The organism is Bacillus sp. ISL-39 (assembly GCF_018613295.1).
Taxonomy (GTDB): Bacteria; Bacillota; Bacilli; order Bacillales; family Cytobacillaceae; genus Mesobacillus.
This window is the reverse complement of record NZ_JAGGQM010000020.1, coordinates 1-86932: the sequence shown is the minus strand read 5'-3', so window position 1 is coordinate 86932 and position 86932 is coordinate 1. Positions and strand designations below refer to the sequence as shown.

General features: G+C 41.7%; 72 protein-coding genes, 21 tRNA genes, 1 rRNA gene and 1 riboswitch. Of the genes, 78 read left to right on the top strand and 16 right to left on the bottom strand.

Annotation, left to right across the window (positions count from 1 at the left end; translation table 11 throughout):
* The first annotated feature begins 164 nt into the window (after nt 1-164).
* The 12 genes from rrf (at nt 165) to rocF (ending at nt 2982) form a co-directional block, all read left to right on the top strand.
* Nucleotides 165-280, top strand: a 5S ribosomal RNA gene (gene rrf, locus J7E37_RS15640).
* Nucleotides 281-360: 80 nt separating this feature from the next.
* A tRNA-Asn gene (locus J7E37_RS15635) sits at nt 361-435 on the top strand.
* A gap of 42 nt (nt 436-477) precedes the next feature.
* A tRNA-Thr gene (locus J7E37_RS15630) sits at nt 478-550 on the top strand.
* An 18-nt stretch (nt 551-568) separates the two neighbouring features.
* Nucleotides 569-643: transfer RNA gene (locus tag J7E37_RS15625), tRNA-Glu, on the top strand.
* A 60-nt stretch (nt 644-703) separates the two neighbouring features.
* Nucleotides 704-779, top strand: a tRNA-Val gene (locus tag J7E37_RS15620).
* A gap of 67 nt (nt 780-846) precedes the next feature.
* Nucleotides 847-922, top strand: a tRNA-Thr gene (locus J7E37_RS15615).
* 93 nt (nt 923-1015) lie between these two features.
* Nucleotides 1016-1100 (top strand) — tRNA-Tyr (locus J7E37_RS15610).
* Between the two features lie 56 nt (nt 1101-1156).
* Nucleotides 1157-1231 (top strand) — tRNA-Gln (locus J7E37_RS15605).
* Nucleotides 1232-1359: 128 nt separating this feature from the next.
* Nucleotides 1360-1432 (top strand) — tRNA-Lys (locus J7E37_RS15600).
* A gap of 71 nt (nt 1433-1503) precedes the next feature.
* A tRNA-Gly gene (locus J7E37_RS15595) sits at nt 1504-1578 on the top strand.
* A 3-nt stretch (nt 1579-1581) separates the two neighbouring features.
* Nucleotides 1582-1657, top strand: a tRNA-Ala gene (locus J7E37_RS15590).
* Nucleotides 1658-2085: 428 nt separating this feature from the next.
* Nucleotides 2086-2982 (top strand): arginase, encoded by an 897-nt coding sequence (rocF, locus tag J7E37_RS15585; RefSeq protein WP_214740384.1) that lies wholly within the window; start codon nt 2086-2088, stop codon nt 2980-2982.
* A 79-nt stretch (nt 2983-3061) separates the two neighbouring features.
* Here rocF and J7E37_RS15580 read toward each other — a convergent pair whose 3' ends face one another.
* On the bottom strand, nt 3062-3232 hold the full coding sequence (locus tag J7E37_RS15580) for an aspartyl-phosphate phosphatase Spo0E family protein (RefSeq protein ID WP_215024933.1): 171 nt from the start codon (nt 3230-3232) through the stop codon (nt 3062-3064).
* A gap of 246 nt (nt 3233-3478) precedes the next feature.
* Between J7E37_RS15580 and sigW the strand changes: the two genes are divergently transcribed.
* The 12 genes from sigW to J7E37_RS15520 all read left to right on the top strand — a co-directional run bounded on the left by sigW (nt 3479) and on the right by J7E37_RS15520 (nt 19879).
* Nucleotides 3479-4042: an RNA polymerase sigma factor SigW gene (sigW, locus tag J7E37_RS15575; protein ID WP_214740388.1), complete on the top strand. Its 564-nt coding sequence runs from the start codon at nt 3479-3481 to the stop codon at nt 4040-4042.
* A 16-nt stretch (nt 4043-4058) separates the two neighbouring features.
* Nucleotides 4059-4697 carry an anti-sigma factor family protein gene (locus tag J7E37_RS15570; RefSeq protein ID WP_215024930.1) on the top strand — a complete coding sequence of 213 codons (639 nt, stop codon included), beginning with the start codon at nt 4059-4061 and terminating at the stop codon, nt 4695-4697.
* Between the two features lie 394 nt (nt 4698-5091).
* Nucleotides 5092-5919 carry a diadenylate cyclase CdaA gene (cdaA, locus tag J7E37_RS15565; RefSeq protein ID WP_214740392.1) on the top strand — a complete coding sequence of 276 codons (828 nt, stop codon included), beginning with the start codon at nt 5092-5094 and terminating at the stop codon, nt 5917-5919.
* The gene (locus J7E37_RS15560) at nt 5912-7144 is read left to right on the top strand and encodes a CdaR family protein (protein ID WP_215024927.1); all 1233 of its coding nucleotides are present in this window, start codon (nt 5912-5914) and stop codon (nt 7142-7144) included. Before cdaA ends, J7E37_RS15560 begins: the two co-directional genes overlap by 8 nt.
* Nucleotides 7145-7180: 36 nt before the next feature.
* Nucleotides 7181-8530, top strand: a complete 1350-nt coding sequence (gene glmM / locus J7E37_RS15555) for a phosphoglucosamine mutase (RefSeq protein ID WP_215024924.1) — start codon at nt 7181-7183, stop codon at nt 8528-8530.
* A gap of 525 nt (nt 8531-9055) precedes the next feature.
* Nucleotides 9056-10858: a glutamine--fructose-6-phosphate transaminase (isomerizing) gene (gene glmS, locus J7E37_RS15550; RefSeq protein WP_214783769.1), complete on the top strand. Its 1803-nt coding sequence runs from the start codon at nt 9056-9058 to the stop codon at nt 10856-10858.
* A gap of 300 nt (nt 10859-11158) precedes the next feature.
* Entirely contained in the window at nt 11159-13042 is a 1884-nt protein-coding gene (locus tag J7E37_RS15545) for a TnsD family Tn7-like transposition protein (RefSeq protein WP_215024921.1), read from the top strand.
* Nucleotides 13029-13856 carry a TnsA endonuclease N-terminal domain-containing protein gene (locus tag J7E37_RS15540; RefSeq protein ID WP_215024918.1) on the top strand — a complete coding sequence of 276 codons (828 nt, stop codon included), beginning with the start codon at nt 13029-13031 and terminating at the stop codon, nt 13854-13856. Before J7E37_RS15545 ends, J7E37_RS15540 begins: the two co-directional genes overlap by 14 nt.
* The gene (locus J7E37_RS15535) at nt 13840-15996 is read left to right on the top strand and encodes a Mu transposase C-terminal domain-containing protein (protein WP_215024915.1); all 2157 of its coding nucleotides are present in this window, start codon (nt 13840-13842) and stop codon (nt 15994-15996) included. The genes J7E37_RS15540 and J7E37_RS15535 overlap by 17 nt, the downstream gene beginning before the upstream one ends.
* An 11-nt stretch (nt 15997-16007) precedes the next feature.
* A complete protein-coding gene (locus J7E37_RS15530) occupies nt 16008-17594 on the top strand; it encodes an AAA family ATPase (protein WP_215024912.1) in 1587 nt (528 codons plus the stop codon).
* An 11-nt stretch (nt 17595-17605) separates the two neighbouring features.
* Nucleotides 17606-19444, top strand: coding sequence for a TnsD family Tn7-like transposition protein (locus J7E37_RS15525; RefSeq protein WP_215024909.1), 1839 nt, complete (start codon nt 17606-17608; stop codon nt 19442-19444).
* A 117-nt stretch (nt 19445-19561) separates the two neighbouring features.
* Nucleotides 19562-19879: a hypothetical protein gene (locus J7E37_RS15520; protein WP_215024906.1), complete on the top strand. Its 318-nt coding sequence runs from the start codon at nt 19562-19564 to the stop codon at nt 19877-19879.
* A 14-nt stretch (nt 19880-19893) separates the two neighbouring features.
* Here J7E37_RS15520 and J7E37_RS15515 read toward each other — a convergent pair whose 3' ends face one another.
* From J7E37_RS15515 to J7E37_RS15505, 3 genes are all read right to left on the bottom strand, one after another.
* Nucleotides 19894-20823 carry a hypothetical protein gene (locus tag J7E37_RS15515; RefSeq protein ID WP_215024904.1) on the bottom strand — a complete coding sequence of 310 codons (930 nt, stop codon included), beginning with the start codon at nt 20821-20823 and terminating at the stop codon, nt 19894-19896.
* 165 nt (nt 20824-20988) lie between these two features.
* The gene (locus J7E37_RS15510) at nt 20989-21786 is read right to left on the bottom strand and encodes a hypothetical protein (protein ID WP_215024901.1); all 798 of its coding nucleotides are present in this window, start codon (nt 21784-21786) and stop codon (nt 20989-20991) included.
* A 133-nt stretch (nt 21787-21919) separates the two neighbouring features.
* The gene (locus tag J7E37_RS15505) at nt 21920-22252 is read right to left on the bottom strand and encodes a hypothetical protein (RefSeq protein WP_215024897.1); all 333 of its coding nucleotides are present in this window, start codon (nt 22250-22252) and stop codon (nt 21920-21922) included.
* 344 nt (nt 22253-22596) lie between these two features.
* Here J7E37_RS15505 and J7E37_RS15500 point away from each other — a divergent pair, with 344 nt between their 5' ends.
* The 7 genes from J7E37_RS15500 (at nt 22597) to J7E37_RS15470 (ending at nt 33713) form a co-directional block, all read left to right on the top strand.
* Nucleotides 22597-24123 (top strand): SAVED domain-containing protein, encoded by a 1527-nt coding sequence (locus tag J7E37_RS15500; RefSeq protein WP_215024894.1) that lies wholly within the window; start codon nt 22597-22599, stop codon nt 24121-24123.
* Between the two features lie 18 nt (nt 24124-24141).
* A complete protein-coding gene (locus J7E37_RS15495) occupies nt 24142-25221 on the top strand; it encodes an SMODS domain-containing nucleotidyltransferase (RefSeq protein ID WP_215024891.1) in 1080 nt (359 codons plus the stop codon).
* The gene (locus tag J7E37_RS15490; protein ID WP_215024888.1) at nt 25218-27050 is read left to right on the top strand and encodes a ThiF family adenylyltransferase; all 1833 of its coding nucleotides are present in this window, start codon (nt 25218-25220) and stop codon (nt 27048-27050) included. The genes J7E37_RS15495 and J7E37_RS15490 overlap by 4 nt, the downstream gene beginning before the upstream one ends.
* The gene (locus J7E37_RS15485) at nt 27043-27531 is read left to right on the top strand and encodes a M67 family metallopeptidase (protein ID WP_215024885.1); all 489 of its coding nucleotides are present in this window, start codon (nt 27043-27045) and stop codon (nt 27529-27531) included. The genes J7E37_RS15490 and J7E37_RS15485 overlap by 8 nt, the downstream gene beginning before the upstream one ends.
* Before the next feature lie 228 nt (nt 27532-27759).
* Nucleotides 27760-31002 (top strand): type I restriction-modification system endonuclease, encoded by a 3243-nt coding sequence (gene hsdR / locus J7E37_RS15480; protein WP_215024882.1) that lies wholly within the window; start codon nt 27760-27762, stop codon nt 31000-31002.
* Nucleotides 31003-32448 (top strand): class I SAM-dependent DNA methyltransferase, encoded by a 1446-nt coding sequence (locus tag J7E37_RS15475; RefSeq protein WP_215024879.1) that lies wholly within the window; start codon nt 31003-31005, stop codon nt 32446-32448.
* Nucleotides 32445-33713 (top strand): restriction endonuclease subunit S, encoded by a 1269-nt coding sequence (locus J7E37_RS15470; protein ID WP_215024876.1) that lies wholly within the window; start codon nt 32445-32447, stop codon nt 33711-33713. Before J7E37_RS15475 ends, J7E37_RS15470 begins: the two co-directional genes overlap by 4 nt.
* Nucleotides 33714-34388: 675 nt before the next feature.
* Here J7E37_RS15470 and J7E37_RS15465 read toward each other — a convergent pair.
* From J7E37_RS15465 to J7E37_RS15450, 4 genes are all read right to left on the bottom strand, one after another.
* A complete protein-coding gene (locus tag J7E37_RS15465) occupies nt 34389-35297 on the bottom strand; it encodes a nuclease-related domain-containing protein (RefSeq protein ID WP_215024873.1) in 909 nt (302 codons plus the stop codon).
* 256 nt (nt 35298-35553) lie between these two features.
* A complete protein-coding gene (locus J7E37_RS15460; protein WP_215024869.1) occupies nt 35554-37344 on the bottom strand; it encodes a CocE/NonD family hydrolase in 1791 nt (596 codons plus the stop codon).
* Nucleotides 37345-37479: 135 nt separating this feature from the next.
* Nucleotides 37480-38544 (bottom strand): M14 family zinc carboxypeptidase, encoded by a 1065-nt coding sequence (locus tag J7E37_RS15455; protein ID WP_215024866.1) that lies wholly within the window; start codon nt 38542-38544, stop codon nt 37480-37482.
* Nucleotides 38545-38844: 300 nt separating this feature from the next.
* The gene (locus tag J7E37_RS15450; protein WP_192472923.1) at nt 38845-39018 is read right to left on the bottom strand and encodes a hypothetical protein; all 174 of its coding nucleotides are present in this window, start codon (nt 39016-39018) and stop codon (nt 38845-38847) included.
* A gap of 271 nt (nt 39019-39289) precedes the next feature.
* Here J7E37_RS15450 and J7E37_RS15445 point away from each other — a divergent pair, with 271 nt between their 5' ends.
* The 4 genes from J7E37_RS15445 (at nt 39290) to J7E37_RS15430 (ending at nt 43443) form a co-directional block, all read left to right on the top strand.
* Entirely contained in the window at nt 39290-39490 is a 201-nt protein-coding gene (locus J7E37_RS15445) for a cold-shock protein (protein ID WP_023626356.1), read from the top strand.
* A 399-nt stretch (nt 39491-39889) separates the two neighbouring features.
* Nucleotides 39890-41125 carry an ATP-binding protein gene (locus tag J7E37_RS15440; RefSeq protein WP_215024863.1) on the top strand — a complete coding sequence of 412 codons (1236 nt, stop codon included), beginning with the start codon at nt 39890-39892 and terminating at the stop codon, nt 41123-41125.
* Between the two features lie 409 nt (nt 41126-41534).
* Nucleotides 41535-42755, top strand: a complete 1221-nt coding sequence (gene mtnK / locus J7E37_RS15435) for an S-methyl-5-thioribose kinase (protein ID WP_215024860.1) — start codon at nt 41535-41537, stop codon at nt 42753-42755.
* Nucleotides 42756-42801: 46 nt separating this feature from the next.
* Entirely contained in the window at nt 42802-43443 is a 642-nt protein-coding gene (locus J7E37_RS15430; RefSeq protein WP_214779463.1) for an L-fuculose-phosphate aldolase, read from the top strand.
* A 505-nt stretch (nt 43444-43948) separates the two neighbouring features.
* Here the strand turns inward: J7E37_RS15430 and J7E37_RS15425 are convergent.
* Nucleotides 43949-45640 carry a mechanosensitive ion channel gene (locus tag J7E37_RS15425; protein WP_215024857.1) on the bottom strand — a complete coding sequence of 564 codons (1692 nt, stop codon included), beginning with the start codon at nt 45638-45640 and terminating at the stop codon, nt 43949-43951.
* A gap of 375 nt (nt 45641-46015) precedes the next feature.
* On the opposite strand from J7E37_RS15425, the gene J7E37_RS15420 reads away from it, so the two are divergent.
* Nucleotides 46016-46567, top strand: a complete 552-nt coding sequence (locus tag J7E37_RS15420; RefSeq protein WP_215024854.1) for a sigma-70 family RNA polymerase sigma factor — start codon at nt 46016-46018, stop codon at nt 46565-46567.
* Entirely contained in the window at nt 46551-47576 is a 1026-nt protein-coding gene (locus tag J7E37_RS15415; RefSeq protein WP_215024851.1) for a hypothetical protein, read from the top strand. The genes J7E37_RS15420 and J7E37_RS15415 overlap by 17 nt, the downstream gene beginning before the upstream one ends.
* A 161-nt stretch (nt 47577-47737) precedes the next feature.
* Here J7E37_RS15415 and J7E37_RS15410 read toward each other — a convergent pair whose 3' ends face one another.
* On the bottom strand, nt 47738-48316 hold the full coding sequence (locus J7E37_RS15410) for a YqaA family protein (protein WP_214779455.1): 579 nt from the start codon (nt 48314-48316) through the stop codon (nt 47738-47740).
* Between the two features lie 229 nt (nt 48317-48545).
* Here J7E37_RS15410 and J7E37_RS15405 point away from each other — a divergent pair, with 229 nt between their 5' ends.
* Entirely contained in the window at nt 48546-49409 is an 864-nt protein-coding gene (locus J7E37_RS15405; protein ID WP_214779453.1) for a sulfite exporter TauE/SafE family protein, read from the top strand.
* A gap of 21 nt (nt 49410-49430) precedes the next feature.
* Here J7E37_RS15405 and J7E37_RS15400 read toward each other — a convergent pair whose 3' ends face one another.
* Both J7E37_RS15400 and J7E37_RS15395 read right to left on the bottom strand, forming a co-directional pair.
* Nucleotides 49431-50288 (bottom strand): GNAT family N-acetyltransferase, encoded by an 858-nt coding sequence (locus J7E37_RS15400; protein WP_214779451.1) that lies wholly within the window; start codon nt 50286-50288, stop codon nt 49431-49433.
* Nucleotides 50285-51472: an FtsW/RodA/SpoVE family cell cycle protein gene (locus J7E37_RS15395; protein ID WP_214779449.1), complete on the bottom strand. Its 1188-nt coding sequence runs from the start codon at nt 51470-51472 to the stop codon at nt 50285-50287. The genes J7E37_RS15400 and J7E37_RS15395 overlap by 4 nt, the downstream gene beginning before the upstream one ends.
* Nucleotides 51473-51951: 479 nt before the next feature.
* Here J7E37_RS15395 and J7E37_RS15390 point away from each other — a divergent pair, with 479 nt between their 5' ends.
* The 5 genes from J7E37_RS15390 to J7E37_RS15370 all read left to right on the top strand — a co-directional run bounded on the left by J7E37_RS15390 (nt 51952) and on the right by J7E37_RS15370 (nt 57189).
* Entirely contained in the window at nt 51952-52728 is a 777-nt protein-coding gene (locus J7E37_RS15390) for a hypothetical protein (protein ID WP_214779447.1), read from the top strand.
* A 258-nt stretch (nt 52729-52986) separates the two neighbouring features.
* Nucleotides 52987-53166, top strand: a riboswitch (cobalamin riboswitch).
* 165 nt (nt 53167-53331) lie between these two features.
* Nucleotides 53332-54288: an ABC transporter substrate-binding protein gene (locus J7E37_RS15385; RefSeq protein WP_215024848.1), complete on the top strand. Its 957-nt coding sequence runs from the start codon at nt 53332-53334 to the stop codon at nt 54286-54288.
* Nucleotides 54254-55315: a FecCD family ABC transporter permease gene (locus tag J7E37_RS15380; RefSeq protein WP_215024845.1), complete on the top strand. Its 1062-nt coding sequence runs from the start codon at nt 54254-54256 to the stop codon at nt 55313-55315. Before J7E37_RS15385 ends, J7E37_RS15380 begins: the two co-directional genes overlap by 35 nt.
* On the top strand, nt 55312-56757 hold the full coding sequence (locus J7E37_RS15375; RefSeq protein WP_215024842.1) for a heme ABC transporter ATP-binding protein: 1446 nt from the start codon (nt 55312-55314) through the stop codon (nt 56755-56757). Before J7E37_RS15380 ends, J7E37_RS15375 begins: the two co-directional genes overlap by 4 nt.
* A 48-nt stretch (nt 56758-56805) precedes the next feature.
* The gene (locus J7E37_RS15370; protein WP_214779439.1) at nt 56806-57189 is read left to right on the top strand and encodes a VOC family protein; all 384 of its coding nucleotides are present in this window, start codon (nt 56806-56808) and stop codon (nt 57187-57189) included.
* Nucleotides 57190-57649: 460 nt separating this feature from the next.
* Here J7E37_RS15370 and J7E37_RS15365 read toward each other — a convergent pair whose 3' ends face one another.
* On the bottom strand, nt 57650-58927 hold the full coding sequence (locus tag J7E37_RS15365; protein WP_215024839.1) for an MFS transporter: 1278 nt from the start codon (nt 58925-58927) through the stop codon (nt 57650-57652).
* A 267-nt stretch (nt 58928-59194) separates the two neighbouring features.
* On the opposite strand from J7E37_RS15365, the gene J7E37_RS15360 reads away from it, so the two are divergent.
* Nucleotides 59195-60667, top strand: a complete 1473-nt coding sequence (locus J7E37_RS15360; RefSeq protein ID WP_214779435.1) for a SulP family inorganic anion transporter — start codon at nt 59195-59197, stop codon at nt 60665-60667.
* A 90-nt stretch (nt 60668-60757) separates the two neighbouring features.
* Nucleotides 60758-61177 carry a universal stress protein gene (locus J7E37_RS15355; RefSeq protein WP_214779433.1) on the top strand — a complete coding sequence of 140 codons (420 nt, stop codon included), beginning with the start codon at nt 60758-60760 and terminating at the stop codon, nt 61175-61177.
* Nucleotides 61178-61500: 323 nt separating this feature from the next.
* On the opposite strand, the gene J7E37_RS15350 is transcribed toward J7E37_RS15355, so the two are convergent.
* Nucleotides 61501-62676: a dicarboxylate/amino acid:cation symporter gene (locus J7E37_RS15350; protein WP_214779431.1), complete on the bottom strand. Its 1176-nt coding sequence runs from the start codon at nt 62674-62676 to the stop codon at nt 61501-61503.
* Between the two features lie 533 nt (nt 62677-63209).
* On the opposite strand from J7E37_RS15350, the gene J7E37_RS15345 reads away from it, so the two are divergent.
* From J7E37_RS15345 to J7E37_RS15315, 7 genes are all read left to right on the top strand, one after another.
* A complete protein-coding gene (locus tag J7E37_RS15345; protein WP_214779429.1) occupies nt 63210-64292 on the top strand; it encodes a D-alanine--D-alanine ligase in 1083 nt (360 codons plus the stop codon).
* 71 nt (nt 64293-64363) lie between these two features.
* A complete protein-coding gene (locus tag J7E37_RS15340) occupies nt 64364-65740 on the top strand; it encodes a UDP-N-acetylmuramoyl-tripeptide--D-alanyl-D-alanine ligase (protein ID WP_214779427.1) in 1377 nt (458 codons plus the stop codon).
* A 268-nt stretch (nt 65741-66008) separates the two neighbouring features.
* Nucleotides 66009-66719 (top strand): alpha/beta hydrolase, encoded by a 711-nt coding sequence (locus J7E37_RS15335; protein WP_215024835.1) that lies wholly within the window; start codon nt 66009-66011, stop codon nt 66717-66719.
* Nucleotides 66720-67049: 330 nt separating this feature from the next.
* On the top strand, nt 67050-68528 hold the full coding sequence (gene cshA, locus J7E37_RS15330; protein ID WP_285290348.1) for a degradosome RNA helicase CshA: 1479 nt from the start codon (nt 67050-67052) through the stop codon (nt 68526-68528).
* Between the two features lie 138 nt (nt 68529-68666).
* A complete protein-coding gene (uvsE, locus tag J7E37_RS15325) occupies nt 68667-69632 on the top strand; it encodes a UV DNA damage repair endonuclease UvsE (RefSeq protein ID WP_215024832.1) in 966 nt (321 codons plus the stop codon).
* Nucleotides 69633-69744: 112 nt separating this feature from the next.
* Nucleotides 69745-70227: a PH domain-containing protein gene (locus tag J7E37_RS15320; protein ID WP_215024829.1), complete on the top strand. Its 483-nt coding sequence runs from the start codon at nt 69745-69747 to the stop codon at nt 70225-70227.
* Nucleotides 70220-71668, top strand: coding sequence for a PH domain-containing protein (locus J7E37_RS15315; protein ID WP_215024826.1), 1449 nt, complete (start codon nt 70220-70222; stop codon nt 71666-71668). Before J7E37_RS15320 ends, J7E37_RS15315 begins: the two co-directional genes overlap by 8 nt.
* A 243-nt stretch (nt 71669-71911) precedes the next feature.
* Here J7E37_RS15315 and J7E37_RS15310 read toward each other — a convergent pair whose 3' ends face one another.
* Nucleotides 71912-72496, bottom strand: a complete 585-nt coding sequence (locus tag J7E37_RS15310) for a rhomboid family intramembrane serine protease (protein ID WP_215024823.1) — start codon at nt 72494-72496, stop codon at nt 71912-71914.
* 145 nt (nt 72497-72641) lie between these two features.
* Here J7E37_RS15310 and acpS point away from each other — a divergent pair, with 145 nt between their 5' ends.
* From acpS to J7E37_RS15240, 14 genes are all read left to right on the top strand, one after another.
* Entirely contained in the window at nt 72642-72995 is a 354-nt protein-coding gene (acpS, locus tag J7E37_RS15305; protein ID WP_214779413.1) for a holo-ACP synthase, read from the top strand.
* A 191-nt stretch (nt 72996-73186) separates the two neighbouring features.
* The gene (locus J7E37_RS15300; protein WP_214779411.1) at nt 73187-74200 is read left to right on the top strand and encodes a LolA family protein; all 1014 of its coding nucleotides are present in this window, start codon (nt 73187-73189) and stop codon (nt 74198-74200) included.
* A gap of 305 nt (nt 74201-74505) precedes the next feature.
* Nucleotides 74506-75663: an alanine racemase gene (gene alr / locus J7E37_RS15295; protein WP_215024820.1), complete on the top strand. Its 1158-nt coding sequence runs from the start codon at nt 74506-74508 to the stop codon at nt 75661-75663.
* A gap of 193 nt (nt 75664-75856) precedes the next feature.
* Nucleotides 75857-76138 carry a CopG family ribbon-helix-helix protein gene (locus tag J7E37_RS15290; RefSeq protein ID WP_031308192.1) on the top strand — a complete coding sequence of 94 codons (282 nt, stop codon included), beginning with the start codon at nt 75857-75859 and terminating at the stop codon, nt 76136-76138.
* A 4-nt stretch (nt 76139-76142) separates the two neighbouring features.
* Nucleotides 76143-76493 (top strand): type II toxin-antitoxin system endoribonuclease NdoA, encoded by a 351-nt coding sequence (gene ndoA / locus J7E37_RS15285; RefSeq protein ID WP_041967053.1) that lies wholly within the window; start codon nt 76143-76145, stop codon nt 76491-76493.
* Between the two features lie 900 nt (nt 76494-77393).
* Nucleotides 77394-78227 (top strand): RsbT co-antagonist protein RsbRA, encoded by an 834-nt coding sequence (locus J7E37_RS15280; protein WP_215024817.1) that lies wholly within the window; start codon nt 77394-77396, stop codon nt 78225-78227.
* Nucleotides 78224-78580, top strand: a complete 357-nt coding sequence (locus J7E37_RS15275) for an STAS domain-containing protein (protein ID WP_041967776.1) — start codon at nt 78224-78226, stop codon at nt 78578-78580. The genes J7E37_RS15280 and J7E37_RS15275 overlap by 4 nt, the downstream gene beginning before the upstream one ends.
* Before the next feature lie 4 nt (nt 78581-78584).
* On the top strand, nt 78585-78986 hold the full coding sequence (locus J7E37_RS15270) for an anti-sigma regulatory factor (RefSeq protein WP_214740486.1): 402 nt from the start codon (nt 78585-78587) through the stop codon (nt 78984-78986).
* A gap of 11 nt (nt 78987-78997) precedes the next feature.
* Entirely contained in the window at nt 78998-80008 is a 1011-nt protein-coding gene (locus tag J7E37_RS15265) for a PP2C family protein-serine/threonine phosphatase (protein ID WP_214779405.1), read from the top strand.
* A gap of 58 nt (nt 80009-80066) precedes the next feature.
* Nucleotides 80067-80399 (top strand): anti-sigma factor antagonist, encoded by a 333-nt coding sequence (locus J7E37_RS15260; protein WP_214779403.1) that lies wholly within the window; start codon nt 80067-80069, stop codon nt 80397-80399.
* The gene (rsbW, locus tag J7E37_RS15255; RefSeq protein ID WP_079504369.1) at nt 80396-80869 is read left to right on the top strand and encodes an anti-sigma B factor RsbW; all 474 of its coding nucleotides are present in this window, start codon (nt 80396-80398) and stop codon (nt 80867-80869) included. The genes J7E37_RS15260 and rsbW overlap by 4 nt, the downstream gene beginning before the upstream one ends.
* Nucleotides 80847-81641 (top strand): RNA polymerase sigma factor SigB, encoded by a 795-nt coding sequence (gene sigB / locus J7E37_RS15250; protein ID WP_214779401.1) that lies wholly within the window; start codon nt 80847-80849, stop codon nt 81639-81641. The genes rsbW and sigB overlap by 23 nt, the downstream gene beginning before the upstream one ends.
* Nucleotides 81638-82237: a PP2C family serine/threonine-protein phosphatase gene (locus J7E37_RS15245; RefSeq protein WP_214779399.1), complete on the top strand. Its 600-nt coding sequence runs from the start codon at nt 81638-81640 to the stop codon at nt 82235-82237. Before sigB ends, J7E37_RS15245 begins: the two co-directional genes overlap by 4 nt.
* A gap of 140 nt (nt 82238-82377) precedes the next feature.
* Nucleotides 82378-84546 (top strand): Tex family protein, encoded by a 2169-nt coding sequence (locus J7E37_RS15240; protein WP_215024937.1) that lies wholly within the window; start codon nt 82378-82380, stop codon nt 84544-84546.
* Nucleotides 84547-84575: 29 nt separating this feature from the next.
* Here J7E37_RS15240 and cmpA read toward each other — a convergent pair whose 3' ends face one another.
* Nucleotides 84576-84695, bottom strand: a complete 120-nt coding sequence (cmpA, locus tag J7E37_RS15235; protein WP_192472919.1) for a cortex morphogenetic protein CmpA — start codon at nt 84693-84695, stop codon at nt 84576-84578.
* A 95-nt stretch (nt 84696-84790) separates the two neighbouring features.
* Here cmpA and J7E37_RS15230 point away from each other — a divergent pair, with 95 nt between their 5' ends.
* The 12 genes from J7E37_RS15230 (at nt 84791) to J7E37_RS15175 (ending at nt 86764) form a co-directional block, all read left to right on the top strand.
* The gene (locus J7E37_RS15230; RefSeq protein WP_215024815.1) at nt 84791-85264 is read left to right on the top strand and encodes a SprT family protein; all 474 of its coding nucleotides are present in this window, start codon (nt 84791-84793) and stop codon (nt 85262-85264) included.
* A 119-nt stretch (nt 85265-85383) separates the two neighbouring features.
* Nucleotides 85384-85458: transfer RNA gene (locus J7E37_RS15225), tRNA-Asn, on the top strand.
* A 16-nt stretch (nt 85459-85474) separates the two neighbouring features.
* A tRNA-Ser gene (locus tag J7E37_RS15220) sits at nt 85475-85565 on the top strand.
* A gap of 14 nt (nt 85566-85579) precedes the next feature.
* Nucleotides 85580-85654: transfer RNA gene (locus J7E37_RS15215), tRNA-Glu, on the top strand.
* 77 nt (nt 85655-85731) lie between these two features.
* A tRNA-Asp gene (locus tag J7E37_RS15210) sits at nt 85732-85807 on the top strand.
* Nucleotides 85808-85813: 6 nt separating this feature from the next.
* A tRNA-Gln gene (locus J7E37_RS15205) sits at nt 85814-85888 on the top strand.
* Nucleotides 85889-86043: 155 nt separating this feature from the next.
* A tRNA-Lys gene (locus J7E37_RS15200) sits at nt 86044-86119 on the top strand.
* A gap of 88 nt (nt 86120-86207) precedes the next feature.
* Nucleotides 86208-86292: transfer RNA gene (locus tag J7E37_RS15195), tRNA-Leu, on the top strand.
* A gap of 58 nt (nt 86293-86350) precedes the next feature.
* Nucleotides 86351-86436 (top strand) — tRNA-Leu (locus J7E37_RS15190).
* Nucleotides 86437-86499: 63 nt separating this feature from the next.
* Nucleotides 86500-86576: transfer RNA gene (locus J7E37_RS15185), tRNA-Arg, on the top strand.
* A gap of 17 nt (nt 86577-86593) precedes the next feature.
* A tRNA-Pro gene (locus J7E37_RS15180) sits at nt 86594-86670 on the top strand.
* Nucleotides 86671-86690: 20 nt separating this feature from the next.
* Nucleotides 86691-86764, top strand: a tRNA-Gly gene (locus tag J7E37_RS15175).
* Nucleotides 86765-86932: the final 168 nt, after the last annotated feature.

The window sequence follows — 86932 nt, the reverse complement described above, 5'->3', positions numbered from 1 at the left end:
CGTTCGAGGACTTAACCAAATAGATTACTCGTTCTTCTTGTTTTCTTCTTACAAACATTATCTAGTTTTGAGGGAATAAAGTTTTTTGCGATAGCAAAATAACTATAATTACCTCTTGAAAAATGCATAAAAGGCAGTATAATAAATATTGTCCTTAAAAATTGTCTGGTGGCGATGGCGAGAAGGTCACACCCGTTCCCATACCGAACACGGAAGTTAAGCTTCTCAGCGCCGATGGTAGTTGGGGGTTTCCCCCTGTGAGAGTAGGACGCCGCCGGGCAATAATGCATGATCATTTTAGATAACTTCTAAGATGTGGCATTCGAATCATCTGCAAGAGTTATGAAAAATTACCATTATTCCGCAGTAGCTCAGTGGTAGAGCACTCGGCTGTTAACCGAGCGGTCGTAGGTTCGAATCCTACCTGCGGAGCCATTATCTCTAAATGACGAAAGTCATTTGAGCTGGCAGCAAAATGCTTCCATAGCTCAGCAGGTAGAGCACTTCCATGGTAAGGAAGAGGTCAGCGGTTCGAGCCCGCTTGGAAGCTCTGAAAATATTATTATATGGCCCCTTGGTCAAGCGGTTAAGACACCGCCCTTTCACGGCGGTAACACGGGTTCGAATCCCGTAGGGGTCACCAGATTTTTTTCGCCTAGGCGAAAAAAATTATCCTTTAAAAAAGCATCAGCGAACATATTATGGAGGATTAGCTCAGCTGGGAGAGCATCTGCCTTACAAGCAGAGGGTCGGCGGTTCGATCCCGTCATCCTCCACCAAGTTATTTCGCGGCTAGCGAAATAACATCATTAGTTTCGCGTTAACGAAAATAATCTACATTAAAATGCCGGTGTAGCTCAATTGGTAGAGCAACTGACTTGTAATCAGTAGGTTGGGGGTTCAAGTCCTCTTGCCGGCACCATCTTTCTAACTTACCTGAATAAACTTCAGCGGAAAGATGCGAGAAATCCCAAGGGATTTTGAGCATGTACCTGGTTAGGAAGTTTTAGTATGTGGAGGGGTAGCGAAGTGGCTAAACGCGGCGGACTGTAAATCCGCTCCCTCAGGGTTCGGCGGTTCGAATCCGTCCCCCTCCACCATTTTTAATACATATTAAAATTGGACAAGCTACTAATGTCCTTTTTATTTTTTTCATTGGGCTATAGCCAAGCGGTAAGGCAACGGACTTTGACTCCGTCATGCGTTGGTTCGAATCCAGCTAGCCCAGCCATTTTTGAGCCATTAGCTCAGTCAGTTGCTTGCTTCATTGATGAACTTCAGCGGCAACTTGCGAGAAAGACTGAAAGTCTTTTGAGCACAGGACCCAAGCAAAACTTGTTTAGGGTTCCATATAGATTTGAGCCATTAGCTCAGTCGGTAGAGCATCTGACTTTTAATCAGAGGGTCGAAGGTTCGAGTCCTTCATGGCTCACTCATGTTAAGACCCCTAAGAATAAACTTAATCCTTTATTTTTAGGGGTTTTATTTATATAATAAAATTATGCGGAAGTAGTTCAGTGGTAGAATACAACCTTGCCAAGGTTGGGGTCGCGGGTTCGAATCCCGTCTTCCGCTCCAAATGGGGCCTTAGCTCAGCTGGGAGAGCGCCTGCCTTGCACGCAGGAGGTCAGCGGTTCGATCCCGCTAGGCTCCACCATCACACTACATAAATACCATTTCTAGTCATAAATCCAACCGGGTTTATGGCTTTTTTTATTTTTCATTCAAAAGAGTTTAGACAAGTTTGAATGAAAAGAACCCAAAGCTGTCAAGAAAGTACTGTTATTATGACAGCTTTCAGTTGGAAAAGCTCAAAGCTGTCAAGAAAAAGCGGTTATTGTGACAGGTTTCAGGTAGTAGAGCTCAAAGCTGTCCAGAATCCTTTATTACTCCGACAGCATTTGCTTTCTCCATACATCAAGTCTATTTCCAATTCGAGGCAAAGCTGAGATAATTTTTTCCCAAGATCGATAAATTCACTCAATTCCAAACCGTATATATATTCATGAAATTGTCCAGTTGAGTCATTCGATTGAAAGCGTTTAAAATAAGGAGTAGACGAGAGATAGCAAGGGGGAGAAAACAATGAAGAAACTTTCGATTATTGGCATGCCTATGGATTTGGGTCAGATGAGAAGGGGAGTCGACATGGGCCCAAGTGCAATCCGTTATGCTGGAATAAATGAAAGACTGAGAGTGTTATTTGATGAGATTGAGGATTTGGGAGATATCGCAGTTGGCAGACCAGAGGTAAAGATTGATCCTAACAGCAATCTTCGCAACCTGGAATTAGTTGCTGAGAAAAATAGTTTGCTTGCTGATGAGGTAGACAAGATCATAGAATCAGGATCATTCCCACTTGTGTTAGGCGGCGACCATAGCATTGCGATAGGGACATTGGCAGGTGTATCCAAGCATTATAAGAACCTGGGTGTCATCTGGTATGATGCGCATGGGGACTTGAATACAGCGGAAACTTCTCCGTCTGGTAATATCCACGGAATGCCGCTGGCTGCGAGCCTGGGTTTGGGTCACGAGATGCTGACTCAATTAGGCGGGTTTGCGCCAAAAGTAAAGCCAGAAAACATTGTCATTATCGGAGCGCGTGCGCTGGACGAGGGTGAGAAAGACCTGATTAAGGAAATGGGCATTAAAGTATTCACAATGCACGAAATCGATCGTCTCGGAATGGCTGCGGTGATTGAGGAAACAGTCAACTATCTTAAAGATAAGACGGATGGTGTCCACCTTTCTCTTGATCTGGATGGGCTGGATCCAACAGATGCACCGGGTGTCGGTACGCCGGTAACCGGAGGCATCAGCTATCGTGAAAGCCACCTGGCTATGGAGATGCTGGCTGAATCAAAAATCATCACATCAGCTGAATTTGTCGAAGTCAACCCAATCCTTGATGAAAAGAACAAGACAGCTGTCGCGGCAGTGGCATTGATGGGGTCTTTATTTGGTGAAAAACTTTTGTAATGCCGATATAGTTTGGGAATAGGGTCATATTAGTGAAAAAAATAGGAGCAGCGGCCAGGTGGCTGCTGCTCTCTTATTATTAATATAGGAATGTCTTTTTTGAAGATAAGTGATAATATTTATTTAGTAAATGGTCGAGTTTAGTGCTGATGTCTACAACCCGTTGATTTGACAGCGAGGTTTTTGCAGCTAGTTCAACCATTTCTTTACGGCAATTTTCAATATCCTTCAGCAATGTTTCTGCACACATTGATTAACTTCCTCGCTTTCACAGAAATATAGTTCATTTATACCCCTGAAAAAAACTTTTTAAACCAAACTGGTAAAAATTTGTTAATATTGACTTAGCGTGTTTTTTAGCTTTTTTCGCAAATAAGTCAGTTAGTAGATGATTTTGTCAATTACATACATAAATAAAGTTTTTATAAAAAAAACGAAACCTTTTACGGAATCGATTCGTATATCGATTAGCCGCATGAAGCGCGGAGGTAAACTAATGGAGACAATCGTAAAACACAGAATAAAGCAAGTACTCAAGGGAGACCAGAATGCCTATGGAGAGATTGTTGAGGTATACAAGGACAAGGTATTTCAACTTTGCTACCGTATGCTCGGGAATCGGCACGAGGCAGAAGATATTGCACAGGAGGCTTTTATCCGTGCATATATCAATATTAACAGCTTCAATCAAAACTTGAAGTTTTCTACATGGCTGTATAGAATAGCTACTAACCTATGTATTGACCGGATCCGCAAAAAGAAACCAGATTATTTCCTTGATGCGGAGGTACCTGGAACAGAAGGCTTGACGATGTATTCCCAGGTTCCATCTGAAACACCCTTACCAGAGGATGAAGTAGAAAGTATCGAATTGCAGGATACCATCCAAAAGGAAATTTCAAAACTACCCGATAAATATCGGTCTGTAATCGTATTAAAGTATATTGAAGAACTCAGCCTGAATGAGATCAGTGAAATTCTGGATTTGCCGCTTGGCACCGTGAAGACGAGGATCCATCGAGGAAGAGAAGCCTTAAGGCAGCAGTTGCGACACGTATAAGGTGAGGTGAAAGAATATGAAATGTTCCGAACAAATTATCGACTATATGCATGAATATTTAGATGAAGAAATCTCCGAAGAACATGAAAAGATATTAAGAGAGCATCTGCAAAGCTGTTCAGATTGCCAGGAATACTTCAGGGAGCTGAATAAATCAATCGCTCTTGTACAGAGCACCTCCCATATCCAGGCACCAGATGATTTTACTTCAAAAGTGATGGCCGGCCTGCCGAAGGAAAAGAAAAAGACGGAAATCCAACGTTGGTTCAGGAGCCATCCATTGTTAACAGCTGCCTCGCTTTTCCTGGCGTTAATGACTGGCAGCGTTTTTTCGACTTGGAATGAAGAACACCAGTTTTCCGTATCGAAGCAGCCTAATCTGATTGTTGAAAATGATACAGTAATCGTGCCTGAAGGGGAAGTCGTCAAGGGTGATGTCGTTGTCAGGAATGGCAAGGTGAAAATTGAAGGCGAGGTCCAGGGTAATGTCACAGTGATTAACGGTGAGAAATACATGGCTTCAGCAGGCAATGTCACTGGTGAAATAACAGAGGTCAATGAAGTGTTCGAGTGGATCTGGTACCATATTAAGAAGACAGCTAAAAATACGGCAGATCTTTTTGAGAACGACGAAAAGGAACAGTCATTCCAATAGGAATGGCTGTTTTTTAAGGCCCCTTTTTGCAAGGATTGGTTGGGGGTCAGCAGACAAGTGCACTGCAGTGGACATCATTATAATTTGAACAAAGCTTATGGTATAATAAAAAAGTTACCTTTGTTTATAGCTGAAACAGATTGGTCCTCTTTTGTATTTTTTACAAAGGGCGATTTTGCATTGTATGATTTTTACACCGCATTTCGAAAGGCTTCGGAGACCTTTCTTTCTGCTCCTTAACTGGCTGTGCACTCGAAAACCCTGAAGCCGATTTTTTACTTTTCTATAGTTAACAACAAAGTTACGAAAGAAGCCTTTTAAAAAGGCTGATGAACCTTCAGGGCAGTTTCATAGACATCTGAAGGAGCCTTACTAAACTACTGGAGGAAGTGCAATGTCGTTTGCGGATTTCGATTTTTTAGAATATCTAGCTAATATTGTTGACATTCTCCTGGTTTGGTTCGTCATTTATAAGCTGATTGCAATTATTCGAGGTACGAAGGCTGTCCAGCTTTTAAAAGGGATTTTTGTCATCCTGATTGTAAAGTTTATCAGTGATTACTTCGGCTTGAATACGCTCAGCTGGATGATGGAACAAGTACTAACCTGGGGATTCCTGGCCATTATCATCATCTTCCAGCCCGAATTGCGGCGGGCACTCGAACAGCTCGGCAGAGGGCGGCTTTTTTCCAGATCAGGTCTGCAGGAAGAGGAAGACGAAGAGAAGATGGTGGAGGCCATTATCAAGGCAACCGATTATATGGCTAAGCGCCGGATCGGGGCATTGATCTCAATTGAAAGAGAAACAGGAATGAGTGATTACATAGAGACAGGCATCCAGCTTCAATCAAAAATCTCTTCTGAACTGTTGATTAATCTTTTTATACCGAATACGCCGCTTCATGATGGAGCTGTAGTGATACAGAAAAACATTGTTGCCGCGGCTGCTTGTTATTTGCCGCTGTCGGAAAGTCCGTTCATTTCGAAGGAACTGGGTACAAGGCACAGGGCCGCGCTCGGAATCAGTGAAGTAACCGACAGTATCACGATTGTCGTATCTGAGGAAACAGGGAATGTATCGGTTACCCGAAATGGCGAACTTTACAGGGACTTGAGCGGGGAAACGCTAAGGGAACTGCTCACAGCCGAGCTGGTTTCGCCATCAAGAATCAAGCAGGCAGCTTCTACCCGCTGGAATTGGAGGGGGAAGAAAAATGGATAAATGGATGGATAATCCCTGGTTCATAAAAGTCGTTGCTCTGGTTCTTGCTGTCTTGCTGTTTGGATCTGTACCTAAAAACGATCCAGATAAGCCTGGCGATGTGAATGTACCATCAGATGAAAAGGTAGAGACGGTTGAAGACGTGCCGGTAAAAAGGATTTATGATACCGATACTTTGGTAGTATCCGGGGTTCCTGAAACAGTTTCCGTAACGCTTCAAGGACCGAAAAATCTTGTGCAGCAGGCGAAGACACTGAGGAATTTCGAGGTGTTCGTTGATTTAACAGATGCCGAAATCGGCAATCAGCGGGTCCCGATCACGATTAAAGATGTCTCAGACCGCCTGACCGTTACCATCGAACCTGGGTATGCAAATGTGTCAATCCAGGAGAAGGTTACGAAGGAATTCAGTGTGGAGGCGGAATTCAACGCGAATATAGTGGAGGAAGGTTATATAGCTGAAAAGCCGTCGGTAAAACCTAATAAAGTCCAAATAACAGGTGCAAAGGATGTTATCGACAGAATCACTTATGTGAAAGCAACTGTCAATTCTTCGGGGAAGGTATCAGACACCATCACACGAGAAGCAAGTATTCTTGCTCTGGATAAAGATATGAATAAACTTGATGTTGTTGTCGAACCTGGCGTTGTCGAGGTAACGATCCCGATTAAAAGCTCAAGCAAAAAGGTACCAATTGATATTGTCCGGAAAGGAACTCCTCCAAGCGGGGTAACAATCGATTCAATCACTTTGGAAACGAAGGAAGCTGAGATCATCGCTGACCCAAGCGTTCTTGAGAAATTTGATCGTGTCAGGGTCGAAGTGGATGTGAGCAAGATTGAGGAGGATACGGATATCACCCTTCCAGTCATTATTGGCGAAGGAATTGTCCGGGTTTCGCCTGAAACGGTAAAAGTGGCCGTAAAAGTCACAAAGGCTTCCGAGATAAACATTTCTAATGTTCCAATTGAAATTGATGGGATGGATACCGGCTATGAAGTCAATTTCCTTGATCCCGCAGACGGCCAGACAAATTTGATCGTTTCTGGACCGAGTGATATTGTTTCGGCTCTGTCACCCGATGATTTTAAAGTCTTGATCGATGTGTCGGAGCTTGAGGAAGGGAATCATGAAGTCGAGATGAAGGTGACAGCACCTCAAAATATAACGTGGAAACTGGCTAAAGAAACGGCCAGTATATCGGTTGCGAAAAAAGATGCGTAATGACTGCAATTTTTCATACAAGGAGAGATTCTAAGAATGGGTAAATATTTCGGTACAGACGGAGTACGTGGTGTTGCGAACAGCGAATTAACGCCAGAATTAGCTTTCAAGCTTGGCCGCTTCGGAGGCTATGTCCTTACAAAGGAGCATGATCGCCCTAAGGTGTTGATCGGAAGGGACACACGTATTTCCGGACATATGCTTGAAGGAGCGCTGGTAGCCGGTCTATTATCAATCGGAGCGGAAGTCATGAGGCTCGGCGTTATCTCAACTCCAGGAGTGGCCTATTTAACGAAGGCCCTTGGCGCGCAGGCTGGCGTCATGATTTCGGCCTCTCACAATCCGGTAGCGGATAATGGAATTAAATTCTTTGGGCCAGATGGATATAAGCTATCTGATGATCAAGAGAATGAAATCGAACAATTGATGGATATGGACAAAGATGAGCTGCCTCGTCCTGTAGGTGCTAACCTTGGACAGGTAAATGATTACTTTGAAGGCGGCCAAAAGTACCTTCAGTATCTAAAGCAATCTGTAGATGAAGAGTTCACAGGTCTGCATATCGCGCTTGACTGCGCACATGGGGCAACCTCATCATTGGCTACGCATTTGTTTGCTGACCTTGATGCTGATACTTCTACAATGGGCGCATCGCCTAATGGCTTGAATATTAATGATGGTGTCGGATCGACACATCCGGAAGCCCTTGCTGAATTCGTAAAGGAAAAGGGAGCAGATTTAGGCCTTGCTTTTGATGGAGATGGCGACCGCCTGATTGCGATTGATGAAAAAGGAAACATCGTTGATGGCGACCAGATCATGTATATTTGCGGAAAATTCATGAAGGAACGCGGCCAGCTGAAACAGGGTACTGTGGTATCGACTGTGATGAGCAATCTTGGTTTTTACAAAGGCCTTGAGGAACATGGAGTTCAAAGTGTTCAAACAGCGGTCGGCGACCGTTATGTAGTGGAAGAAATGAAGAAGAACGGATATAATCTCGGCGGCGAGCAATCCGGCCATATCATCTTCCTGGATTATAACACCACCGGTGACGGGCTGCTTACAGGCTTGCAGCTTGCCAACATCATGAAAGCAACAAATAGGCCGCTTTCTGAGCTGGCAGGGGAAATGAAGAAATTCCCTCAGGTTCTTGTGAATATCAGAGTGACGGATAAACACCACGTAACTGATAACGAGAAGGTAAAAGAAGTAATCGAACAAGTTGAAGCAGAAATGAACGGCAACGGCCGTATCCTTGTTCGTCCTTCAGGTACCGAGCCATTGGTGCGTGTCATGGCAGAAGCAGCCACAGCAGAGCTTTGCGAAGAATATGTAAGACGAATTGCTGTCGTTGTTGAAGAAGAAATGGGATTAAAAGAATAGGAATCAGTCATATGCATAAGGGCTCCGACACATAAATGAGCTCTTATGCATATTTATTTAGGAAGGGAGTTTTTAGTCGGCCGGTATAGGGTAATTGTACGGGAGGGCTGTTTTCCTTTGTTTTCTATTGACGGATAGATACGTATCATGTATGATAATCCTGTTTTTGCAAATAAGGCGGATTGTGCAGCATAAGCCTTAAAAACAAATTTTATCGAAAGGTGTGCAGAGGTAGATCAATGGAAAACTAAAGCGCCAGGACTAATCCTTGACCGAAAATGTGGATTAGTTGACGAGGTGGAGGTTTATCGAAGTTTCGGCGGATGCCTCCCGGCTGAAAGCACAGCCGCGAATTCCATCTTCAAAACATTAGGGCAACTTAATGCACAAAAAGATGGGGATGCTAAAACTAAAGAGGATTGGATTTACGAAGTCTGACCTCAAACCAATTATATGAGATAAGGGGGCAAGCTGCCCCTATTTAAGAGGCTTCTTGTCCCCTGTCGTACAGGAGGAATAGAAGTTATGTGTGGAATCGTTGGATATATCGGAAATAATGACTCGAAAGAGATTTTATTAAGAGGTCTGGAAAAGCTTGAGTATAGAGGGTATGACTCTGCGGGGATCGCAGTCATGAACGAAAAGGGAGTTCATGTTTTTAAAGAAAAAGGACGCATTGCCGACCTGCGCAATGCAGTGGACAATGATGTGATGGCTAACGCAGGTATCGGCCATACTCGTTGGGCGACTCACGGTCCTCCAAGCAAGGTGAACGCTCACCCTCACCAGAGCTCAACTAGCAGACTGACTCTTGTCCACAATGGCGTTATCGAGAACTACGATCTATTAAAGCGCGAGTACTTGCAGAATGTCGAATTGAAAAGTGAAACAGACACTGAAATTATCGTCCAGTTAATCGAACTGTTCGTAAACGAAGGTCTGAGCCTGGAAGAAGCCTTCCGAAAGACGCTGACAATTTTACATGGTTCCTATGCACTTGCCCTGATAGACGAGCAAAACGAAGACACGATTTTTGTGGCGAAAAACAAGAGCCCGCTTCTTGTCGGCCTTGGCGATGGCTTCAATGTTGTTGCCAGTGACGCAATGGCAATGATCCAGGTAACTAACCAGTATGTTGAACTGATGGATAAAGAGATGGTGATTGTTACTAAGGAAGAAGTGACAATCAAGAACCTTGAAGGAGAAGTGGTTTCACGTGCTCCTTACACAGCAGAACTTGATGCAAGCGATATTGAAAAGGGAACATATCCACACTACATGCTCAAAGAAATCGACGAGCAGCCGCTAGTGATGCGCAAAATCATCCAAAACTATCAGGATGGCGAAGGCGCCCTTGAAATCGACTCTGACATCGTTTCTGCGATGAAGGAAGCAGACCGCATCTACATTATCGCTGCTGGTACTTCATATCATGCAGGTCTTGTCGGCAAGCAGTTCATCGAAAAATTGGCGAAGATTCCTGTTGAAGTTCATATCTCAAGTGAATTCGGCTACAATATGCCACTTCTATCTGAGAAGCCATTATTCATCTTCATTTCACAGAGCGGAGAAACTGCGGACAGCCGCCAGGTTCTTGTTCAAGTGAAGGAAATGGGCTACAAGGCTTTGACGATTACGAATGTTGCTGGTTCAACTCTTTCCCGTGAAGCAGACTACACTCTTCTTCTTCACGCTGGTCCTGAAATTGCGGTCGCTTCAACAAAGGCATATACAGCTCAGCTTGCTGTCCTGGCAATTTTAGCAGAAGTAACAGCTCGCGGAATTGGCCACGAAGTTAACTTCGACCTTGTACAGGAACTGGGAATCGTGGCGTCAGCGATGGAAGCTCTTTGCGATGACAAAGAAGAATTCGAAAGCATCGCGCGCGAATACCTGACTGTTACAAGAAACGCATTCTTCATCGGACGCGGAATCGACTTCTACGTGGGCCTTGAAGGCGCGTTGAAGCTGAAGGAAATTTCGTACATCCAGGCTGAAGGCTTTGCTGGGGGAGAACTGAAGCACGGAACAATTGCTTTGATTGAAGAAGGCACACCAGTCATCGCCCTTGCAACACAAGAATTCGTCAACCTGAGCATCCGTGGAAACGTCAAAGAAGTCGTTGCCCGTGGAGCAAACCCGTGCATCATTTCCATGAACGGACTGGAAACAGACGAAGACCGCTTCGTCATCCCAGAAGTGCACAGCCTATTAACACCTCTTATCTCAGTAATCCCGCTGCAGTTGATCTCATACTACGCAGCGCTGCACCGCGACTGTGACGTCGATAAACCACGTAACTTGGCTAAATCAGTTACGGTTGAATAAATAAATGTGTTGGAACCCAGTCAGCTGTATCGTGATAACAAAGTACTATACTGAATAAAAAAGTTATATACTCTAAAAAAAAGTTGAATACTGCTTTTCGTTTAGAGAATTTCCAAAATCAAGTGTAAGGATGTTTAGTTTGAAAATAAAAATACAAATGAATTTTAAACTAAATAAATTTCGCCCTCTGCTCTAATTAGAGCAGAGGGTTTTTTTTATGTCGTATCTCCCCTTGGTAACGATTAATGGATACGTTTAAAGAATGATGACATACGTAATAAATGAAAGTGAGTCTAAATAATGATTGGATATTTTCCTCGTCCCTATAAAGATGAAGTTATCTATAGCGTTGTTGCTAGGTATCACCATCATATGGGGAATACATCAAGATTACAGACACTGAAGGAACTATTTTCTTCTGGGAAGATTTCTGTGACCACAGAATACCTAAGTAATCTGACCTCAGTTAGTTCAAAAATCGCTCATTTCTCTAAGGGTTATACTGAATGGAACTTATTTAAATACAATACAACAATTCCACTATATTACCCGTTTATTGAAAAAAAAGAGCCAGAGTTTCGGTTATCAAACATTTATAGGAGTAGAAAAAGAAAGAATGATGTTCCTCATAAAGAACAATTACATTATTGCTTGGATTGTTTAATTGAACAAGTCGAGGAATTAGGAGAGGGGTATTGGAATAGATGGCATCAAATACCCGGTATTTTTGTTTGTATAAATCATAAGACCCCTTTGTTAACAAACCAAACTAATATTGAGAAACAAAAAATAAATGGATTTGTACTGCCCAATCATAATAATGAAGGGGTGAATTCATCATTGAAGAAATTAGAGAATATTGAAAAGCATATAGCGGTTGCTGAGGATGTAAAACACCTTTTTAATTTAAGTTCCTGTTTTCTAAAGAAGGAGATGTATAGAAAATATTTAGCAATTTTAAAGATAAAAGGTTTGGCTTTTCCTATATCTCAAATGAGAAATAAATTATCAGCATTATTAATCAGTACATATGGTGAAGAATTTTTAACATTACTCAATTCAAATGTGAAGAAACATAATTGGATAAATAGATTGTTTCATGAAAAAAAATTATTTGATATTCATCCCATTAGGCATTGTTTAATAATGAGAGCATTATCTGGATCAGTAGAGGGGTTTCTTGAATACAGCGAACAGTTTGAACCATTTGGTAAAGGCCCTTGGATTTGTTTGAATCCATTATCAGACCATTATACAGAGAAGGTTGTCAAAAATGTTCATGTTTCAACTCACAATGGAAACAGGAGAATTCAAGGGGACTTTATTTGTAAATGTGGTTATGTTTATAGGCTTCGGCAAGGAGAAATTGACCCACAAAGTATTAAGTATTTTAGTAATCGTGTAATGAAAAAGGGGGAGCTTTGGGAAAAAAATTTTTATGAAATGGTTAGTTCCGGAATGAATAATGCTGAGATAGCAGAAAAAACAAAATTAAGTATACCTACAATCAGAAAAATTAAAAAAGAGGGAGTGGATCCAATTCAGAATGCATTGGTAAAGAAAGAAAGCCAAACAAAAGGATGGAGAAAAAAGAAGACAAAAGCATATCGTATCCTATGGAATCAAGCATTGAAAGATTACCCTAATTATTCTAGAAAGGAATTGGCAGATTTGAATAGAGCTGCATATGCATGGCTCCATCAATTTGATTCTGCTTGGCTTGAAAATAAGTCGCCAAAGTCCCAAAAAGGTTACAAAAAGAAAGAGAAGCAGGCCTATGAGAAAGAGGATTTGGCTATGTTGGAACAAGTAAAAAATATTCATAATGATTGGGCGAAAAATGAAGTGATTGTTGGAAAACTCAAAAGAAAATCGTATTCTGCTTTTTGTGATTTGTTAGGTAAAACAACAATTAACAAAGAAAAGTATCCCTTAACTAATCATTTCGTTCAAGCTATACAAGAGTCAGTAGAGGAATTTCAAATCAGAAGAATAGACATAACTCTAAGCAAAAACTATTCCAACATACCTGTCACAAAATATCGGTTAACCGAGAAATTAGGAATCAGGAGGAGTATAAAGCCACTGGTTGAATCCTATCTTATCGAAAGACTTGAAAAGCATAACGACGAAGTAAACAAACTAGGTAGTCAAAAGGGAGTAATAATAAATGGCGAAACGTAAGGGTACTTGGACAGAGGATAAGGTAGCGCGTTATATAAAAGAAGGAAGGGGAAGTGGAGAGTTAAGCGGTTATAAACCGTGGTTAACGAATCAGGATTTCCCCTCCGAGGGTCGAACACATCGGATCAAAGGATGGAAGAGTAACCGGGAGCATCAGCTGTTTTCTGATATTGAAAGGAATTATTTTTATATTCTTGAATGGGCTGAGAATGTAATTGATATTAGAGAACAGTATCCACTTGATAGAGAGAAAACGATTAAAATAGCGGACAACAAACATTTAGTCCATTCAATTGATAAAAAAACGGGATCGCCAATTGTAATGACTACAGACTTTTTAATAACGCTTAGAGACGAAAAGGGTATTAGATTTATTGCAAGGACTATAAAGCCTGCAGCAAAATTAAACGATAAACGTGTTATTGAAAAGTTAGAAATCGAACGGCAATATTGGGAGGATGAAAAAGTTGATTGGAGCATAGTTAGTGAACTTGACATTCCTAGTACCCTTTGGAGAAATATTGAACTTATTCATCCTCATTATGAATTAGAGGAACAAGGTGTGTTGTTGGCCGAAACCCTATACTGCATATTAGTAAAGGAACAGGGCCGGTTATTAAATGTGTTAAATGCTTTTGACTTTAATTATAGTTTGGAAGCTGGTAGCGCACTAGCTATGTTTAAGCATTTATTGGCTAAGAAGATTATAAGACTAGATATGCAGCAAAAAATAAACTTAAAAATGGAAATTGGAGACCTTAGCTTTGAGGGATTAGTGGAAGAAGGAGATTTACCGTATGGAAATATACTCTAATGAAATTTTAGTATATGTAACAGATGGCAAGAAATATAGAGTATTGTGGGTTGATCCTAATAATCAATACACTTTTTTAATTGATATAGAGGATAATAAGGCTCTTCCTTTGATTAGAAAGGTTAATGATATTGTTGAAGATATAATACAAGAAACAATAATTAAAGAAAGAAAAAGTTCTTTAATGATTGATAGTGAGGATGGAATTGGTAAAAGGGCTTTAGAGATAAGAGATAAAGCATGGGATATTATAAAAGATGCAGTAATTCAAGAACCGAATATTTACATTGCAGAAAAAAGAGGAAAAATAATTAAGACTTTATTGGGAAAACACGTAATAACTAAGGCTACATTATATAAATATCTCCGTAAATATTGGCAAAGGGGAAAAACTCCCAATGCATTAATAGCTGATTATAATAATTCAGGAGGTAAAGGTAAACCAAAGGTAGCGAAGACAAAAATGGGGAGACCAAGTAAATTCCCTGAATTAGAATCCAATGTAATTGTAGATGAGGAAATAAAAAGGATATTCAGGGTATCACTAAATAAATATTACTTTAATAAAGATAAAAATAGCTTACCATTCGCATATAAAATGATGGTGCGGGAGTTTTTTACTAAAGATTTTTATTATGAAAATGGTAAGCAAAATTTAGTGTTAAAAGATTCTCAAGATATCCCATCAATATATCAACTGAGGTATTTCTTAAAAAAAGAATATACGCAAAAGGAAAAAGTTATATCGAGAGTTGGTAAAAATCATTTCGAAAAAAACTATCGTGAATTGCTTGGTAATTCCACTTTTGAGTCTATTGGACCGGGGTCTAGATTTCAAATTGATGCAACTATAGGAGATGTCTATTTAATTTCTGAATATAATCCAAATTGGATAATAGGCAGACCTGTGATTTATTTCGTGATTGATGTTTTTAGTCGAATGATTGTTGGTTTATATGTGGGTTTAGAAGGGCCATCGTGGTATGGGGCTATGATGGCGATCGCAAATACCGTTAGTGATAAAGAACAGTTCTGTGAGCGATATGATATAAAAATTTCAAAAAAGCATTGGCCAAGTGAACATTTGCCTGATATGTTGCTAGCCGATAGAGGTGAGTTTGAGGGGTACAATGCAGATAGGTTAATCAATGCATTTAATTTACATGTAGAAAATGCAGCACCATATCGTGCTGATTGGAAAGGAATAGTTGAAAAATACTTTGATATTATCCAACAGAGAGTAAAACCTTTTTTGCCGGGATATGTAGAGAAAGATTTTAAAGAAAGAGGAGCTAGGGATTATCGTTTAGACGCTAAGTTAACAATTAAAGACCTTACTAAAATAATTATTGCAGAGGTTCTACATCATAATAACTATCATTATTTGTCTAGTTACCCTAGAGATGAAGATATGATAAATGACGATGTAAAACCAATACCGATCGAATTATGGAATTGGGGAATCAAAAACCGGTCAGGAAAGTTAAGGTATCATTCTCCAGACACAGTTAAACTGCATTTACTTCCACAAGAAAATGCTACAGTTACTGAAAAAGGAATTCGTTTCCGGAGTAAGATGCACTACAGTTGTGAAACAGCAATTAAAGAATCATGGTTTTCCACTTCAAGAATCAACGGTGTATGGCGGGTGAAAATAGCTTACGATCCACGTGATATGTCAAAAATTTATTTGCTCAAAAAAAATGGAATGGATTTTGAAGTTTGCCATTTATTAGAGCATGAAGAGAGATATAAAAATAAAACAATAGACGACATAAACTACTTACTTGAATCAGAAAAATTAATGGCAAAAAGCAATGAACATAAACAATTACAAAGTGAAATCAATTTAATAAATCAATTAGATGATATCGTAAAATCCTCCATAAAAAAAGCAGATGAGAAACTTATACATGAAGTAAGTAAATCGAAAAGAGTAAAATCTATATCTGATAATCGTAACTTCGAAAAAGAAAAACGGAGGGAACAGGAGAAATTTAATCTTTTACAGTCAGCAAAAAACAAAGAAGATAATAAAGTAATAAGCGAAAAAAATGATTCGGAAAATGAAATTGTCCCAAGAGATTATAGTAGAAAATCTATTAAAGAACTCATGAAACACAAAATAAATAAAAAATAGGAGATTCATAAATGAATAATCAGGAGGGTTTTGAACCTATATTCCAAAAGGCAATTTATATTGATCAAGAAATTGAAGAGTATGCTGGTAATCCATTAATTGAAGCCTTACCACCAATCTTGTCAGTCGGTCAAGCATATGAACAATTATGTAGTAAACCACATTTTGATGAAAGAGAGCGTGATCTATCAGAAGAATTGAGATACCATATGCTATTTCGTCTTCAAAGATTCTTTCAACCAGTTACAAAACATCTAGATTTAGAGATGAGATTATCTAGATTAATTCGATCAGGTTATTCTTATAGAAACCCCCTCGATAGCAATGAAACGAGATTTTTAAGAGGGGCAAAAATTCCTACATCCTCTGCAAGTTTTACACTAATGGGTTTCTCAGGAATAGGTAAGTCATCCGCTGTTGAAAGTGTACTTTCGCTCTACCCTCAAGTTTTGTTACATAGCGATCCTGTTAATAGGCTACAAGTAGTTTGGTTAAAGTTGAATTGCCCGCATGATGGATCGTTGAAAACACTGTGTATGGACTTTTTCTCTAAAATGGATGGGATACTGGGAACAAGTTACCTTAAAAAATTTGGCAACCCAAGGAATAATATTGGCTCTTTAGTACTTCAAATGGGAAGGGTAGCTAGAATTCATTGTCTGGGTGTTCTAATTATTGATGAAATCCAACATTTACTTACTGCAAAGGATAAGGGTTCTGAAAAGATGATGAACTTTTTTGTAACACTTATTAATGAGATAGGGATACCTGTTTTGTTGATCGGCACGATGAAAGCAAGAGCGATATTACAACAGGATTTTAGGCAAGCACGTAGAGGAAGTGGGATAGGTGATATGGTGTGGGAGCAAATGAAGTTTGACGATGATTGGGATATGTTAATTGAGGAAATGTGGAAATATCAATGGACAAAAAAAGATGCAGTGTTAACTAATGAATTACGCAGGACTTTATATGATGAAAGTCAGGGGATAGTTGATATTGCAGTCAAATTGTTTTCACTTGCCCAGAGCCGTGCAATAGAGACAGGAATAGAATTCATTACACCTGAAGCTATTCGCAAGGTAGGCAAGGAAGATTTGAAACTGGTACAGCCTATGTTGAAGGCATTAAGATCAGGTTTAGAATCAGAAATAACCAAGTATGAAGATATAACTCCAATGGATTTAAAAGGGTTTTTAGAACAAAGAAAATCAAAAATAGATATACGGGCAACTAGACAGAAACAAAAAGAGAAACAACAAAAACAAAAAGAACAATTTGAAATTTCTCAAATGGAAAATGCAATTTCAGCTTTAGTATCACTTGGTACTCAACCGAAATTGGCAGAGGATGTGGTTAGGAGAGTACTAAGAGAAAATAAATTAGATAGTTCAACGGAAATATTACTATTTGCATTGAAAATAATTGATGATAAAAAGGCAAATCAAAAAGAAAAACATAAATCCAAAGAAATAGTGAAATCAGTTAATAAACTAGCAGGAGTGATTGAAAAGGGAACTAAAGAGAAGAAATCTCCGCATGAGGCGCTTAAAGAGGAAGGTTACATAAAGCTCCCTTTGAAAGAGTTTATCATTTAGGCGGTGATGATGTGATAGGATTTATACCAAAATTGTATCCCGATGAACTATTGTATAGTTTAATTGCACGTTATCATTTCTATTCGTTAAATAACAGTACAAAACAAACAGCAAATGAATTATTTGGATTAAAAAGTATTATAGCTACACCAGATTTACCTATAAATATCAAGAGGTTATATGATTGTATTAAGATTTTTTCTGAAATGACCATTGAAGAATTAATATCAAAACATACATTTTTTAATTTCTACACAACATTTATAGATTCTCAAGATAGAGATTTTGTAAAAAGTGCAATGGTAAATGGTCAATATAAAGGTGCAATTCATATGAAAACTGGAGTTATGGCAAGCACTTTAAAAGAAAAGAAGTATTTTTACTACTGTACTAAATGTGTAAAAGAAGAGATTAATCATCTAGGAGAGAGCATTTGGCATTTGTCACATCAATTACCGGGTGTATTAGTTTGTATAAAGCATAAAGAAACATTAAAGGAAAGCAATATAGCTTTCCGTTCTAAACACCGCTTTGAATTCTATACACCACCCGTAGAAAATGACCTTCAGTATAATACTTCTGTAGGAGAAACCATTTATGATGAAAAATTATTATTAATTGCTAATGAGTGTATAGAGCTGGCAACCCAAAACTTTAGTATTGATATGAAAGAACTCCAAAAGATATACAAAGGGATATTATTTAAAAAGGGTTATATAAGCAGATATAGGATAGATCAGCAAAAGCTCGCTAGCGACTTTGAGAAATTCTATGGGAGAGAATTACTGGATACCCTTCAATCAAGTATAAATTATGATAATCCTTCATGTTGGCTAAAAGCTATAACAAGAAAACATAAAAAAACATTTCACCCTATTCGGCACATTCTTTTAATTCAGTTTTTTCAAGAATCTTTAAGTTCAATTCAGAAAATGCAAGACAATAATGAGCCAATGCCCTTCGGTAAAGGCCCTTTCCCATGTCTAAATAAGGCTGCGGATCATTTTAAGGAATTAGTTATTACTAATATTACAAAAAAAGTATGCGGTAAAACTAAATTACCAGTAGGAGTTTTTAAATGTAACTGCGGATATCACTATTCACGAAAAGGGCCAGACACAAATCAAAAGGAGCTCTATAAAATAGGGCGTGTTATTCAATACGGAGAGGTTTGGACTGGTGTAGTACACAAGTTAATTAATATCAATAAGTTAAGCTATAGTTCTGTTGCAAGACATTTAGGAGTTGATACAAATACCATTATTAAATATTCAAGAAAAAAAATTACCCCACTAGAGAAAAAAGAGGATGAAAAAAACGTATCAAAAATGATTAGTGATAAGCAGAAAGAATGGCTTGGTTTAATTTCCGAATACGGACATTTGGGTGTTACTAAGATGAGAGAAATGAATCCTGCTTTATATGGTTGGCTTTACCGTAACTGTAAGGTATGGCTCCAAATAAATTCTCCAAAGAAAGCAAATAAGATAAATAAAAAACGAAGAATAAACTGGGAAAAGAGAGATAGAGAGTTAGCAAACCAAATAGAGGCTATTGTAAAGGATATAATGGAAAGGAAGCCACCAAAACGTGTAACAATTGGATTGATTGGAAGAGAGATTAATAAACAAGCAATCATAGAAAAACATATGGATTTACTTCCTATAACTAAGAAGCTAATGATGAAGCTAGTGGAGGATATACCAACATTTCAAATCAGAAGAATTAATTATATTGCAAACCAATTAAATGAACAAAACGTTCATGTACCAATTTGGATGGTTCGCCGAAAAGCAGGGTTGAAAGGGAAATTGGATTTCATGGTGGAGGAAGCATTGAAACAAATATAAGAACGAAGACCCACCCTTTTTTTATCTCTTGGTAAGATAACTTTCTTTATTACCCATCATTCTATTAATGTAGGAGATTTATTGTTATTGATAATAAATCCTTTAAGGAGAAATAAAATGAGTCATAAAGTCACTGTCGATTTAGATAGATCCTTATATGAAAAGTTAGTATGGATTAGTGATGTTTCCGATATCCCGATAGATAAATTATTAATTTTGGCAGCACGTGAAACGTATGTTAATGAGGAGTTAGAGAGCAGCAAAACGAAACAAGATAGCTTATTGGCGAATATAGACAACTGGTTAGATAATATTAGAGAGGGGACAGCAACAAACGAAGACTTTAATCTAGCTAAAGAGTCTGCTTCCAAGTTACAGAAAGAAATTCGAAAGACAAGACTGAAAATAAAGAACAGAGCCACATTACTTGAGTAGTGTGGTTCTGTTCTTTACTGGTCTACCTTCTCAAATGAAATATATTTTATTATTTCTAATGCTTTAACCATTTGGAACAGTCTGAGAACATCCTTTTTTGATATAGATTCATAATTAAAACTTCCGTGCATAACCCAGTTACGATTAATGTGTTCCGGATGGGCATCCCATGAAGGTTTAAATACTTCTTGGTACACATAGAACACTCTTCTAAAAAAAAGTAAATTTATAGCTAGTTCATCCTCTTTGCTTTCAACATAATCTGAAAGTTTTGCGTATAGCTTATTTTTTTGATAGCGTAACTGGGGTTTTAAAGTTAAATCAATCTTATAATCATGAAATGTTGTACTGATTAGTCCCTCTATTACAGCAAATAAGGGGAAGGAAGCAAGAGCGTATTGCTCAGATCTATATGCACAATAAGCTTGATCTATAATGGAGGCATACTTGCAGTAAACATTGTCTTTTTTAAATAAATCCATATATCTAGGTAAATTCTCTTCTACAATAGATTCTATCATTTTAAAAGTTATATTTGGGTTTTCATCCATATTCAAATTATCAAATATAAACTGATCAACAGCCCATAATTCTTTATCATAACGCCCCATTATTTCTTCGTATTCTTCAAGTCTTGCTCTTAATCCCTCTCTGATACCTTCCCCAATTGAGTTAACCATTTTTTGAAACAAATAAGGAATAGTAGTGGTGAACTCCATATTAACTTTAATTGCTCTTTGAAATGCAGCAGCAAATGTTTCGGCAGAACTTTTAGCAGTTTCATTTAGTTTCTGGAGAGCCTTTGTAACTTCTGGGTCTAACTGAAAAGATGGAAGCTGAAGATACTGTAACTTTTCATCAATCTCTTTTAACTGTGCAGAAATGTTTCCATGAACTTTTTTATTAGCTTGAATAATTTCAGCTAATTTAAGGTCTTTGCTCAATGGTTTACCTCCCAGCTGGCTCACTATGAATATATCAAACAAAGGTCTCTTCCCTTATTGAGAAGATTTATATATCAATAATAATTAAAAATTCAACCATCCTTATGATGCTTGCATTTATAACTAAGCCACCCATTTGTTCAACAATATATACGTCAGAAGGTTTTATTCTATAATTTCAACTAACTTTTGTATTGCAGTTTTTCTTAGTTGTTTAACCATGTCTGGGTTGGCGGTTAATTGAGGATGAATTGAACATAGAAATTCAAAAGTATTCTTAATAATTGATGCACATTGTTCTTTTGAATTTTTAATTTCTGCACCAGTGAAGCGAAGAACAAGCACGTTTGGAAAGTGAATACTAAGGTTATGTTCTTTCTTAGCATCCTTCTTAATATCTTCCATTTCCATGTGATTTGCTTCTCCATCACACTCTACAATCAAGATTGGAGCTGGGCGATCCCCATCCATAGTCAGGTAAATCTGATCATATCGTTCACCTGCTCCTTTAGCAAATCTTCCAGCAATATCTCTTTTACATTGAAAAAGCAAATCACCTAGAGTTAAATTAATTCTCGGAATTAGGCCTATTTTTTTTACTTCATCGTATAGGATACACTCAATTGGGCTTTCACACATATTTGACCAATGAGAACACCTTTTGTACAATGCTTCATAATCTTTTCTTTCCATGTTTAATGGTTGTCCCCATTCTAACCAACCTAGTTCTAAATCTCTGTCCACCTTAACAGTTGGCCATCCATCCATATCCACCTTCTCTAATACTGAACTTATAAAATGAAAATTATTGGACAAGGCATCTAGTCGTGCATATTCGTAATGCGTAGGGGCAAGAATGAGTTGTTCACAATGGTTCTCAAATTCTTCTTGGGTCATTCCCTCAAAATCTTCCGGTTTTGGGTATCCTAGGTTTTCCTTACTTGAATCAGGTTGCCACGACATTAACTTACCCCTTCCATGGTTAAAATTAGTAATCACACAATTTGGTGATTTTTTACTTTTGATTCACGAGGCTGACAATAAATTCATTCATGACAATAAATAGAGTTACAATAATTACTTTCCGTTTTATAAGTTATTCCTTAACAAATTGGCACATGCATTTTTTATCATTGGGGCAAATAATGCCTCCACATATATAACAAATATCGTTTTTTATCTCATCAATTGGATGCTTACAGTTCCAACAGTGTGTATCTCTTGTTAACATCCGGCTGTAATTGTAAAAATATTCCATTTCAGAACTGCCCCTATTATAACGTTCATGTGAAGGACTATGAATAACGTATTCCACAGTAAGAAAGGTGTTGTTAGTATTGAAATTTGTTCCTTCACTAATTCGGTAATATTCTACTTTTTTATATCTCCCATCTAAATCTTTAAATGAAAACATTTCCCCGCGTGCCATTTGAATACCCCCTTTATGGATAATTATGGATTAGAAAATTGTATTTGAAAAGAATTTTAAAAATTTTATTTAGAGAAATTGTATAAATATTAATTTTATAGGCAATACTTTATTTAGTTAGTGCAATTTGTATGTCCGAGAAAGAAGAAGTGCATAATGCATTTCTTCTTTTTCGTTATTTAGAAATCAAGATATCTCTTGAGAGGGGTATCTTATTTGTATTTAAAAGAAATTTTTAAGAACGAAAGTGTTCCTAATGCCTTGAAATAAATTCTATGGAAATTAAATGGTATTTGTGAGAAAATTAAGGATAGTTGAAAAATAAAAACTGGGTGGAAAGAAATATGGCAGATCCTATAAAAGCTCGAAATCTTGGGGATGATTATCAAGCGCTTTTCTTTTGGTTAAAAGCATGTGACATGTTATCTGATTACTCAAATATTGATACTATTTCATATGAAGATCCAGAGATTAAATCGCTTGATGATGTTGTTATTAAATATAAAAACCCTATTAAAGACATAAACGGAAATTTAATATACAAGGAGTTTTATCAAGTTAAATTCCATGTTGATTACAGAAATAGTCTAACAGTAGATAATTTGATGGATCCCAACTTTATAAATGCATCTAAATTTTCGTTTTTACAAAAAGTTAAAGCAGCATCGCATGTATTGAATAAAAAAGATGAATTAGGTACCGCGATATTTGTTACACCTTGGTCACTACATCCTGATGATGAGTTAGCAAAACTAAAAATAATAGATGCTAAAGGTGGCTACTTTTTATTAGAAAATTTGTTTGATGGAAAAAAAAGATCATTTGTATCAAAATTACGCGATCGATTAAAAGCTCATTTAGAGCTAAGTGATGATAAAGAATTAAAAGAAATTTTAAGACCTATACAGATTATGAGTAATTTTCATTCTTTGGATGGTTTGACTCAATTATTGAATTCACGTTTACCCTCAGTGGGGTTAAAGCCTATTAATTTAACTGAAAGAGTAAATCCATATGTAAGTCTTATAAGGCGTTTATTTCAAGAAGGCAATTATAAATTTACTCGTGAAGATTTAATCGCCATTTGTAAAGATGAAAAGTTATGGTTAGGCAGCAATATCATGTTTTTTGATGAGAAGCCAGTTGGAATAAGAAGCTTTAGTCGAAGAGCAGAAAATATGGAAAATGATACAACAGCTATGATTTGTTTTCAGGATTATTTTAACGGCCGGTACCTGAAAGATGAATATTGTTGGAATGAAAATATTAAAAGAATAATAGAAGATTTCACCTTGCAATCACTTCAAGAAGGCCATTCTTACTGTATTTATTTGGACACCCACTCTGCTATAGCTTTTACTGCAGGACACTATCTTGACCCAAAGTCAGGCTTGAGTATTGTCCCAGTACAGAAGGGTTTGAAAGGTAGAGAAATATGGCGACCGAATCAACATACCCGAAAAGAAGAGTATTCTCTATGGGAAGTTGAAAATCATCTAATTAATGAGAATGGTGAAGATATAGTAATAATTATAGAAATGACCCATTCTGCGTATGAAGATGTAAAAAGTTATATAGATGAGAATAAAGTAAATGTTAAGTCAATCATTAGATTTTACTTTGAATCAGGTCCAAGCTTTAATACCATCCAAGATGGGATACATGCTTTAATCTTAGCAAATGAGTTATCAAATAAATTAAATAATCTTGAAAAAGGGGATAGGAGGAAACCTTATCATTTTTTTGGTTCTGGTCCGAACGGATTTTGGTTCTTTTTAGGTCAACTCTCTAAAAATTTTGGAAGCTTAACGTTATATGAGTACGATTTCGAAGTCACAAAAGACTATATTCCAACCATTCAATTACCATGAAAATGAGGTGGGGTTATTATGGAAGTAAAATCATTCTTTACAGATTTTTTATCCAATATAAGATTAACTGATTATCAAGTTAATGATTTGAAAACTGGCCATACTACTTTACGTAAGAGATTACTAGAAGATGAAGAAATCTCTTCGATAATTGTTAATACCTTTTTACAAGGTAGCTACAGAAGGGCTACAGCGGTTCGTCCGAAAAATGGTAATAAATCAGATGTAGATGTAATAGTTGTTACTAATTTAAATACTGATGACTATACGCCTCAAGAAGCTTTAGATTTATTTATTCCCTTTTTGGATAAATTCTACAGTGGTAAATATAAAATGCAGGGAAGGTCAATTGGAATTGAACTAAGTTATGTTGAGTTAGACTTAGTTATCACATCAGCCCCTTCTGAAAGCCAAAAAGACCTTTTAAATTCAGAAAGCGTTCTAATTTCTGAATCTCTAGAGGAATTACAAAACTGGTCCCTCTCCAAATCTTGGGGGATTTTTAATCAGGAACAGAAAAACGAGCCTACATGGAAAACAGAACCCCTATTAATCCCTGATCGTGAAGCAGGAAAGTGGGAAAAGACAGACCCTCTGGCTCAAATTAAATGGACATGGGATAAAAACGCTGCATGTAACTCTCATTATGTAAATGTGGTAAAAGCTTTAAAATGGTGGAAAAAGTTAAACCCTACTCCAAAGTATCCAAAGGGTTATCCATTAGAGCATTTAATAGGCACATGTTGTCCCGATGGTATAGCATCAGTGGCAGAAGGAGTTACTTTAACCTTAGAGAATATAATAGCTAATTATCCAGATAAACCAGTGTTGAATGATCACGGAGTACCTGAGCATGATGTTTTTAAACGTATAACTGAAGAAGAGTACGAGGAATTTTATAACCTTGTGGAAGATGCGGCCTCACTTGCCAGACAAGCTTATGATTGTCCTGATAAAGTAGAGAGCATTGAATTATGGAGAAAACTGTTTGGCTCTAAATTCCCAGAACCACCCACCAATTTAACAAAGAAACAGATAAGTGGCTTTACTCCTAGAACGGAACCTACTAAATCAGTGTCTGGTGGCAGGTTCGGATGATAAATAGAAAAGCTCCTAGTGAGGCTCTATTAAAGGGGCGCAGGTCTACCGAATTTATAGAGGGAATTACCTTAATTGATGATTTAGAGTGGAAGGATAACCTAAAAAAATGGATTATCCATTGTTCACTCTATTCGGATAAAATCGACGCAACTATTATACCTAAGAGAACAGATTGGTATATTTTAATTGATGATCAATATCCAAGAGGTAACATTGGGTTTTATCCATCAAAAAAGAACAGTTTGAATCAAACCTTTCGACATCAGATGTTCAACGGAGAAGGGAATAACGATTTCCCATGGAGAACAGGATTGTTATGTCTTGATACTAATGTAAGAGCGTTAGGGCGCCTTGTACCAAATGATGAACCATTTGAAGAGGAAACGCGTTTGGCGTGGTATATACTAAGGGCAATCGAATGGTTAATAGCTGCATCGCGTAATATGTTAACACTTGAGGATGAACCTTTTGAATTAATGGACTTCCCAGAATCATCTCCTTTAAGTTTAGGTTTTTCTGAGAACTATCAGTCTTATAGATTTTGGAATTTTATTGACTCGAAGCATGGTATTTGCGAATTTTCAATAGTATCACAAGGAACCTTTTTGGTAAGAAGTTTTAAAAAACTAAATGGCTCATGTATAAGGAATGTAAAATGGGGAGAATATGCATCTCAATTTAGAACAGAGGAGCGGCTTTTGGGTTCATGGATACTATTAGAGGATGTACCGCATTTGAAGCCGTGGCAAGCTCCATTAACTTGGTCGGAATTGTACACTGTTTGTAAAGAGCAAGGGTTAGATTTAATTGAAACTTTAAGATTGTTGGCAAAAAAAAGAGATTATAAAAATAAATTAGCTCATATCTTATTAATTGGTTTTCCTGTGAAAAGTAAATTAAATGATGATAACTCTGAAATTTTTTGGAAGGGAATTGAAATACCACTTTTAGTAAGTGAAAACTCTTTTTCCAAGAAAGTTAAATGGAAAATTAATGGAAGTGCTAAATCACCCAATGGCTTTACAGTGAATGGCCAAAGAAAAATAAAATGGATGCATTCTTACAATTGGTCAAAAGAATCAGTAATGAGTAGAGGAATTCTCCCTAAAAAAATAACAGAATCACAAATATTGCAAATTGGAGCAGGTTCCCTTGGCTCCTCTATTGGTGAACTATTGACTAGAGCAGGTGTTTCAAAACTGGGTATTATTGATTTCGATTTTTTGCAAATGGGTAATCTCACACGTCATAACCTCTTAATAAGTGATTTAGATAATAATAAGGCTCAAGCATTAACTAATAAGTTGAATCGAACATCGATTTATAGCAAAGTTGCACCCTTTAAAGGTACGCTAAAAGAAAACCTTGAGCATAGGATTGAAGATTTGGAAAAGTACAATGTGATTTTGGACTGTACCGGAGATGATGATGTTCTTGTAGAACTAGAACAATTTAAGTGGTCAAGGTTAAAGAAAATTATTTCACTTTCACTAGGTTTCGGTGGCCGGAGACTATTCATCTTCTCTAGTTCAGGCACTACCTTCCCTAACCAAGTCTTTAAAACAATGATTAACCCGTGGTTAAGGGATGAACAAGATAAATATAAGGACGAAGAATTACCAAGAGAAGGTTTGGGGTGCTGGCATCCATTGTTTCCTGCTCGAATTGATGATGTGTGGTTAATGGCATCAACTGCTATAAAGACTTTCGAAGTGATTTTTAAAGAAAATTCAACAACTCCTAAACTTTTCGTTTATGAACAACAATGGAATAATGGTGCCTTTGAAGGAATAAGACTAGTTTTTGAAGAGGAATACAATGGATAATCTTATTTATTCTAATGATCAAAATCTCATTAAAATTTGCATTAGCAAAGATATAGTTAATGAACTATGTGAAATATGTGTATCATCGTTACCTAATGAAATAGGTGGCATCTTAATCGGTCATTATGTTGAAAATAATACCTGTGCTAAAATAACAGAAGTTTTAAAGGCCCCAAAGGATTCAAAAGGTGGATCAACGTGGTTCTATAGAGGGACCTTTGGAATTAAAAAAAAGTTAGATAAGCTTTGGGAAGAAAAAGGTTTATATTATATTGGTGAATGGCATTATCATCCTAATAGCAGTTCCAATCTTAGTAATCAAGATATATCCCAAATGACTTCAATTTCCTATAACAGTTCTTATAAATGTCCCGAACCAATTTTACTGATTATTGGTGGTAATTCTAAGTCGTGGGAATATAGTACCTACATTTTTCCGAAAGGAGAAAATTTTGTACGGTTCAATAACACCACTTCTTGATTTCTTATATGCTAATAGATTTTTATTAAATGACACCTTGAGCGGTTTAAGTTTAAGGTGTTTTTTTGTCTGCTTAGTATTGTAAAACATAGGTCCTTTACCATTAATTTATTAGGGGATAGAAATATACCTATAATGGTTTGGGAATTACATGGTAAAATATTAACAAATGTACATATTAATACGTCGTTTCTTATAGATCCAAAATTTTTTTGGAGGGATATAATTATGTCATCTCATAACTTTCAGTTTCTAGAAAAGGATTGGGAATTGCTAGCTCGTGTAGGAGAAGTTGCCGAGCGAAATGTGTATCAAAATCCAAACCTTACTATTAGTGAAATAAGAAGGTTTGCTGAAACCATTACAAAGTACATATTAGCCAAGGAAGAAATTAAAGAGGAGCGGGGTACCACTCAAGAAGACCGACTCAGGATTCTTTTTTATGATCAGACTTTACCGAAAGAAATATATGATCTATTTAATTCTATCCGTATTAAAGGTAATAAGGCTATCCATAACCTTAATTATGGAGAAGTTGAAGAAGCTAAAACATTATTGCATATGGCTTATCGTATTGCTGCTTGGTTTATGGAAGTTTATGGTGATTGGTCAATTCAAATTCCGGATTATCAGGAACCTAGTCAGCTAAACAACATTTCTCAAGATGAATTTAGTAAAATTACCAAGACATATGAACAGAAGATCATAGAAATGGAAATTGAGTTAGAGAGAATACGAAAAGAACAGTTTTATGTAACAGATAATGAAAAGCAAAAGCGTAAAGAACATTCCCAGAGAATAGCCTCTAGTTTTGAATTAACTGAAGCCGAAACTAGAATGTTAATAGATCAACAATTGCAAGAAGCAGGCTGGGAAGCGGATACTAAGAATTTACGTTTTGCTAAAGGAGTTCGCCCTGAAAAGGGAAAAAACTTAGCAATAGCCGAATGGCCACTTAAACGTGGTTTTGCAGACTATGCTTTGTTTTTAGGATTAGAGCTAGTAGCTATTATTGAGGCGAAAAAGGCAAGTAAGGATATCCCTGCAGATATTGACCAAGCAAAAGGATATGCTAAACTAGTTGTCCAGAAAGGAAATGAAGTAATCCATGAACCTTGGAGTGACTATTTTGTTCCGTTCCTTTTTGCGACCAATGGTAGACCTTATGTGAAACAGTTCAAACAAAAATCTGGTATTTGGTTTTTGGATGCAAGAAAATCCACTAATCATGCGAGAGCCTTGAATGGATGGTATTCACCTCAAGGTTTGAAACAGTTACTACAACAGGATATCGATCGTGCTGAGGAGATGTTAAAAGACGAAAAGTTTGATTATCTAAAGCTACGTCCTTACCAAGTTGAGGCTATACAATCGGTAGAGGAAGCGCTTGAGGAAAAAAAGCGAGAGATTCTAATTGCCATGGCAACAGGTACGGGAAAAACAAGAATGGCGATAGGATTAATATATCGTCTAATCAAGAGCAAGCGTTTTAATCGAATCCTTTTTCTTGTTGACCGTTCCGCATTGGGAGAACAAGCGGAGGACGCTTTTAAGGATAGTAAATTAGAAAGCTTCCACACCTTTACAGAAATATATGAATTGAAAGGCTTAACAGATAAAAAACCTAATCTTGAAACTAAAGTTCAAATAGCTACTGTACAAGGAATGCTAAAACGTATTTTATATAATGAACAGACAGAGGAAAAGCCGAGTGTGGACCAATATGATTGTATTATTATAGATGAAGCTCACCGTGGCTACACACTTGATAAAGAAATGAGCGAGCTAGATATCGAAATTCGGGATCATAAAGATTATGTAAGTAAGTACCGTCAGGTCTTGGATTATTTTGATTCTGTTAAAATTGGGTTAACTGCCACACCAGCCCTTCATACAACTGAGATTTTCGGTAAACCTGTTTTTACTTATTCCTATCGAGAAGCGGTTGTAGAAGGATATCTTATTGATCATGAGCCACCTTATCAATTTGAAACAGCCCTTAAAAATGCAGGTATTAAATGGGGAAAGGGAGAAAAGGTTGATGTATATGATACAATTACAGGTAGCCTTTCTCAAGAAGAATTAGAAGATGAAGTTAATATAGAAATCACCCAGTTCAATACAAAGGTTATAACAGAGAGCTTTAATAGAGTGGTTATTCAGGAGTTAGTAAATTATATTTCTCCAGATGACGAAGGAAAAACTCTTATTTTTGCTGCCACAGACGATCACGCTGATTTAGTGGTAAATATTTTAAAAGTGGAACTTGAGAAGATTTATGGGTCAGTTGAAGATAATGCTGTTAAAAAGATTACTGGTTCCATAAAAGATCCATTAAAAGCCATTAAACGATTTAAAAATGAACGTCTTCCAAACATAGTTGTAACCGTAGATTTATTGACCACAGGTGTTGATGTTCCGTCAATTACTAATTTGGTTTTTTTAAGACGTGTCCGTTCACGTATTCTATATGAACAAATGCTAGGTCGTGCTACGAGAAAATGTGATGAAATCAAAAAAGATCACTTCAATATTTTTGATGCTGTAGGCATATATGAATCCTTAAAACCTTATACAAGTATGAAGCCAGTGGTATCTAATCCGAAAATTCCACTTATCCAGTTAGTTGATGAATTAGACCAATTAAGTAAAGAGGAGCATCTCGCAAAACATAGAGACCAAATATTAGCCAAAATTCAACGTAAAAAGCGTAATTGGTCCGAAAAAAACCATCAAGAATTTAAGGTGTTATCCGGAGGAAAAACTGTTCAAGAATTTACAGATTGGATTAAAAGTTTAAAGTCTCAAGAATTACCTGTGAAGTTAAAAGAATTTAAATCCATGTTTAGGTATATTGATGAGAATTTACACCGTGAAAATAAACAATTTATCTCTACACATGAAGATAAGTTCTTAGGAGTAAAACGCGGTTACGGTAACGCTGAAAAGCCAGATGATTATTTGGAATCTTTTAGTCAATTCATTAAAGAAAATATGAATACAATTCCAGCTCTTATGGTTGTATGCCAACGTCCAACAGATTTAACGAGAGAAGAGTTGAAAAAGTTACTTTTGGAATTAGACCAAAAAGGTTTTACTGAAAAGAACTTGCGAACAGCATGGCGTGAGGCGAAAAACGAAGATATTGCTGCAGATGTTATAGCCTTTATTCGCCAGCTAGCTCTAGGCGATCCACTTGTAAGTCATGAAGACAGAATAAAAAACGCAATGAAAAAGGTTTATCAAATGAAAGCATGGCCACCGGTGCAAAAGCAGTGGTTGGAGAGAATTGAAAAACAATTAATTCAAGAGTCTGTACTTCATCCAGACCCAGAAAAAGCCTTTGAATATGAACCGTTCAAAAGTCGTGGTGGGTTTAAGCAACTTAATAAAATTTTTAGTGGACAATTACCGGAAATTGTTCGTGAAATTAATAAAAATTTATATAGTTATAAAAAGGAGCAAGCTTAGATGTCAAACCAAGAAATTGTACAAAAACTTTGGAACTTATGTAACGTGTTACGAGATGACGGTATTACCTATCATCAGTATGTAACTGAATTAACTTATTTGCTTTTCTTAAAAATGATGAAAGAAACTGGTCAAGAATATATTATCGACGATCAATACCGCTGGGATGAGTTGGTTTCAAAAGAAGGTATTAAACTGAAAGAATTTTACCGTCAATTATTATTGGATTTAGGAAAAGCAGACAATGAGTTGTTGAAAGAAGTTTATACTGATGCATCAACATATATAAGTGAGCCCAAAAACTTAGAAAAAATAATTAAATCAATAAATGAATTAGACTGGTACAGTGCTAAACAAGAAGGTTTAGGTGATTTATATGAAGGCCTTCTTGAGAAGAATGCAAGTGAAGTTAAATCAGGTGCGGGACAATACTTTACTCCTCGTGTATTAATCGATACGATTGTAAAATTGGTCGATCCAAAACCGGGTGAACGTTGTCATGACCCTGCTGCCGGTACTTTTGGTTTTATGATTGCTGCAGATCGTCATGTTCGTGAAAAAACCGATGATTACTTTGATTTATCAGAAGTTGAGGTTGAATTTCAGAAACATAAAGCGTTTGGTGGAGTAGAACTTGTAAAAGATGCACATCGTTTAGCTGTTATGAATGCATTACTTCATGATATTCATGGTGAATTGAAATTAGATGATTCATTATCATCTTATGGTGAAACCTTAAAAAATTATGATGTCATTATGACTAATCCACCATTTGGAACAAAAAAAGGAGGAGAAAGAGTTTCACGAACTGATTTAACATTTACAACTTCCAATAAACAGTTAAACTTCTTACAACATATATATCGTGCATTAAAGGCTAACGGCAATGCACGTGCTGCAGTTGTTTTGCCTGACAATGTATTATTTGAAGGTGGAGTTGGAGCAGATATTCGAAGGGACCTAATGGACAAGTGTAATTTGCATACCATCTTACGCCTACCAACGGGAATTTTCTATGCGCAAGGTGTCAAAACAAATGTATTGTTTTTTACAAGAGAGAGAATGGATATTGGAAACACAAAGAAAGTTTGGGTTTATGATTTAAGAACCAATATGCCTTCCTTTGGTAAAAGAAATCCTTTAACTGTAGTCCATTTTGAGAATTTTATAAAAGCTTATACTGCAGAAGATCGAACTAAAGTAGGAGATGAGCGATGGAATGCATTTGCTCGTGATGAAATTGCTAAAAATGGCGACAGTTTAGATATTGGATTAATTGCTGACGAGTCTCTTTCGATTTATGAAAACTTGACAGATCCAATAGAATCAGCGGAAGAAGCCATTGGAAAGCTTGAGAAAGCTATCTTTTTATTAAATGAAGTTATTACTGAATTACAGGGAACATCGTCTACTAGTGAGGAAAACTCTGAGGTGCTTGAAAAATGAACGAAACTAAAGAGCAAAAACAAAGAAGCGTAGAAGGACCTTTAAAAGAAAACATTATATTAGAAGAAGACCAACCCTATGAAGTACCAAAGAATTGGTGTTTTTGTTATTTAACTAGCGTTGTTAAATTTAGTTCTGGTAAATCTTTGACAATGAAAAAAATGAATCCAGCAGGTTCTATTCCAGTCTATGGAGGAAATGGAGTCACTGGTTTTCATGATTCTAGTAATGTCGAAAACGAAAAGATAGTTATTGGGAGGGTAGGTTTCTATTGTGGGAGTGTACACCTTACTCCTTCTAAAGCATGGGTAACAGATAATGCGCTGATTGCTAGTTTTACAGATAAACTATTTGATAAACAGTATCTTTATTGGAATTTAACTAATTTAGGTCTTGGAAAGTATAGTAATTCATCAGCTCAACCAGTAATATCATCAAAAACGCTTTCAAAAGTTCCAATTCCCATTGCACCTTTAGAGGAACAACGACGAATTGCTACGAAGGTTAACCTTCTCTTTTCTAAAATTGATGAAGCGAAACAATTAATTGAAGAAGTGAAAGAATCGTTTGAACTTCATCGTCTATCAATTTTAAAACGAGCTTTTCGTGGTGAATTGGTTAATTTTACTTATAAATTAGAAAAATTGGGTTCAATAGTTACCTTAAAAAGTGGTAATTCATTATCAGAAGATGTATTATCGGAAAACGGGACAATTCCTTATGTGAAAGTGTCTGATATGAATTCGTTGGAGAATCAAAGAGAGATAGTTACTGCTAATAAGTATATTAAAGAAAATGAAAAATTTCATAATAAGCTTTTTCCAAAAGGAACCGTAATTTTCCCGAAAAGGGGAGGAGCTATTCATACAAACAAAAAGAGAATTTTAGCCACTCCAACAACGTGTGATTTAAATATAATGGGAATTATTTGCCCATCTACAATACATCCATTTTATATGTATTACTGGATGCAAAGTATTAATTTAGGCAGCTTAGATAATGGATCTAGTGTTCCGCAGATTAACAATAAGGATATCGAACCTTTAGAGTTTCCTTTAACATCAATGGAAAATCAAGAAAAGGTTGTAAAGTTATTAGACAATATATATATAAAAGAAGATAATTTTATTAAAATTATTGAATCGAAGTTACAGCAATTGGAAGATTTGAAGCAGACAGTGCTTAACAAGGCTTTTCGTGGAGAACTTGAAACAAATGATTTAACAGAGGAAAGTGCAATTGAACTTTTTAGGGGAACTTTTTAATAAAATTAAGGTGTTTTGTATACAACATTTTTTTCAAAAATTTATTAGTTTGTTTTAGTAAATGAAAGTATAGTATACAACTTAATTGTTACACCGTTCTCAAAAAGGAACGGTGTTTTGCTTTTTAATCAATCTCTCAGTATACGACTTTTTTTTCAATGTACATCAGCATTGATTTGCTGGCTGGTTTTTTTTTGTTTTGCCATGAGTGTAAAAGTGTGTATCACGAAAAAAGCGTCATCCCTAGCGGTGATGAAGACACGAAAAGGAGCCAATCATGAAAAAAGCGCTATCCATATCGGCGATGGAGACACAAAAAGGAGCTAATCCCGAAAAAAGCGTCATCCAAAGAGGCCATGGAGACACGAAAAGAAGCTAATCCCGAAAAAAGCGTCATCCATAGCAGTGATGGAGACATGAAAAGGAGCCAATCATGAAAAAAGCGCTATCCATATCGGCGATGGAGACACGAAAAGGTGCTAATCCCGAAAAAAGCGTCATCCAAAGAGGCGATGGAGACATGAAAAAGAGCTAATCCCGAAAAAAGCGTCATCCATAGCGGTGATGGAGACACGAAAAGGAGCCAATCATAAAAAGCGCCTTCCATACTAAAGATGGAGGGCGCGGCAAATAAACTTCTTTTGGTTTGAAAATTAATATCTCACGGAAATAGCCTTACTTAAAGTAAGACCATTGTGCATGGCCTGTTAACTCTAAGTTTTTATTCAGTATCCTTCTTATTGTCCGTTTAGGTATAACCCCATTACTCCACTCATAAATGAGGTTAGTAGTAATCCTCCTGTCGGGGAACAACAGGTTTAGTTCGCTGATACTTCTCATGACTGCTGTTTCAATTTCTTCATGGGCACCGCATGCGCAATTTATATATTTTTTTGGGGCGTTGCTGGCGTCCATAAAGCTATGGCAAGCGGGGCAGAGTATGCCCTTCCGTAGTTGTTCATATTCATAGGACGGCATTTGCTGATAAGGGGACTTAGTTATATGGAGAGATATTAGTTTTTCAGCTATTTTATAATGCAGGTTGGTCAATTTGGAATGCTTGCTGTTCAAGTTTTTCAGGAAACGGTTTAACTGGTTGGGGAGAATGATGGGTGTATCCCTGGGGGCCTGGTATAAGGCGAATTCAGGGTTGGTGAAAATAAGGAGTGCTTTGATTGGTAGTTTAAAGCCGAGACTGCTGAGCAGTTGCCGAAGCAGGGAACTTCCTCGTTTTAGCTGGATCAGAGGATCCTTGACTTCATTTCCGTTGACTTTTTTGAGATGCTCTCCTTCGTAATAGTAGTCACCTTCATAATACTTTACATCATTGAAATAAATGGTATCCTGCACGATGACAGTAGAATCAACTTGGAAAATGGAACCGCTCATCTCGAGGAGCAAATCATTCAAAGTCAGGTTCTCGATTTCGAGCCTATTCATCCAGGCATCATACCGGACTTCGCCCTCGTAGCCTTTCCTCAGGCTATAGTGTCTTTGTTTTTCTTTTTCCGTGAAGATCATTCGGGGTTCCAGGAGATTCATAATTTTTAATTCATCTGATTCATAACGGTATTTTAGAATCATAGTCCACATCCTTTCAACTTATATTCTTATGTAAAAAATGACAAATATCCAGTGAACATTCTAAGGCAAAAAAAAGCCTGCCAACCCTACGCCGGCAAGCTTTTTTGAAAAATGATTTTTGTACGAATGGCAGTCTAATCGAAAAAAATGTTTTTCACTCGAATGGCAGTTTAATTGTGATAATAGAAATTAACACGACCGGCAATCTAATCTAATAAAAATAATTCTTCCATCATCGGGAGGTTAACTCGAATAATCATTCCTCCACAACCGGCAGCACAATCGATGATGGGTATTTTGAGTTCGACAATATCGTCGCGATTCCGCCGAGCTGATTGAGCAGCTGCGGTGCCGGCGACATGGAGTGCGGGAAGTCGCTTGGCCCGATGGCGACGCGAAGTCTGTGGCCTTCTTTGATGACGAAGTTGCTAGGGAAGATCTCGACGTCCAGCTCCATCACTTCATAAGGTTTGACTTCTTGTACCGCAGTCCTCGTGAATGGATGCCATGGCTGGATGTTCTCACCATCGAGGAAGCGGCTCTTGCTTTCGTCGACTGCCCGGTGCGAAGCGGCAAGCCAGCCTGCAGTAACTTCACGAGAAGAACCATCAGGCGCAACATCTGTTACTCGTACTGACAGAACTAGTTCACGTGCCGTTGTTTTGGCAAAAATCTTAGCGGCGATCGGCCCGGATACGCGAAGGTCAGCATTGACCGGTGCAGTTGTATAGGTGAGCTCGCTCATTTCAGTCAGCCTGTTATCCTTGGTGCATGGGAGGGCATCCGGAATTCCGGCCATCCACTGGTTCGTGCTGCCTGAGCAGATACCATTCAGCGGCTGCTGGAGCATTGTGCTCGATGGCTCCGCATAGGAAGGGGTATCCTTGGTCAACAATTTACCGCTCCGGAGGTAAAACTTTTCAGCTGCCGCCCCCTGATGCGGCCAGCCTGGCTGGACCTCGAAACGATCCTCACCCAGCACATATTGAGTGACATCTGGAATTTTATTGATGTTCGTGTTGATTCCCATCAAATATTGGTCGAACCATCGTAACGCCAGCTGGTCGAGGGCAGGGACATTGTCGGCAGGCAAGGCGCTCCCATAGTTTCCGTGTGTCCAGTTTCCCATCAGCAGCTTTGTCTGGACGCCATTCGCTTTTAATTTTTCATAAAGAAGCGGGGTGCCGCGCTGGAAAAGGTCATGAAGTCCGCCGGTGAAAAATGCGGGAACTTCAATCTGATCGGCAACCGCCAGAGGAGAGCGCAGCTGTGCGGCTGGTCCATCGTATGCGAAGTCGCCGCCTGTAATCGCGGAGCTCAGGGTGCTGACTGGAAAGCCGAGCAATTGTCCTGTATGGTTTAACAAAACCGTCGTGCCCATGATTGGTTCTGACAGAGTATAGGAAGGCGGGAGCAGGCCGCTGCCGGTCACAAGGCCGAGCCAGAGCGGAATGAATCCTGTGTTCACCAATCCCCCGGACATAAGGATGTCGCGGTACATGTCACCCATCGGCACAATCGGAAAAATGGCTTCCAGTCCTTCAGGCTGCTGGGCAGCGGTTAGTAGCTGGTTGATCGCGCGGTAGGAGGAGCCGTACAAACCAACCTTGCCATTGCTCCACGGCTGGCTTGCTGCCCATTCGACAAGCTCCTTGCCATCGCGCTGTTCTGCTTCACCGAATGAATCCCAAGCTCCCTGTGAGGCGCCGGTTCCTCGGACATCGACTACAATATGGGCATAGCCGCGCTTAATAAAATACTCATTAAGGTTTTCTGTGCTGCTTACATTCTTGTTATACGGAGTTTGTGTCAGGATGACCGGGAATGGACCCTGGCCATCAGGCAAATGCACATCCGCCGCTAAAATAATGCCATCCCTCATTGTGATAAAAACATCTTTTTTCGTAGTATAGCTTGAGTACTGCTCCGGTCGGTCGTAAATCGCCTCTTCCCATTCGTTACTTGAAGCAGAAGCCTGGGAAGAACCAAGTCCAGGGAACAGGCTGAAGATGAGGATAAAAGTTAGTGCACGATGGAATAATCTCATGGGCAAGCCTCCTGTAAGGGTTTTACTTTAATCTTACGTAATACCTGTTGGCACTTATATACGATAAATGTCGTGTTCTTAAAATCAACGAAAATAAAACAGTGTGATCCGCCGGGGAATCACACTGTCAAAATTCTATTCGTCGGCTTCTTCACTCTGTCTGTTTGTCTGGTAAGGAAGGGTATCCCAGAAGCTAGTATCCATTGTTTCGATAGAGTCATCTGCAATGGCTCTGACGGCCGCATCCAAAGTAGTAATGGTCTGCTTGATCAGATAGCCGTTGCTCTTCTGGCCTAGCGCATATGGCTCGTAATAATGATCGGACATGCCGCGCATTTCGAATAATAGAGTCGAGATGTCATAGCGGACAGCCGCTCCGTTACGGCCAATGTTCTCACCGGTACCGCCGCGATATTTGCCAATATGACCCCAGCCGGTATCCTCAAGCGCATTGTATACGACTGCACCAAGCTTCTTTGAGCCTTCAAGCACATCTGGCTTCACATTTTCATTTGTAGGATAAAGAATCGATCCAGAAACAAGTTCACCATCTGTTTCACTGAGAGTGCCCTGGTGATGAAGATCGATCATGTAATCGATATCATATTTGGCAAAAACATTCTCGTGAAGCGCGCGGGCCTCTGGTTCCATCTCGCTCGTTTGCTTGGCATGCTCACGGTTAAGGTCAACCTCGTTCGCATTGTAACGTGTCAGGTGACGGTTGCCATCAGCATGGTAATCTTCAAGCGAGAAGTCGACATCGCCCATTGCTCCGTCAGCGTTCAGCATCGGAATTACAAGGATGTTCACATTATCAAGTACATCACTAGTTTTACCAGTGCCTAAATGCTTGATGAACTCAAGCGCACCCTCAGTTGTCAGCTGCTCGTTTCCATGCTGCTGCGTGAGGAACAATATCGTTGGATTTTCCGGGTTTGAAATATACTTTGCCATGTGAATATCGCGGCCCTTGACTGTCTGGCCAATGACTTCGAGCTCCATTGCCTCTTGTTTGGCATCCTGAGTCTTTAGATAATCTACTAAACTTTCATATGTATGCAAAATCGATGTTTGTACGGATCCATTTCCGGCACTCGGTCCATTCCCGACTGCACCTGCAGGCAGGGCTACCGCCGTCACCGCGCCAAATGCCATCATGCTTGATAAAGATACGGATAATACCTTCTTTTTCAATGTCATTGTCATTCCTCCTATTATTCTGGATTCCCCTCTATTTTACGGAATATTGTAAAAACAATTAATAGAGTAAGATGCCCATTTTATAGACAAATTTCGGGATCCTAAATAAGTAGTTTGGATCGAGTTTAATCTTTGGAAAGTTGGGTTATATAGGAAAAAAGTAATTAATGAGCAAGGAGGATTGGAAGGGGAAATAAAAAAGCGTGCTAAACGGCGCACGCTTTGGTGGGATCTTTCTAATTTAAATTTGACGCTGGAGCGGAAAAGAAAAACAAAGAAAAAAGCCAGGAATCCCAGCTTCTAGATTTTCGTCAGTTCTTCCTCAAAATAAAAGGTGCTCGGATATTCTTTTACAGTGTATGAATATCTTTTCATGTTTTTCACATATTGGGATTTCATGATTGTCACTGTTTCACCGGATTCTTTAATATTGACCATTTGACCTGTTTTGTAAAGGTTGCTTGCGCTCTTCAATTACCCACGCCCTTTCATGTTCCCTTCATTATACCACATTTTCTGGCTCACTATTGTTATTCCATTATGGTCTTTAGTACGTTTATTTATAAAACCCTATTTTTGGAAAATTCCTTAATACTTGCACTATCCTTATAATTCTGTTATTCTTAGGAAGAATTATTTTTGTTCGGTATGTAAGGAAAGAACATGCACTGCTTGATTCGCCTAGATATCACTGAGACAAGAATAGTAACAAATTGTGTGGATATCACACTAGGAGGCAACAAAAATGGAAAACGGTAAAGTAAAATGGTTTAACGCAGAAAAAGGTTTCGGATTCATCGAGCGCGAAGGTGGAGAAGACGTATTCGTACACTTCTCAGCTATCCAAGGCGAAGGCTTCAAGACTCTTGAAGAAGGCCAAGAAGTTTCTTTCGACGTTGAGCAAGGTGCTCGTGGACCACAAGCAGCTAACGTTACAAAACTATAATAACGGATTAGCCCATACAAACAAGCTCTGAGTCATCAGAGCTTGTTTTTTTATGTCCAGGAATAAAAAAATCAGTAAAAAAACCCCGCTCATAATGAGTGGGGTTTAATGCGGTAAAGCAATGGTTGTTTTTATTATAGCATACCTTTTCCAGCCGCTGTTAAAATTTTTTTCTGTTCATAAACTTTGTTGCCTGCACGATCAAAAGTAGGGTACTAATCCAAATCAAATAGAGTCTCCTTAGAAATAAACTGAAAATGCCGATAACACCCTTTATTGTTTGATAAAATGATATAGTTTTGTAGAAAAATCTGAATTTTCCATTGAAGTATCCATACAGGGAGTAGATAATAACCATATAGGTATATATTCATAAAATGGAAATTCCCGGGGGATGCAATGGTAGAGTTTGTAAAAGATTTGATTCTGCATTTTTCAATTATATTATCACTCGGTTTCATGTATAACTTTCTATGGATGCAAAAACGTTCGGTATATAAGAAGCAAGTCTTTAAAATGGCGATTTTAGCAGCACTGTTGATGACCATGGCATTGCCTGTAAGATTTCATGGCGGGTTGGAATTCGACTTGAAGCTGATCCCTGTTTTCATTGCCTTTTTTTATCTAAGCAGGACGGATAGCTTTTTGCTTGTGGCTGTCCTGTTGTTATTGCAGGGGTTTGTTGGGATTGACAAGCTTGCCGTCACGTCCGTGAATTATATCGTCATATTGATTTTATTTTTTTCGATTGAAAGAGTATATAAAAGTACAACTGTTAACAAAAAAATCGCGCTTGGCCTCTTTGTTTATGGCCTAATCACAACGACAAGACTTACGGCAATGGTTAACGCCGGCCATGCGGGGGATTACCTGTATTTGCTTGTATTTTCAATCGTATCTTTCGTTGCGCTATCGGTATCCATTTATATCATTGAAATGACCAATTTACAGCGGAAATTGATGCATGAGCTTCACAAGGCTGAGAAATTCTCAGCCATCAGCCAGCTGGCTGCATCGGTTGCCCATGAGATTCGCAATCCAATGACGACAATCAGAGGATTCATGCAAGTCCTTCAAGGGGAAAGGAATTTGAATGACAACCAGAATCTCTTTATCTCAATTTCACTTCAAGAGCTTGATCGTACCCAGACAATCATTGACAATTTTTTATCTTTGGCCAAACCAAATACAGGCACCATGGCAAAAATAAATCTAAGTGAACTCTTAAAAGAAACGATTGATTTCATGAGATCCTATTCCCATCTTGCCAATACAGAATTGGTAGCGGCGATTGATAAGGACCTTTGTATCAAAGGCGATGCCCATGAAATCAGGCAGGTTTTTATCAATATCCTGAAAAATGGCATTGAAGCAATGCCCGCAGGTGGAAGCATCTACATCATCGCCAAGGTGGACAGGGAAAATGTAAGAATCCAATTCCGTGATGAGGGCGTAGGCATGAATAAAGAACAGCTCGGCAGACTCGGCCACCCTTACTACTCGACAAAGGAAAAAGGTACAGGTCTCGGAATGATGATTTCCTTTGATATCATCCAGAGGATGAGAGGAAAAATCAATGTCGAAAGTAAAGAAGGAAAAGGCACCACATTTACGATCTTGCTGCCATGCGAGTAACTGAGAATATATCCGTAAAGAAGGGCTCTATCGGCCAAACGGAAGGCAAAAGCGAGAGAAAGTGTCCGATAGGAGGGCTCTATCGGCCAAACGGAAGGCAAAAGCGAGAGAAAGTGTCCGATAGAAGGGCTCTATCGGCCAAACGGAAGACAAAAGAGGAAGAAAGTGTCCGATAGAAGAGATCTATCTGACAAGTGGAGTCCAGTATAAGAAATTGTATCTGAAAAAGAAGGCGAGTAGCCTTCTTCTTTTAGAATGGGCCTTTTCGCAAACTTTGTTGCCGGAGTTGGCAGTCGCCTCCGCATTTCTCTGTTGGAAGTATTTTTTAGTGCGTCGAAATACACTGTTAAGCTATAATAATTTTTAAAAGATTTTCATAATTGTTTTCGCGGGAAAGGGGAAGGACTACATGTCTGATTTTAATACTTATTTTTTGATGAACGCTGATGAGGTCATTTCATATGTGAAGGAAAAGACCGATTTTTTTGATAAAGATGCTGAATTGAGCTGTAAGGAAATTGGGGATGGCAATCTGAATTATGTTTTTCGTGTCATTGATAGGAAATCGGGTAAATCTTTGATTGTGAAGCAGGCTGGTGATACAGCGAGGATTTCCGATGAGTTCAAGCTGTCTACAAACCGGATCAGGATTGAGTCCAATGTGCTTCAGCTTGAGGGTGAGCTGGCACCAGGATTGGTTCCTGATGTATACCTATTTGATGATGTAATGAACTGCTGTGTGATGGAGGATCTTTCTGATCATACAATCCTGCGTACAGCGCTTAATGAAGGCCGTATTTTCCCGAAGCTTGCGGATGACCTGACGACTTTCATGGTCAATACGCTTCTGCTGACATCGGATGTGGTCATGGAGCATAAGGCGAAGAAGGCGCTTGTCCAGGACTATATCAACCCTGAATTGTGTGAAATTTCCGAGGACCTTGTATACTCTGAACCTTTTACGGACCATAACAGCCGAAATGATCTGTTCCCGGCCAATAAGGAATGGATTGAAGAGAATATATATGGCGATGATAAATTGCGATTTGAAGCTGCAAAGCTGAAATTTGCTTTCATGACCAATGCCCAGGCCCTTGTGCATGGTGATTTGCATTCAGGTTCTGTTTTTGTAAAAGAAGATTCTACAAAAGTGATCGATCCTGAATTCGCGTTTTACGGACCAATGGGCTATGACGCTGGAAACGTAGTGGCCAACCTGATGTTCGCCTGGTCGCGTGCATATGTAACAAACGCTGATAAGAAGTATGTTTCCTGGCTTGAGGAAACGATTAAAGATACGGTGAACCTTTTTGCGGAAAAATTCCTGGCTAGCTGGAAGGACAATGTCACAGACGTCATGGCAAAGGAGCAGGGCTTCGACCGCTGGTATCTGGATTCTGTCCTTCAGGATACAGCGTCCGTAACCGGAATGGAGATGACACGACGTATTGCAGGGTTGGCAAAGGTGAAGGATTTGACGACGATTGCTGATGAAAAGCAGCGTGTTACAGCGGAGAGAATTTGCCTGTCAGCGGCAAAGCAGTTCATCCTGAATTCTGCAGACTACAAAACAGGAGAGCAGTTTTTACAAGTACTAAAGGATTCAGCTTCTAGGCATAATATGCGATAATAAGACGTTCCCTATCTAGATTTTTAGAGAAAGAGAGGCGCATCATATGTTGCTTCTGGAAGAACGGATGAAAGTCGTAGAATACGGCAAGAAAATCATTTCAAGCGGCCTGACGAAAGGGACGGGTGGAAATATCAGCATTTTCAATCGGGAAAAGCAGCTGGTTGCCATCAGTCCGAGCGGGATTGATTATTACGGAACGAGGCCTGAAGATGTGGTGATCATAAATTTGGATGGTGAAGTCATCGATGGCAGCAAAAAGCCGTCGAGCGAGCTGGACATGCATTTGATTTTTTACCAGCGCCGAGATGACTTGAATGCACTTGTCCACACCCACTCGCCATACGCAAAAACGATTGCGACCCTTGGGTGGGACATCCCGCCGATCACATATTTAGTGGCGTTTGCCGGTCCGAATGTAAGATGCGCTCCCTATGCAACATTCGGGACGAAGGAGCTTGCTGAAAAAGCATTTGAAGGCATGGTGGATAGGAGAGCCGTGCTATTGGCGAACCATGGCATGATTGCCGGTGCCCATAATATCGAAACTGCTTTTACGGTCGCTGAGGAAATCGAATTCAGCGCCCAGATTTATTACCAGGCAAAAGCGATTGGTGAGCCAACAGAGCTTTCTGATGAAGAAATGGAACGCCTGTCAAAAAAATTCGAGAGCTACGGGCAGAGATGACCCTCTTTTAAGAGGGTTTTTTCTATGCTATCAGGCTCTGCAATAAAAAATAGAGGGGCACAAAAGTACTAGATTATGCTATGATTATTTAAAAGAAAAAATTGGTCTTAATGGATAGTTTTACTAGAGGGGGACAGGCTGGCTATGAGAGCAAGGACTAGGAAAAGTGAACCTTTTTCATTTGACAAACTGAAGGAATTTTTCACTACTGTGCTGCTGCATCTTAGTTTTTATGCCTTCATCGTGTTTCTCGTGATTTTTTTTATGGATAATTTCAGCTAGTACATAAAAACACAGCTGCCGTGACTGGCAGCTGTGTTTTGTTCTTCTTTAGGATTAAAAACTATCCTTGGTTATGGATGACTATATATGTTTTATTAATCCAGCTCCAGCGCCTAGCCCCTCGAGACGCTTCGGTCCGTCCAATGAAGTCAAAGAACGACTTCACCGGTCGGCCCTCCAGCGCTTGTCGGGGCTGACCAAGGCGCTTCCGCTTTTTGTTTTATTATGGATTCAACGGGTTGTCGCCATTATGAGGATCCATAGGGTTATTGTTTCTGTTCTGGTTCGGGTTGTTCAAGTTTGGCGGTGTTCCAGGGTTCGGATTCTGGTTCAGATTGTTCAAGTTCGGCGGTGCAGCAGGATTCGGGTTGACTGGGTTGTTCTTTTTCATTTTTTGCTGCTGGACCGCTGCCTGGTCAATGCTGGTTTTTTCGATTTTTTCATCGAACTTGGTCAGGTATTTGGAAGCGAAATTTTTGCCGCCAAGACCGAAGGCCAGTCCGAAAGCGAGCGCCAATCCTCCAAGTGTCAGGATGAAGGCTGCGTTCACGATCGCAGGTGCGACTCCAAGCTGGTCGAGTGCCATGAAAACAGCGATGGTGATGATCGCGTATTTTGCGACTGTTGCCAATACATTCGAAGAATCACCCTGCAGGATGCTGCTGAGTACTTTCTTCGCAAGACCGCCAAGCCATAGGCCGACACCAAGAATGACAATTGCGGCAATGACATGCGGAAGATACGCAATTACACCACGGGCAAGGTCGACGAAGAAATCAAGCTTTACGACATTCAATGCTTCGGCTACGAACAGAAGGACTACGATGACCTGGACGATATAGCCGACAATATCAGATAAGCTTAATGTATTTGGACGATTTGCTGCGCTGCTCAAGCCCATGCCTCTAAAATAAGAGTCGAAACCGATTCTTCTTAACAAATCAGCTGTGAATTTTTTCAGCCATTTTCCCAGCCATAGACCAATCATGACAAGGATGATGGCCACAACGATATTCGGAATCATCGTCAGGATGTCATTCAGCATCGCGATTGCTGGTCCGGAAATTCCATCGACATCAAGACGCTCAAGAGCGGCGATGACTGTCGGAATCAAAATGAGTACGAAAGCGACCGTGCCGATCACGCGTGAAAGGCTCGTGCCTTCAAACAAGCGGGAAAGCCCAAAACGCTGGACTAATTTTTCAGTGCCAATGCTTTGCAAGAAGTTGGTCAGGATATCGCGGACAATTTTTGCAACAAAGTAGCCGACTAATAGAATCAGCGCTGCCGCAAATAGTTTAGGAATGAATGAGAGGATTCCCTCAATCATGTTTTCGAATGGCTCCGAAACGCCTTGCAGGTCAAGTGCAGACAATACAGCCGGCAATGCCATCAGCAATACCAGATAGAATACGATATTCGCAACTGTGTCTACCGCGTTTGTAGTCTGCTGGTTGTCGTTGGTAAGCTTGTACTTGCTCAGTTTTTCATGGACACCGAGCGACTTGCCGCCTTTCTGGATCAGGAATTTCAGACCTGAAGCGATCAGCCAGGCAAATAAGAGAATCAATCCTGCTTTCAGGATGTTCGGAATTGCTGCCGCAATTGTTGAGAACATTCCGACGAGCGGCTCCGTCAACACATATAAGTCTAAGATATTCAGGAACATGATGAAGACAAATACTAGAATCAAAATATAGACGATCTTACTGATGATTTTCTCAGCTGAATACTTCTTATTATTTACATTTGAAAAAAGCTTGTTATCAAGGCTGGTTTTCTGCAGCCCCTTGTACACTGCTTTTTCGATTAATTTTGCGACAAGCCATCCGACAAGCAGGACTGCGAGCGCAATCAGCACATTTGGCAGCTTGCCAAGAATGCTGTCCCAGCCATTGTGAAAATTATTGTTCAAACTCCTCACTCCTTATTTAATTGGACTTTAAAGTTGGGCTGCGAAATGCGTATTGATAAGAACGAGAATGGCTGCAGCCCTTAACCCGGTAAATAGTCATTAGTTAGCTAGCAAGCTTATTTTAATCTACCCAATTGATGTTGTTATAAACAAAGAGGAGCACATTGGCTGGTTAAAGGATAGGTCTGCACAATATCGCAGATAAATTGAGGTTGGAGGAGGAAGATACCAAAAGGATTAGTTGGGTTATAAGTTTTCATTTTTGAGAAAGTGATAAAATTTAAGAAAAGAGCTTAATAAAAAGGCATGAAAAAAGTGAAACCTAAGCCTAACTCATTCGTCTTAGCATTAAACTGAAGTTGGGGTGAGAAATGTGTGAAAAAGATCAGGGAAGAAGGCCTATTAGATCAGGATGCCTGGCTGGAGATTATTATGAATGAGTACGGTGAACGGCTGACAAAGTTAGTTTATAACTATGTGAAGGACTGGAAGCTGGCGGAAGATATTGTCCAGGATGTATTCATTGTATGCTACAAAAATTATGACAAAATTGATGAATTGATCTCCTTTAAATCATGGATTTATCGATTGGCTATTAATAAATCAAAGGATGTATTGAAGAGTTCGGCGTTTCGAAAAGTAGTGATGAATTCAAGCTTGTATTCTCTTTTTTCATCGAAGGAATTGTCGCCAGAAAGAGATTTATTGAAGCGCAGTGAAGAAGAGTTTCTTTCTTTGTGTGTATTATCTTTGCCTGTTAAATATCGGGAAGTGGTTACGCTTTATTATTATGAAGAATGTTCGATTGAAGAAATCACAGGAATATTAGAAGTGAACCCCAATACGATCAAAACCAGATTGAGCAGAGGCAGAATGAAGCTGAAAAAAATGATGGAGAGGTGGGGATATAATGGAGGGCAAGCTTAAGCAGCTGCGTAACGCGATGGATTCGACGACCCACAAAGGTGTTCACTTTACGGAGTTCCAAAAAATGAATATCAGGAGAGCCGTCCTTAAAGATAAAATTGAGAAGCAAAAAGGCCCCAATAAACTAGTTGTATTCGCCATTTCCACTTTTGCCATTTGTTTATTAGCCTTCTTCGTTTCTACCGAGCTTTTGGTCAACCAGGATCATGAAATGATAAATGGTGCTCCAACTGCTCCTGAGCAGTGGGAAATACGACATGACTATAAGGAGAATCAAGCTACTAAATTCAGCATATTTCCTGATCCAAAATTGAAAGCAGCAGCACCCTATGGTTATATCTTTAGTTTCGCAGAACCTTTCGACACATATAAAGGAAAGGATCTTTCTATTTCTGCCATTCATAAAGAAACCGGTGAAAGAATACAAGTTGTACCGGCTCAGGAAATAATAGAACCATCGCCGGGATACCCAAGTTTGCAGCGTTTCTCGATTACATTCAAAGTGCCTTACGATGGCTTGTGGAAGTATGAGGTTTATCTGGATGGCAAAGCCTATGGCGATGTAGTTGTCAGTGTGGCTGAAAAATCAGAAGACGCCCCTATTACTCTACCCGAAGATATACCAGATTTTGTTCAAATAAGTGAATTTGAAAATATTGATTGGTCGCGAAAAGCAGTGGAGTTCGGTGACAGAGGCATTCTCGGGAATGAAAATAAGTCAGGGGTTATAGGTGCTGACATGCCAAGTCTAAATGGTCAAAAGTGGATGTGGCATCTATGGGGTGTAACGGATGTGGACTTGACAATAGTGGGATATCATAGAGAATCCAAAACAGTCCATAAAATTACGAATGGAATGGGATGGACAATCCGTGCTTATGGTCCAAATAACGGGGCAGATGCGCATACACCCTCATCAGTTAAAATTCCTCTAAAGGGAGAATGGGCAATTTTGCTTTATGTTGATGGTAAATTATTCGATCAATTAATTTACGATATAAATGAATGATCATTCTTTATAATCTTTTCTTCGTCGCCAAGAGGATACAGATTGGATCATACCTTTGAGATCAGGAGTTCTAATTGTGCTAGATTGTTTCAGCCTCTAATATCAACTAGTTCAAAAAAATGCTTGAAGCTAATGTAGGCTCAAGCATTTTCTATTTGTGTTTATGCTTTTTTCGATCTCTTCAAATAAGCGTAAATTAAATACCCAGCAATGACAACGACTCCGAGGGCGATTGTCAGCATCGCGAAATTTTCTTCGATGAATGGCATGGCTTTGTCGCCCAGTGCGACGATGATAGCTGCTTCAAGGAAGAAACGAAGGCCGCGGCCGATGATTGACCAGATAATGAGCGTCGGAATCCTAACGTTGGAGATTCCGGAAAAAATCGTGAAGACCTTATATGGAATAGGAGTGAAACCGGCAATCAGAATAGCCATTGCACCGTATTTTTCGAAATAGCGTTCGACCAGGACAATTTTCTCTTCTTTTATAAAATAACGCAAGATTGGACGGCCGACTCTTTTGCCGATATACCAGCCAAGCAGGGCACCGAGTACAGAACCTGCTGTTGTGATGAAGGCATACCAGAGTGCCTTGTCAGGATTGGCAATACCCATAGGGATCATCAAAACATCGGGAGGAATCGGGAAAAAGGATGATTCCAGGAAGGACACGAAGAATAATCCCCATGAACCAAATTCAAGCAGCCATTCTTCTATCGCGTGAATCCATTCAGACATGAAGCAGTATCTCCTTTAAGTTGTTATAGTAAAGTCGTGAAAATAAACCTAGTTAGAAGTATACCATTTTTACTTCTGCCAGAGCCAATTATTTCAGAGAGGGATGAATAACTTCAAACTCATCGTTTTCTATATCGTCAACCATATAAAAAGATAGGTCGCTCACTCTTTATTTATAGGGTGAAAGTGGTACTCTATAAAGGAACTCGATTGGAAGAGGAAGTTGTCTATGGAATACATACTTTATTTGCTGCTGGGCGGCCTGATCAGTGTCCTCTCTGGTTTTTTCGGGGTGGGAGGCGGCTTTATCCTGACGCCCATTTTATTATTGTTAGGCTTTTCGCCGCTTGAGGCAATCACAACCAGTTTGTTTTTTACAGTGGGTACATCCATTTCGGGAATTACAGCCCATATCCGCCTGAAGAATATCCTCTGGAAAGAGGGGTTGATGATGGGGTTGAGCGGAATTGCCGCGACGCAGCTGGCAAGGCCGCTGGTGTATGCCCTTGAAGCGAGGGGATGGGATGAAATCGTCATTCCGTTCCTCTATATTGTGCTGCTTGCTTATTTTGCGGTAAAAATGATCCGCCAGGGAAGAAAGAAAGACGAGGGAATCCCTGCACCTGCAAATTTTTCACTGCCAAAGCTGTTGGCCGTTGGATTCCTCGGCGGCTTCGTCTCGGCAACGCTTGGTGTGGGCGGCGGTTTTATCATCGTTCCGCTGATCATTACATCGCTGGGCTTCAATCCAAAAAAGGCGGTCGGAACGAGTTTATTTGCGGTATTGCTTATCGTATCAGTTGGGTTCGTTTCCTATGCGGTCAATACGGAGATCGATTACTTCATTGGCCTGATGCTGATTGCTGGCACGCTAGCCGGCTCCCCATTCGGCGCAAGAATGACTGGTTATTTTGAAAACAGGGAAATGAACGCGATGCTCGGAATCCTTTATCTTGTCACGCTGGCGGGAGCGGTCCTGAAGCTATTTGACCTGAATAAAACAGGGCTGTGGATCATGGGCATATTCATCGTGTATTTTTTTGCACGCTCAATTCTTAAAATAAAGACAACCAGGAAAATGGAAAAAGGCTGAGCTGCTCAGCCTTTTTTCTAATTATGCCTCAGAGGTGAATGGATGCTTAATGAACTTAGGAAGCTCCATCCCTGGTCTCTTTTTAACAAATAATGCTCCGTCTCTTTTAAAAGGAACGCGCTGATATTGGAGATCACTGTCATCGGGTGTGAAGTGGAATTGAACAGCATCTGTGTCTCCAAAGATCGGGATAATGTCTTTAATGTCTACAGGCGCTGTGCTGATGAGATCATACAATTGGATCGTCCCGTTTTCCTTCGTGAAAATAACAATAGAGTCTTTTTCTGCATGATAGTAAAGGTGGTCAGGAAAAACATTCAGAACATGAAACATCGTAATGCCGGCCGAATTTGCCGTCGAAAAAGCCTGGGAAACCGGCAATCTTCCATAAACCGCTTTTTCGATAAATTCAAGGTCGCGTGCCAACTCGAGTTTTCTCAAAACAAATGGGCTCTGCCCAGCAGAAACCTTTGTCGAATATAGATACTCTTCAACTTCTTCAAATCCGAATCTCGGATAAAAATCGAGCACACTGTCATTGGCGAACAGGTAGATAAAATCATATATTCCCTCGTACGCATCCAAAACATGATTCATCAGGCTTGCTGACAACCCCTTGTTCCGATATTCAGGATGGGTCATGACAGTGCCAATCTGCAGGGCTTTATAGCTTTTTCCTTCAATGATAAAATCGAGGTCGTTAACCGATACATTGGCCGCGATCCGGTCCCCGTCGGCATAGGAAAACGGGATGTATCGATTACCCCAATAGCCCTTTTCATGCCAGCTGGTAAAATCAATGCCGAAAATGTCAGCGGCCAGCTGGATAAAACTATTCCTCAAAACTTCATTCTCGCGGTAATGGCTTACTAGCTTCATATTTCAAAACTCCTGTCTCTCGAAGCGAACATATACGTTTTATGATGGAATCGGATTCCATAGATCAACCCCATAGCGAGCATATTGCCCATGAGCGAGCTTCCGCCATAACTGATGAAGGGCAGCGGGATGCCGGTAATCGGCAGCAGCTGGATCGTCATCCCGATATTCTGGAAGACGTGAAAGGTGATCATGCTGATGACTCCCGCGCTGATGTAGGTATTGAAAGGGTCGTTCGTATCTAGTGCCGTTTTTGTCAAATGGTAGATTAGCAGGAAGTACAGGCCGATGACAAAGCTGCCGCCCACAAAGCCGAATTCCTCACCGATGACACTGAAAATGAAGTCCGTATGGCTTTCAGGTATATAGACTTCGCTCCCATTCAGGCCTTTCCCGGTAAGCATGCCGGAACCAATGGCACTGAGTGATTTTAATAGATGGTACCCATATTCGGGGTAGCTCTCAGGGTCAAGCCACGCATAAATGCGCCCGAACTGATAGGTTTTTACCCCCAGGTATTTTTTCAGGATTTCTGGTTTCCAGATGACAAGATACAGGATACCGGCACCTAGTGCAGCTCCACTGCCATAGAGCGGAAGGATGATCTTCCAAGTGATGCCTGACACCAGGATGATCCCGGTGAAAATCGCAAGCACGACTAGAGAGGTGCCCAGGTCGGGCTGAAGCATGATCATTCCAAGTGGCATGGCGGTTATGAAGCCAAGCTTGATGAAAAGCAGGAAGTCAGTTTGAAGAGTCTTGATCGAATGTTTCTTATGGTGGGCATAGATCGTGCTGCTCAAGGCAAGAATCAGAAAGACTTTCATGAATTCCGAAGGCTGGATCGAACCGAATGGTTCGATGAAAAACCAGCTTTTTGCGCCATTCCTTTCCTCTGCTATGCTGGCAGGAGCGAAAAACAGGAAGATGAGCAGGAAGACTCCAAAACCGTACAAATACCAGCTAAGCTTGCGGTACTGTTCGCTGTCGAACATCATCACAACACCGATGATCCCCGACCCAACGACATACCAGAAGATTTGTTTATATAAAAAGTTCTGTCCAACATATTGGCCTGTTCTCTGGGCGCTGTAAATCGCGAAGCAGCTAGTCAAAAAGAACAACAGTAAAAGGAGCGTCAATGTCCAGTCAAAACGATCAATTTTTTTTAGAGGCTTCTCCATTTGCCACACCCTGTCCGATACGTTTCTACAATACTATGCTAGCAGAGATGAAATATCCTTACAATCCCTGATGAGGTAACATTTTCCTGTAAATAATGGCTGTTTTCGTAAAGATTATAGTTAAAATCCTAAAGCCGACTTTAACGTGATAAAAGGCATTTTGTAAGTCGGTACTAAGTTTGTAAGCTCTTTTCTCATATTAAGCGTTAATTTTGTGAAGAGACTTAGGTAACTCAATCCTATTTTGTAGTCAATAGCAACAAAGTTTGAGAAAAGAGCCTAAATAATAGACGAATAGTAAGGAAGAATAGTTTCTTTTTTGGCGGGGATTCTTTTACGGGAGAGGCAGATAATAATTATGTTTTTGAAGAGTCAGAATAAGATATTTTCTGCCGTTTTTGTTAGAATGGAAGAAGTGTTATTTTGTACGGAGCCGCTGGCAATTTTGCAGCTGAGAATTTTTCCAGGAGGTTTTGCCTTTGAAAAAGAACCATCCTTACAGCAGGGATTTACTATATGTCCATATGAACGAACGAGACCAGTATGTGCTCTCACATGGGATTGAATTCCATGAATTCGCCAGATCATTGTCTGATTCGCTCAACCATCTGCTGCTGTTGAAGCATCGCTATGAAGATGGTGAGTTCAACAGACATACTTTATTTGAGTATGTACCTGAGGACAGCGTCGAAAAACTGGTTGGAGCCAATGTCCATGCATTCGGGGATTTTTGCTGGATCGATTTTGAGGAAGTGGAAGCACTGAATGTGCTGTCTGCCCAGGAGATCGCTGAGCTTCTATATCTAGGGCATATTAAGCACCATTTGAAACTGCCCTTCTATAATCAGCTTAATAATCGTTTTGTGTTTCTGTCCACTGAAGATGGCTGGTATAACAAAACCTATTACCGAAATCTCAATGACTTTTTCCGCATGCTTGGCTATGTCCTGTCAGGAAAACTGGGGGAAATGAAGCCGGAAAAAACGCTGCTCGGAATCCGGAAAAAGAAATCCTATCCTTTTGTCAGCAAGGAAATCCTGAAATCATTGATACCAGCCTTGAAGGAAGGGGCGGTTTTTTCGCTGAAGAACATCCAGCAAAACCGCAACAGAATTGAAATACCAATCTGGGTCATCGGGGATTTTGCCAACATGGATGACATGCATGATGAATATAAGAAAGCAAGCCGCAGCAATCCGGATGGCAGGATTGTCTTCGATAAAAAAGCGAAAGAATGGAGCTTGTTTGCCCAATAAAGCTGTTTTCGGAAAGATTGTTGTTAAAATCCTAAAGCTGATTTTAACGTAATATAAAGCCATTTTGCAGGTCGGTATTAAGTTGCATGCTCATTTCTCATAAAAAGAGTCAACTTTGCGAAGAAACATAGGTCATTCCATCCTATTTTGTAGTCAATAGCAGCAAAGTTTGAGTAAAGAGCCCCCAATAAAGTCGAAAAAGCAAAAATTTTGAAGCGGTTTTTGGCAAATCGTGTATAATTGGATGTAGCGGAAAATTACATATCGAAATGAACAGGTGTCTTTTAAAAGAGACTTAATAGGGAAGTTGGTGAAAATCCAACGCGGTCCCGCCACTGTAAATGAGAGCAAGCTGCAACTGCCACTGTACAAATGTATGGGAAGGCGCAGCGAGCATTGACCATGAGCCAGGAGACCTGCCTGTCCATTGCACCAACAAACTTACGAGGATAGGGAGGTGCCGACAAGCTCTATGTCTTTTATGATGATAAAAACATTTGCTTACTCGGACATCTCCCCTTCAGGTGGAGATGTTTTTTTGTGTTTTGGCTGTGTTAAAGCCATACTTAACAAAGTTAATCGAAAAATTTGGAGGAGAAGCGAATGAAGAAGTTATTAATGATGATGGTGGCTGCAGCCATGATCCTGGCAGGCTGCGGTACCGAAGCACAGCCCGAAAAGAAGGAAAGCGAAAAAGCCGCACAGGAGCAGAAGACGGGATTCCCTGTCACGGTAAAAGACGCAATTGATGAAGAAGTGGTCATTTTAGAAAAGCCTGAAAGGATCATTTCTCTGATTCCGAGCAACACGGAAATTGTCTACGCACTTGAGAGCGGAGAGGCGATTGTCGGCGTCACCGATTTCGACAATTATCCAGAGGATGCAATGTCGAAGGAAAAAATCGGCGGAATGGAATTCAATATCGAGAAAATGATTTCTCTGAAACCTGACCTCGTACTTGCCCCCGGTTCGACCGCGGACACTGCAGAAGCAGGCCTTCAACAATTAAAGGATGCGGGAATTGCTGTTGTCGTTGTGAATGATGCACAGTCATTTGAAGAAGTGTATCAATCAATCGAGATGATTGGCAAGGCCATTGGCGAGTCAGAAAAGGCGGATGAGCTTGTAGACAAGATGAAAAATAGTTTTGCGGAATTAAAAAAGAAAGCTGAAACAATCAAGCCGGAAGAGCAAAAGACGGTCTTTGTGGAGGTCTCACCAGCACCGGAAATCTACACAGCCGGCAAGAACACTTTTATCAATGAAATGCTTGAGCTGATTGGTGCAAAGAACGCTGCCGGAGATATGGAGGGCTGGCCGAAGGTCGACCCGGAAGCAATTGTTGAGCGTAATCCTGATGTGGTTGTGACAACCTATGGATACTATACAGAAAAGCCAGTTGAGCAGGTGCTTGCACGGCAGGGCTGGAATAATGTGAAAGCGGTCAAGGAGCAGCAGGTTTACGATGTCCACTCCGACCTTGTAACCCGTTCAGGTCCAAGGCTCGCTGAAGGAGCAGAGGAGCTTGCAAAAGCCATTTACCCGGACATTTTTAAATAACAAATCAATCGCCTATCTAATCACGGCGGTGTTTTTGATCATATCGATGCTGCTGGGCATATCCATTGGTACGGTTTCCATTCCTGTACCAGCCATTATAGAAATCATTGTTGCTGAAGTTTTCCGCTTTCAGGGACAGGGAATTGATCCGATGCATGCAAGTATTGTCATGGATATCAGGCTGCCGCGTGTGCTGCTGGCAGGGCTTGTCGGTGCGTCGCTGGCGATTGCCGGTGCCGCGTTCCAGGGCCTGTTGCGCAATCCACTGGCAGATCCCTATACGCTTGGGATTTCATCAGGTGCCTCCATCGGCGCAGTCGTTACTCTGTTTTTCGGCATTTCGCTGCCGCTGATCGGTGTCTTCACATTGCCAGTGCTAAGCATTTTGTTCGCCTTCGCCACCGTCTTGTTTGTACTGTTTTTTGCCCGCAAAGTCGACAGACTGCTCAGGGTGGAAACAATCATCTTAACCGGAATCATCTTAAGTTCATTTCTGGGTTCATTCATTTCTTTGATGATTGCCCTTTCCGGCGAAGAGCTGCGGCAAATCATCGGCTGGCTGCTTGGCAGCGTGTCGATGCGCGGCTGGGAATACATTAAGATTATTTTTCCTTTCTTTATGATTGGTTTAGTGATATTGCTTGCCAATACAAGGGAATTGAATGCAATGTCCTTTGGTGAGGAAAGGGCACAGCATCTCGGTGTCAATGTCGAGCGCCGCAAGCTGCTGATTTTGCTGTCGGGTTCTCTTTTAACAGGATCGGCCGTAGCTGTATCAGGAACGATCGGATTTGTCGGTCTCGTCATTCCACACCTGACAAGGACAATCTGGGGTCCGGACCATCGCCATCTGCTGCCGTTATCCGTCCTGATTGGCAGCGGCTTCCTGATCCTCGCAGACCTGATCTCAAGAACGATTATCGCCCCTTCGGAATTGCCGATTGGCGTGATCACGGCATTAATCGGTGCTCCGGTTTTTGCATTCATTTTAATGAAAAATCGCAGGGAAAGAAGTGCAGGCCGATGATCACAGTGAAGAGTTTGACAGGCGGATATGCAGGCGGCGAGGTCCTGAAGAATATCAGTTTTGAGGTAGGAAAAGGGGAGCTGTTCGGCATCCTGGGCCCAAATGGAAGCGGGAAGACCACACTCTTAAAAATGATCAGCGGCGCTTTGGAATTCAGGGAAGGTGCCATTGAGCTGGATGGCCGGCCATTGACCCAGTATTCACCGAAACAGCTTGCCAGGATGATGGCAGTCCTGCCGCAGCATGCGGATCAAGCCTTTTCTTATAGTGTAAAAGAAACCGTCTCGCTCGGCCGCTATGCACACCAGAAAGGCTGGTTCAATAGCTGGCGAGATGAGGATGAAGAGATTGTCCAGGAGGTAATGGAACAGACGGGCATCACCCACCTTCAGGAAAAATCAATCACAGAACTATCCGGCGGCGAAAAACAACGAGTCTACCTCGCGCAGGCACTTGCGCAGCAGCCGAGGATTCTGCTGCTCGATGAGCCTACGAACCATCTCGACCTGAGTTTTCAAAAAGAGCTGCTGGACTTGCTGAAAAAATGGGCATCCGAACAGGGGTTGACTGTCGTTTCGATTTTCCATGACTTGAACCTGGCATCATTATATTGTGACAGGCTGCTTTTGATGGAAAACGGTGAGGTTCTGATTGTTGATACTCCTGCTGAAGTTTTAAAAGAAGAGCGAATCAAGAGTGTCTATAAGACGCAGATCAAAAACCACCCCCACCCGGAAATTGCCAGGCCGCAATTGCTGCTGGTTCCTGAAGCGGACGTCGGTCATAAGGATAACCTCAAGATTGATGCCAGGTATCTTGACGTCGGGCAAGACCGGATTGTTCTGCAGTCACCGGTAAAATTGCGGACAATGTCCTCGGGAATAACCGGTGCCGGGATCGGGTGGCACAGCACGTTCGTGCACCGGATTGTACCGATGGAGTATGACTGTAGCGACCATAAGGCGGAGATGGCCGAGTATTTGCAGGAAAATGGATTTCTTCCAAGCGAAACTGTTGGGATGATGACGGCTGTTTCAGCAGACACAGCATCATACCGTCTTTTTGAGGCAGACGGTATGTCGATTTTCATTCTGGTTTCCGCTGGGCACACTCATCGGGACAGACCACGGAATATCAACACCTGGCTGTTCATTAACCACAGGATTTCCGAGGAAGCTTTTATCCAGAGCGCAATGACCGCGGCAGAAGCGAAAATTAGTGTTTTGCAGGAGCTAGAGGGAAGCGGGGCAGGTATTGCTGGCCAGTCAGCTGGCATTTCTACGGATAGTATCTGCATCGCTGCCACCCAGCAGGGAGCAGCAATTTCTTACGCAGGCACGGCGACTCCGCTCGGCAAGCTGATCAGCGAGGGAATTTATACCTGCACGAAGGAAGCGATATTGAAGTATAGAGTTAGTAAAAGCGCGATTGAACATAAATGAAGGAAACCCGACATTCCATCTCGAATTTATTTTTAAGAGGTGATGATGATGGAATTGAAAATGGGCTATGTCATTTTATATGTTTCCGATCTGGAAAAAACGAAGCAATTTTACGGTGAGCTGCTTGGCCTTAAACTTCGCAATGAATTTGGGACCTATATCGAGTATGAAACTGGCAACACCGTTCTGTCGATGAACACCCGGGAAAGCGGCCGCGAGATCACGACGCTCCCAATCCCGGATGGAGTAAGGAAGGAACAAACCTTTGAGCTCGGATTTGTTACAGAGGACGTCCATGGCGCTGTGGAAAAATTGCGGGCCGCCGGAGTCCCGATCCTGCTCGAGCCAACCGAAAAACCATGGGGCCAGGTCGTCGCCTATGCAGCCGACCCAGATGGGCATTATATTGAGATATGCACCCCGATTGGGTGAAAAACAAGTCCTGCAGTTCATTGAGCTGCAGGACTTTGTTATTTATGGTGAGCTAATGAGACTGAGTATTAAGTTATAGTGGCTCTTGAGGCCAACATGTGCCCGAAACCGGAAAGGAGCGTTGAATTCGGTAACAAGTAAGGCCGGCATGTGCCCGAAACCGGAAAGGATCGGTAATTTCGGTAACAAGTAAGGCCAACATGTGCCCGAAACCGGAAAGGATCGGTAATTTCGGTAACAAGTAAGGCCAACATGTGCCCGAAAACCGGGAAGCCTCGTGATTTCGGTAACAAGTAAGGCCAACATGTGCCCGAAACCGGAAAGGAGCGTTGAATTCGGTAACAAGTAAGGCCGGCATGTGCCCGAAAACCCGAAAGCCTCATGATTTCGGTAACAAGCAAAATCATGCGTTTAATATAAGTTGCAATTAACTAAGGAACACATCTATCAAATGCTGAAATCACAAGAATTCCTTCACCGGTTTCTTCGCAAGTAGTGCAGCTGCCATCCCAAGCACCGGAAGGATAATGGACATCAGCAGAATTTCCTCATACCCGGCAAAATAATCGTAGGCGAGGCCAAATGGAAGAGGACCCAAGGCGGAACCAAGCACAGTGACGGTCATAGCCGACCCTTTGATACTGCCAAGCGACTTCCGGCCAAAAAAGCTAGGCCATACATAGTTCAAGGTAATCCTTTCGAAGCCCCCGCTGATTCCCCATAATACCCCGAATGCAATCGCGATTGCTGTTTGATCAGCTGCCAGCAGCACGAGGATGAAAATGATTTCCCCGGCGAAAATTCCAGCCAGGACGTACTGTACTTTTACCCGGTCCAGCAGCGGTCCTGCAATCAGAGTGACCGGAAACCCGATCAGTGCCATCAAGCTTAATACTAGCGCGGCAATTCCCGGCGAAATCCCATTTGTTTTAAAAATAGAAATCAAATGAAAAGTAAGTCCAGTGTTGACGAGAGCCGGAATACCCACGCAAAAAAGCAAAAGCCAGTATGCGCGTGTTTTGACTGCTTCCTGGACTGTCCAGTTCACCTCTTCAAGAGGATTGCTTGTTCTGTTTGGGTCAGCAGAATCATTTGTCCAATCAGGCTTAATTCCATCTGGATATTCACCAATATCCTCCGGTTTGTTTCGAATTAAAAAATAGGCCAGCGGAACAAAAACGACGAGAAGCAGGACACCCCAGACCTTCCATGAAAAGCTCCAGCCCCAGTTGGCAACAAGCCAGGCATTAAATGGCGGAAGCGCCGCTGAGCTGGCAAATCCGCCGATGGCCATCAGGCTCATTGCCTTCCCGCGTTTCGTAATAAACCACTGCGGAACCAAGGTGTTTGGAATCAGGCTCATCGAACCCTGGCCGAGGACACGGATCAGGAAAAAGCCAATGAACAGCATCGCAGTATTAACGACCATACTGTTCCAGAAGCTGGCCAGTGCCAGCCCGATGCCAACGATAACGGACATTTTTCTTTGTCCCCATTTATCAACGAAGCGGCCGACAAAGAACATACAGATTCCGGCAGCAAGGGTCGCAAGTGAGTAGACTGCGGATACATGCGAACGGCTCCAGCCAAAATCTTTTATGTAGGAATCAATAAATACGGAAACCGAGTATGTCTGACCCGGGCCAGAAAAAAATACGCCGAGCCCTGCGATGAAAACGATGACCCAGCCATAATAAAAATTTGTCTTGAATGGAGCGGATAATCCTGATGTCTTCATGTAAAAACCTCCCAGAACATCATATCAAAATTGTCCTTTCAAAAGCTTGCGAGAAGCAGGCAATATTGCCTGATTTACATTTTAAGGTTTTTACCTTATCTATATGAAAAAAGAAGATAACAGTCGATATTTGAAGAAAAACAAACAATATAACGCTTACAATGATGGTTGCTCATTTTTATAAATATGTTATGATAAATCCTGTTTTTATCGGACCCGGCTTGCTTGAGAGTAGGAAGCCACAAAAATATTTTAAGGGGTGTTTACTTGAATACTAATACAATTAAAGAACAATGGTTTGGCAACGTCAAAGGAGATGTCCTTGCTGGAATCGTCGTCGCGCTTGCTTTGATTCCTGAAGCGATCGCCTTTTCGATTATTGCCGGCGTTGACCCAATGGTAGGACTTTACGCTTCATTTGCGATTGCTGTGACAATCGCGATTGTCGGCGGCCGTCCTGGCATGATTTCAGCAGCCACCGGTGCGATGGCGCTGCTGATGGTAACGCTTGTTGCTGACCATGGTTTGCAATATTTATTGGCAGCTACGATTTTGACAGGAGTCCTGCAGATTCTGTTTGGTGTGTTTAAATTAGCACGGTTTATGAAGTTCATTCCACGTTCAGTTATGATTGGCTTCGTGAACGCACTTGCGATTTTGATTTTCATGGCACAGTTAGAGCAGTTTGTTGACGCAACATGGGTAATGTATGCGATGGTGGCAGGCGCACTTGCGATTATTTATCTATTGCCGCGTGTTACGAAAGCAGTTCCTTCACCACTTGTAGCAATCATTGTTATTACATTAGTAGCAATCATGACCAACAGTGGTGTTAAGACAGTTGGTGATATGGGTACTCTTACATCTGCTTTGCCAGCATTTCTGATTCCTGATATCCCATTCAACCTTGAAACGTTAAAAATCATCTTCCCATATTCATTGGCTTTGGCGATTGTCGGCTTGCTTGAATCTTTGCTGACTGCCCAAATTGTTGATGATATGACAGATACTTCTAGTGATAAAAATAAAGAAAGCCGCGGCCAGGGGATTGCGAATATCGTTGCTGGATTATTCGGCGGTATGGCAGGCTGCGCAATGATCGGCCAGTCCGTAATCAATGTTAAATCTGGCGGCCGAGGCAGATTGTCTGCACTTGTTGCTGGTACTTTCCTGATGTTCCTGATTATCGTTTTAGGAAACATTGTTGTACAAATTCCGATGGCAGCCCTGGTTGGCGTCATGATCATGGTATCAATCGGAACATTTGACTGGTCATCAATCAAAGGAATGGCAAAGACACCTGTAACAGATTCAATCGTTATGGTTGTTACTACTGTCACAACTGTGTTTACACATGACCTATCAAAAGGTGTATTTGCGGGAATCATTTTGAGTGCGATTTTCTTCGTAGCGAAAATCTCCAAGGTGAAAGTCACATCAACATTTGATGTCGCAATGAATCGCCGGACGTATTTTGTAACAGGACAAGTATTTTTCGCTTCAGTAACTGACTTGATTGAATCCTTCGATTTGAAGGAAAATGCAAAAGAAGTTGTCGTCGACCTGACACATGCCCATGTTTGGGATGACTCAGCCGTTGCGGCAATCGATAAAATTGTCATCAAACTAAGAGAGAACGGAACAGTTGTCCGTCTGCACGGCCTCAATGCCCCAAGCTCTCACTTGATTGACAAACTAGCCGTTCACAAACAGGAAGGCGCCAAGCTTTCCGGACATTAAAATGTAATATATATTTTGGGAAAGCACGTTGACGAATCAGCGTGCTTTCTTTATATATAATATAATGGAAATCAATGTAGGGGGAATAGCATGTTTAAGAGAATCTTGCTCGCTTCTGATGGGTCGGACCATTCAGTGCGTGCGGCGAAAAAAGCGGTAGAGCTGGCAAAGTTAAGCGGCGATAGTGAAATTACAGTTGTTTATGTTGTCGATGGGCAGACTTCCAAGGAAGATGTCCTTCACAATCCAGATCGTACAGTAGTCGAGGAAAAAAGAAAAATCAGGCTCCAGCCGGTAACAAACCTGCTAGAAGAAGAGAGTTTGAACTTCAGGTTTGAAAAATTGCTCGGTGAACCAGGCCCGGCCATTGTTGACTATGCCAACAAGAATGCATTCGATGTCGTCGTTGTCGGCAGCCGCGGTTTGAATGGACTGCAAGAAATGGTCCTTGGCAGCGTCAGTCACAAAGTCGCAAAACGAGTGAAAGCACCGGTATTAATCGTAAAATAACCAGCGTTCAGGCCAACCTGAGCGTTTTTTTCTTTAAAGGTGTTTATTTTGTAGGGTAATAGGCCGGATAATTTCTAAAAAGTTTGTAATGATGGCGGCATCTTAGTTTTTTTATAGCGAGAATTTTATTTATATAGCGGAAATCCAAATAATATAGCGAGAATCCAAATAATATAGCGAGAATTTTATTTATATAGCGAAAATCTAATTATTATAGCGAATTGGAAATAAACCTCGATTTTTTCCAGCTAAAAGAAAAGCACCTCCCAATTATAGACAATGTCTAAAATTGAGAGGTGCTTTTCATCAGCCGTTTTTTACATTTACGCAGATGCTTCTGTTTCACTTTTCCCGCTCAGCTTATCGGCAATCACCGTGAGCGCGCCATCTCCCGTGACGTTTGTTGCTGTTCCGAAGCTATCCTGTGCGAGATACAGGGCGATCATCAGCGAAAGCATCGTGCTGCTGAAGCCGAGCATCGTTTCTAGCAATCCGAGCGCTGCCATGACGGCGCCGCCTGGTACTCCTGGTGCGGCGATCATGGTAACCCCAAGCATCATGATGAAGGGCAGCATTTCCGCGAAAGTTGCTTCCTGTCCTTGAAGGAGCATGACGGCCATACCGCAGCTGACCAGAGTGATGGTGCTGCCTGACAAATGGATTGTCGCAAGCAATGGGACGGAAAAATCAGCTACTTTCTCACGTGCGCCTATTTTACGAGCGTGCTTCAAGGTTACCGGAATCGTAGAAGCGGATGACTGTGTGCCGAGTGCGGTCATGTAAGCAGGTGCCATTTCCTTCAGCATTTTGAAAGGATTGCGCTTAGCCGCTGTACCCGCGACACTGTATTGGACCAATAGATAGATTAAATGAAGAAGAATGATCATAATGAAAACCTTGATAAAAACGCTCATGATCGCGGAAACCTGTCCGCCCTGGGTCATGTTCGCGAAAATCCCGAAAATGTGGAATGGCAGCAGCGGGATGATGACCTTTTCAATGACAAGTTCAATGATTCCCCTGAAATCAATCAGTGCGTTTTGCAGTGTCTTGCCTTTGATATACGCCATTCCCAAACCGAGCATGAACGCGACCAAAAGCGCGGTCATGATTCCCATCACAGGAGGCATGTCCACTGTGAATAAAGGTTTAAGAAGAGCTTCTTCCGGATTCTCGAATTCACGGACATTTTGACTTTTTAATAGAATTGGATAAAGTGCTGTTGCAGCGAAAAAAGCGAGTAAGCCAGCAGCGACTGTTGAGACATAGGCAATAGAGGTTGTAATCCCCAGCAGTTTGCCCGCTCCTCTGCCTAAAGCAGCAATTCCTGGTGCGATGAAACCGATAATGATGAATGGAATGGCGAACCCTAAGAAATTACCGAACAGGCCATTGAAGGTTGCGAAAACTCTAATTATGATTTCCGGAAAAATCATGCCCGCAACAATTCCAAGGGCGATCGCCAGAATTATTTTTGGCAGTAAACCGAATCTCCTCATGATGTCCTCCCTGAAAATGCAATTGTTTTTATTAGGTGGATTATACATGGATAATGAATGATTGTTAAGACATTTACTCATTCACAGAATTATTAGTTAATTCATATGGTAATTTAGGTGTTAAAATTGGGTTTGCTGCCTAAAAGTGGCTTTTCAAAAGGTAACTTATTCTGTGAATGTTAACTTTTGACTCCCTGGCAGGTTTCACGCCTGAAAAACAGGAAATAGTATAGCTTGAGAGTTATTATTAGGCTCTTTTCTCAAACATTGTTGTTATTGACAACAAAATAGGATTGAATGACCTATTTTTCTTCGCAAAGTTGACTCTTATGTGAGAAAAGAGCATGCAAACTTAATACCGACCTGCAAAATTGCCTTATATTACGGAAAAATCGGCTTTAGGATTTTAACAACCATCTTAACGAAAACAGCCTATTATTAAAAATTGATAACAATTCCGTAATTTAAAAATAAAGTGGTAAAATAGGAAGCGGAAAGTGGAGCCAGATTGAATTTATTGGAGGTCTATTTTTATGAAGACAAGAATCGGGCTGCTGTACGGCGGCAAATCTGCTGAACATAAAGTATCAATGCAGACAGCACTTGCTGTGACGAAAGCATTGGATTTTAAAAAATTCGAGATTTATCCTATATACATAACCGAGGAAGGAGAGTGGGTCAAGGGTCCCGAGCTCAATGCTCCTGCAGAAAATGTAAAAACGCTGGAGTTCTCAGACAACTCGAACCTTCCGACTCCTTCATTCACACCAGCATTATTCCAGGCTGGCGGTGCTGAATCCGGGAAGACTCTTGATGTCATTTTCCCATTGCTGCATGGACCGAATGGTGAAGATGGAACGGTGCAAGGCTTGCTGGAATTATTGAATCTTCCATATGTCGGCAATGGCGTCCTCGCCTCTGCTGCCGGCATGGATAAAATTGTTATGAAAAATGTCTTTGCACAGGCGGGACTTCCTCAGGTGGACTATGTGGCCGCTATTAGAAGCGACTGGGAAAAGAATAGTGAAAAGGTATACGGTCTTGTTGAAGAGAGACTTGGCTATCCTTGCTTTGTAAAGCCTGCAAACCTTGGGTCCAGCGTAGGAATCAGCAAGGCATCCAACAAGCAGGAGCTTGAGGAAGCCTTCAAAGAGGCCTTCCAATTTGACCGTAAAATCATCATCGAACAGGGAGTTGTCGCACGTGAAATCGAGATTGGCGTCCTTGGAAACGATGAACCTGAATGCTCGGTAGTTGGCGAAATCGTTCCTAAAAAGGATTTCTATGATTACAAAGCGAAGTATGAGGACGGCGATACAGCGATGATCATCCCTGCTGAAATCACGGAGCAGCAATATGCTGACCTGAAGGAGATGGCAGTCACTGCTTTCAAGGCGCTGGATTGCTCAGGTCTTGTTCGCGCCGATTTCTTCCTGACAAAGGATGGCCAGCTGCTGATTAACGAGGTCAACACAATGCCTGGCTTCACGCCATTCAGCATGTTCCCGCTCCTGTGGAAGCATACAGGTGTCGAATACCCGCAGCTGATCGAAAAGCTGGTGAACCTCGGAATCGAACGCCATGCTGAAAAACAGAAAATAAAGTATACTTTTTAAGAATAGATCATCCAGGGAGACACGGCAGCCAGTGGCATGGCCGTGTCCCTTTATTTCGGGAGGATAATAGTATGATTCAAAAATCTTTATCAGAAATCGCCCAAATGGCAGGAGCGCTGAATGATGTAAGCCAGTTTGCAGATGTCAACGTCAAAGGCGTTTCAATCGACACTCGCAAAATAGAAACAGGGAATTTGTTTGTTCCTTTTAAAGGGGCACGGACAGATGGACATAACTTTGTAGCTGATGTCATCCAAAATGGCGGAGCTTCGGCAGCATTATGGCAAAAAGATGTTCCGAACCCTCCGGAGGGTTTGCCGGTCATTATCGTTGAAGATACAACGACCGCCTTGCAGGAGCTGGCTAGAAATTACCGCAACTCGCTTGATATAAAGGTTGTCGGGATTACCGGCAGCAACGGAAAAACGACAACAAAAGATATGACAGCAAATCTGCTGGCGCAAAAATACAAAGTGCAAAAGACCGAAGGAAACTTCAATAACCACCTGGGCCTTCCGCTGACGCTCCTTCGTTTGCAAGAAGATACAGAAGTCGCCGTACTTGAGATGGGCATGAGCGGCAAGGGCGAGATAGAATTTTTAACGAAAATGGGGCGTCCGGATGCCGTCATCATCACTAATATTGGCGAATCCCATCTGCTTGACCTTGGTTCAAGGGAAGCGATTGCTGATGCAAAGCTTGAAATCATCAGCGGCCTTCAGACAAATGGCCAGATCATTTTTCACGGAGACGAGCCTCTGTTGCAGGAAAGACTGCAGGATTACAAAGGAAATGGCGTCCTGAAAACATTCGGGGCCAGCCAGGATAATGACTTGTATCCGGTCAAAATCGAGCCAATGGAAAATGGAAATAAGTTTACCACCAATCTTGGTGATGAAACTTTCTATCTTCCGGTGCTCGGAAACCATAATATCCTGAATGCACTGGCAGCCATGCTTGCTGCGGAGTTCTTGGGTGTTCCTTTTGAAAAAATGAATGCCGGTTTTGCAGGCTTGAAGCTGACCAATATGAGGATGGAACTTTCCGAAGGAGCTAACGGAGAAAAAATCATCAATGATGCCTATAATGCCAGCCCGACATCCATGAAGGCAGCAATCGACCTCGTCGCCAATCTGTCAGGCTACAGCCGTAAAATCCTTGTTCTGGGTGACATGCTAGAGCTTGGGCCGCTGGAGGAGGAATACCATTACACAGTTGGAGCTTCCCTCGATGCTGAAAAAGTCGACTATGTTTTCACATACGGCAAGCTTAGCGAGTCAATTGCCAGAGGAGCAAAAGAAGTCCTTGGTGACGACAGGGCATTTGCTTTCCAGGATAAACAACAATTGAGCGACAAACTGAAAAAGTATGTAACCGGCGAAACGATCATCCTCGTCAAAGCATCACGAGGCATGGCGCTCGAAGAAGTCGTCCAATCGCTGCAATAATTACCCTCAAGATGTCCTGCTGCCAGGGCATCTTCTTTTTCTTAATCCAGCTCTATCGCCTAGCCCCTCGAGACGCTTCGGTCCTGCCAATGAAGTCAAAGAACGACTTCACTGTCAGGCCCTCCAGCGCTTGTCGGGGCTGAACGAGGCGCTTGCGCTTTTTGTTTTTAACGATATGATTACAAAAGTCTTTATCAAGGAAATTCCGGGTTAAATGATTTAAAATGGGGAAAGATTAAATACGAGAAAAACTAATGGGTGATTGGTTATGATAGGTTGTCTGTTAATCCATGGCTTTACCGGGTCTCCGTTCGAAGTGGAACCACTTGCCCAGTCGCTGAAAGAGAGGACCGATTGGAAAATAGTTGTTCCTACCCTGCCTGGCCATGGCAATGAGCTGAATTTGAGGGGAATCAAACATAATGAGTGGATCGACCATGCCGAAAACGAACTGAAGGCGTTATTGAAAGAGTGTGATACCGTCTATGTTGTTGGTTTTTCGATGGGCGGGCTGATTGCCAGCTATCTTGCCTCGACTTACCCGGTTGATAAGCTGGTTCTGCTCAGCGCGGCTGCTTATTATGTGAACCCTAAACAGCTTGCATTCGATATCAAGGAAATGATGAGGGATACGTTCCAAGGAAAACTAAAAGAAAATGAATTATTCAAGCGTTATACACGAAAGATCAAAGAAACACCCATGACCTCTACCTTGCAGTTTCGCAGGCTTGTAACCAAAATTAAGCCTATTCTCAATGAAGTGAAGGTGCCTACCTTGATCGCGCAAGGCGAGAGTGACGGCATCGTGCCCCCTAAAAGCGCCCGGTATCTATACGAAAATATTGGCGCTGAAGAAAAACGGCTGATTTTTTATAAGAACTCCAAACATCTGATCTGTCACTGTGATGAAAAAGAACACTTATTTGATGAGGTGTATGATTTTTTGACCTCTAACCCAAGAGAAGGAATCAAGAGCTGAGGCAATTCCTCAAAAATTGCTTTTCCTTCCTAAAGATGGTATCATGAATATTGAGTGTCTAACTGAGAAAATCCTTTAAGCGGACATACTCCCGTGATGGAGAATGTCTTTTTTTGCTAATATTTCAGGTTCTGTGCTTCAGCGTGTTGTAATTGCTGATTCAGCCCTGCTTAAAACACAAGGTGAGAACACCTATTTTGCCGTAAAGGTACGACAAACTAACCAGAATCAGAAATGGTTTGGATCCTTAAACAGCCACTTATTAAAATAACGATGCATCGGTTATTGCCGATGCGGGATAAATGTGAACAAAAAGGAGAATGAGCAAAGTTGACAATGTTCCAAGACATGGGCATTAGCCCCGCAACATTAAAAGCTGTAAAGAATATGGGTTTTGAGGAAGCAACTCCAATTCAGGCAGAGACGATTCCAATCAGCCTTCAGAACAAAGATGTGATCGGCCAGGCGCAGACAGGTACTGGTAAGACTGCTGCTTTCGGTATTCCTCTAGTGGAAAAAATCAAGAAAGAAAACCATAACATCCAGGGAATCATCATCGCGCCAACTCGTGAATTGGCAATCCAGGTTTCCGAGGAATTATACAAAATCGGTGCTGGCAAGAGGTTGGGCGTTCTTGCAATCTATGGCGGCCAGGATATCAACCGCCAGATCCGCGCATTGAAAAAAGGTCCTCACATCATCGTCGGAACTCCAGGACGACTTCTTGACCATATCAACAGAAAGACGATCCGTCTTGATACTGTAGAGACAGTCATCCTTGACGAAGCAGATGAAATGCTGAACATGGGCTTCATCGAAGATATCGAAGCAATCCTTGCAAAAATCCCTAACGAACGCCAGACATTATTGTTCTCGGCAACAATGCCAGGACCGATCCGCAAGATCGCTGAGCGCTTCATGAAGGATCCGGAAGTTGTTCGTGTCAAAGCGAAGGAAATGACAGTTCCTTTGATCGAGCAATACTATGTTGAAGTACAGGAGAAGAACAAGTTCGATGTTCTTACACGACTTCTTGATATCCAATCTCCGGAATTGGCAATCATCTTCGGACGCACGAAGCGCCGTGTTGATGAGCTTGCTGAAGCATTGAACCTTCGCGGCTACACTGCCGAAGGAATCCACGGCGACCTCACTCAGGCAAAGCGTATGTCTGTTTTAAGAAAGTTCAAGGAAGGTTCAATCGACGTGCTAGTTGCGACAGACGTGGCTGCTCGTGGACTTGATATTTCTGGTGTAACGCACGTTTATAACTTCGATATCCCGCAAGACCCTGAAAGCTATGTACACCGTATCGGGCGTACTGGCCGTGCAGGTAAAGAGGGTATGGCGATCACGTTTGTCACACAGAGAGAGACTTCTTACCTTCATGTAGTGGAAAAAACAACTAAACGCCGCATGGAAAAAATGACTGCTCCAACCGTGGACCAAGCGCTTGAAGGCCAGCAAAGAGCAGTTGTTGACAAGATTACACAAACAATCGAGTCAAATAACCTTCAATACTACCGCCAGGCAGCGGATGAGCTATTGAAAAATCATGATGCTCAAACAGTCGTTGCTTCAGTATTGAAAATGCTCACTAAAGAGCCTGATACAACTCCTGTTAAGCTTACTGAGGAAAAGCCTCTTCCAAACAGAAGAGACAAGAAGCCTCAAGGAGACCGCAGAAGATACGATAACAGAGGCGGCGATGGACGCAATAAAAAGCCTTATAAGCCACGCTCTGGAACGAAACGCACAGGCGGCGGCAGCAGAGAAGGCGGCGGCTACAAATCTAGACCTTCACGCTAAAATAAACACCCAAACCCCGGTTTTTAACTAAACCGGGGTTTTTTGTATGCGGCATTTACAAACTCATTCGGCAATAATTTTTCCAGTCCCCCATCCATTGAATTTGGACATACTACCTAAAAAACGGGGGTGGCTGATATGACGATTGTTAGGCTTGGGTATGTTGCGATGAGTGAGGAGTTGAAGAATGCCTCTCCGTCACAGACGATGACATTCAAGCAATTCCAGGGAATCAAGGACAGGGACGCAGCCATCAATAAGCTGGAGAGAATCGCTGTATCCAACCTTGAAAACTGCCTGCGTCTTCTCAGGCACAGCAAAGCGAACGAAATTCACTTTTTCCGGCTCAGCTCGAGGCTGATTCCGCTTGCCAATCATGAAGAGCTTTCCGATTGGAAGTATATGCGCGCGTTAAAAGAACCATTAAAGGATATAGCTGACTTTTTACAATCAAACCCGATGCGTGTTGATTTTCACCCAGACCATTTTGTGCTGCTGAATACACTGAAGACCGAAACCCTGAACAATTCAATCAGGACTCTTGCAATGCATCATGCCTTATTGAAGGGGATGGAAATCGATCCCGAGCAACGATGTGTCCTCCATGTCGGCGGTGTCTATGAAAACCGGGAAAAAGCGCTGGAGCAATTCATCCATAATTGGGGACTTGTTTCAACCAGGCTGCAAGATATGATCATGCTGGAAAATGATGATACATCGTTCACGCTGCACGATACGCTTTACCTTTGCGAGAAGCTTGGAATCCCGCTGGTTTTCGATTATCATCATCACCTTGCCCATCATGAAAACATAAACTGGGAGGAGCAATGGGATCGAATCGCTGGCACGTGGGAGCACTCGAAGCTGCCTGTAAAAATGCATATTTCCAGTCCGCGTTCCGAGAAAGAATACCGGGCGCACGCCGAATATGTGGATGCTGACATGTTCATGGATTTTCTTAACGGGATAAAAGGTTCAGTCCCGGAAATCCACTGCATGATCGAAGCGAAAAAGAAGGATCTCGCCCTGTTCAAGCTTGCTGAAGATTTAAGACTAAAGCCTGAAGTGGAGCCCATTGATGGCAGCAGCTTCAAGATAAAATAACACGGATCCTCGGGCCCATAGCGCATTTTCCTCCCAATTTAGTGCCATACTGATGTGTTATTGTTGTATACTTAGGAAGGTGCTATTAATTGGAAAAATAGGAGGAAGCTTTATGACGATTTCTGAGCCGCAAAAGCGGATTTCCGAGCAGGCCTTGACTGTCTGGAAAATTGCCGCTGGCCTCCATTCCCTGGTGGTATGGATATTAGCGGGCGGTCTGATCGCCATTACGATCATATTTGACTTTCCTAAATGGATTATTGCTGCAGCTATAGCTGTGGCTGCTGTATATAGCTATTTATTCATCATTTTATTGCCAACCTTGCGCTGGAAACGCTGGCGCTATGAAGTAAGGGAACAGGAGATTGAGCTCCAATATGGTGTATTCATCATAAAGAGGACGCTTATTCCGATGATCCGTGTCCAGCATGTTGATACACAGCAGGGCCCTTTATTGCGAAAATACCGTTTATCGACGGTGACGGTTTCGACTGCTGCGACCATCCATGAAATACCCGCGCTGGATATGGAGGAAGCCGAAAATTTGAGGACCTCCATTTCAAGACTTGCAAGGGTGGCGGATGAAGATGTCTGATCCGAAAAGGCTGCATCCGATCGCTGCTGTCGTCAATGCGCTTCGCCAGCTGAAGGAAATGATCATCCCTTTCCTGATTTTCGTCGTTTTCGGGAGCAGGGGAACGGATTGGGACCTGTTTTACTTCTTTGGTTCAATTGGGGTTGTCGTGCTTGTTTTAGTTTACGGAGTTTTGTCATGGTACAGATTTACATATCGCATCGAACAAGGTGAATTGCGAATCGAATATGGGTTAATTGTCAGGAAGAAGCGATATATACCGTTCGACCGGATTCAAAGCCTTGACTTGTCCGAAGGAATTTTACAGCGGCTGTTCGGCCTTGTGAAGGTGAAGGTGGAGACGGCCGGCTCAGGCGGGATGGGACTCCAGGATGGAGAGGCGGTCCTTACGGCGATCACAAAGCAGGATGCACAGGAAATCCATGACTATCTCGTTTCGATCAAAAAGTCCGGGCAAATCCTGGATGGGGAAGAGAAACCGGAATCCTCGGAGGATCTTTTATATAAAATCTCCGTTTCAGAACTATTGATGCTGGCAACAACGTCAGGCGGGGTCGGTGTAGTCATTTCCGCGGTGCTGGCGTTCGTATTTCAATTTGAAGAGTTCATTCCTTACGAACAGATTTTTGATGGAGTCGAGCACTTTGTCCAGAACGGGGTTGTTTTTATCAGCGTTGTAGTTTTTCTAGGATTCCTGTTGGCGTGGATTATTGCGCTGTTTGGTACGATGCTGAAATACGCTAATTTTACCGTTAGAAAAGTGGACAATGACCTTGTCATCACACGTGGATTGCTGGAAAAACGGCAGTTCACGATTCCGCTTAATCGAATTCAGGCCGTCCGCATCAGCGAGAATCTCGTCAGGCAGCCGCTTGGCTATGCTTCAGCATTTGTGGAAAGTGCGGGAGGTTCGGCGCTTGACCAGGAAAGCTCTAAGGTCCTCATCCTTCCAATCGTAAAAAAAAGAAAGATCCCCGGCCTGCTTGAACCGCATTTGACGGAGTACCACTTCCGTGTCAATATATCGCCTGCACCTGTAAGGGCATACAGCAGATATTTACTGAAAGGCTGGCTGTTCACGCTGCCAATCATCATTGCGGCCATCTGGTTTTTGAGACCATGGGGCTTTGGTTCGCTGATCCTGCTGGCTGTCTCGGCGGTATGGTCCTATCTTAATTATAAGGATGCAGGCTGGAGCCTTGACAATGGGATGCTGACCTTCCGATATCGCAATATTGTCAAGAACACAGTGTATATGAGGAAAAACAAAGTCCAGTCCTTCAGCATGAAAGAAAGCTTTTTTCAGCGGAAAAAGAAACTGGCTACCGTCGAGGCAATTGTCAAATCCGGGCATGGCGGTGCTGGCGGCAAAGTCATTGACCTTGAGAAAAAGCATGTTGACATGATGTATCACTGGTACTCACATGAAACGAATGAATGAGAAAGCGTAAGCGCCTTGATCAGCCCCGACAAGCGCTGCCCGCCTTAAAGCGCCACGTCCTGTGGATGGCCGGTCTAGCACATCGTGTGCCTCGGAGGACCCTCCGGTGAAGTCGTTCTTTGACTTCATTGGGCGGACCGAAATCGAAATGTATAGCCGACTGCCCAGAAACGCAGAAGCTGGACATTTCTCGAAGTGAAATTCACCCCCTGTACAAAAAAAGCGCCCTTGAGGCGCTTTTTATTACCTTTTATATATGGCAGCTCCGGTCAGAAAACCTGCAAGCATGCCAAAAATATGGGCGGTAATATTGATGTTCGACTGGACGAATGTCATGACCACGGCAATGATGGCGATCGTCATGATCGTCTGGGAGTTTTCGCGTGACATCATGGCTTTCCGGAACATTGTGATAGAAATATAGAAACCGAACAGTCCGAAGATGGCACCGCTTGAACCTACATGTGTGTAGGTCAGCGGCTCGAGAATCAGGGTAGCAATGTTTGCGGCGATGCCTGTAGCAAGATAGAGCAGGGTGAATTTTGTTTTGCCAAGCAGCTGCTCGAGTGCCGGGCCGAACAAGACGAGCGAAAAGCTGTTGAACAGCATATGCGCAAACCCCGCATGCATGAAGATGGGTGTGACAAGCCGCCAATACTCACCGTTCACAACGTACAAGTTCACACCGGCTAGAAGTCCAAACAGGTATTTGCTCGGGAAAATTGGCAACACCGTCAGCAGATATAATATGATATGGATGGCAATGATGATGGTGATAACAGGGTAAAGTCTAATGAAGTCGCGCAAGCTTTCTGTTCTTGTAAACATGGAAACCTCCTCGGTCCTCATAATCGTGAGGTTTGGTTATTTTTTAAATTGGTAAAAGTCCTAATCTAAAGGATAGCCCTAATGAACGAAAGTTGTACACTATTTTCTATGCACATTTCATCTTTTTTAGAAGGGAGCTGGAAAAATGATCATTGGAACAGGAATCGATATCGTGGAAATCAGCAGGATCCGCAAACTGGCAGAGTCGCAGCCGCGTTTTCCTGAGCGGGTTTTAACGGAAAAAGAAAGAGAAGTTTACAAGCAATATAATGAACGAAGAGGAATTGAATTCCTTGCCGGACGCTGGGCAGCGAAGGAAGCTTTTTCAAAAGCGAAGGGGACTGGTATTGGAAAGGAATTGTCCTTCATGGATATCGAAATCGAGCACGACCCACACGGAAGGCCAATCGTGGTTAAGCCCTATTTGGAAGGAGTCCATCTCTCGATTTCACACAGTGAGCATTATGCGATCGCGCAAGTGGTCATCGAAAAAATTTAAAATGCTTGTCAATCCCGGGGGCATATTCGCCCAGGTTGTCTCATATATTCATAATGCAGTAAGGGAGACAAGGCTAGGGCGGCGAGAACATGGCTGCACGAAGACTACTCAAGCAATTTTGCAGCCGGTGTCTTATTCCTGTCCTTTCTTTCCCTTTACACGTTTAAATGAGACTAAAAGGGGTTGGAAGAATGAAGAAAAGGTTGTTGCTGCTTCTCGCCGGGCTCATGGTTATTTTTGCTCTGGCTGCCTGCGGTACCAAATCACAGGAATCTGTGGTTAAAGAGCTGGATGGAACGCTCGAAGATCTGAAGAGTTACAAGGCTAAGGCAAAGATGACATTGCAAATGGGCACGGAGCCACAAGTGTATGATGTGGAGATTTGGCATAAAGATCCGTCATTTTACCGTGTGAATCTGAAGAATGCCCAGAAGGACCAAAGCCAGATGATCCTCAGGAACGATGAAGGAGTTTTTGTTCTGACGCCTGCCCTTAACAAAAGCTTCAAATTCCAGAGCGACTGGCCGAAGAACAGCAGCCAGGCTTATCTGTACGAATCTTTAATCACTGATATTCTGGAGGATAAGCAAGCGAAATTCTCGGCAACAAAGGAACATTATGTGTTCGAAACGAAAACAAGATACCAGAACAATAAGATGCTTCCAATCCAGGAAATCAAGCTGAACAAAAAGAGCCTGGCGCCGGTTAGCGTGAAGGTGATGGACCCAGACCGCAATGCGCTTGTGACGGTTGAATTTTCTGACGTGAAATTCGACGCAAGCTTTGACAAAGATGCGTTTGATATGAAAAAGAACATGACAGGAGCCCAGCTTGAGGTACCGGTTATGGCAGATGTAGAGGACAAGGAATTCACAGTGAAATACCCAGTTGCTGAAATCCCAGGCGTGACTTTGATTGATGAAAAGGAAATCACGACAGAGAATGGAAAACGTGTCATATTGACCTATGACGGCGAAAAGTCCTTCACGCTGATCCAGGAAAAAGCAGATGCCATGCCTGCAATGTCCTCTGCGATCAATATGACTGGAAAACCTGTCGACCTAGGATTCACAATTGGAGCCATGAATGAAACCTCAGTATCCTGGACCCACCTCGGAGTCGATTATATGCTGGCTTCAACAGACCTATCACCAGAAGAACTTGAAATGGTCGCAAAATCAGTTCTGTCCGATATGGAAAAATAAGAATTCAAATGCAGGCTCAGTGTAACCTGGGCCTGTTTTTTTATGGATTAAGGAATAAAACCATTTCTTTAAGGAATATAATGCAAGTTTTAAGGAAAAAAACAGATTTTTAAGGAATATATTTAGTTTTTAAGGAATATATTTAATTTTTTCGGAATAAATCGTCTTGAAGCTCAATCTGCGTATAACTGCCACGAACTTTCCACTCGGAAAACCCGTATATATTATCCATTTGACATTGAGTTCTATCGGTTTGATAATAAAACAATAAAAATAATGTTCGGGTTGAAGGAAGTGGAGTTTCATTGGAGGAGCAAGGATTTTTTTACCGTGATACATGGGCAGAGGTGGACCTGGACCACGTCAGGGCAAATGTGGAGCGGATTAAGGGCCACCTGCCTAAAGATGTTGAATTTATTGCAGTTGTGAAGGCCAATGCTTACGGACATGGGGATTCGCAGGTGGCGGAAGCGGCTTTGGCTGCGGGAGCATCGATGCTGGCTGTCGCGTTCATGGATGAAGCCCTAGCGCTCAGAAAGAAGGGGATCACCGCACCGATCCTTGTACTGGGGGCCAGCCGGCCGGAGGATGTGAACATTGCGGCCGAGGAGGGAATCATCCTGACTGTTTTCCAGAAGGATTGGCTGGAAAAAGCGCGGGAAGTCCTTAAAGCAGATGCTTCCCTGTCACTTCATATAAAAATAGACACAGGTATGGGCCGGATCGGAATTCGTTCTGTAGAAGAATTGAAGAGTGCGGAAAAATTGATTGATGAGGATGAAAGACTCCAGCTGCACGGCATCTATACCCATTATGCGACAGCGGATGAATTGGATGACTCATATTTTAACAAGCAGCTTGCCTTGTTCCGGGAAATGCTCGGTGCCTTGGAAACGCAGCCCCCGGTCGTCCACAGCAGCAACAGTGCCGCCGCTCTGATGCATGCGGATGCCCGCTTCAACGCGGTAAGGGTCGGAATTGCGATGTACGGTCTGGCCCCATCAATGGAGATAGCGCCTGAATTGCCGGTCGAGCTGCAGGAGGCATTCACACTGCATTCCAGGCTCGTACATGTGAAGAAGCTTGAAAAAGGCGAGAAGGTCAGCTACGGAGCGACATATGAGGCGCCAGAAGAAATTTGGGTAGGGACGCTTCCAATTGGGTATGCTGATGGATGGATAAGAAGACTGCAGGGTCAGGAAGTGCTGATCGATGGCATAAGATCCCCAATTATCGGACGGATTTGCATGGACCAATGCATGGTAAAGCTTCCATGCGAGGTCCCGGTGGGAACGATCGCCACCTTGATCGGCAGCCAGGGACAGGAGTCGATCTCCATCAATGAGATTGCCAGCAAGCTAGAAACCATCAATTATGAAGTCCCGTGCATCATCTCCTCAAGAGTGCCGAGGTTGTACAGGCAAAATGGCAAAGTCGTCGATTTGAACAATTCGCTGTTATAAAACACATCCAATAATTAACAAACCTGTGCAATCCCGTTAATCTCATGCATAAAACACTGATTTTTTGGTGGATAATACAGAAGAATTGCTGATTTACCTTTGCATCTGGCATAAATAGTGATAATATTAGAAATGGTAGAGAGATAACGAATTTAATAATGGTATGTAGTGATGATGGTGGAGGTGTATGTTTGTGTCTGAATCCAGCGCAACAACTGAGATTTTGGTAAAGTTACCGCAGCATCTTTTAAGTGAACTAGATGGATTTGTTAAGCAAGAGAACGTAAACCGCAGCGAATTTATTTATCAGGCAACAAAAATGTTTTTGCGTGAGAAGAAAAAGAGACAAATTCGTGAATCCATGAGACGTGGCTATATGGAAATGGCCAAGATTAATCTGACTATTGCATCTGAAGCATTTCAAGCAGAATACGAGGCAGAGCACACAGTTGAACGTCTAGTCAGCGGAGGATAATCCTTTGATTGTCAAACGTGGTGACGTCTATTTTGCGGACCTATCCCCAGTTGTTGGTTCAGAGCAAGGCGGAGTTCGCCCTGTCCTGGTAATCCAAAACGACATCGGGAATCGGTTTAGTCCCACAGTCATTATCGCAGCGATCACAGCACAGATCCAAAAAGCCAAGCTTCCCACTCATGTAGAAATTGATGCGAAGCGGTACGGTTTTGAACGAGACTCGGTCATCTTATTGGAGCAGATACGCACAATTGATAAACAGCGCCTAACCGATAAAATTACCCATCTCGATGACGAAATGATGGAAAAAGTGGATGAAGCCCTTCAGGTAAGTTTAGGTCTTATTGAATTTTGATTTAAAGCACGCTCTTAAAAAAGAGCGTTTTTTTGTCACCGAACACCTGGCCTGTCTTCAGGCCTTATACATAACCAAAAAAATAAAATCGGATGTTTTCTGTGTGGGAGGCAAGCTTAGTGGCTTGTCTCTTTTTTAGTTGACGGGGAAGATTGGGAGGCAATGGAAAGTGGTCACAGAGTGGGTCTGAGTTCTGCCGGGATTGACATGAAAATGAGAAGGCCGACAAGAAAAGCTCGGAATTGTGACAGGTTTGGCGTGGGAAGCGGAAAAGCTGTCAAAAGAAAGCCCAACTTGAGACAGGTTTGGTGGAAAAGATAGAAAAGCTGTCAAAAGAAAGCCCAACTTAAGACAGGTTTGCCAGGAAAGTAAGGAAAAGCTGTCAAAAGAAAGCCCAAGTTAAGACAGGTTTGACAGGAAAGTAAGAAAAGCTGTCAAAAGAAAGCCCAACTTAAGACAGGTTTGCCAGGAAAGTAAGAAAAGCTGTCAAAAGAAAGCCCGAGTTAAGACAGGTTTGACAGGAAAACAAACAAAGCTGTCAGAAGTAGTCCCAAGTTCGGACAGGTTTGAAAAAAGCTGTCTCATTCCGTTCTGCGACCAACCCTGACAGCAAGTGTTCAAAGCTAAAGACAGCGCCTTGGTTCAAAACTAAAAGAGATTTTAAATCAGGTAAAATGGAATACGGAAAAAATGGAATAATAACAATAATACCAGCATAGCGATATTCGCAGAATCCTGTCGACAAGTTGATTTTATTTGACGAAAGAAAACTGTTATCATTAAATGGAGATATATAATCAGGAATTTTTATGAATATTTATTTACAGTTTTAAAATTGGTTTACAATTGTTCGGAAGAGGGTAATGTAAAATTTTGTTGTGATAGAATGGGGAGGATGGAATGAATAAAACAATTTCGAATTATATCCAGGCTCATAAGCAGGACATCCTGGATCAATGGATAGATAGGACAAAAGAAGAAGCGGATGACCGGGTGGTCCGCCTTGTTTCAGATCGGGTTTTTCAGTCTGCGAGCAAGGAATTCATCGATTTGATTATCTCGAATTTCAAAGGGACGAGCGAAGAGTACAATGAAAGGCTGACTGATTTTGCTGAAAAAGTTGTCAGGCTTGGCTGGCCGTTGACGTTTGTCACTAGAGGACTCCATACCTTTAATCTGATTGTGTTTGAGGGCATGCAGAAGGAAGGGGTCGTGACGTCGGAGAACCAGATGGACATGGTGTATGAATTCGATCGCTGGTCGACCCCGATGAACAATGAAATTGTCAGTGTCTATTCATCCACATGGGAAAGAACGGTTTCCCTCCAGAAAATTGCCTTGCAGGAGCTATCTGCTCCGCTCATTCCTGTGTTTGAAGGAATTACAGTAATGCCGCTAGTGGGTACGATTGATACAGAGCGTGCAAAGCAAATCATGGAAAACCTGCTGAAGGGTGCGGTAAAACACCGTTCCGAGGTAGTTCTGATTGATATTACGGGTGTACCTGTTGTTGATACGATGGTTGCCCATCATATTATCCAGGCAGCGGATGCCGTTAGGCTCATCGGTGCCAAGTGCATGCTTGTAGGGATCCGTCCTGAAATTGCACAGACCATCGTCAACCTCGGCATTGACCTGAACCAGTTTACAACAAAGAATAACTTGAAAAAAGGAATCGAAGCAGCTCTTGAGCTGACAAATAAAAAAATCGTTACATTGGAGGGAGCAAAGTGAGAATACCTATCCTAAAGCTGGATGATTGTCTGTTGGTCTCCATTCAATGGGAGCTTGATGACCAGACCGCTCTTCAATTTCAAGAGGATTTGCTCCACAAGATTCATGAGACAAGTGCCAATGGGGTCGTCATCGATCTAACTTCAATCGACTTCATCGACTCTTTTATCGCCAAGGTTCTTGGGGACGTCATCAATATGTCCAAGCTCATGGGTGCGATTGTAGTCATTACCGGAATCCAGCCTGCTGTTGCCATAACGCTAATTGAATTAGGTATCGGCCTTGATGATGTCCTAACTGCATTAGATTTAGAAAAAGGTTTGGAGAAATTACAACAGGAATTGGGGGAATAGGTGAATGGACATCCAATCCTGCGTTACGATCATAAACGAATGGGACATCGTCGCAGCACGCCAGCTAGGCCGGAATGTTGCGAAGGAGCTTGGTTTTGGAACAGTTGACCAGGCACGAATCACCACCGCCATCAGTGAATTGGCCAGAAATATATACTTATACGCCGGCAAAGGGCAGATCTGCATCGATAAATTATATGACGGCGGTAAAGCGGGATTGCGAATCAACGCAGTGGACAGCGGCCCAGGTATAAAAGAAATACGCCAAGTCATGGAAGATGGCTTTTCAACATCAGGAGGACTAGGAGCCGGCCTTCCCGGAGTGAAGCGTCTTATGGATGAGTTCGACATAGACTCAAGCCCCGGACAAGGAACACAGATTAAAGCGACTAAATGGCTCCGTTAGGGGGAGAAAGTATGGATTTCCGAGAAATGATGGAATCAAAGTATCGGGATATTCTTGACAATTATATAAAAGAGCAATCCGAGCAAGCATTATATGCAGGGCAGAAGTTCAGCCGCAAGTCGATTGAGCATAAAATCGCACCGGAAGAAATCATCAGCCTCCATAAAAGCATACTGCTTGAGATGTATCCTGAACTTCCAGAAGATATCATGCATTCCTTTGATATCCTCCTAGAGGTGATGATCGCCTATGGTATCGCATACCGAGAGCATCAAAGCCTGAGACACCAGCAGGAGGAATTAAGATCCGAAATGGAAATTGCCGCCAATGTTCAGCAAACATTGCTTGGTACGAAAATTCCTGCTGTGCCTGGGATTGATATCGGGGCCATCAGTGTTCCGGCAAAGCATATGAACGGTGACTACTTCCATTTTGTCCAGGATGAGAACAATAACATCAGTGTTGCAATCGCTGATGTCATTGGAAAAGGCATTCCGGCGGCTCTTTGTATGTCCATGATCAAGTATGCAATGGACAGCCTGCCAGAAAACCGGCTCGATCCAAGCAGCATCCTGGAGAATCTGAACAGAGTTGTTGAACAGAACGTTGACCCAAGCATGTTCATCACGATGTTCTACGGAATGTTCAATCCTTCCAACAATATCTTCTATTATGCGTCCGCAGGGCACGAACCTGGCTTCTATTATGATTCCAAAAAGAAGGAATTCACAGAGTTGGTCGCAAGAGGCTTACTTCTAGGAGTGGACAAGCGGACGAAGTATACCCAGTATGAGAAGGAAATCCTTCCTGGGGATATGGTGATCCTGATGTCTGACGGAGTGACCGAGTGCAGAACGGAAGAAGGATTCATCGAAAAGGAAACATTAATCGGATATATAAATAAATATATTCACTTAAATGCTCAGGAAATTGTCAATAATATCTTTAGGGAACTTGAAAAACTTCAGCATTTCCAATTGCGTGATGATTTTACTTTAATCATTTTGAAACGAGATGTTTAATCGGGTTCCAAACCGGGTAAATCAAAAGAGCAATTGAATTGTAAAGGGTGGGTCATTTATGAATATTTCAATAGATGTGAAAGAAACAGAATCAAAATTAGCAGTCAAGGTAAGTGGCGAAATTGATGCATATACAGCTCCACAGTTACGTGAAAAGCTTTTCCCTATGTCCGAAAAAGAGGGCGTAAAGATGGTTGTTGACCTTTCGGAGGTCAATTATATGGATAGTACAGGGCTTGGAGTATTTGTGGGAGTATTCAAAAACGTGCGTGCAAATGACGGCGAGTTCAAAATCGTCGGGTTGTCCGAGCGTTTACAGAGACTTTTTGAAATCACTGGCTTGGCCGATATTATCGATATAAACAGCCAGATTGAGGGTGGAGTGCAATGAACCAGTCATTTGACTATATTGAGATGAAAATCCCGGCTAAACCGGAATTCGTGGGTGTCATTCGTTTGACCCTTTCTGGTATTGCAAGCCGTATGGGTTTTTCCTACGACGAAATTGAAGACTTAAAAATTGCTACCAGCGAAGCTTGTACCAACGCTGTGCAGCATGCATATAAAAACAATGAGAACGGCGAAGTCATCATCGGTTTCGGATTGTATGAAGACAAGCTTGAAGTGATGGTTGCAGATAATGGCCAGAGCTTTGATTTCCACTCAGCGCGCCAGGGACTAGGTCCTTATGATCAGAATAGTTCTGTGGAATTCCTTCGCGAAGGAGGCTTGGGACTGTATCTGATCGAAACATTGATGGACGAGGTTCGAATCCATCACAAAGAGGGCGTCACGGTCTTTATGACCAAGTACCGAGAAGGAGAGCAGGTGGAGAGAGATGCAGAGACAATCTCAACCTAAGCAAAGGCCAAAAGAAGAGATTAATGAATTAATCAAAGCCTACCAGCTGCATGAGGATGCAGACGCCCAGAATGAGCTGGTTCTCCACTATCAAAACCTTGTCGAAACAATCGCGAGAAAGTACTCAAAGGGAAGGTCGTTCCATGAGGATATTTTCCAGGTTGGGATGATCGGTCTTTTAGGCGCAATCCGCCGTTATGATGAAACATTCGGTAAAAGCTTTGAAGCATTTGCCGTACCGACTATTATTGGTGAAATCAAAAGATTTTTAAGAGATAAAACATGGAGTGTGCATGTACCGCGCAGGATTAAGGAGCTTGGTCCAAAAATCAAGACGACAGTCGAAGATTTGACCACCCAGCTGCACCGCTCTCCGCGTGTGGATGAAATTGCGGAAGTACTTCAGGTTTCCGAAGAAGAAGTATTGGAAGCCATGGAGATGGGTAAAAGCTACCAGGCATTATCTGTTGACCATTCTATTGAAGCCGATTCTGATGGGGGGACAGTCACCCTGCTGGATATCGTTGGAAACATTGATGATGGCTATGAAAAAATCAATCAAAGAATGGTGCTCGAAAAAGTACTCCATGTACTAAGTGAACGCGAAAAGTTAATTATCCAATATACCTATCTTGATAATCTAAGCCAGAAAGAGGCTGGAGACAAGCTTGGTATTTCGCAGATGCATGTATCCAGGCTTCAAAGAAGGGCAATCAAAAAGCTTCAAGAGGCGATCCATGCGGAAAACAACAATTCGGAGTACATTACATGATTCAACAGTTCAAAGACAAAATAGAACTTTATGCTTACCAGACAATCAAGGAAGGTAAAATAGAGTGCGGGGACAGCTATTATTATACAGCTACTGATGATTATTTTGTCTGTGTACTTGCTGATGGATTAGGGTCCGGGCAATACGCCCATGAAGCCTCTGCGGCAGTCGTTTCAGTAGTAGAGCAAAACCACCATGAAGATGTAGATACGCTCATGAAATACTGCAACAATATATTGGTGCAAAAAAGAGGAGCCGCTGTTTCAATCTTCAAAGTCTATTTCGAAACCCGCGAGTTTGTATACAGCTGCGTTGGAAATATTCGCTTCTTCCTCTATACATCAAGTGGCAAGCTGACATACCCATTGCCAGTCACGGGTTATCTGTCAGGTAAGCCGCAGGTGTTTCACACCCAGAGATTCGTTTATGAGCCAGAATCAAAATTCCTGATCTACTCAGACGGTTTTGACAATATCCACGGCGCTAAAACGATATTGAAGGGATATCGCTCGGTTGGTGCAATCGCAGAACAAATCAAAAGCGAATATGCCAATTCAATGGATGATGCAACTTTTATTGTAGGAAGTCTACTTTAGCCAGTGGGCTTCTTTTTGTTTTTACCGTACACTGCCTGCACCATTACCAGAACTGTAAACCTTCCGCTGATTTTGGTACACTATTAAAGTGCCAAGCAATATTAAAATTGATTATGGAGGATTGTCTCTTGACTCAAACAATGGATAAGCAAGATCAATATGTAAAAATCATTGCCAAAGAGCAATCGTTAACAGCTAAACAAGTGCAAAGTGTCATTTCATTAATAGATGAAGGAAACACTATACCTTTCATAGCCCGTTACCGAAAGGAAATGACTGGTGCGCTTGATGAAGTGCAAATCCGTGACATCGTTGAAAGATGGCAATACATACAGAATTTAGAACAGCGCAAAGAGGAAGTCATCAGGCTCATCGAAGAACAAGGAAAGCTGACTGACGAATTAAAGGGCAGCATCGAAAAAGCAATCAAGCTCCAGGAAGTAGAAGACCTTTACCGTCCCTACAAGCAAAAAAGAAGGACGAAAGCGACTGTCGCGAAAGAAAAAGGCCTTGAACCTCTTGCTCAGTGGATGCTGGAGTTACCGGTAAACGGAAGTCTCGAAGACAAAGCCCGCGAGTTTTTATCAGAAGAAAAAGGTGTTGAATCTATCGAAGATGCGATTGCCGGCGCGAAAGACATTATCGCTGAAATTGTTTCCGATGACGCAGACAGTCGCAAATGGATTCGAAATGAAACCTTTAAAACTGGCTCCATCGAATCCTCGGTAAAAAATGAAGAGCAAGATGAGAAAAATGTTTATGAAATGTACTATGAATACTCGGAACCAGTCAGTAAAGTGGTGCCGCACCGAATCCTTGCGCTCAATCGCGGTGAAAAAGAAGATCTGTTGAGAGTGTCAATAAAGCCAAAAGCAGATGTCATTATGAGCTACTTGCAGCGTAAGTGGGTTACTAAAAATCATTCTGTCACAGCAGCTGCAGTAACAGAGGCTCTCGAGGATTCTTATAAGCGACTGATCCAGCCGTCAATCGAACGTGAGATCAGGAATGAACTGACAGAAAAAGCTGAAGAGCAAGCGATTCACATTTTCTCGGAAAACCTTCGAAAACTGCTATTGCAGCCGCCGCTAAAAGGCAAGGTCGTCCTGGGTGTAGACCCTGCATTCAGAACGGGCTGTAAGCTGGCTGCTGTGGATGAAACGGGAAAAGTTTTATCGATCGGAGTGATTTATCCTCACACTTCTGGCTCAAAAAATACAGAGGCAAAGGACAAATTCATTAAAGTCCTGAAAGATTATGAGGTAGAGATGGTTGCGATCGGCAACGGTACTGCTTCCAGGGAAACGGAACAATTCGTGTCAGACATCCTGAAAGAAATGAATAAGGAGATTTTCTATCTCATTGTCAATGAAGCTGGTGCGAGTGTCTATTCAGCATCAGACCTTGCCCGCGAAGAATTCCCTAATTACCAGGTAGAAGAACGAAGTGCGGTTTCGATTGCCCGTCGATTGCAGGACCCGCTGGCTGAACTCGTTAAAATCGATCCTAAATCCGTAGGTGTCGGCCAGTATCAGCATGATGTCAGCCAGAAAAAGCTTTCCGAATCACTGACATTCGTTGTTGAGACAGCAGTTAATCAGGTGGGAGTCAACGTAAATACAGCCTCATCCTCTTTACTGCAGTACGTATCCGGCCTTTCTAAAACTGTAGCCAATAATATAGTAAAGAAACGTGAGGAAGAAGGGAAGTTCACAAGCAGGGCACAGCTGAAAAAAATTCCTCGTCTCGGAGCGAAGACCTATGAACAGGCAATTGGATTCCTGCGTGTCATTGATGGAAAGGAATCTCTCGACCGGACCGGCATCCACCCAGAAAGTTACGGTGAGGTAAAGCAGCTGCTTGATAGCCTCGGTTTCAAATCAAAAGATTTAGGAACTCCTGCATTAAAAGATGCCCTTGCGAAAATTAACATCGACCAGACTGCGGATGAACTAGGAATCGGGAAACTTACACTGAAAGATATCATTGATGCACTCGTAAGACCTGAACGAGACCCGCGGGATGAGCTTCCAGCACCTTTATTGAAAAAGGATGTACTAAAGCTGGAGGATCTAAAAACGGGGATGGAACTTCAAGGTACTGTACGGAACGTGGTTGACTTCGGTGCTTTTGTTGATATTGGTGTAAAGCAGGATGGACTTGTCCATATCTCAAAGCTAAGCAACCGCTTCGTAAAACACCCTCTGGATATTGTATCGGTCGGGGACGTTGTTACTGTATGGGTGGACAGTGTCGACCAGAAGAAAGGCCGAGTCGCCTTGACAATGCTTAAGCCTGATCAGGCATAATACAAAGACTGCAGGAATGCCTGCAGTCTTTAATCGTTTAACCCTTGTTTATTTCTATAAAAGTACCAGCATTGGTTTAAAAGTTTGATTTGATACCTGTTTTTCTCGTAGAAGGCTCGTTTCATTTGATTCTGAAACCAGACAGGCATAGCGCAATACCTCCTTAAGATAATACGTTAAAAGGTAACATTAATATATGCTATAATGGGTTGTCATGTTTCTATAAAAGGCAGGCGTTTTACAAATGACTGATCAAGAGTTGCATAATCTTGTAGTGGCGATCTCTAATGAATTTTTCCATAAGCCATTCAGGCATAAGGCGTTCTTCAACTCGAGGCTCCGTACTACAGGAGGGCGCTATATGCTGAACAGCCATAACATTGAAATTAATAAAAAGTATTTTGAGCAGCTGGGTGAAGCAGAGCTCGTTGGGATCATTAAGCATGAACTATGCCATTACCACCTTCATATAGAAGGAAAAGGCTACAAGCATCGCGATAAAGATTTCCGAGATCTATTAAAGAAGGTAGATGCCCCGAGGTTTTGTTCTGTGCTTCCGGAGGAGAAGAAGAGAAGGGCGAAACAGAAATTCGTTTTTTATCAGTGCAGCAGCTGTAAGTTGACTTATCGCCGTAAAAGATCTATAAATACTTCAAAATACGTGTGCGGAAAATGCAGGGGAAAGCTCGTGAAAGTGAAGGAAATGATTGTAGAATAAGCTTTTGTGGGCTTTTAAAAAAGAAATAAAAACTTATTAAAAACACCCTTGACTTTTAGTGGGTACCTCCCTATAATAGTAAGAGTCGATAAGACAACGACACGAACAAATAAAGCTATTCCGCAGTAGCTCAGTGGTAGAGCACTCGGCTGTTAACCGAGCGGTCGTAGGTTCGAATCCTACCTGCGGAGCCATTAATTTTAAAGGTATGGGGAAGTACTCAAGAGGCTGAAGAGGCGCCCCTGCTAAGGGTGTAGGTCGGGTAACCGGCGCGAGGGTTCAAATCCCTCCTTCTCCGCCAGAACCTTTTAATATGGCCCCTTGGTCAAGCGGTTAAGACACCGCCCTTTCACGGCGGTAACACGGGTTCGAATCCCGTAGGGGTCACCAAGTTTTTTTCGCGCCAGCGAAAAATAAACGTCCTTAAAATTCGTGACAGCGAATATAACAAAACTAATTCCATATCTGGTCCCGTGGTGTAGCGGTTAACATGCCTGCCTGTCACGCAGGAGATCGCCGGTTCGATCCCGGTCGGGACCGCCATTTTATTGGGCTATAGCCAAGCGGTAAGGCAACGGACTTTGACTCCGTCATGCGTTGGTTCGAATCCAGCTAGCCCAGCCATTTTTGAGCCATTAGCTCAGTCGGTAGAGCAGATTGCTCGCTGCATTGAGTTTTCTTCCCTGGTAATCTGCGAGAAAGACCGAAGGTCTTTTGAGCATCAGATGCGACAAGGGAATATAGATGGGTGGACGCAACTTTTGTTCCACTTCAAATATGAGCCATTAGCTCAGTCGGTAGAGCATCTGACTTTTAATCAGAGGGTCGAAGGTTCGAGTCCTTCATGGCTCACCAGATTTTTTCGCCTTCAGCGAAAAAATGTCCTTGATTTCGCGACTATGATTTGATCATGTCGGGGACAATCAACTCACGATATTAATATGCGGGTGTGGCGGAATTGGCAGACGCACCAGACTTAGGATCTGGCGCCGCAAGGCGTGGGGGTTCGACTCCCTTCACCCGCACCATTAATTACCTGTTGATTAATGAGCTTGAATTAGTTAATATATAATCCTGTCATGTTTTGCGGTCGTGGCGGAATGGCAGACGCGCTAGGTTGAGGGCCTAGTGGGGGCAACCCCGTGGAGGTTCAAGTCCTCTCGGCCGCACCAAAAAAGTTATTGACACACACTGATGATCGTGTTAATATATAAAAGTTGCTATTAAAACAGTATGCGCCCGTAGCTCAATTGGATAGAGCGTCTGACTACGGATCAGAAGGTTATGGGTTCGACTCCTTTCGGGCGCGCCATTATATTTCTTCAATAACGGGGAGTAGCTCAGCTTGGTAGAGCACTTGGTTTGGGACCAAGGGGTCGCAGGTTCGAATCCTGTCTTCCCGACCATTCAGTAAATAATTTTATATGCGGGTGTAGTTTAGTGGTAAAACCTCAGCCTTCCAAGCTGATGATGAGAGTTCGATTCTCTTCACCCGCTCCAATTTCATTGCTCTTTGAAAACTAAACAAACAAGCGTCAACAAACAATAAATGATCATGTTTCTTCTATAAGAACATGAGCCAACGTTTTAACTTATGAGCTAACTCATAACTCTTTTTTGGAGAGTTTGATCCTGGCTCAGGACGAACGCTGGCGGCGTGCCTAATAC

What these genes read in the sequence shown, in the direction of transcription:
- J7E37_RS15455 (WP_215024866.1), bottom strand. Translation starts at nt 38,544, where the DNA reads ATGACATTGAAAAAGAAGGTATTATCCGTATCTTTATCAAGCATGATG.
- J7E37_RS15405 (WP_214779453.1), top strand. Translation starts at nt 48,546, where the DNA reads ATGGAATACATACTTTATTTGCTGCTGGGCGGCCTGATCAGTGTCCTC.
- J7E37_RS15260 (WP_214779403.1), top strand. Translation starts at nt 80,067, where the DNA reads ATGAATATTTCAATAGATGTGAAAGAAACAGAATCAAAATTAGCAGTC.
- J7E37_RS15355 (WP_214779433.1), top strand. Translation starts at nt 60,758, where the DNA reads ATGTTTAAGAGAATCTTGCTCGCTTCTGATGGGTCGGACCATTCAGTG.
- J7E37_RS15500 (WP_215024894.1), top strand. Translation starts at nt 22,597, where the DNA reads ATGGCAGATCCTATAAAAGCTCGAAATCTTGGGGATGATTATCAAGCG.
- J7E37_RS15365 (WP_215024839.1), bottom strand. Translation starts at nt 58,927, where the DNA reads ATGAAGACATCAGGATTATCCGCTCCATTCAAGACAAATTTTTATTAT.
- J7E37_RS15580 (WP_215024933.1), bottom strand. Translation starts at nt 3,232, where the DNA reads ATGTGTGCAGAAACATTGCTGAAGGATATTGAAAATTGCCGTAAAGAA.
- J7E37_RS15395 (WP_214779449.1), bottom strand. Translation starts at nt 51,472, where the DNA reads ATGGAGAAGCCTCTAAAAAAAATTGATCGTTTTGACTGGACATTGACG.
- J7E37_RS15320 (WP_215024829.1), top strand. Translation starts at nt 69,745, where the DNA reads ATGACGATTTCTGAGCCGCAAAAGCGGATTTCCGAGCAGGCCTTGACT.
- J7E37_RS15270 (WP_214740486.1), top strand. Translation starts at nt 78,585, where the DNA reads ATGGACATCCAATCCTGCGTTACGATCATAAACGAATGGGACATCGTC.
- mtnK (WP_215024860.1), top strand. Translation starts at nt 41,535, where the DNA reads ATGTCTGATTTTAATACTTATTTTTTGATGAACGCTGATGAGGTCATT.
- J7E37_RS15335 (WP_215024835.1), top strand. Translation starts at nt 66,009, where the DNA reads ATGATAGGTTGTCTGTTAATCCATGGCTTTACCGGGTCTCCGTTCGAA.
- J7E37_RS15385 (WP_215024848.1), top strand. Translation starts at nt 53,332, where the DNA reads ATGAAGAAGTTATTAATGATGATGGTGGCTGCAGCCATGATCCTGGCA.
- J7E37_RS15510 (WP_215024901.1), bottom strand. Translation starts at nt 21,786, where the DNA reads ATGTCGTGGCAACCTGATTCAAGTAAGGAAAACCTAGGATACCCAAAA.
- J7E37_RS15280 (WP_215024817.1), top strand. Translation starts at nt 77,394, where the DNA reads ATGAATAAAACAATTTCGAATTATATCCAGGCTCATAAGCAGGACATC.
- J7E37_RS15460 (WP_215024869.1), bottom strand. Translation starts at nt 37,344, where the DNA reads ATGAGATTATTCCATCGTGCACTAACTTTTATCCTCATCTTCAGCCTG.
- J7E37_RS15370 (WP_214779439.1), top strand. Translation starts at nt 56,806, where the DNA reads ATGGAATTGAAAATGGGCTATGTCATTTTATATGTTTCCGATCTGGAA.
- J7E37_RS15430 (WP_214779463.1), top strand. Translation starts at nt 42,802, where the DNA reads ATGTTGCTTCTGGAAGAACGGATGAAAGTCGTAGAATACGGCAAGAAA.
- J7E37_RS15230 (WP_215024815.1), top strand. Translation starts at nt 84,791, where the DNA reads ATGACTGATCAAGAGTTGCATAATCTTGTAGTGGCGATCTCTAATGAA.
- J7E37_RS15475 (WP_215024879.1), top strand. Translation starts at nt 31,003, where the DNA reads ATGTCAAACCAAGAAATTGTACAAAAACTTTGGAACTTATGTAACGTG.
- glmM (WP_215024924.1), top strand. Translation starts at nt 7,181, where the DNA reads ATGGGTAAATATTTCGGTACAGACGGAGTACGTGGTGTTGCGAACAGC.
- J7E37_RS15345 (WP_214779429.1), top strand. Translation starts at nt 63,210, where the DNA reads ATGAAGACAAGAATCGGGCTGCTGTACGGCGGCAAATCTGCTGAACAT.
- J7E37_RS15440 (WP_215024863.1), top strand. Translation starts at nt 39,890, where the DNA reads ATGGTAGAGTTTGTAAAAGATTTGATTCTGCATTTTTCAATTATATTA.
- J7E37_RS15530 (WP_215024912.1), top strand. Translation starts at nt 16,008, where the DNA reads ATGAATAATCAGGAGGGTTTTGAACCTATATTCCAAAAGGCAATTTAT.
- J7E37_RS15490 (WP_215024888.1), top strand. Translation starts at nt 25,218, where the DNA reads ATGATAAATAGAAAAGCTCCTAGTGAGGCTCTATTAAAGGGGCGCAGG.
- cdaA (WP_214740392.1), top strand. Translation starts at nt 5,092, where the DNA reads ATGTCGTTTGCGGATTTCGATTTTTTAGAATATCTAGCTAATATTGTT.
- J7E37_RS15400 (WP_214779451.1), bottom strand. Translation starts at nt 50,288, where the DNA reads ATGAAGCTAGTAAGCCATTACCGCGAGAATGAAGTTTTGAGGAATAGT.
- J7E37_RS15540 (WP_215024918.1), top strand. Translation starts at nt 13,029, where the DNA reads ATGGCGAAACGTAAGGGTACTTGGACAGAGGATAAGGTAGCGCGTTAT.
- J7E37_RS15505 (WP_215024897.1), bottom strand. Translation starts at nt 22,252, where the DNA reads ATGGCACGCGGGGAAATGTTTTCATTTAAAGATTTAGATGGGAGATAT.
- acpS (WP_214779413.1), top strand. Translation starts at nt 72,642, where the DNA reads ATGATCATTGGAACAGGAATCGATATCGTGGAAATCAGCAGGATCCGC.
- J7E37_RS15520 (WP_215024906.1), top strand. Translation starts at nt 19,562, where the DNA reads ATGAGTCATAAAGTCACTGTCGATTTAGATAGATCCTTATATGAAAAG.
- J7E37_RS15535 (WP_215024915.1), top strand. Translation starts at nt 13,840, where the DNA reads ATGGAAATATACTCTAATGAAATTTTAGTATATGTAACAGATGGCAAG.
- J7E37_RS15300 (WP_214779411.1), top strand. Translation starts at nt 73,187, where the DNA reads ATGAAGAAAAGGTTGTTGCTGCTTCTCGCCGGGCTCATGGTTATTTTT.
- J7E37_RS15340 (WP_214779427.1), top strand. Translation starts at nt 64,364, where the DNA reads ATGATTCAAAAATCTTTATCAGAAATCGCCCAAATGGCAGGAGCGCTG.
- J7E37_RS15545 (WP_215024921.1), top strand. Translation starts at nt 11,159, where the DNA reads ATGATTGGATATTTTCCTCGTCCCTATAAAGATGAAGTTATCTATAGC.
- J7E37_RS15375 (WP_215024842.1), top strand. Translation starts at nt 55,312, where the DNA reads ATGATCACAGTGAAGAGTTTGACAGGCGGATATGCAGGCGGCGAGGTC.
- rocF (WP_214740384.1), top strand. Translation starts at nt 2,086, where the DNA reads ATGAAGAAACTTTCGATTATTGGCATGCCTATGGATTTGGGTCAGATG.
- cmpA (WP_192472919.1), bottom strand. Translation starts at nt 84,695, where the DNA reads ATGCCTGTCTGGTTTCAGAATCAAATGAAACGAGCCTTCTACGAGAAA.
- J7E37_RS15310 (WP_215024823.1), bottom strand. Translation starts at nt 72,496, where the DNA reads ATGTTTACAAGAACAGAAAGCTTGCGCGACTTCATTAGACTTTACCCT.
- J7E37_RS15245 (WP_214779399.1), top strand. Translation starts at nt 81,638, where the DNA reads ATGATTCAACAGTTCAAAGACAAAATAGAACTTTATGCTTACCAGACA.
- sigB (WP_214779401.1), top strand. Translation starts at nt 80,847, where the DNA reads ATGCAGAGACAATCTCAACCTAAGCAAAGGCCAAAAGAAGAGATTAAT.
- J7E37_RS15560 (WP_215024927.1), top strand. Translation starts at nt 5,912, where the DNA reads ATGGATAAATGGATGGATAATCCCTGGTTCATAAAAGTCGTTGCTCTG.
- rsbW (WP_079504369.1), top strand. Translation starts at nt 80,396, where the DNA reads ATGAACCAGTCATTTGACTATATTGAGATGAAAATCCCGGCTAAACCG.
- J7E37_RS15445 (WP_023626356.1), top strand. Translation starts at nt 39,290, where the DNA reads ATGGAAAACGGTAAAGTAAAATGGTTTAACGCAGAAAAAGGTTTCGGA.
- J7E37_RS15350 (WP_214779431.1), bottom strand. Translation starts at nt 62,676, where the DNA reads ATGAGGAGATTCGGTTTACTGCCAAAAATAATTCTGGCGATCGCCCTT.
- J7E37_RS15315 (WP_215024826.1), top strand. Translation starts at nt 70,220, where the DNA reads ATGTCTGATCCGAAAAGGCTGCATCCGATCGCTGCTGTCGTCAATGCG.
- J7E37_RS15240 (WP_215024937.1), top strand. Translation starts at nt 82,378, where the DNA reads ATGGATAAGCAAGATCAATATGTAAAAATCATTGCCAAAGAGCAATCG.
- J7E37_RS15570 (WP_215024930.1), top strand. Translation starts at nt 4,059, where the DNA reads ATGAAATGTTCCGAACAAATTATCGACTATATGCATGAATATTTAGAT.
- hsdR (WP_215024882.1), top strand. Translation starts at nt 27,760, where the DNA reads ATGTCATCTCATAACTTTCAGTTTCTAGAAAAGGATTGGGAATTGCTA.
- J7E37_RS15410 (WP_214779455.1), bottom strand. Translation starts at nt 48,316, where the DNA reads ATGTCTGAATGGATTCACGCGATAGAAGAATGGCTGCTTGAATTTGGT.
- J7E37_RS15470 (WP_215024876.1), top strand. Translation starts at nt 32,445, where the DNA reads ATGAACGAAACTAAAGAGCAAAAACAAAGAAGCGTAGAAGGACCTTTA.
- glmS (WP_214783769.1), top strand. Translation starts at nt 9,056, where the DNA reads ATGTGTGGAATCGTTGGATATATCGGAAATAATGACTCGAAAGAGATT.
- J7E37_RS15495 (WP_215024891.1), top strand. Translation starts at nt 24,142, where the DNA reads ATGGAAGTAAAATCATTCTTTACAGATTTTTTATCCAATATAAGATTA.
- uvsE (WP_215024832.1), top strand. Translation starts at nt 68,667, where the DNA reads ATGACGATTGTTAGGCTTGGGTATGTTGCGATGAGTGAGGAGTTGAAG.
- J7E37_RS15265 (WP_214779405.1), top strand. Translation starts at nt 78,998, where the DNA reads ATGGATTTCCGAGAAATGATGGAATCAAAGTATCGGGATATTCTTGAC.
- J7E37_RS15465 (WP_215024873.1), bottom strand. Translation starts at nt 35,297, where the DNA reads ATGATTCTAAAATACCGTTATGAATCAGATGAATTAAAAATTATGAAT.
- J7E37_RS15415 (WP_215024851.1), top strand. Translation starts at nt 46,551, where the DNA reads ATGGAGGGCAAGCTTAAGCAGCTGCGTAACGCGATGGATTCGACGACC.
- sigW (WP_214740388.1), top strand. Translation starts at nt 3,479, where the DNA reads ATGGAGACAATCGTAAAACACAGAATAAAGCAAGTACTCAAGGGAGAC.
- J7E37_RS15485 (WP_215024885.1), top strand. Translation starts at nt 27,043, where the DNA reads ATGGATAATCTTATTTATTCTAATGATCAAAATCTCATTAAAATTTGC.